The sequence below is a fragment of the Xanthomonas campestris pv. badrii genome, assembly GCF_012848175.1.
Lineage (GTDB): Bacteria > Pseudomonadota > Gammaproteobacteria > Xanthomonadales > Xanthomonadaceae > Xanthomonas > Xanthomonas campestris_C.
On the sequence record NZ_CP051651.1, the window covers coordinates 3,917,501 to 4,029,141 of the forward strand.

The following is a 111,641-nucleotide window of genomic DNA, read 5'->3' on the forward strand; positions in this document are numbered from 1 at the left end:
AGCAGCACGGTATGGCCCAGATGCAGGTCCGGCGCGGTGGGATCGAAGCCGGCCTTCACCCGCAGCGGGACGCCGGATTTCAGGCGCACTTCGAGCTGATCGAGCTTGAGAATCTCGTCGGCGCCACGGCCGATGAGTGCGAGGGATTCTTCGAGAGTGGCCAACCACGGACTCCAGCGGCGTTTGCCGTCAACAACGTGAATGATGTTAAACGCGGGTTAATTCCGCGCCAAGTGAAAATAATGAACAGGCTCAATGGTTTGACGCGCTGTTACAGCCTGTCTATGGTACCGGCGATTGGGCTCGCACTTCGAGCCATCGAGGACATTGAACGATGCAGAACTCCGAGCAGGGCCGTGCACGCAAGCGGCGCTTCCACGAACGCCTCCACGTTCTTCACGACACTGCACTGCATCGCAAGCTCAAGGCGCACCTGCCGGCCGCCTTCAACGACCGTTGGACGCGCCGCCACTGGATCCACGCCAGCCTGTTCGCCACCATCGGCGCGATGGTGGCGACCATCGTGCCCGGTTTCTCCAATGCGATCGACACCCCGCTGTCCAGCCACTCCACGCTGGCATTGCCCTTGCCGCCGCTGGTGCCCAGCCGCAAGCAGCTGGCGCCGAGTACCGAGTGGGAGATCCTGCAGGTCAAGCCGGGCCAGACGCTGAGCACCTTGTTCGGCGAATTGGGAATTCCGACCACGGTGATGTACCAGGTGCTGTCGCATCCCGGCACCAAGGAGGCGCTGACCAAGCTGCGCCCGGGCGCGGAAATCGCGTTCGACATGCCCACGCCCGGCCAGTTGCGGGCCCTGCGCTTTGATCGCGACGACAGCCACCGGGTGGAACTGCGCCTGCTGGGCGACAGCGTGCGCGAGAACGTGACCGAACGGGCGACGACCACGCGTACGGTGGTGGCCAGTGGCGAGATCACCAGCTCGTTGTACGCCTCGGCGGACAAGTCCGGGTTGTCGCCGGCAGCGGTGGCGATCATGACCGACGAGATCTTCAAGTACGACATCGACTTCGACAAGGACCTGCAGCCCGGCGACCGTTTCAGCGTGGTGATGGACGAAACCTGGCGCGAGGGCGAGCGCATCAGTACCGGCGACATCCTGGCGGCAACCTTCACCACCGGCGGCAAGACCTACACCGGCTTCCGCTTCGAGCGCGCCGGCAAGCCGGCCGAGTACTACGACATCACCGGCCGCCCGCTGAAGAAAAGCTTCATCCGCATGCCGGTGGCGTATAGCCGCATCAGCTCCACCTTCGGCGCACGCCGGCACCCGGTGCTGGGCACGATGCGCATGCATAAGGGTGTGGATTACGCGGCCGCTTCGGGCACCCCGATCATGGCCGCCGGCGATGCGCGGGTGGTGTTCGTCGGCACCCAGCGCGGCTACGGCAATGTGGTGATCCTGGACCACGGCAAGAACTACAGCACGCTGTACGGCCATATGTCGCGCTTTGGCAAGATCAAGGCCGGCCAGCGCATCAACCAGGGCACGGTGATCGGCTATGTCGGCATGACTGGCCTGGCGACCGGCCCGCACCTGCATTACGAATTCCGCGTGGCCGGGCAGCAGCGCAACCCGATGTCGGTGACCATGCCGCCGCCGGAACCGTTGCAGGGCGCCGAACTGGCCGCCTTCCGCGCGCAGACCGCACCTGCGATGGCGCGCATCGAAGGAATGGAAAAGCTGATCTACGCCGATGCCGGCAAGCCGGCCAAGGGCAAGTCGCGCGGCTGAGCGCGACCTAGCGCTGCAATTGCCGCCGGCAGACCGGCGGCTCAGCGCCTGCAGTGGAGCGGCCATCGGCTGGGATTGCATAACAGGCGACACCGGTTGGTTGCTTCCCATGCCATCTCGCTACGACAGCAATGCCCCGTCGCCGGTGCCAGGCGTGCCGGCAGAGCTGGACGCAGCCGATGACCACTGCTTTCGACCGCGGGAGCAGTTGACGACCCTGCTCCGGCTGCACAAGCTGGACGGCCACGCATCTCTGACTCCGGCATGCCTGCTTTGGAACACGTTGACTCCCCGCTTTACCTGGGCCTGATGTCGGGCACCAGCGCCGACGGCATCGACGCGGCGTTGGTGCGCTTTGCCGACGACAGCCATCGCCGCTGCGCGTTGGTGGCGGGCATCACGGTGCCGTGGGCGCCGGCGTTGCGCAAGCTGCTGGTTGCGCTGGGCCAGGGCGCGGAGACGGTCGCCATCGATGCGCTTGGACGGCTGGATGCACAGGTGGGGCTGGCGTTTGCCGACGCGGCCAACCAGCTCATCGACGAGGCCGGGGTGGCGCGCGCAGGTATTCGCGCGATCGGCTCGCATGGGCAGACCATCCGCCACCGGCCGAACGGGGATCCGGCCTTTACCTGGCAGATCGGCGATGCCAGCCGGATCGCCGAGCATACCGGCCTGACCACGGTGGCCGACTTCCGCCGCCGCGATGTCGCTGCCGGTGGACAGGGCGCGCCGCTGATGCCGGCGTTTCATCTGGCGATGCTGGGTACGGGCGATGAAGACCGCGCGGTGCTCAACCTGGGTGGCATCGGCAACCTGACGCTGATCCCGCGCGACGGCACGGTACTGGGCTTCGATACCGGGCCGGCCAACGCGCTGCTGGACAGCTGGTGCCAGCAGCATCACGGCACCGCGTTCGATGCCGACGGTGCGTTCGCGGCCAGTGGCCAGGTGGACGCGCGCCTGCTGCAGGCGTTGCTGGCCGACCCATGGTTTGCGCTGGCGCCGCCCAAGAGCACCGGGCGCGAGCAGTTCCACCTGGCCTGGGTGATGCAGGCGATGGGCGATGCGCGCCTGCGCCCGGCCGATGTGCAGGCGACCTTGCTGGAACTCACCGCGGCCATCGTGGCCGACGCCTTGCTGCGGCTGCAGCCGCAGACCCGCCGGGTGCTGGTCTGTGGCGGCGGCGTGCGCAATCCGGTGCTGATGGCACGCCTGGCGGCGCGGCTGCCGGGGGTGGTGGTGGAATCCAGCGCGCGGCATGGGCTGGATCCGGATTATCTGGAAGCGATGGGGTTTGCCTGGCTGGCGGCCGAACTCCTGGCCGGACGCCCGGCGAACCTGCCGTTGGTCACCGGCGCGACGGGGCCGCGGTTGCTGGGGGCGATCCATCCGGCCTGAGGGTCTTTCCAGGCCATTGCCAGCAGCCGGCGCAAGAGGATTAGACGGTTGGGGCGAACGTGGGCTGGGGCCGGCTGCCATCCGGGCTTGGAACGGGCTTGCCTGGCGCCGATCAGGTGGCCCGCTGGTTGAGGGTCAGGATGCTCCACCGCTGCGCGTGTTGCGGATCGGCCCTTTCCAACCCTGCCTGGCAGCCGCCGCAGTTCGCCTGCCGCTAGGGATTGTTCCCGGCCGGCAGCGCTTTGAGCGCGGCAATCGCTTCGGCCAGGGCATCGACTTCTGGATGCTGCAGGCCGCCGGTGACTTCGTATTCGCTGGCGAACAGGCCTTGTTCGAGCAGATGCATGACGGTCTGGTGCTGGGTCCAGCCCCGTGCGACGGAAATGCGGCGGATGCGGTCCACCAGCAGCGGATCGATGTCACGCAACACCAGATCGGTCATGCCCTTCCTCGTGCGATGCAGTGCCCCGTCGGCATCATCGACAACCTTGACGGCGGTTTCAATCCGGCTGCCTGTCGTGTGCCAACAGGCGCGGCCAGAGCCAGGCCAATAGCATCAGGGTCGGGATCACCGTCAGGGCGCTGAGGATGAAGAAGGTGCTGTAGGACGTGGCCTGGACCAGAAACCCGGACACGCCGCCAGCGAACTTGCCCGGCAGATTGGCCAGCGATACCAGCAATGCGTATTGCGTGGCGGTGAAGTTGCGGTCGGTCAGCGACGACATGAAGGCCACCAGCACGGTGGCTGCGAAGCCCTGGAAAAGGTTGTCTGCGCTGAGCGCGGCGTAGAACGCCCACAGCTTGCCCGGGTTGTGCGCCATCAGCAGGAAGGCCAGGTTGGACAACGCCACCCCCAGCGCAGCCACCAGCAACATGCGACGGAAGCCGAATGCCGCCACTGCTGCGCCGCCGGCAAAGGCACCCACAATCCCGATCCACACGCCGAACAGCTTGGAGACGGTGGCGATATCGGCCTTGGTGTAGCCGGAATCCAGATAGAACGGCCCGGCCATCACGCCGATTACCTGGTCCGGGAACTTGTACAAGCCCACGAACAGCAGCAGCACGACCCCCAACGCCACGCCGTTGCCGGAAAAGAAGCTGGAGATGGGTTGCCAGAACGCTCCTGCCACATCCACGCGGCGGACCACCGTGGCTTCGGGTCGGTCGGGCTCGCGGCACACCAGCGTGGTGATGATCGGCAGCAGCATCAGCGCCGACATGCCCAGGTATGCCCAGGTCCAGTCGAGGTATTCGGCCATGTACAGCGCACCGGCGCCGCCCAGGATCAGGCCGATGCGGTACCCCAGGGTGTAGGTCGCGGCCAGCGCTGCCTGCGCGGTTTCCGGTGCGATCTCGATGCGGTAGGCATCCACCACCGAATCCTGGGTGGCGCCCCAGAACGAGGCGAACAGCACCCAGCTCACCAGCCCCGTCACGCTCAGGTCCGGGCGCGAGAATGCCAGCGCAACCAAGCCAATGGTGACGCCGAGTTGCGCGACCAGCAGCCAGGAGCGGCGGCGGCCGAGGAAGGCCGTGAGCGGAAACGCGTAGCGGTCGATCAGTGGCGCCCACAGGAACTTGAGCAGGTAGAAGAAGCTGGCCAGGCTGATCAGGCCGATGCTGCCCAGATCCAGCCCGACGTCGCGCAGCCGGGTGGACAGGGTCTGCGAGGCGATCAACAGGAACGGCAGGCCGCTGCCAAAACCCAACAATGCCATGGTCGCCGCCGATGGCGTGGCGAAGGCGTGCCGGATGCCGCGCAGGCCTTTGTACTTGGGTGCGGGCTTGCTCATGCGTGCGGCCGGTGGGATCGGATGCTGGTCGATGCAGTGCGGGCAGTGTTACCGACCGCGGCGCCGGCCGGGCTGCCGCAAACGCACAATCGGCTCCCTGAAGGATCTGCAGCCATTGCGCTGCGGTGGGCTGCCGCCCGCATGCGCGTGATGCCCGCCTGCGCCAGGCCACTGGGCGTACGCCAATCCTGGGTAGCGGCACTCCTGCCCAGTCCAGCGCCGACCCACTGTGCGGCCTCACTCACAGCGCGTAATCCACGACATACGGCGCATGGTCGGAGAAGCGCTGCTCGCGGTAGATCGCGCAGGCCCGCAGTGCCTCGCGCAGGCCGGGGGTGACCAATTGATAGTCGATGCGCCACCCCACGTTGTTGGCGCGCGCGGCGCCGCGGTTGCTCCACCAGGTGTAGTCCTGGCCCTGCGGATGCAGCACGCGGTAACTGTCGACCCAGCCGCGGCCGTCGGCGGCGCTGGCCTCGCTTGCCGCATCGGCGCACAGGCCGTTGAGCCAGTCGCGCTCGGGCGGCAGGCAGCCGGAATTCTTCTGGTTGGACTTCCAGTTCTTGATGTCCAGCGCGGTGCGCACGATGTTCCAGTCGCCGCATAGCACGTACTGGCGGCCGCTGGCCAGCCACTGGTCCAGGATCGGCCGCAGCCACTGCATCACCTGGAACTTGTAGTCCTGGCGCAATTGGCCCGACGAGCCGGACGGGATATAGAAGGACACCACGCTGAGGTTGCCGAAACGCGCTTCGATGTAGCGCCCTTCTTCGTCGAACTCGGGCCAGCCCAGCGCGGTGCGTACCTCGTCGGGTTCGCGCCGGGCGTAGATCGCCACCCCGCTATAGCCCTTCTTGGTACTGGCATCGCGAAACCAGGCCTGATAGCCGGCCGGCAGGAATTCCGGCCCGGCCAGCTGGTGCTCCTGGGCCTTGGTCTCCTGGATGCACAGCACATCCGCGTCCTGGGCGACGAACCAGTCGAAAAACCCCTTGCTGGCGGCCGATCGCAGGCCATTGGCGTTGAAGCTGATGATGCGCATGGGCGGGAATGGGGAATCGGAAATGGGGAATCGTAAAGCGTACCCCACTGCCGTCTGGAAGGCTGCTGGCGCACGATGCGTTTACCATTCCCGATTCCCCAATCCCCATTCCCCCCATGACCGACCACCGCACCCGATTCCTGCAGCTGGCCCTGGACGCCGATGCCCTGCGCTTTGGCGAGTTCACGCTCAAGTCCGGGCGGCTCAGTCCGTATTTCTTCAACGCCGGGCGCTTCGATTCCGGGGCCAAGACGGCGCAGCTGGCGCAGTGCTATGCCGATGCGATCGACGCGGCCGGGGTGGAGTTCGATCTGGTGTTCGGGCCGGCCTACAAGGGCATCCCGTTGGCGACGGCGCTGGCCTGCGCCTACGCCGGACGCGGCCGCGACCTGCCGCTGGCGTTCAATCGCAAGGAGGCCAAGGACCATGGCGAAGGCGGCACCCTGATCGGGGCGCCGCTGGCCGGCCGCAAGGTGCTGATCGTGGACGACGTGATCACCGCCGGTACCGCCATCCGTGAGGCGCTGGGCATCATCCGCGCAGCCGGCGGCACCCCGGCCGGCATCGTGGTGGCGCTGGACCGGCAGGAGATCGCCTCCGAGCAGGACCGCCGTTCGGCGGCGCAGGCGGTGGCGGCCGAGGCCGGCATTGCAGTGATCGCGGTGGCCAACCTCGCCGACCTGCTTGCTTTTGCGCAAGGAAACGCCGACCTTGTCGGCTACCGGGAACCGCTGCTGGCCTATCGTGGCCGCTACGGAACCGACACCACAGGCTGACGGCAGGCGACAGGGGGCTGCGATGATGCCGAAATACACACGTTTGGCATTATGCGCCGCCGTCATGGCGGCCCTCGCCGCCGCGCCTGCCATCGCGCAGGACAAGACGGCGGCAAAGAAACTGTATTGCTGGAACCAGAACGGCACCCGGGTGTGCAGCGATACGCTGCCGCCGGAGGCGGTGAACCAGGCGCGCGACGAGTTCAACGCCAAGAGCGGGCTGCGCAGCGCCGAGGTGCAGCGGGCCATGAACAGCGACGAGCGCGCCGCCGCCGCGGCCAGCGAGCAGCAGCGCCAGGCCGATCTGGCCGCAGAGCAGATGCGCAAGCGCACCGACCAGGCGATGCTGATGTCGTATCAGAGCGAGGACGACCTGCGCCGCGTGTTCAACGAGCGCATCGCCATCGTCGACAACAACATCCACACCGCACGCTTCAACGTGACCAGCCTGCGCGAGGGATTGGCCACCCTGCTGCGCGCCGCCGGCGACCGTGAGCTGGCCGGCCAGGCGGTGGCGAACAAGCTGGCCGGCGACATCCAGCAACGCCATCGCGAATTGATGGCGCAATTGCGCCTGCAGACCAGCTTCGAGCAGCAACGGGTGGCGCTGGACGGCGAGATCGCCGACATCCTGCAGCGCTACCGCGCCATGCAGGCGCCCTCCGGCAGCGCCGCGCCCGCCGGCTGAGCCGCGGCGGTCATTCCCGCGCGTGGGCACCGCCGCCACGGGCGGCATTTCCCGATCCGACGCCCTGCCCGCATAATGGCTGGTCTTACTCCTTGCCCACGAGGCTCTCCCGCATGGCCCGGATCATCGCCATTGCCAACCAGAAAGGCGGCGTCGGCAAGACCACGACGGCAGTCAATCTGGCGGCCGGCCTGGCGCGCGCGCCCAAGCGCGTGTTGCTGGTGGATCTGGACTCGCAGGGCAACGCCACCATGGGCAGCGGCATCGACAAGCGCGATGTGGCTGCCTCCACCTGCGACCTGCTGCTGGGCGAGAACAGCGCTGCGCAGATCCGGGTCACCGCGCCGGAAGGCTTCGACCTGCTGCCGGGCAACATCGACCTGACCGCCGCCGAGATCCAGCTGATGGACCAGGGCGAGCGCGAGCAGCGGCTCAAGCGCGCACTGGCGCCGATCCGCGACGAGTACGACTTCATCCTGATCGACTGCCCGCCGGCGCTGTCGCTGCTGACGCTCAACGCGCTGACCGCGGCCGATTCGATCATCGTGCCGATGCAGTGCGAGTACTACGCGCTGGAAGGGTTGACCGCGCTGCTGGAAACCATCGAAGCGCTGCGCGCCAACCTCAACCCGGCGCTGGAAATCGAAGGCGTGCTGCGCACCATGTTCGACATCCGCAACAACCTGGCCAATGCGGTGTCGGCCGAGCTGACCGAGCATTTCGGCGACAAGGTGTTCCGCACCATCGTGCCGCGCAACGTGCGCCTGGCCGAGGCACCCAGCCATGGACAGAGCATCGTGGGCTACGACCGCACCTCGCGTGGCGGGGTGGCCTACCTGGGCCTGGCCGGCGAGATCGTGCGCCGCCAGAACGACCGCAACAAGGCCGTCCGGCCCGTGGAGACCGTCTGATGAGCAAGCCGCCGCTGGCAAAGAAGCGTGGCCTGGGCCGCGGCCTGGAAGCGCTGCTGGGGCCCAAGGGTGCGGCCGCCGCCGCAGCACCGGCCGGTGCCGACGAACAGGCCTTGCAGCCCGGCGACACCCTGCGCACCTTGGCGGTGACCCAGCTGCAGCCGGGCAAGTACCAGCCGCGCCGGGAGATGGACGAGGTCAAGCTGGCCGAGCTGGCGGAGTCGATCAAGGCGCAGGGCGTGATCCAGCCGATCGTGGCGCGCGAGCTGGCGCCGGGACAGTTCGAGATCGTGGCCGGCGAACGCCGCTGGCGCGCCTCGCAGCTGGCCGGGCTGACCGACGTGCCGGTGGTGGTGCGCGAGCTGGACGACCGCACCGTCATCGCGATGGCGCTGATCGAGAACATCCAGCGCGAAGACCTCAACCCGCTGGAAGAAGCGCAGGCGCTGCAGCGGCTGATCGACGAATTTTCGCTGACCCATGCCGAGGCCGCCGAAGCGGTGGGCCGCTCGCGTGCGTCGGTGTCCAACCTGCTGCGGCTGCTGGAACTGCCGGTGGCGATCCGGGTGCTGCTGGAAACCCGCCGCCTGGAAATGGGCCATGCGCGTGCGCTGCTGACCCTGGCGCCGGAACTGGCCAGCAAGCTGGCCCAGGAAGCGGCCGACCAGGGCTGGTCGGTACGCGAGGTCGAACACCGCGCACAGCAGTTTGCCGCCGGCAAGGTGCCGGGCGGGCTGCGCCGTGGCAAGCCGACGCCGGTTGCGCCGCAGGCCGACATCGCCTCGCTGGAAACCGAACTGTCCGAATCGCTGGGCACCAAGGTAGTGTTCAATCACGGCCGCGGCGGCAAGGGCAAGCTGGTGATCCACTACACCGACCTGGACACGCTGGAAGGCGTGCTGGAACGGCTGCGCCTGCACAAGGGTTAAGGCCGCGGCCCGCGCACGAGGAGCACCGATGCATCCTGCCAAGGTCGACCGCGCGCAGCTGCGGCGCCTGACCGACCTGCCCAATGTCGGTCCGGCCTGCGTACAGGATCTGCATCTTCTCGGCATCCACGAGCCGGCGCAGCTGCGTGGCCGCGATGCGTTCGAGATGCATGCCCAACTCTGCCAGCGCAGCGGGGTGCGGCAGGACCCGTGCGTGATCGATGTGTTTCTGTCGATCGTGCGCTTCATGCAGGGCGAGGCGCCACGCCACTGGTGGGAATTCAGCGCCGAGCGCAAGGCGATCCTGGCGAGCCGACCCGCGCTGACGGCGGAGCCGCCATCTGGCGATTCCGCCCTTCGTACTTGATGTCTTCAGGACTACTGCCATGACCATTCTCGTCACCGGCGCCGCCGGTTTCATCGGTGCCTACACCTGCCGCGCGCTGGCTGCACGCGGTGAGACGGTGGTGGGCCTGGACAACTACAACAGTTACTACGACCCGCAGCTCAAGCGCGACAGGGTGGTGGCGCTGTGCCCCGGCATCGACATCCGCACGCTGGACCTGACCGACCGCGACGGCCTGGCCGCATTGTTCGATCAGATCCAGCCCACCCGCGTGGTGCACCTGGCCGCGCAGGCCGGCGTGCGCTACTCGCTGGAAAACCCGCATGCCTATGTCGACAGCAACCTGGCCGGCTTCGTCAACATGCTCGAGCTGTGTCGGCACCGCGGCGTGCAGCATCTGGTGTATGCCTCCAGCAGCTCGGTCTACGGCGACTCGGCCACCCCGCCGTTCTCCGAAGACCAGCGCGTGGACCAGCCGCGCTCGTTGTATGCCGCGACCAAGGCCGCCAACGAACTGATGGGCTACACCTATGCGCAGTTGTACGGCCTGCGCGCGACCGGGCTGCGCTTTTTCACCGTGTACGGTCCATGGGGCCGGCCGGACATGGCGCCGCTGATCTTCAGCCGCGCGGTGCTGGCCGGGCGCCCGATCGAGGTGTTCAACCACGGCAGGATGCAGCGCGACTTCACCTTCGTGGACGACATCGTGGCCGGCGTGCTCGGCGCGCTGGACACGCCCAGCGACGCGCCGGTGCCGCACCGGGTGTTCAACCTGGGCAACCACACGCCGGTGGAGCTGGAGACCTTCATCGAGGTGATCGCCCAGGCCGCCGGTCGCCCGGCCGAGAAGGTCTACAAGCCGATGCAACCGGGCGACATGCTCCGCACCATGGCCGACACCCGGCGCGCGCAGGCGGCCTTCGGCTTCGATCCGGCCACGCCGGTCGAACGCGGGCTGCCGCAGGTGGTGGACTGGTGCCGGAACTACTTCGGCGACCGCGCCTGAGCGTGTTGCAGCGCGGGTGACGCCGCAGGCCAGGGAGCGCTCGGCCGCCGCCGCACCCCGTACACTGCAGCGGAGAGCATGCCGTCTGCGTGCCAAGGCAAGCCGGCCCTACACGCTCCCGGCCGCTTGTGCGCATGACAGGTCGGTTAATGCGCACAGGCTTCATGCCTGACTCAGACGCTCAGGGCACAATGCGCGATCTTTTTTGCTCTGCCCTCCTCCGGCCACCACGAATCCATGAGCCAACCTCAGCTTTCCGTCGTCGTCCCGGTGTTCAACGAACGCGACAACGTCGCGGCCCTGGTCGGCGAAATCGTCGCAGCACTGCGCGGCCTGGTGGCCTTTGAAATCGTCTATGTCGACGACCACTCGCGCGATGACACCCTGGCCGTGCTGCAAGGTCTGAAGGCCACCACGCCGGAACTGCGCGTGCTGCATCACGCGACCCAGAGCGGGCAAAGCACGGCGGTACGCAGCGGAGTCAAGGCCGCGCGCGCCAGCTGGATCGCCACCCTGGATGGCGACGGCCAGAACGACCCGGCCGACATCCCCAAGCTGCTCATCGCGCGCAGCCAGGCGCAGCCGCAGGTCAAGCTGTTTGCCGGCTGGCGGGTCAACCGCCAGGATTCGGGGTCCAAGCGCTGGGCCAGCAAGTGGGCCAACGCGATCCGCTCGCGCATGCTGCAGGACAACACGCCCGATACCGGATGCGGCATCAAGCTGTTCGAGCGCGAAGCGTTCCTGGACCTGCCCTATTTCGACCATATGCACCGTTACCTGCCGGCCCTGATGCAACGCGCCGGCTGGCGCACGGTGAGCGTGCCGGTGAACCACCGCCATCGCACCGCCGGCGTGTCCAAGTACAACAATCTCAATCGCGCACTGGTGGGCGTCCGCGACCTGCGCGGGGTGGCGTGGCTGATCACCCGCAGCAAGCGCACCGTGGTGGTGGAACGTTGATGGAACCGTCGTTTCTCGATCAACAGCTGACCTGGCTGTACTGGACCGGCATCCATGTCACCGGCTGGAAGCTGATCGGCTATGTGGGCGCGCTGATGTTCGGCGGCCGCTGGCTAGTGCAGTTCGTTGCCTCCAAGCGCGCCGGCAAACCGGTGATCCCGCGGCTGTTCTGGTACATGAGCGTGGTCGGCAGCCTGATGACGCTGAGCTACTTCGTGTTCTCGGCCAAGCAGGATTCGGTGGGCGTGCTGCAGAACCTGTTTCCGGCGTTCACTGCGGTTTACAGCCTGTACCTGGATGTGAAGCATCGCGGCTGGAAGCGCGATCGGGCTGGGCATTGAGGGGCTGGGCATTGAGGGGCTGGGATTGGGGATTGGGGATTGGGGATTGGGGATTGGTCGGTAGTCGGTAGTCGGCGCGTACAAGCCGTGTTGGTGGATAGATCGCTCCAGACGGCGCCAAGTTGTCTTTGTGGCTGGCCGCGTTGCGAGTAAGGGCTGTAGCTGGCGCCTGATTCTTACGCGGCGTTGCGCAGGTGGCCGACGCGGTGATGCGCGGCTGGATGATGGTGATGCCCTGACGGCGCGGGCAGGCTGTGGACATGTCCAGCGCATCCGTCCCTTGTTCGGTTTTCGTGCCAGCGCCCACTGCGGCGTATTGGCATCTGTGCCTGCCCACCCATCAAGGCGTACCGTTGTTCGCGGACTGGCGCTGCGCGCGTGCGGCCGCGGCCACCTTGGCGATGCCGCGCCACTGGCACGGTGCGCAGCTGCTGTGCTGGGTGCTGCTGCCACAGCACTGGTGCGGCTTGCTGCAGGCGCCAGGCAAGGCGGGCTTGCTGCAACTGGCGGGCGCCGCACGGCTGGCAGCCGGCGAAGCGGTCAATCGCGCACGCGGGCGCGGCGGCACCATCTGGCAACCGGAGATGCAGGCGGCGGCGCTTCCCGCGGATATCGATCACCGCCAGTTCGCGCGCAGCCTGGTGGCCTCGCCGTTGCGCGCCGGGTTGGTCGACCGGATCGGCGCGTATCCGTATTGGGATGCGGTGTGGCTGCAGCGCGACGGCTCTCAAGCCATCGAACCGGCGGTTGTGGCCAACGGCCTGCACCTGCATGCGGTGGCCGGCAATGCCGGCAGCAGCGGCAGCGAATGCTGAGCCTGCTGCTGCGGCACTCCTGCTTCCGTGCTTGCCGATGTGGCGCGCCCGCTTCGCCTTCGCCGCCGTTCTACGGCGCCGCGACCAACGGCGCTTCCGTTGGAGGAGCGACGCCGCTGGCGGCGACGCCCCCGGGCTCAGAACGCCAGCGGATGCTCGGGCAACAGTGCCTGCAATTGGCTGCGGAACAGCGCGCGGATGCGCTCCAGGGCCGCCTCGCTGTCGGCTTCGAACCGCAACACCAGGATCGGCGTGGTGTTGGAGGCCCGCACCAGGCCCCAGCCGTCCGCGAAGTCCGCCCGCAGGCCGTCGATGGTGGACAGGCGTGCCGACTCGAACGGCGATTCTTCGCCCGCCTGCGCACGCGCGACAAAGCGCGCCACCAGCGCATGCGCATCGCCTTCCACCGGCACCTTGATCTCCGGCGTGGAGACGCTCTCGGGCAGGGCATCCAGCACTTCGGACGGGGTTTGCTCGCGCTGGGCCAGGATTTCCAGCAGGCGCGCCGCGGCGTAGATGCCGTCGTCGAAGCCGTACCAGCGCTCCTTGAAGAAGAAATGCCCGCTCATCTCGCCGGCCAGCTCGGCATCGGTTTCGCGCATCTTCGACTTGATCAGCGAATGCCCGGTCTTCCACATCAGCGGGCTGCCGCCATTGCGCAGCACGTAATCGGACAGCTTGCCGGTGCACTTCACGTCGTAGATGACCAACGCGCCGGGATTGCGCTGCAGCACATCGGCGGCGAACAGCATCAGCAGGCGGTCGGGGAACACCACCGTGCCCTCCTTGGTCACCACGCCCAGGCGATCGGCGTCGCCGTCGAAGGCCACGCCGATATCCGCGTCGAAACGCTGCACCATCGTCACCAGATCGTCGAGATTGTGCGGCTCGCTCGGGTCGGGGTGGTGGTTGGGGAAGGTGCCGTCGATGTCGCAATACAGCGGAATCACTTCGGCACTGATCGCCTCCAGCAGGCGTGGTGCGATCTCGCCGGCCGCGCCATTGCCGGCGTCCACGACGACCTTGATCGGGCGGTCGAGCTGCACGTCATCGGCGATGCGCTGGATGTAGGCATCGCTGAGATCGCGCTGTTCCAGCTCGCCGGGCGCGGCGGCGGTATGCAGGCGGCCTTCGTTGATGCGCTGGTGCAGTTCGGCGATGGCCGTGCCGGACAGCGTCTCGCCACCAATGACGATCTTGAAGCCGTTGTAGTCCGGTGGGTTGTGGCTGCCGGTCACCGCCACGCAGCTGCCGGCACGCAACTCATATGCACCGAAATACACCATCGGCGTCGGTGCCAGGCCGATGTCGGTGACGTTGCAGCCGGCACGCCGCAGGCCTTCGATCAACCCGTTGGTCAGTTCCGGGCCGGACAGGCGCCCGTCGCGGCCCACCACCACATCGCGCAGGCCCTGTGCCTGCATCACGCTGCCGATGGCCTGGCCGATCAGCGCCGCCACGCCGGGATTGAGCTCTTTTCCGACCACGCCGCGGATGTCGTAGGCGCGGAACATCTCGGTGGCGACCTGCACCGCTGGTACCAGCGCTGGGGGGGCGGGCGGCGCTGCCTCATCCGGCGCAGCCGCCTCGCTGGCAAGGCTGGCGTCGTGTTGCAGGCTTTGACTGAAAGTGGGTTCGTCGGCCGTCGTGGCGCCGGCGACGCGGCGACGCGGCAAGGCCACCCGGCCACGGCTGGCCAGCACCAGCAACACGGCAATCACGCCCAGCAAGCCCGCCACGATGGCGCAGCCAATCGCGCCCAGGCCCAGCGGGCCGGCATCGCGCTGCGGCACCGCGGCGGCCATGCGCAGGCCGCTGCTGCCCAGCGGCCTGGCCAGCGTTTCGGCGGCATCGGCCAGTGCCGCATCACCTTGTTGGGTCACGTTGTAACCGCCCTGACGCAGCGCCAGGTAGGCGCTGCCGGGCACCGCGATCGCATTCAGCGGGCCGGTCAGGCGCAGCAGCGGCAAGCGTGCATATGCCACTGCCGGCTGCCCGCCCAGGCGCACCGCGGCCGCCACGCCCAGGCGCACCTGCCTGGCGTCGCGCACCACGCGCACCTGCGCATGGTCGGCCACCTGCGCCGATTCGAGCAGGCTAAGGCGCGCGTAACCGAACTCCTTGGGATTGGCGTAGGCCGCGGCCAGGTCGCCAGGCAGCACCTGCACGTCCTCGGCGCCCTTGAAACGCTCACGAATGATCGAGGCGGCGGCCAATGCGTCGCCGTTGCCCAGCGCGGTCACGACCGCTGGTTGCTTGAGCACGGCGTCGAGCTGGCTGGCCTGCGCGGCCATCGCCTGGCCGACCTCCTGCACCGCACGGTCGCGGGCCTGCTCCAGGGTCTGCGCAATCGACTCTTCGTGCCACTGCGCATAGCTGTTCCAGCCGAACCACGCGGCCAGCAGCAGCAACACGCCCCCCAATACCGGACCACTCGTACGCACGCTGGACATCGACTGCCTGCGCTCGTTCGCCTTGCTCATGCGACTCCCCCGTCAGCGCACCCCGGTGTGGCCGAATCCACCCGCTCCCCGCGCGCTGTCGACGAAAGTATCCACCACTTGCAGGCCCACGCGCACGATCGGCAGGATCACCAGCTGTGCGATGCGGTCGCCCGGCTCGATGGTGAAGGCCTCGCGCCCACGATTCCAGGTGCTGATCAGCAGCGGCCCCTGGTAATCGGCATCGATGAGCCCGGTGCCGTTGCCGAGCACGATGCCGTGACGATGGCCCAGGCCCGAACGCGGCAGGACCACCGCGCACAGCTGCGGGTCGGCCAGATGGATGGCGATGCCGCTGGGAATCAGGGCCGCATCGCCGGGTTCCAGCGTCATCGGCGCTTCCAGTGCGGCGCGCAGGTCCATGCCTGCACTGGCCTCGGTGGCGTAGGCCGGCAACGGCCACACGTCGCCGAAGCGCGGATCGAGCAACTTCAGCTGCAAGGAGTGGGTTGGCTCGCTCATGCCTGCAATCTCTCCGCGATCAGGGCCAGCAGTTGGTCGGCCAGCTGGGTCTTGCTGCTGCTTGGGAACACACGCTCGCCGCCCTGCCAGTAGGCGGTGGCGGCGTTGTTGTCGCTTTCGAACCCGCCGCCCTCGATCCCCACCTGGTTGGCGATGATCAGGTCCAGCCGCTTGGCCGCCAGCTTGCCACGCGCGTAATGCTCCACGTCGTGCGTTTCGGCGGCAAAACCGACCACCAGTTTGAGCGCGCCGGTCTGCGCGGCGACCTCGGACAGGATGTCCGGGGTGCGCACCAGTTCCAGGGTGAGGGTTTCACCGGTCTTCTTGATCTTCTGCGACACCACCCGTTTGGGCGTGTAGTCGGCCACCGCGGCCGCGCCGATGTAGATGTCGGCCGGAAACGCGCCCAGCACCGCGTCGCGCATCTGCGCGGCCGAGCGCACGTCGATGCGCTGCACCCCGGGCGGGGTGGTCTGGTGCACCGGTCCGCTGACCAGCACGACGTCGGCGCCCTGGCGGGCAGCGGCGGCGGCCAGGGCGTAGCCCATCTTGCCGCTGCTGCGGTTGCCGACGTAGCGCACCGGGTCCAGGTCCTCGAATGTGGGCCCGGCGCTGATCACGATGCGCAGGCCTTCCAGCTGCGCGCTGCTGGGAATGAACACCGGCCCGGTGGCGGCCAGGGTGGCGGCAGGCGCGGTGGCGGCGGTCTGGGCGCCTGCCAGTGCAGCGATGATCGCCGCCGGCTCGGCCAGCCGGCCGGGACCGGATTCGCCTTCGGCCAGCGGGCCGTCCTCGGGGCCGACCACTGCCACGCCGCGCGCGCGCAGGGTGGCGATATTGGCCTGGGTGGCCGCATGCAGCCACATGCGGTGGTTCATCGCCGGGGCCACGGTCAGCGGCGCGGTCGTGGCCAGGCATAGCGTGGTGACCAGGTCGTCGGCCAGCCCGTGCGCCAGCCGCGCCAGCAGGTCGGCGGTGGCCGGCGCCACGATCACCCGGTCGGCCCAACGGGCCAGTTCGATATGCCCCATCGCCTGCTCGGCGGCGCTGTCCCACAGCGTAGTGCGGGTCGGTTGCCCGGACAGCGCCTGGAAGCTCAGCGGGGTGACGAACTGTTGCGCGCCGCTGGTCATGGCGACCTGCACCTGCGCGCCGGCGTCGCGCAGGCGACGGACCAGTTCGAGCGATTTGTAAGCGGCAATGCCTCCGCCGACGCACAGCAGCAAACGCTGTCCGTCCAGGGGGCGGGCCTGAGTGGAGCCGATCACGTCGGAGTCGTCCTACGGTTACAAGGACAACTAGATTAGCCGATGGCCCTGCCTGGCCTGATGGGCGTGGGCGATAAGCACCGGCACTCTCGCCATATGCACATACACGACTGGCCCAGCACCGAACGCCCGCGCGAAAAACTCCTGGCGCGCGGCGCGCCTGCCCTCTCCGACGCCGAGCTGCTGGCGATCTTCGTCGGCTCGGGCCTGCGCGGCCAGGATGCGGTCAAGACCGCGCGCGAGCTGCTGCACCGGCACGGGCCGCTGCGGGTGCTGCTGGACCGCCCGGCCTCGGCCCTGGCGCGCCTGCCTGGCCTGGGCCCGGCCTCGGCGTGCAAACTGAACGCGGCGCTGGAGCTGGCGCATCGGCACCTGATGAGCGGGCTGGAGCGCGGCGAGGCGCTCAGCGACCCGCCCAGCGTGGGCCGCTACTTCTCGCAGCGGCTGCGCGCACGCGCCTACGAGGTGTTCGCGGTGCTGTTCCTGGACAACCGCCACCGCGCGATCGCCTTCGAGGAAATGTTCACCGGCACCATCGACGGCGCCGACATCCATCCGCGCGAAGTGGTGCGCAAGGCGCTGCTGCACAATGCCGCAGCGGTGATCGTGGGGCACAACCACCCGTCCGGCAATCCGGAGCCGTCCGAGGCCGACCGCGCCGTCACCCAACGCCTGCTGCAAGGGCTGGACCTGGTGGATATCCGCCTGCTGGACCACTTCGTGATCGGCGATGGCCGGCCGGTGTCGCTGGCCGAGCGCGGCTGGCTGGAATGGCGCGCCTGATGCCCTGCCGGACGCGATGCCATCCGGGCAGCCGCGGTGGTCAGCGGGGGGCAGCGCCGGGGCAGCTGCGTGTCCCGTACTAGCTGAGATGACCGACCAATCCGTACGGAAGCAGCCTGTGCCAGGGGCGAGCCACAGCACACGAGGGCATCTGCCGGCGGCAATCACAGGCCGCGCCCGCCTGGCCCTCGCGCGGCACCCGGGTGGATCCCGTCACGCCGGCGCCCCGACCTGAACCATCGGCCGGACCCTGCGCCGCGCGGTCGGGTAAAATCGCTGGTTTGGTTCCAAGCAGATCCCACGTGAAAGCCCAACTCCGCGCACTGATCGGCCAAGGCATCGAAGCCTTGCGCGCCAACGGCACCCTGCCTGCCGACACCCTGCCGCCGGATTTTGTGGTCGAGCGACCCAAGACACGCGAGCATGGCGACTTCGCCACCAATGCGGCGATGCTGCTGGCCAAGGCCGCGCGCAGCAATCCGCGCGCACTGGCGCAGGCGCTGGTTGCCGCCCTGCCGGCCAGCGACGATGTGACCACGGTGGAGATCGCCGGCCCCGGCTTCATCAATTTCCATCTGGCCCCCACCGCCTACCAGCGCGAAGTGGCGCATGTGATCAAGCAGGGCCACGACTACGGCCGCGGCCTGGCCGGCAACGGCCGCTCGGTGGGCGTGGAATACGTCTCGGCCAACCCCACCGGCCCGCTGCACGTTGGCCACGGCCGCGCCGCGGCGATCGGCGACAGCCTGGCACGCGTGCTCGATGCCAATGGGTGGAACGTCAAGCGCGAGTTCTACTACAACGATGCCGGCGTGCAGATCGAGAACCTGGCGCTGTCGGTGCAGGCGCGTGCGCAGGGGCTCACCCCCGACAGCGACGGCTGGCCGGAAAACGGCTACCGCGGCGACTACATCGCCGATGTGGCCAACGCCTACCTGGCCGGCGACACCGTCGACCTGGAGGGCCACCTGGTCACCGGCACCAAGGATCCGGCCGATCTCGAATCGATCCGCCGCTTCGCGGTGGCGTATCTGCGTAACGAGCAGAATCACGACCTGGCCGCGTTCCGCGTCGACTTCGATATCTATTTCCTGGAAAGCTCGCTGTACAAGGACGGCAAGGTCGAAGAAGCGGTGCAGAAGCTGATCGCCTCCGGCCACACCTACGAGGAAGGCGGCGCGCTGTGGCTGAAGTCCACCGACTTCGGCGACGACAAGGACCGCGTCATGCGCAAGTCCGACGGCACCTACACCTACTTCGTGCCGGACGTCGCCTACCACCTGACCAAGTGGCAGCGCGGTTACGAACGCGCCATCACCGAACTGGGCGCCGACCACCACGGCTCGCTGACGCGCGTGCGCGCCGGCCTGCAGGCGCTGGAACTGGGCATCCCGCAGGGATGGCCGGAATACGTGCTGCACCAGATGGTCACGGTGATGCGCGGCGGCGAGGAAGTGAAGCTGTCCAAGCGTGCCGGCAGCTACGTCACCCTGCGCGACCTCATTGAAGAAACCAGCGCCGACGCAGTGCGCTGGTTCCTGATCGCGCGCAAGCCCGATTCGCAGCTCACCTTCGACATCGACCTGGCACGTGCGCAGAGCAACGACAACCCGGTGTTCTACGTGCAGTACGCGCATGCGCGTGTGTGCAGCGTGCTGCGCCAGGCACAGGAAAAGGGCCTCAAGTACGAACAGGCCAACGGCCTGGCCGAGCTGGCCCGGCTGGACGACGAGCATTCGCTTGCGGTGATGCTGGAGCTGTCGCGTTACCCGGAAGTGGTGGAAATCGCCGGCCAGACGCTGGAGCCGTACCAGATTGCGCAATACCTGCGTGAATTGGCGCATGCCTTCCACACGTGGTATCACAACAGCAAGGTGCTGGTGGACGATGCCGCCGAGCGCGATGCCAAGCTCACCCTGGCAGTGGCCACCCAGCAAGTGCTCGCCAACGGCCTGGAGCTGCTCGGCGTCAGCGCTCCGGAAAAGATGTAAGCACGCCACCGGGATGCCGCAGCCGGGGGACATCCCCCTGGCTGCGCCGCAGGCAAGGTCCGTTCGGGCCACCCATTCATCGCCCGCGCCGCGCCCGCAGCAGGCGCAGCAACAGCGATCGCCGCAGCACGTCGGGCAACGGCCCGCAACGACACGATTCGGAGAAGTGGTAGATGGCAGCACGACGCGGTAAGAGCCAGGCACGACGCAACACCAGCAATGGCACGCCCGGTTGGGTGTGGTTGGTGGCGGGCGCCGCGATTGCGGCGGTGATCTTCCTGGCCGCGCCCAACCTGTTCAAGAAGGACGGCGATGGCTTCCTGCGCGTGGGCCCGCGGGCCAACCCCGATGCGCAGCCCGAACCGGTGGCCGATGCCGACACCGATACCCCGGCCGAGCTGCCCAAGCCCAGCACGCAGCCGTCCAAGCCGCAGGCCAAGCCCGGCGATGCGCAGACCCAGTACGACTTCTACACCTTGCTGCCCGGCAAGGAAGTGCAGATGTCCGATGCGGAACTGGCCGCCAGCGCACGTGCCGAGGAAGCTGCGCGCGCGCGCGCGGCACTGGAAGGCAAGCCGGTGCCGCCAGCACCCGGTGCGGCCGCAAGCGTGGCCGCTGCCACGCCAGCCGCCAGCGTGCCGGCGCCCTTGAACGAATCGGCCGCCCGCGTGCCCAAGCCGCTGCCGGAAACCGCTCCGGCACGGCCGGCAGCCACGCCGGCGCCGGCCGGCACTGCGGCCATCACCACGCCCGCGGCCACGGCGCCGAAGCCTGCGACAACGCCTGCCGCTGCAGCGCCCTCGCCCGCTGCAGCGGCGGTGACCGACAGCACCCGCTACATCCTGCAGGCCGGCTCGTTCGGCGCCTCCGGCGATGCCGAATCCACCAAGGCCAAGCTGGCGATGATGGGCCTGGCCGCACGCGTGGAATCGGCCGAAATCAGCGGGAAAACCGTCTATCGCGTGCGCATGGGGCCCTACGGCAGCGCCGGCGAACTGGCCGAGGCCAAGCAAAAACTCACCGGCAGCGGCCTGCCGGCCATTGCGATCAAGGCGCAGTAAGCGCGCATGCTGCGTCGCTGCGCCGGGCTGTTGCTGGTAACGCTGGCACTGACCGGCACGGCCCAGGCCACCGATCAGATCCGCGACCGCATCCAGATCGACGGCCAGCAGGCGAGCTTGCTCGCCGAGCCGTTGTCCGGGCCCCTGGACGACCCAGCCACCTGGGCGCGCTTCGTGGCGCACGCACGCCGTGCGATGGGCAGCTGCACCGCCAACTGGCGCGGCTATCGCGCGGACTGGCGTCTGGACGCGCAGCAGCTGGTGCTCGATCGCGTCGTGCTGGGCGCCTGCGCCGATGCGCCACCGACCTTGCCGTTGGACGTCCTGTTCCCCGGCCAGCCGGCGCCAGTGCCGGCCGTGTGGGTGGATGGCGAAGTGATCGTCGCACTGCCGTCCGCCGCGACGCCTGCCACGCACGCAGCGAGCGCCTACGTGGTGCTGCGGCTGCGCCGTGGTCATGTCGTCTGGCGCGAGAGCTTGACCGAAGAGATGCTGCGTGCGCGGCGTGCCGCACTGGCAAGTCCGCCCCCTGCGCTCTGAAACTGCCTTGCAGTGAATCCTGAATCCCCCGTCCCCCCTGGAGTTCCGCATGTCCAAGACCGTCCTGATCACCGGCGCCACCTCCGGATTCGGCAGCGCCGCGGTGCGCCGCTTTGCCGCCGCCGGCTGGAAGGTCATCGCCACCGGCCGGCGTGCCGAGCGCCTGGATGCATTGGTCGCGGAACTGCCCGCCGGCCAGGTGCACACCGCCGCGTTCGACATGCGCGATGCGCAGGCCCTGTCGGCTGCCATCGATGCGCTGCCGCCGACGTTCGCCGACATCGACGTACTGGTCAACAACGCCGGGCTGGCGCTGGGCACTGCGCCGGCGCAGCAGGCCGACCTGCAGCAGTGGCAGCAGATGATCGACACCAATGTCACCGCCCTGGTCACCCTCACCCACCGGCTGCTGCCGGCCTTGATCGCACGCCGCGGCGCCATCATCAACATCGCCTCGGTCGCGGCCACCTACCCGTACACCGGTGGCAACGTCTATGGCGGCACCAAGGCCTTCGTGCAGCAGTTCTCGCTGGGGCTGCGCGCGGACCTGCACGGCACCGGCGTGCGCGTGACCTCGATCGAACCGGGCATGGCGGAAACCGAATTCACCCTGGTGCGCACCGGCGGCAACCAGGCCGCGTCCGACACGCTCTACCGCGGCGCCACCCCGATGACGGCCGACGACATCGCCGAGCAGATCTTCTACGTGGCCAGCCTGCCGGCGCACTTGAACATCAATCGGCTGGAAATCATGCCGGTGACGCAGTCGTTCGCCGGGTTCCAGGTGGCGCGCGACGCGCAGTAGGCAGTGCGGCTGAAAGGTGGCTGGAAACGCTGAGCGCGCAGCGTGCGGGATACGTTGCGCGGTGCGCCGCGCAAGGCCTATGGCGCATCGAACCGATTCATCGGAAAGCCGCGCATTGCGCGGCTTTTTTTACTTGTACCCCTTCGACCGATGAACCACACAGCGCATTACACCAGCTCGGCACCACTGCGCATTGCCGCACGCCGCCGGAGCAGCGCGCCGCGCAGCTGCAGGAACGGAAGTTCCACCGCGTAATGCAGCAACGCGCCTGCCGCCAGCGCCACCACGCCATACACCACAAATGCCAGGAGGCCCCGGCCTTCCAGCGTGGCGCCAACCCATTGTTGAGTCACATGAAACATCGCCTTGTGGGTCAGGTACAGGCTGTAGGAGATCGCCGCCAGCCAGGCCGCGCCCGGCACCCGCAGCCGGCCGAAGGCGCTACCGGTGGCAGTGCCGGCCAGCACAAGCAATGCCAAGCCCAGCGAAAGCACCGGCCAGCCCACGGCATTGCCGATCAGGCCGGTGCGCTCGCGAAACAGCCACATCGCCAAGGCCAGCACTGCGATGCCGGCCAGCAACCAGGTGCCTCCACGCTGCTGCAGCCGTTGCCAGGTCTGCGGGCGAAACACCTTCAGCACCGCGAGCACCACGCCGGCCAGCAGGCCGTCGAGACGGTTCCAGGTGGGGTAGTAGATGTCTTCGACAAACCAGGTGCGCTGTTGCCCGCCGCCGATCCGGTCCAGTGCGGTGTTGTGCAGCCACACGCTGCTGCGCAAGGCGATGCCGGCCACCACCACCGCCACGCACAGGGCGATGAAGCGGGGCGCCGACGGGCGTCGCAGCAATCGCGTGGCCAGCAGCGGAAACACCAGATAGAAATGCTCTTCCACGCACAGCGACCAGGCGTGCGAGAAGGCAGCCTGCTGGCCGTAATCGACGAACAGGTTCAGGGTGAAACTGGCGAACATCCACCACGGCGCCAGCCCGGGCGCTTCGCGAAACCCTGGCCACAGCATGTAGACGATCAGCACCGCCGCAAACGCCGGCAAGATGCGGAAGGCACGCCGCAGGTAGAAGCCCTTGAAATCCAGCCGCTGCCCACGCGCCAGCGGCATGAGCACCTGGCTGCCGATCAGAAACCCGCTCAGCACGAAGAACAGGTCCACCCCCATCCAGCCGTAGCGCGACAGCCACGCCCAGTCCGGCCCCAGCCCGCCGACCACGAAGGAATGGAACAGCATCACCCAGACGATGGCGATGCCACGCAGCAGATCCAACGCGGGATAGCGCATGTGGGAAGTGGGGAACCAGGGACGCCCGATTGTGCCGCACGCCAGAGTGCCTGTCTGCCGACGCAGCGCGATTGAGAGCAGCGCCAACACTGTTGCGCGGCCGCCAGGCGGGCGCCCGCTACGTTTGGGTAACCGCTCTAACACATGCCGCCAGCGGCAGGCCCATGCGATGACGCATCGGCGCACCGTGCAACACATCCAGGTGGGCCGCGCGCTCGTCCTCGCGGCCCACCTGCCTCTTCGTCAGGCCACCGCTGCCTGCGCCACCCGTGCGTGCGGCCTGGCCGCCTCCAGCAGTCCCCAGGCCTGCAGTTGATCCACGGCGGTGCGTACGCCGTCTTCCTCGCCGATGCGCTGCCCCAGCGCACGTGCGGCCGCACGCATGGCCGGCGTACTGGCCTGACGCAGTGCGTCGGCCAGCCGCTGCGGCTGCAGCCCGACGCGGGCAAGCGCCGGCGGCGCCACGCCGCGCTGGGCCAGGCAATGCGCCCAGAACGGCTGGTCGTACCCGAACGGCAACACCACCGAGGGAATGCCCGCCGTCAACGCCGCACCGGTGGTGCCCGCGCCGCCGTGATGCACCGCCACGGCCACGCGCGGAAACAACCAGTCGTGTGGTGCGTGCTCCAGATGGAAGAAACGTTCGGCATCGTCAGCGGCGGCCTCCTGGCCATCGGTCAGCCCGCCCCAACCGCTGGCCAGCAGGGCACGCCGGCCGGTCAGACGCACCGCCGCCTTGACCGTGGCGGTGAGCTGCGCCGCGTCGGTGCTGGTCATGCTGCCGAAGCCGATATACAGCGGCGGTGGCCCGGCCTGCAGGAATGCCTGCAACGCTGCCGGTGGTTGCCACTGCGGCTGCGGCAGTTGCCAGAACCCGCAGACCTGCGCGCTGGACGGCCAGTCCGGTGGGCGTGGGCACAGCTGCGCGCTATAGCCGTAGATCACCTTGAGCGCGCTGCGGTCCGGGCCGCGCCACGGATAGGCGGGCAGGCCCAGCGCCGGGCGGACGATGTCGTTGAGCGCCGGGCGCATCAGCTGCCAGCCGGCAAAGCGCACCAGGTGATGCAGCGCCACGCTCACCCGCCCGGGCAGGCGCATGCCGGGCATCACCATCAACGGCAGATGCCGCGAGGCGGTCAGCGGCTGCAGTTGCGCGAACACCACCGGCAGCCCGTAGGCCTGCCCCAGGCTGTGGGCCAGGAAGCTGGCGCTGCCCACGCCCAGGATCAGCCCGGCATCGGCACACGCCGCGCGGCCCTGCTCGGCCCAGTCGCGTGCCCAGCTCAGCAGCTGCGCGCGCAAGGTGCCCCAGATGCCGCGCCAGCCGCCACGCATCTCGGCCACGCCCGGGTTGCCCTGCAGCAGTTGCTGGTGGTCGCCGCTGAGCGGGAAGAAGTCCAGCCCGTTGGCGCGGATCAGCGCTTCGAAATTGCGGCTGGTCAGCACCCGCACGGGATATCCGCGCTCACGCAGGCCCCGCCCCAGCGCGATGATCGGGCGCACATCGCCGTGGGTGCCCAGGGTGGCGATGACGATCGGCCGATGCGCTGCAGCGCTTGCCGGAATCTCAGGCATATTCGGCCACCCCGTCGCTGGCGGTGGCGATGCTGCCGTCGCGCTGGGATGCAGGCGCGGTGGCGGCGTGCAGCAAGCCACAGAGTCTGGCCGAGTGCGTGGCCGACAGCATCGAATGATGGTCGCTGTCCAACCCATGCAGGTGCAGCGTGCGCACGTAAGGACGCCAGGCCTGTGGCCGGTAGTCCACCCAACGGGCATCGTCGCCACCGGAGCTCATGCGGACCTTGGCCTCGACGAACAGCACGTCCTGGTTCAATGCCCGCGGCCGGTGACGGCGCGCCAGGTGCAGGTGGTGCTGGGTCACATCGCCCAGGTCGTCCAGCAGGGTGGGGCGCTGTTCGAGCAATTGGCGCACGGCCGGCAAGGTGGTCAGCCCGTAGTGGTCGCACAGCAGGCTGGCCAGCTCGGCCACGGTGGTCGGCATCGGCTGGTGTGCGGCCAGGGTCAGGCCCAGCGCATGCACCGAGGCGCGCACGTTCTCCGCTTCCGGCAACGCGGCGGCCTGTTCCAGATGCGGGTAGCTGTCCAGCATCGCCAGCAGTTCGACCTCCTCGCCCAGGTCGTGCAGTTCGGCCGCAATGGCATGGGCGATCAGCCCGCCCAGCGACCAGCCGATCAACCGGTACGGCCCCTGCGGCTGCACGCTGCGCAACCGCGCCAGATAGTCGCGCGCAATCGCATCGATGCTGTCCGGGCGATGCTGCGGGTCGCTCAATGCCGGCGCCTGCAATGCGTACACCGGCCATTGCGGATCCAGCTGCCCGAGCAGGGTGAGGTACGACCAGCCCAGCCCGATCACCGGATGGATGCAGAACAACGGCGTGGTGCCTGCGCTGCCTGCACGCAAGGGCAGCAACACGCCCAGGGGATCGTTCGCCGGCTGCGCGCTGCGCCTGATCACCTCGGCCAGGCCGGCGATCGTCGGGGCATGGAACAACGTGCCCAGCGGCAGTTCGACACCGAACAGCTGCGGAAAGCGCGCCGCCATTTCCGCCGCGCGCAGCGAATCGCCGCCCAGCTCGAAGAAGTTGTCGTCCACGCCCACCGCCTGGATACCCAGCACCTCACGCAGCAGGTCTGCCAGCTGCATTTCCAGCGCATCGCGCGGCGCCACCTGCGCACGCACCGGCACGACACCCGGCGCGGGCAATGCACGGCGGTCCAGCTTGCCGTTGGCCGTCAGCGGCAAGGCCGCAAGCATGACCCACAGACTTGGGATCATTGCCGCCGGCAAGCGCTGCTGCAGATGCGCGCGCAGCGTCTCGGTCGACGGCGCCGTGCCGTGCCTGCCCACCACGTAGGCCAGCAACTGCACCGCCGTATCGCCGTCCTGGTGCGCCACCACGGCGACCTGCGCCACCTGGGCATGCAGCAGCAATGCATTCTCGATCTCGGCCGGCTCCACACGGTGGCCGCGGATCTTCAATTGCGCATCGGCGCGGCCGATGAATTCCAGCAGGCCGTCGTCACGCTGACGCACGCGATCGCCCGTGCGGTACATGCGGCTGCCGTCTGCAGCGAATGGGTCGCGCAGGAACCGCTCGCTGGTCAACTGGCGCTTGCCGCGGTAGCCCTTGGCGACGCCGGCACCGCCGATGTACAACTCGCCGATCGCACCGGTCGGCAGGGGCTGCCGCTGCGCATCGAGCACGTAGACACGCGTATTGAGCAGCGGCCTGCCGATCGGCGGCGCCGCGGCATCGCTCAACTGCAACGGCATGATGGTCGACCAGATGGTGGTCTCGGTGGGCCCGTACAGCTGGGTCAGGCGCCCCACCCGGCCCAGCAACTGGCTGGCCAGTTCCGGCACCAGCGCCTCGCCACCCACCAGCGCATGGATCCGATCCAGCGCAAGATCATGGTTTGCCAGCAGGATGCGCCACAGCGAGGGCGTGGCCTGCACCAGGCTGATCTGCTCGTGGGTGATCAAGCGCGCCAGGCCGCGCGGATCGTGGCTGATCCCGGCCGGTGCGATGACCACGCGTGCGCCCACCAGCAACGGCAGGTACAACTCCAGCCCGGCAATATCGAAAGTGATGGTGGTGACCGCCAGCACGCGGTCGCGCGGGCGCAGCGCCAACTCGTGCTCCATCGCATGCAAAAAATTGAACAGATTGCGATGGCTGATCTCCACGCCCTTGGGCGCGCCGGTCGAACCGGAGGTGTACAACACATAGGCCGTGCCGTCGGGCGTGGCCAGCGGCGCAATCGCTGCCGGCAAGACCGCAGGGCGTGGATCCAGCCAGACCATGCCGCCGATCAGGTAGCGCTCGCACAGCGCAGGCTCGCACACCAGTGCGATGGCGCCGGAATCGTTGAGCATCTGGCGGTTGCGCGCGGCCGGGCTCTCCGGATCCAGCGGCAGGTATGCCGCACCGCTCCACATGATCGCCAGCAGCGCCACCAGCAGGTGCTCGCTGCGCGGCAAGGCCACCGCCACCACATCGCCGGGGCGCACGCCATCGGCAACCCACTGCGCAGCAATCCGCGAGGCCAGCTCGCACAAGGTCGCGTAATCTAGCGTGAGGTTGTCGTACTGCACGACCACGGCGGCAGGCATCAGGTCGGCACGCTGCAGCATCCCGTGCAGGAGCGTGGCATCGGCCGGCAGCGGCGCGTCGGTGCGGTTCCAGGTGTGCAGCAGGCGCTGACGTTCCTGCTCGCCCAGTACGTCGATCTCGCCCAGCGCACAGCTGGGGTTGTCGAGCACGGCATCGGCCAGCTGGGTCAGGCGCCGGCAATGCTCGGCCAGCTCGTGGCTGTCGTACAACGCAGGGTTGGCATCCAGGTCGAAGCGCAGTGCCGCGCCATCGCCACGTTCGTAGCAGAAGATGGTCAGGTCGTCGGCCGGTCCGTTGGAGAGGTTGTGCGGCATCGCATACGCCTGGCCGAAGCGTAGCGCGTAATCGAAGGCTTCGATGTTCACCGCCAGGCGGGCAAACTTCTGCTCGATGCCGAACATGCCAAGGTCGCGGCGCACGTCCTCGAAGCGGTATTGCTGGTGGCGCAGCGCACTCCTGACCACCGACGCCACCTGCGCGAACAAGCTGTGCACCGGCTGCTGCGGGTCCATCTTCAGCCGCAGCGAGATCACGTTGGCGACCAGGCCGGCGGTGTGCCGGTAGCGCGCGTTGATCCGGCCGGTCACCGGCATGGCCAGCACCAGGTCTTCGGCGCCCGTGCAGCGGTAGTAGTAGGCCGCAATCAGCGAAATCAGCATCTGCGGCAGGCTGGCGCCGTACTCCTTGCCCAGCGCACGCAGGCGTACCACCTGCTGCGGCGAAAACTGCCCGATCCCACGCAGCAGGCCGGTGGACAGATGATTGCCCGGCCGCGCCAAAGTGACCGGCGGTGGGAGATCGGCCAGTTGCTGCATCCAGTAACTGCGGTCGCGCTGAAAGCGATCGGAGTCGCGGTACTGCTGTTCCATCTCGATCAGCGACAACGCGCTGCCGTACTCGGCAGGCTCGGGCTCCACGTTCGCCGCGTAGGCGTTATAGAGCACCGCCATCCGCTGCATCATGATCGAGGCGCAATAGCCATCCATCACCAGATGGCTGACGCATTGCACCCACATGTGGTGATCTTCGCCGAGGCGGAATACCGCGCAATGCCACAACGGCCCGTTGTGCAGGTCCTCCGGCTTGCGGACTTCCTCGGCCACCCAATGCTCGGCGGCATTGCGCGGCGCCGGGTCGTCGCTGACATCGAAGAACGGCACTGGCGCGGTGTACTCGGGCAGGACGACCTGGTGCGGCACGCCCTCGTGCTCGTGGATGCACAGGCGCAGCGTGTCGAACTCGCGCGCCAGCTGCAGCGTGGCGCGGATCAGCAGCGCAGGATCCAGTGGGCCGAACATCTCCAACGCTTCGGACAACATCAAGGTGTTGTCGGTATGCAACTTGTTGGCCACCCACAGGCCACGTTGTGCCCTGGTCAGTGGAAACAGTGGGGCGGCATCAGCGTGCATTGCATGCATCCTTCTGTGTGGCGCGCAGTCGCCCGGCGCCTTGACCGCAGCGCAGTCAAAGAAACGTCGGATCAGCACCCGGTAATGAAACGCAAGATAGAGAGCACCAGCGACTGCCGGGCAACGCCGGCAATACGTGATGGAACCGCACAATGGAAACGCAATAACAGAGGCGACATGCACATCGAAACCCCGATGTGCGGATGTCATGGTTGAAGCAACTTGTGTCCCGACAAGTTAAGCAAACACTAACAACTCGCAAACTTAATGAACCGTGCAAAAATCACGAAATGCGGGTCTTCCATAATTATTTTGTTCCGAAATGTGATTTCTACAGATGTTCTACATCCACGCATGCGCGCGGGTCGCGTCGCGCATGCAACTGACACACGATGTGGTGCAGCCAGATCGCAGGCACGCACGAAACAGCTGTTTTCAAGGCGCTTTTGCACGATCGCGGCGCGCCAGCGCAGGTCATCGATAAGACCATTTCGACCAACGTCATTGGTACAAATGGATCTGCAAGGAATCACTTGATGCAATCGACGGTGATCGCCGGCGCGATCGCAACGTGGCGGGCGGCCAGGCGAATGCCGTCAAGCGATTGACGTATTGCACAGCTTATGAAAGCGAACAGTAGCGCCGGTGGCGCGCGTAGCCCGCAGCACGGGGGGCCTGCCGGGACGCCATCGCAGGCAATAAGGCGTGGGCCTGCCGATCAGGCACTGGCGTTCCAAGGCACGCGCAGGGCGGGACTCACCCGCCATGGCCGCAAGCGTGCGCCACGGTGAGCTGGCGCGATGGCAGTGCGGCGCACTGCAGCAGGAGCCACAGCGCGCCGAGGATCAGCCGAGCGGCTCGTCGGACAGATAGGTGTAGCCGGTCAGCCCGGCTTCCAGCGCGTCGCTCAGTTCCTGCGCGCGCTCCGGTGGCAACTGCGCGGCGGCGATGCGCTCGGCATAGCTCGCGCGCAAGGTGTCCAGGTGATAGCCGACGTAATCGAGCATCACATCGGTGGTATCGCCGCGACGCTGCTGCACGATGCGATAGCCATCGCCGTCCACGGCCACTTCCACCGCATCGGTATCGCCGAACAGGTTATGGATATCGCCCAGGATTTCCTGGTAGGCACCGACCAGGAAGAAACCGATGCGATAGCTCTCACCCGCGTTCAAGGTGTGCAGCGGCAGCGAGCTGTCCAGGCTTTCGTTCTCGACATAGGTCTTGACCATGCCGTCCGAATCGCAGGTCATGTCGGCGATGATGCCGCGGCGCTGCGGCGCCTCGTTCAGGCGCTCGATCGGCACGATCGGGAACACCTGGTCGATCGCCCAGACATCCGGGATGGACTCGAACACACTGAAGTTGACGAAATACTTGTCCACCAGCCGCTCGTTGAGCTCGTCCAGCACCGGGCGGTGGCTCTTCTCGTCGAAGCTCAGGCGCGCCCGCACGCCGTGGGCGATGGCATAGAACAGGTCGTCGATGCGTGCGCGATGGGTCAGGTCGATCTGGCCCAGCGCGTAGGCGCTCAGCCCTTCGGCGTGAAAATGCTGGGCCTCCTGGAACAGTTCCACCGCCGGGCGCACGTCCAGTTCGTCGTGGATCTCGCGCAGGTGGCGGATCGCCGCCGGCTCATCGTCGTGCGCGTCGGGCACGCGGCCTTCTGGGGCCTGCTCCACTTCGGAGACGTTGGCGATCAGCACCGCGTGGTGGGCGGTCATCGCGCGGCCGCATTCGGTGACGATGCGCGGCGGGGTCAGGCCGTGTTCTTCGCAGGCGCTGGCCAGCGGCTGCACGATATTGCTGGCATACGAATGCAGGCCGTAGTTGATCGAGCAATAGCTGCGCGAGCGCGTGCCTTCGTAGTCGATGCCCAGGCCGCCGCCCACGTCCACATGGCTGATCTTTGCGCCCAGGCGCGAGAGTTCCACGAAATAGCGCGTGGCTTCGCGCATGCCATTGGCGATGTCGCGCACGTTGGAGATCTGCGAGCCCATGTGGAAATGCAGCAGGTTCAGGCTGTCGGCGTACTCGGTGTCGCGCAGCGACTTCCACAGGTCCAGCACCTGACGCGGCGACAACCCGAACTTGGCCTTGTCGCCGCCGCTGTTCTGCCACTTGCCGGCGCCCAGCGAGGCCAGGCGCATGCGCACGCCCAGGCCCGGCTTGACGTCCAGCGCGCGTGCCTCTTCCAGCACCAGGGTCAGCTCGGACGGCTTTTCGATGACGATGAAGGTCTGCAGCCCGAGCTTGCGGCCGATCAGCGCCAGGCGGATGTATTCGCGGTCCTTGTAGCCATTGCAGACGATCAGCCCGCCCGGACGCGACAGCGCCAGCACCGCCATCAACTCCGGCTTGCTGCCCGCCTCCAGGCCGAAGCCCTCGCCGTGGTGGCTGGCCAGGGTGCCGGCCACGCCACGGTGCTGGTTGACCTTGATCGGGTACACCGCGGTGTAGCCGCCGGCGTAGTCCCAGTCCGATTGCGCCTGCGCAAAGGCCGCCTGCAGCTTGCCCAGGCGCTGGCCCAGGATGTCCGGGAAGCGCACCAGCAGCGGCAGCTTGGCGCCGGCCGCGCGCGCGGCATCCACCACCTCGGGCAGCGACACCGACGGGCCGTCGACGGTGGGGATGACCACCACGTGGCCGGCGGCGTTCACATCGAAATACCCATCGGCCCAATGCGGGATCGAGTAGGTCTTGCGGGCTTGGTCGAGGGACCAATCGCTCATTTCGTTGTCTCGGCTGGGGCAAAAAGGGCGTGAAGTGTAACGCCTGGCACGCGCAGGGTCCGTTACAATCCGCGCCGACTTCACGCCCCGCTCCTGGTCGGATCGGGGCCGAGCAAGGGTCGGCCGCTGCGCAGTCTGGCTGCACGCGGCTGCGCCCGCCCTCATCCGGCGCTTTGCGCCACCTTCTCCCTGTGGGAGAAGGAATTGCCCGCTTCTTTTCGATTAGGACGTCCGCATGAGCACCAACGACAACTGGTACATCGAACACTTCCAGCCCACCGGGTCGGCCATCGGCTTCCGCATCAGCGGCAAGCTGGACGAGGTGCAGTCCCCGTTCCAGAAGATCGAGATCTACCAGACCACCGATTGGGGGAAGCTGATGCTCATCGACGGCGCGGTGATGCTGACCAGCCGCGACAATTTCTTCTACCACGAGATGATCAGCCACCCGGCGCTGTTCACTCACCCGGCGCCCAAGCGCGTGGTGATCATCGGCGGCGGCGACTGCGGCACGCTGCGCGAGGTGCTCAAGCACCCGGGCGTGGAAAGCGCCACCCAGTGCGATATCGACGAGCAGGTCACGCGCATGTCGGAGAAGCATTTCCCCGAGCTGTGCGATTCCAACCACGATGCACGTGCCGAGCTGCTGTTCGACGACGGCGTGGCCTACATGGCCAATTGCCCGGCCGGCAGCGTGGATATCGTGATCGTCGATTCCACCGACCCGGTCGGCCCGGCCGAAGGCCTGTTCAACAAGGCGTTCTACGAGAGCTGCTTCGAGGCGCTGAAGGACGACGGCATCCTGGTGCAGCAGTCCGAATCGCCGCTGGCGCTGCTGGACCTGATCAACGAAATGCGCACCGAGATGGGCAAGGCCGGCTTCCAGTCGTTCAAGACCCTGCCGTTCCCGCAGCCGTGCTATCCCACCGGCTGGTGGAGCGTGACCATGGCCAGCAAGCAGGCCAAGGCCGATTTCGCCTTTCGTCAGGACGCCGCGCAGGCCAAGGGCTTCGAGACGCTGTACTACACCGCGCATCTGCACACCGGCGTGCTGGTTGCGCCGCCGTTCGTGGCCAAGGCGCTGGGCGAGTAAGCGCACCCCGGCGCTACAGAGCGCCAGTAGCGCCCAAACTACAACGGGGCGGATGTTGCCATCCGCCCCGTTGCCGTCTCTGCCGTGCTGCGATGCCAATCAGAAACGGACTTCGGCGCCCACGTTCAACACTTCGGCACGGTTGATGGTGACGTCTTCGCCGTAGTCGTAGTAATCGTTGGCGTACACATAGTTGGTGTACATCACACTCACGCTGGCATATTTGCCCAGGTCCACGCCCAAGCCGAGGCCTGCGTAGGCGCCGTAAATTTCCTCGCTCGTCTCTGCGACATCGGCGTACCACGAGCCCAGGCGCACCATCGCAAACAATGGGCTATCACCGAAGTTGAAGCGCGCCGTGCCACCAAGGCCGCCGAACTTCACGGATGGGATAAAGATGTCGTCCGTGCTCTCGCCGCGATCCAGGCGACCGATCGATGCTTCAAGACCGATGAGGGTCACCGAGCCTGCGCGCCAGCGATAACCGGCGCTCAGACCGAGCATGTCCTGCCTATAGCCATCGAACACCTCCGCTCTACCGCGTTGCACGCTGATGAAGGCACCGCTGTCGATGCGGGACGCTTCGCGCGGGGCGGCCGCCACAGACGCAGGCGCAGGTGGCGATGCCACTGCGGGTGCTTGCGCCGTCACCGTAGTGAATCCGCCGCTCTGGCCAGATGCGCTCCCGTCGCTGCCGGCCGGTGCCGTGGCAGTCGTGGTGGCCGATACCGGAGCCGTCGGCGCTGCACGACCCTGCGGGCCGGCCTGTTGCTGCTTTTGCTGCTGGCGGTAGCTATCCCAACCGCGCGAGAGCGATTGCGCCGAGGCCTGTGCCGTGACGCCAAGCGCCGTGCAGGCCAACAGCAGTATTGCGGTCCTTTTCATCACGTTCCCCCTCAGTGGTCGTCCATCGTTCCGCATCCTTGCGCACACAGGCGGACCTGACGGGCGTCGGGAAGTGGTGCAGTTGCCGTCGTCTCGTGGGGGGCTTCCCCGCAGCACGCGGTGTCGCCGATGACACTGGCGCAGGCTGGCCTGGGCAGACCGATGCCATCGCACGTGATGCAGCCCCCTGACCGCAGCGCGCACAGTGTCTGGAGTCTCAGCGCCTGTCAAGAAGAGGTGAGACCTCCGTACTCAGGCGTGAGGTGCGCGGCACGCATCCCGTTGCATCGCCTGCCACGACACCGTGCTGCATCTGCCGCCGGGCTCCTGCAAGCCACCCCATGATGCGCAATACGCCCGGCAGCTCACGCCGCTTCCAAGATGTTGATTAAGAACGCCGTTCCACATCCGGAATGCTTCATGTGTTAAATAACTGTAATTCCAATACCGACAAGTTTTAAAATTGCGCACTCCCGATCCCAAGCGATCACCGTGGACCTGCGTAACGCGTGACACCTCCGCGCCGCCAGCGTCCGGAGAACTGCCATGCATCACCAGCCGCTGGACGTTTCCAGCCTGCACCTCGTGACCCCCGTGCTGCTCAAACAGGGCACGCGGCTGCTCGAACCGGACGTCTACCGCACCCACCTGGATGGGCAACTGGCGGTGGTCAAGGACTACACGCGTTATCGCCGCACCCTGCTGGCGCCGATCGCGCGGCTGATGGTGCGCCACGAAGCCGGCATGCTGCGCCGGCTGCACGGGTGGCGGCATGCGCCCGCGTTGCTCGGCACCCTGGGCGGTTTGGCGCTGGGCATGGAGTTCATCCCCGGCGACACGCTCAGCGCCAGCGCGGTGGTGGGCCAGGAAGTGTTTCAGCAGTTGCAGCAGGCGCTGCGTCGTCTGCACGGTTTCGGCATCACCCATAACGACCTGCATGGCACCAACGTGGTGGTCAGTGCCGGGGTCCCGGTCTTGATCGATTTCACCTCGGCGTGGCGGTTTCCGCGTTGGCTGCGGCACGGCCTGCTGGCCCGGCAGCTGCAGCGCAGCGACGTGGCCAATTTCCAGAAGATGCGCCAGCGCCTGGCCGGCATCGCACCCACCGCCGACGAAGCCGCGCGCAGCGCCGAACCGGGCTGGGTGCGCGGGATTCGCGGTGGGTGGAAGCGGCTGTATCGCCGTCTCAAGCGCGAGGCCTAGCCGTCGGAAGGCGGATTCGAGCCACGCACCGGCATTCCATCAAGGCAGCGTGCCGCTACGGCGTCGCCGCTGGCGCGCGATAGGCGATCAGGTGCGGCGCTTCGGCGATGAAGCGATCCAGCACACCGTCGGCGATCTTGACCGGCCCGCCGAAACGCGTGGCACCGGGAATCGAGGGGATCGCTGCAGCCCTGGCAGCGACTGCCGCGGCAGCGGCAAACAATGCCGGCGCCTCGGTGCTGCCACGGTTGGCGGCCTCAAGGCCGGCCGCGGTCTTCTGCAGCGCGCGGCCCCAGCCCTCCATCGCCTCCAGCCACGGGCGTGATTGTTCGGCAAAGCCGGCGTCGGCCACACCGTCGCGGATGAGTCGCGGGGCGGCGGCGATGTCATCGGCGGTGCGCGCCAACGTTGCAATCGCCTGGCTGCGCGCCGTGGCATCGCCCAGCGCGATGGCCTCGCGCACCTGGTCGAGCACGGCCTTCAGGCGCGGCGCCTGTTCCTGCCACGGCTGGCTGCCGAAGGTGGGCGCCAGGTGCTGGGTATCGAAGAAGGTCAGCAATGCGGCAGTGACACGCGCGTCGCCACCGGCCAGATCGCGCGCCGCCGCGTGCCAGGTGCGTTGCGCGTCGTAGCCTTTGTCGTTCCAGGCAAACGCGGTCAGCCCCATCACCGCCACGCGGCTGGGCACTTCCTGGTTCATCGGGTTGGACACGATGCCGGACAACTCGGCCGACAGGCCCGCTTCGCGGCGCGCATACGGCGCCATCAGCAAGCGGCCGGCCGAGGTTTCGAAATCGTTGACCGGGTAGTTGTCCCACAGCAGCGTCTTGCGGCCGAATGCCTTGGTGGCCGCGCGTGCATCGGGGATGGAAATGGCCGGCGGCACCACATCGGTGCCGGTCCACTGCACCACGATCTTCGGGTCCAGGTGCTTGCGCAGCGCTTCCTTGTACGGGCTCTCCCTGGCATCGAAATATTCGGTCGGCACCATGATCAGTTCCGAGGACGCGTCGTGGCGGGCGACCAGATCGGCCTGCACCAAGTTGAGCAGATGCGACTGCGCAATGCCCGCCGCCTGCGCGCCGGACGCACCGAAGGTGGTCTTGTCGCGCTCGCAGTTCCACTTGGTGTATTCGATATCGTCCAGCGCCACGTAGAAGCTGCGCACGCCCAGCGCGCGGAACGCATCGAACTTGCGCAGCAACGCCTTGGCATCGGCCGGGTCGGAGAAGCACACCGTGGGGCCCGGCGAGATCGCATAGACGAAATCGACGTGATTGCGTTTGGCGATGGCGGCCAGTTGGCCCAGCGCCTTCAAGGTCGCCTTCGGGTACGGCTCGCGCCAGCGGTCGCGCGCGTACGGGTCGTCCTTGGGGCTGTAGATGTAGGTATTGGCCTTGGTGCGCGCCAGGAAATCGATGTGCTTGCTGCGGTCGCTCATCGACCACGGCGCGCCGTAAAAGCCCTCGATCGTGCCGCGGATCGGCATGGCCGGGTAATCCTGGATCGTCAGCGTCGGAATAACCGGCCGCTCGACCAGCTGACGCAGCGTCTGAGCGGCATGGAACAGGCCATCGTCGTCGTGGCCCGCCAGTGTGATCAAGCCGCTGCCAAGCGCCGCGCTGGTCAACGTATAGCCTTCGGCATGGGTGTCCTGGGTGGCCTTGCTGCGTGCCAGCGCATCGCGCACCACGGCCGCATCGCCGGTGCCGAGCACGATGTGCAGGCGGTCCAGCGTGGCCGGCAGGCGGGTGGCGGTCGCAATCCTGGTCACACCCGCCGTCGTGAGAATGCTGCGCACCAATGCGACCGAGGCTGGGTCCGCGCCAGGCGCGACCACCAGCACCACCGAGCGGCCCAGCGTGAGCGTCGCGCCATCCAGCGCGATGGAGACAGGGGTCGGATAGATCGCCGGCTGGGTCACCGGATCGATCACCGCCTGCGCGAGTGCCGGGGCGGCCATGCCCAGCCCCACCAATACCGAAAGCAGGCGCACGCCGGGCCTGCTGTTGCGTGGCTTCATGTCGAACTCCGGTATTGGAATGGTATTACGCCCTAGAGTAGGCAAGTCGCGCTGCGGCGACAAGCGCTGCCACCCCATGCCGGATCCAGTTTCTTTCATGCGCTTTTATGCACGTGTCGGCTGCAGCCGCCCATCAAGGCGAGCTCGACCGATTCTTATTGCGGTATTGAAATGGTATGAGCTCAGCGATGCGGGCCCGGGACACGCCCTTGGGGGCCTGCATGCACGTCAGCCGCAGCAATGGAGGCACCGCAACGGGCGCAACGCACTGTCAGCAGTGCATCGCCGCCTACGTCTTGATCTGTCAACAGCGCACGCCTCTGCAGCACAGCGGCGCGAGGACCCACACGTCGCACGCCATTGGCAGCACTGCATCACTCCAGCGCATGGATCCGCAGGACGCTCTGGCGACCTACAACGCGTCGCTGTCCAGCTCACCGGTGCGGATGCGCACCACGCTGCCCAGGTCGTAGACGAACACCTTGCCGTCACCGATCTTGCCGGTACCGGCTGCCGCCACGATGGCTTCGACCACACGCTCGGCCTGGTCGTCGGTCACCGCCACTTCGATCTTCACCTTGGGCAGAAAATCGACCACGTACTCGGCGCCGCGATACAGCTCGGTGTGGCCCTTCTGGCGGCCGAAGCCCTTGACCTCGGTCACGGTGATGCCCGCCACCCCACAGCCGGCGAGCGCTTCGCGCACATCGTCGAGCTTGAACGGTTTGACGATGGCCATGATCATTTTCATTGGTACAGATCCCAGGGCATGACGGGCGCGCAGCATACCGTGGACGGGGGCAACACTCATCCATGCCGGCGACCATCACCGCGGACGACAGGCGAATGGGACTATCCTTACCGCCTGCCGACTGCCTTGCCGATGTCCCGCGTGTGGCGGCCTGCACTAGGCTTCCTACAGACCTGCGGAGACCACCATGATCGATTTCAACCAGCTCGACGACCTCGCCCGCCGCCTCAGCGACCTGGTGCCGCCGGGCCTGCGCCAATCGCGCGAAGAGCTGCAGAGCACCTTCAAGGGTGCCTTGCAGGCCGGCCTGGGCAAGCTGGACCTGGTCACCCGCGAAGAGTTCGACGTGCAGCGCGCGGTGCTGCTGCGCACGCGCGAAAAACTCGACGCGCTGGAGCAGGCGGTGGCCGCCCTGGAAGCACGCGCAACCGGCACACCGCCCAGTGCGGCCCCCGGTTCCGATACTCCCTGACCCGAGCCTTCCCCCATGAGTCTGGCGCTGGTGCACAGCCGTGCCCGCGTGGGGGTGCACGCGCCTGAGGTTCGGGTGGAGGTGCATCTGTCCGGCGGTCTTCCCTCCACCCAGATCGTGGGCCTGCCCGAAGCGGCGGTGCGCGAGTCGCGCGAGCGCGTACGTGCGGCGTTGCTCTGCGCGCAGTTCGAATTTCCGGCCCGGCGCATCACCATCAACCTGGCGCCTGCGGATCTGCCCAAGGAGGGCGGTCGTTTCGACATGCCGATCGCGCTTGGCATCCTGGCCGCCAGCGGGCAGATCGACCGCCAGGCATTGGCCGAGTATGAGTTTCTCGGCGAGCTGGCGTTGACCGGCGAGCTGCGCGGCGTCGACGGCGTGCTGCCGGCCGCCCTGGCCGCCGCACAGGCGGGGCGACGGCTGATCGTGCCGCTGAGCAATGGCGCCGAGGCGGCCATCGCCGGGCATGTCCAGGCCTTCACTGCGCGGACCCTGCTGGAGGTCTGCGCCGCCCTCAACGGCACCCAGCCGGCGCCTGCCGCGGAACTGGCAGGCGCCACGCTCGGCGCACGTGCGCTACCGGATATGGCCGACGTGCGCGGGCAACCGCATGCGCGCCGCGCGCTGGAGATCGCCGCCGCCGGAGGGCATCACCTGCTGCTGGTCGGCAGCCCCGGATGCGGCAAGACCTTGCTGGCCTCGCGCCTGCCCGGCCTGCTGCCGGACGCCAGCGAAGCCGAAGCACTGGAAACGGCTGCCATCACCTCGGTCAGCGGCCGTGGGCTGGATCTGGCCCGCTGGCGCCAGCGGCCCTACCGGTCCCCGCACCACACCGCCAGTGCGGTTGCCCTGGTCGGCGGCGGCACGCACCCGCGCCCCGGCGAGATTTCGCTGGCGCACAACGGCGTGCTGTTCCTGGACGAACTGCCCGAGTGGCAACGGCAGACCCTGGAAGTGCTGCGCGAGCCGCTGGAATCGGGACTGGTCACGATCTCGCGTGCGGCGCGCAGCGTGGATTTTCCGGCACGCTTCCAGTTGGTCGCAGCCATGAACCCCTGCCCGTGCGGCTGGGCGGGCGATGGCAGCGGCCGGTGCCGCTGCAGCAGCGACAGCATCCGCCGCTACCGCAGCCGCATTTCCGGGCCACTGCTGGACCGCATCGACCTGCATGTGGAAGTGCCGCGGCTGCCGGCGCAGGCGCTGCGTAGCGGCACCCCCGGTGAGGACAGCGCCAGCGTGCGTGCCCGCGTGGTCGCCGCGCGGCAGCGGCAGCTCGCGCGCGGCGCTCTTCCAAACGCACAGCTCGATCAGCCCGACACCGACCGCCACTGCCGGCTGCAAGGCGACGACCAGGTGCTGCTGGAACGCGCGATCGAGCACCTGCAGCTGTCCGCACGTTCGATGCACCGCATCCTGCGCGTGGCGCGCACCATCGCCGATCTCGACGACAGCGCGGACATCGCCACCCGCCATCTCACCGAAGCGATCGGCTACCGCAAGCTGGATCGCGCACTCGGCACCGCCAGCGCGGCGTAGCGCAGGGATGACTAGGGCGCGTCATCAATTGAGCAAGATGACCGAGGCAATCCAGTAGCTCGCTCCAAGGAAGTTGCAGGCGGTCTTGCCGTAGCGAGTCGCAATGGCGCGGTACTGCTTGGGTTTGGCAAAGACGTTCTCAATCAGATGTCGATCCTTGTACGGCACCCGGTCGTAGTCGCGCTGCACCTTGCGGGTCGGGCGGGAGGGGATGACGATCCGCGTCCCCTGCCGCCGCATCGGTTCGAGGACCCGTGCGCTGGCATCGTAGGCACGATCAGCACGCAGGGCGCCGGCCGACACGTGCGGCAACAAGACACCTTCACCTTCCAGATCCGACGCGTGGCCTGCGCTCAGATGAAACGCCACTGGATTGCCCAGCGCATCACGTGAAGCTGATGGCACCAAAGAAATATGTCTCAATAATTTTCATTAAACTTCTGGCGACATAATCCCGGCCGCCAGAGAAGGACGATCCTTCTGCATCAATTCTTCTGAAGCGGCGTTGTCATAATGTCGGATATAAAATTGACCACTAGCCCATCGACTGACTTCGCATTGGGCAACGGCCTGTCTGAAATTACGACAACATCCACCGAGACATCTTTCCCAACTGCAGTATAGTCTGCCCGGGTGACCTCTTTGTTTGATATGGAGAAGCCCTTCGAAAATAGATCCTCCAGTGATGGGAGTGCTTGTTTCCTCTGCGATCTTTACCATCATCTGCTGATCGGTCGCCATGGTGAAGTCCGTTGTTGCAACCTCCATAGCAAATGATCCGCAATCGTAAAATATCGATAGTCCGTTGAAAAGATCGCCACCTTTAACTCGAACCCCCTTTGGATGGCTGTCTAGCGCAGTACAGGGAAGGCCCGGAATTTTGTAAGAAGGGATTTTTAAGGCGCTCTCGTATCCCTCCTTGCGCGCAATATCCCTTATTGAAAAGAAAATATCCTGGAATTCTTTTTGGGAATATAGTGCTGTGCCAGATGCCCTTGTCGGCTGTGCGGCATCTCGTGAATAAGCTGTTGATGATCTTGGTTTTTCCTCGACCACATCTTGCGACAACCGGGGCTCCGTTCCACTCTGAACATTCTTTCAATTGGGAAATTTGGCGTTGCCACGCTTTGACTGCTTGCTGATGAAGAGAAAATTATGGCGGACACGACAATTATTGATTTATTCATAACCATCCTCCAGAGAGCGTGCAGTCTTCGGTAAAACTGGTGAAGCAAGGATCTTTGCCCACGCAATAATTACTTATTTTGGGGTCGATTGCCTGACTGATATCGCCACCCGCCATCTCACCGAAGCGATCGGTTACCGCAGCTGGATCGCGCACTCGGCACCGCCAGCGCCAGCGCGGCGTAGCGCGGCGGCGATTGCACCACCGGCTGCCGCGGTGGCCGCGCCCGGGGGCGCGTTCTGCACCGACAGCTTCGCGCGCGCGTGCCTGCTGCGATGATCGCCCCAGCCGATGCGCCATCGCAGGCAAGCCTTCGAGGCGTGCCCTGCGGTTCCATTCCACACCACACCGCCAAGCGCCACGCCGCAACATCCACTTCATGGCACTGCACGTACAACGTCAGCCTCTCCTTTGCACCGAGGTTGTCATGAGCCGACTCCCCGAGTTATCCACCGTGCCGTCGCTGGATCTGAATCGCTATCTGGGTACCTGGTACGAGATCGCGCGGCTACCGATCCGTTTCGAGGATGCGGACTGTACCGACGTGTCGGCGCATTACACGCTGCAGGACGACGGCACGGTGCGCGTGCATGTAATGACCCACTGAAAATCTGCTCAGGTGTTAGCCTTCAGAGGAGACATCGATGAGTGCAGTAATGGACGAAGAACAGATCAAGCGCTGGACGGCCCGGCGCAAGTCGGCGCTGGTGCTGGAGATCATCCAGGGGAAGACGACGGTGGCCTTGGCCAGCCGGCAGTTCGACCTGACGCCCAATGAGATCGAAGGCTGGGTCGAGGAAGGTAAGCGCGGCCTGGAGAACGCGCTGCGGGCCAAGCCCGAAGACGTGCGCGAGCAGTACGAACGCCAGCTCAAGGAGCTGCAGGAAGCCTACGGCGAAGCCATGCTGGAACTGCGTGCCCGAAAAAAATTGGCAGCCCTGCTGGGCAAGGACGAGAGCTGATGGCCTCGATCCAGCAGGGCCTGAAGGAGGACGGGTTCGACGTCTCGATGGTCAAGCTGTGCCGCTGGTTCGGTGTACCACGGCGCAGCGTGTACTACACGCCGCGCAAGGCAGCGCCGAAGGTGAAGCCAGAGCTGGCCGAACCGATCAAGGCCATGATCGAGGCCGAGCCGTCGTTCGGGTATCGGACGGTGGCTGGGCTACTGCGGATGAACAAGAACACGGTGCAGCGGATCTTTCAGATCAAGGGCTGGCAGGTGCGCAAGCGGGCCGTGGGCAAGCGACCGCGGATCGAGGCCTTGCCCTCGGTGGCCAGCGCACCGAACCAACGCTGGGCCACCGACCTGTGTCGGATCTGGGGCGGTAAGGACGGCTGGCTGAGCCTGGCCCTGGTGATCGATTGCCATACCCGGCAATTGCTGGGCTGGCAGCTCTCGCGCACGGGCAGGGCCAGCACCGCCGTGGCGGCCTTGGAGCAAGCACTGATCACCCGCTTCGGCACGCTGGGCAAGGTCAAGGAGCCGTTCCTGCTGCGCTCGGACAATGGCCTGGTCTTCACCAGCCGCGACTACACCCGCCTGGTCGCTGGCTACGGCATGAAGCAGGAGTTCATCACGCCACACTGTCCCCAGCAGAACGGGATGGTCGAGCGCGTCATACGCACGCTCAAGGAACAGTGCGTCCATCGGCACCGGTTCGAGAGCTTGGCCCACGCCTTGCGCGTCATCAGCGACTGGATTGGGTTCTACAACCGGCAGCGCCCGCATCAGGCACTGAACATGATGACGCCTGACCAAGCCTATGCCGCTACATTAACCACCTGACCTGTGCAGAAACCGGTGGGTCATTACATGCAGAACCGCTGCCTGACCGTGGAAGGGGAGCTGGAGGAAGCCATCGGCCAGGCGCGTCCTATCGACGACACCCACGGCCGTCTGGAAGTGACCTTTCTGCCCGAAGGGCTGCGCTGGATTCCCTTCACCAAGGGCGACTACTGGGTGATGCGCATCGACGCCGACTACACCGCAGCCCTGGTTGGCAGCCCCGATCGCAACTACCTGTGGCTGCTGGCGCGGCTGCCACAGCTGGACGAAGACATCACCCAGGCCTACCTGGCGCATGCACGCGAACAGGGCTTCGATCTGGCGCCATTGATCCACACCCCGCACACCGGGCGGCTGACCGAACAGCCATTGCCCTGAACCCTGCGGCGTTGCCATTGCGTGATGGCCGCGGGCGACCACTGCGGGGTGCCGACCGGCACGCACTTCCAGCGGCAACCCGCGGCCGGCCACGCATCAGCGCCAGTTACCCGTTGAGCGTGCCCAGATCCTTGGCGGCGGCCTGCGCGCCTTCCAGGCTGTCGAACGCCACGCCGGTGTCGCCGACCACGTACTTGATCAGTTCGCCGTCGCGCGTGGTTTCCTGCATCTTGAAGATCGGCACTGCATCGGTGCCGCCGACACGTTCTTTCTGCGTTGTCATGGATGAGTCCTCCAGTGAGAGCGCCTTGCCGCGGATCGGCTGGCCCTGCGGCCCGCATGGGCGAGCGCAGACGCAACGACCGTAGCGCGCCCGCGCGTGCAGGCGCGTGAATCCCTCGCAGCGCGGCAGTTCGCACAGCGCATCGGGTCCGCTCGGCAGAAAATCACATCCACTTCGCTACGCGGACGCGCGCAATACACGCGTGTGTCGTACATTCGCGACGTGCAGCCTCATCCGTCCCCATCTGTGGTCCACATCACGTCGTTGCGGCGCGCCCGTTGGCGCGGCAACGCGGCCGTGGCGCACGCCTGGATGCTGCCGCAGCGTCCACCCCGCATCGGGCCGCACGCGTGATCTGGCCCTCATGCCGATGCGGGTGGTGACGTGAAGCGCCAACGCATCATCAGCTTGACCGTGCTGTTGGTGGCGGTGTGCGCAACGCTCCCGATCGGTCTGTCGTACTACCTGGCCTGGCGGCTGGCGCTGTCGCGTGAGGAAGGCAGGCTCAGCCAGCTGGCGGCGCTGTCGATCCGGCGTACCGAAACCGCCTTCGACGAAGCCCATGGGGCCTTGCTGAGCATGGCCGCCTCCCGGCTGACGCCCTGCTCGCCCGCCCACCTGGCGCAGATGCGCGCGTTGGTGCTGACCAGCCAGTACATCGTCGAGCTGGGGCATTTCCGGCAAGGGCGGTTGCGCTGCACCTCTTGGGGACTATTGCCTGCCAGCATTCCGCAGCGCCGCGCGGATTTCGTGGTCAAGCGCGGCATTGCAGTCACCACGCGGCTGCTGCCGCTGGCCAATCCGCAACATCCGCTGATGGCGCTGCAGCTGGACAACTACAACGTCCTGATCAATCCGAACACGCTGGCCGACATCAATCTCCCGCCCGGCCTGCAGCTGGCGATCGGCACCCCGGACGGGCACCTGCTCAGCAGCACCGGCACCGCAGCCGAACGGTTGCTGTTGGCGCCACCGGCCGACGATGCCACCCGCATGCCCGGGCAGGCGCACGCGCAGGTGCTGTCCGGCAGGGGACGCCGGGGCGACTGGGCTGCGGTGGTCACCGAACCGGCCGCTTACCTGCGCGGGCCGCTGGCCGCCGCGCGGCTGCAGGTGGTGCCGGTCGGCATTGCGCTGGCCGTGCTGCTGGTCGGCCTGGTGCTGTGGGTCTCGCGGCGACGCTTGTCGCCGCTGGCGCGGCTGGAGATCGCGGTGCAGCGTGGCGAATTCGTCGTGCATTACCAACCGATCATCGCCCTGGACAGCGGCCGCTGCGTAGGCGCCGAGGCCCTGGTGCGCTGGCAGCAGCCCGATGGCGTGCTGGTGCCGCCGGACGCCTTCATTCCGCTGGCCGAAGAGAGCGGCCTGATCCTGCCGATCACCGATCTGGTGGTGGCCGAAGTCATCCGCGATCTCGGCCCCACCCTGGCCGCCGAACCGTCGCTGCATGTGGCCATCAACGTCTCGGCCGGGGACATCAAGAGCGGCCGCGTGCAGTCGGTGCTGGCCGACGCGCTGCGGGGTACCGGCGTGGACAGCGGGCAGGTCTGGGTGGAGGCGACCGAACGCAGCCTGATGGACATCGATGCCGCGCGCACCACCATCACGCATCTGCGTGGCGCCGGCCACACCGTCTCCATCGACGACTTCGGCACCGGCTATTCCAGCCTGCAGTATCTGCAAGGCCTGCCGCTGGATGCCTTGAAGATCGACAAATCGTTCGTGGACACCATCGGCACGCACTCGGCCACCAGCTCGGTCACCGCGCACATCATCGAAATGGCCAAGACGCTGCAGCTGCGCACCATCGCCGAAGGGGTCGAGCGCCAGGAACAGCTGGATTACCTGCGCGCGCACGGCGTGGACCTGGCGCAGGGCTGGCTGTTCTCGCGCGCGCTGCCGGCCATCGGCTTCATCGCCTATCAGGCACAGGCGCGAAGGTCGGCGCGCTGAGTCATGCGATTGCCACCTTGCCGCCTGGCCTTGTGGCCATTGGCCATGGGCCGCTGGTGATTTGTCAGTGGGGATTTGTGATTGGCGCGCCGCATGGACCATGCGCATGCCGCGTCCTGCGTACTGGCAACCGCAGTTCGGCGCCGTCAGCAAACGCCCCACACGCCAGCAGTGCGTACACGCTCCAGCCCAAGAAAAAAGCCGCCAGTGGTGGCGGCCTGTTTCGTTGGATCACGCGCCCTGCAGCGCTGCGCTGCGCTCGCGCACCGGCTTGGGCCGGCTCGGGAACGCGTGCCGCACGATCCGCCACATCACCTGCCCGAACTGCCGCGGCAGCGAGCCGGTGTTGTAGTGCTGGCCGTAGCGCGCACAGATCTGCTTCACTTCGACCGCGATCTGCGCATACCGGTTGGCCGGCAGGTCCGGATAGAAGTGGTGTTCGATCTGGTGGCTCAGATTGCCCGACAGCACGTTCATCAGCTTGCCGCCGGTCAGATTCGACGAGCCGCGCAACTGGCGCAGATACCAGTGGCCGCGCGATTCGTTGCGGATCGATTCCTTCGGAAACACTTCCGCGTCGGCGGTGAAATGACCGCAGAAGATGATCACGAAGGTCCAGATGCTGCGCAGCACGTTGGCGGCCAGGTTGCCCAGCAGCACGGTCAGGAAGAACGGACCGGCCAGCGCCGGGAACACGATGTAGTCCTTGAGCATCTGGCGGCCCATCTTGCGGCCGACCGGCAGGAACGAAGCGCGCAATTCGGCGGTCTTCATCTTGCCGGCGAACCAGCGGCCCAGGCGCAGGTCCTGGATGGCCACGCCCCACTCGAACAGCAGCGCGAACACCACTGCAATGAAGGGCTGCATCAGGTAGAACGGGCGCCAGCGCTGCTCGGGGAAGATGCGCAACAGGCCGTAGCCGATGTCGTCGTCCATGCCGCGCACGTTGGTGTAGGTGTGGTGCTTGAAGTTGTGCGTCTTGCGCCAGTTGTCGCCAGTGGCAACGATGTCCCACTCGTAGGTATTGCCGTTGAGCTGCGGATCGCCCATCCAGTCGTACTGGCCGTGCATGACGTTGTGGCCCAGCTCCATGTTCTCCAGGATCTTGGACAGCGTCAGCAGCAGCACGCCGGCGATCCAGGCCGGAACCAGCACGCTGTGCACGAAGGCGCCCAGGAACAGCAGCGCGCGGCCGGACACGCCGGTCCAGCGCACGGCCGCCACGATGCGGCGGATGTAGCGTGCATCGTCGGCACCTACCTGCTTCAGCACGCGGGCGCGGATGGCATCGAGCTCGTCGCCGAAGGATTGCAGCTCGGCGGCAGACAGGGCGCGGTTATGGACTCGGCTCATGCAGGTTCCTTACAGATCCAGGATCAGGTCGGTGCTCGGGGCACTGATGCACAGGCGGACCTGTGCGGTGGGTTCGTTGCTGCGCTCGCCGGTCAGCAGGTGGCGCGTGGTGCCGGCCTGGCGCGCGCAGGCGCAGCTATTGCAGATGCCCATGCGGCAGCCGTGTTTTGGCCGCAAGCCCTGGGCTTCCAGCCCTTCCAGCAGCGACTGGCCGCGCGACAGGCTCAGCGTACGGCCGCTGCGTGACAGCTGGACCTGCACCTGCCCGGCCTCGGCCTCGTCCAGCGCCGGCACGCTGAAGGCCTCGGCCTGGAACGCCGCCACGCGGCCCTCCAGGCGTGCACGTGCGGCCTGCACGAAGCCGCCCGGGCCGCAGGCCATCACATGGCGCTGGTCCAGCGCGGGAATCTGCTCCAGCGGATAGTTGTCCACGCGCGCAGCCGGTGCCTGGCCCTGGCGAGTGGTGAGAAGTCGCACGCGCAGGCGCGGATGTGCCGCAGCCATCGCCTCGAACTCATCCATGAAGCAGGCTTCGTCGCGCTGGCGCACCCAGTACAGCAGGTCCACGTCCACCGGCATGCCGGCCTGTGCGGCGGCCTGCAGCAACGCCCGCATCGGGGTGATGCCCGAGCCGGCGGCCAGCAACAGCAACGGGGTGGGGGTGGCCGGCAGCAGCATGTCGCCAAATGCGGGGTCCAGCGACACCACCGTGCCCAGCGCGGCGGCGTGCGCCAGATAGCGGCTCACCAGCCCGCCTTCGATCGTCTTGACCGTGATCGCCAGATGGCCGTTGTCCAGCACCGTCGGGCTGTAGCTGCGCAGCAGGCGGCGGCCATCGATCTCCACACCCAGGCTGACGTGCTGGCCGGCCTGCAGGCCCTGCCAGTGGCCGTTGGGCTGCAAGACCAGGGTCACCGCATCGCGACTGGCCGCGCTGCGTTCGACCAGGCGCGCCATCGGCCGCTCCAGCGTCCACAACGGGTTGATCCGGGTTGCCCAGAAGTCGAACAACTGCGGCGACACCAAGCGGCGCGCCAGCCGTGCGGGCAGCGGGGACTTGGACTTGGGAGTGGGTGCCAGGCTCATGGAGGGCACTATACGCGTGCATGCACAGCCGTGTATACACTTGTATATTGAAGGAAGGGGCTATGATTCAGGCCCACGCCCGGCTGTTGCCCATGACCTCCATCGCCCTGCCGTCCCACGACGCGCCGCCGTCACGCAAGCCGGCGATCTCACGCGAAGACCTGATTGCCGCGGCGCTGTCGCTGATCGGCCCGCACCGCAGCCTGTCCACGCTGAGCCTGCGCGAGGTCGCACGCGAGGCCGGCATCGCGCCGAACAGCTTCTATCGCCAGTTCCGCGACATGGACGAGCTCGCCGTGGCGCTGATCGATCTGGCCGGGCGCTCGCTGCGCACCATCATCGGCCAGGCCCGCCAGCGCGCCACCTCCACCGACCGCAGCGTCATCCGCGTTTCGGTCGAGACGTTCATGGAGCAACTGCGCGCCGACGACAAGCTGCTGCATGTGCTGCTGCGCGAAGGCGCGGTGGGTTCGGACGCGTTCAAGCAGGCAGTGGAGCGCGAGCTCACCTATTTCGAAGACGAGTTGCGCGTGGACCTGATCCGCCTTGCCGCCGCCGACAATGCCACCTTGCACGCGCCGGCGCTGGTGTCCAAGGCGATCACCCGCCTGGTGTTCGCGATGGGCGCGGTGGCGATGGACCTGCCGCCGGAGAAGGACCCGGAACTGATCGAGCAGATCTCGCAGATGCTGCGCATGATCCTGACCGGCGCGCGCACCCTGGGCACGCACGGCGGTTGACTGCTTGCCGGCGTCCGCGCGCTGCGGGCATCGGCATCGGCATCGGCGCATGGACCACGCCTCCACAGCGATTCCGAGCGCACCATGCAAACTTTCCGACGACTGCTCGCGACGCGCTATCGGCATGCCTCATCTGCGGTGCTTGAATCAGATCATCGCTGGATTCCACCACCTTATTCGATTCCATCAGCGCGTTGCAGCCGATACACAACTGCATCCTCTTTCGACCACCCGAAAGATAATCCGAAAAATGATTGCATGAAGCGCTTGCGCAATGAAAAAGACGCAGGTGATGTTCGCGCCCTCAGCAGGGACGCCTGCACTTTCACCGAATCGACCTCATGCTCCTGCTCCATTCCGCCACATTCAATCGACTGCCCAGCGCACACCGCGCGGCATCGTGTGTGCGCACGAAGAAAGCAGACGTGCGCATCTGCCTATTCGACTGATGTCCTGACAAGGAGATCGGTCACCCGATCTCCGAGGCACGCGAATGCCCTCGGATGCTGCATCCGGGGGCGTTTTTCGTTGTGCATTCGCTTCACATCGTGTGGATGACCTTCCAGGCACCCGGGCATGGATTGCCCGACAACATAGACGTTGCACGCGGCCAGGCGCGAAAGCGCTGTGCCCAGGTGTCGGGCACGGGTAGCGTGTGGTCATGCACAGACAAGAGTACCGTTTGAATAGAACGGTGATCAGAAACACTGCAAAGGACATTCAGCGGCCTGGAGTTTATTCCAGCCGGTGCGCGCGACCGTGCCCTGCGCCAGGTGGTGTGCATCAAGGGATAGAACGGGGCCGCGCAAGCCGCCCTTCGTTGTTCCAACTCCACACAGCAACCTCATCCGCACACGCATTGCATGGTTCAGTCATGTGGTGATGTCACTCACGTCCACGCACGCGCGTTTCACTCCTGCAACGCCATGGTGGCGCCACATTCGCGGCCCTGCACCGTCAGGACGCGTCCTTGAGCAACCCGGAGGCGACATGACCAGTTACGACAAGCAGGAACGCAAGGCAGAAGCGCACGACCTCAACCGTGACCCGTTTTCCGGCACCCCCGGCGCACACCCCGTCGGTGTCGGCGTCGGCGGCGTCGCGGGCGGCGCGGCAGCGGGCGCGCTTGCGGGCACGGTATTCGGTCCCCTGGGCACACTGATCGGAGCTGCGGCGGGCGTGGTGGCTGGCGCTGCAGCGGGCAAGGGCGTCGCCGAACGCCTGGACCCGACCGTCGAAACCGAATACTGGCGCCAGGAGCATCGCAACCGTCCGTACTACAAGGAAGGTACCGATTACGATCGCGACTATGCCACCGTCTACGGGTTCGGCCTGCAGGCTCGCGAAACCCGCCCCACCAGCACCTGGGAAGAAACCGAAGCCACGTTGGCAGGCGAGTGGCCGCGCAATCGTGGTCAGTCGCGCCTGGAATGGGACGAGGCCCGCCTGGCCGCACGCGATGCCTGGGAGCGCGCCGATCGCACGCACAGTGTGTACCGCGATGGCGACACCCACTATGCGGGCCGCTTCGATAGCGCCAGCTATCGCGACCCCGAGTATTCGTACGATGACTACCGTCCGGCGTACCGTTACGGCATGCAGGCGCGCCAACAGCATGTCGGCCGCCAGTGGGACGATCATCTGGAACGCGATCTGGGCGATGGCTGGGACCGCTTCAAGTCCAATTCGCGCCTGAGCTGGGAGAAGGCTAAGCATGCAGTGCGCGAGGCGTTCGATTCGGACCGTCATGATGATGCAGCGCGCCGCAATCCGACCGACCCGCGCGTGTAAGACAGCGCCGTACACCGCTGGCATCAGGCCGGCGCAACAACAACGGGCCCGGTGGGCCCGTTGTTTTGTGTCTCTGCATACAACGACCCGACGCGAAGAGGAAGGCAGCAGCTGCCATCAGCAGTGCCTCGATGCACCCAAGTGAAACCACCGCACGCGCAGCGTGGACGTGAAAGAGCCTGACCACCATGCATGTACAGCGGCACGTCGCGCTACGCAGGGCGACGTAGGCGTAGCCGCCCCCAACGCGATCGGATGCGTCGCCTGTGTGCGGGTCGATCGCTCAAGAGTCGTCGTCAGCCAGATTGGCTTGCACGAAAGATCGGCCAGGCCGCAATACGCACTTACAGATTCAGTCGGGCGATGCTTCCACTGCGCGGATATCGCCTCGAAATGCGAGCGCATCCGGTCCCGATGAGGCCGTTGTCTTGTCCTGCTGCTGCAGCATCTGCTTGCGTGCTGCCACCACTTCCTTGGCCAGCGCAATGCGGCGCCCCACCACCATCTCGGTCAACCAATCGATCAAGGCGCGGGTGTACTGCTGCTGATGTTCCTTGGCACTGAGTGCATGGTCGGCACCAGCGATTACCCGCGATGTCAGCGAGCGCGCGTTGGTAAACGCGTTGGCATAGTTGCGCAACACCGGGTGCGGCACGATGACATCGTCCTGCGCTTCCACCAGCAACACGTCGCCGGTGTACGCCGCGCAGGCCGCCAGGGCGATGTTATCGCCAGGCGTCAGCACACGCTGTCGGTAGGCCATCAACTCCGGATCGGCATTGAGGCTCACCTTGGGCTGGTCCCATTGCGCATCCTTGTAGAGCGCAGGCGAGCGCAACGCCAGCCATTCCACCGGTCGTTCGCGCGTCAGCAAGGCGGAGAGGTAGCCGCCATAGCTCAGGCCGACCACCGCGATCGACTGCGGATCCACGTACGGCAGACCCGCCAATTGATCGTAGGCGGCAAGGATGTCCTGCAGGTTCTGCGCACGCGTCACCGTCTGCCGCATCGACGCATGGCCTTCGTGGCCGCGCAGATCGAAGGTGAGGCAGATACACCCCAGGCCGACCGCCTCACGTGCGCGCACCAGGTTGTGGTGTTGGCTGCCACCCCACCCGTGCACGAACAATACCGCCGGAATCCCGGTCGGCGTCAGCAAGGTGCCACTCAATGCGTCTTGATCGACAGCAATGTCGATACTGGAAAGTTTGGCTTCCATCAGTCGGCGACTATCCTCCGATATTTGAAGCGCGGCCCGGGGCCGGGCCGCATTGCACGGTAATACACTTGTGCATCGGCCGGCGGTTGGCCTTCGTAGATTTCGTGCGTGGACGCGTGAACCCAGTGCAGCGCAGGGTGCTGCTGAAACCTGGCAATTGCCGCCAGCTCGGCCGGTGTCGCACCGCCAATCCGCCAGGATTGCTCCAGCACACCGCAGACCTGCCCGGCATGCGCATCTGCACCACTCACCACATCATAGTTGCGGCGTGAGATGTGCAGCCCAGGATACGCGGCGGCGACCAGGCGGTCGTAGCGGCATGCCTGCTCCACCACGCGCCGGTGCAGGGGTGTCAGCGGCGTGGACAGCAGCGCTTCCAGCGATCCGCGATGCACATGCAGCGACGATCCACCATACACCTCATCGCCCTCGGCGTTACTTACGCTGCATTGGGTGCCGTGGTAGGCGATCTGGATGCCGGCCACGCAGAGTTCGCCCACGCTGTGCGTCAGCGGCTGCAGGATATTGCGCTCCAGCACTGCACCGTGGGTCTGCAGATACGCACCGGGCAAGGTACCCAGCACCTGCAACAACTGCGCAGTGTCGGCGATCCGCCATTGCCCGCTGCCGCCCACGCCGGTAGGCAGTTTCAGGCGGACACCGCCATCTGGCAGCAGGTGTGCCAGCGCCTGCACCGCGTCGGCCTGCGAGAACACCGTGTAGCCTGCCAAGGTGGCCGGAACCAGCGCATCGGCCAGTGCCTGGTCCCAACCGGCAACGCGTGCGGCGGCTGCGTTGACCAACGGGTGGCCAATCACCTTGGTGGCCACGAACGCATGCGGCACGATGCCGCCCAGCAGTCCGTCGACTTCACGCACGCCCAGCGCGCGTGCCTGCTCGGTGGTCAGGGTATCGTCGGGTACATGCAGCGTGCGGGGCCCGTTGCGCTGTTCCGGCGGCGTATCGCCTGCCAAGCCCGCATTGGGTACGCCCAGCAAACGCGCGATCTCACTGCACACCCAGGCATGCGTGGCACGTTCGTGCCCCCGCGCATCCACATCGCGCGTGGTGTGCCCCAGTACCTGCTCATAGCGCTGATCTGCCATCACCTCTCCCCTGGCGGCAAGGCCGCATGTCGGCGTTGGCAACAGTGCGACGCGAGCGCACCAGCGATGGTCGAGTCGGTCTGGATCGCTATTTCAAGGCCAGATAGAGGCCGAACACGATCAAGGCCACGACGATCAGACTGATGGCGACCCGTCCCCCGCGAAGTTCCAACAACGCATGCCACCAAACACGTGCTTCTGGTGTACCGCTGGCGTGATGCGGCTTCCGACCACTGCTTTCGCTGTCCTGCATCCTGTGCGCTCTCTCCATATCGTGGCTGCACACCTTAAGGATCAGACGTTACACAAGCGTGGAGCGGTTCAGAATCTTCCGTAAAATGCCGCGCTGCATCGGCATTCAGAGTGAATAGGTGTGTGCGCAGTAGCCTGCGTGATAGCGACTGAACACGTGCCGGCTCCGTCATCATTGCGGTGTGCGCGCTGAGCCGTGCACTTGCTTGACCATCGAGTGGAACTGCGTTTGCGCCTGGTGCGTACGTGCATGCATCGCGTGTAGACGCACGGAAGCAAACTGACCAATTAAGCGTGGATGCCCATAACAGTTGCGTTCGATGATCATTCGTTGACATACGCGTCGTTACCCTGCAGGTCAAGTTTGTTTACGCCGGAACGCACGCAATTATGAGCAGAGACCCATCCGTCATCGATGTACAGGCCGAAATCGCGCATTGGCAGGCGAGGCACGCGCAGGGCAACCTGGGTGCAGGCAAGTTCAGCGAATTGTCCCCGGTGGTGAAGATGGCCTGCGATATCTATCTGCAGGCGCCGCGTTCGAGTGACCAGGAACGGCTACGTCTGTTCCGCGACCGCCTCGAGCACCATTTCATTTCGTCCAGCACGCAATCCAACTACGAACAGTTGGCGACCGACTGCTGGCAGCGCCTTGGCGCACGCAATAGTTGAGTCCGCATGTAGTACGCACCACCTGTTATTCATTGGAGATCGTCATGAAAACCCCGTATCAAGTGCAGCAGGAGCTGGAACGACTGGAGCGGCTGGTGCCGCACATCATCAGCGACCAGGGCGACCGCGCGGAGGAGATCCTTGGCTTCCATGTCGCCAGCCTGCTGGGCAGTGCGCCTGCCAGCGAGCACGCCACCATCCGCGAACGCACCGCGCGCATGGCGCGCCTGTGCCGCAGTGCGCAAGACGCGGTTCGCACACCGATCAGACCCATGGGGATTACTCCACTCGCCCAGCCGCAGTGGGCCTGACCGACGCATCACCGGAGCCGCATCGCGGCTCCTTTGCATTTCACCATCGGCTGCGCCGACCTACCTCAGGACATCCATGAAATCCACTCTCGTTGCTGCTTCGTTGCTGGCCATGCTGGCCCTTACCGCCTGCTATCGTCCCGGTGGCGACACCTCGCGCACCGCACCGGCGGTATCGCCGGAACCGACCGCCGCGCCAGTCAGTGGCAGTGGCGCGACCGAACTGGCAAAGGGCGACGGCGGGGCGCTGGGCGTGCTGGCTGCGATCGACGAAAACGAGATTGCCCTGGCCAAGCAGGCTGTCGGGCAGGATCTGGGCGGCGCCACTGCCCAGTTCGCCGAACAGATGCTGCACGACCATGAATCCAACCTCGAAAAGACCAAGGCGCTGGGTGCCAAGGACAGCCCGCGTGCCGAGGCGATGCGTGCCAAGGGCAAGGCTGCAGTGGACGCCCTGTCCAAGACGCTGACCCTGCCCGACGGCAAGGATGCCTACCGTAACGCCTTCATGCGCACCATGGTCAGCGACCATGGCGACACCATCAAGATCCTCGATGCGGAGCTTCTGCCCGCCGCCGAGAGCGCGCCGGTCAAGCAGCACCTGGAAGAGACCCGCCGTGTGGTGTCGGCCCACTTCGAACGCGCCCACGCCGTGTCGTCGTCGCGCTAAGCGCCGCACCCAGGCAGTCTGCAGCGCGCCGGCCAGTCCGGCGCGTTTGCGTTTCGGTACACCGATGTGCCCGGCGATGCGCACCGGCACGGCCCTGCATCGACCAGGGCCCAGTGCAGCGTAGGCCTGTCGGCCACGCAGCTTCACTCCGCTGCGGCCGGCGCTAGCCTATGGTGCCCGTTCGACCCGGCCCAGGAGCCTCCCATGCGTTTGCTCATCACCGGCGGCACCGGCTTCATCGGCCAGGCCCTGTGCCCGGCGTTGCTGCATGCCGGCCACCAGGTCAGTGTGCTGACCCGCGATCCGCGCCGTGCCGGCCGCGTCCTGCCCGGCGTCGCCGCGGTGGAGACGCTGGACGTGGTGCAGGCCGAGGCGGTCATCAACCTGGCGGGCGAACCGCTGGCCGCCGGGCGCTGGACCGCCTCACGCAAGCAGCGCTTCGGCGACTCGCGGCTTGGCATCACCCGCCAGCTGCACGACTGGATCGCACGGCAATCGCCCGAGCAGCGTCCCTCGGTCCTCATCTCGGGCTCGGCGGTGGGCTATTACGGCGAACGTGGCGACACCGCACTGACCGAGACCGATAGTGCCGGCGATGACTTTTCAGCGCTGCTGTGCCGCGACTGGGAAGCCGAAGCCACTCGTATCGGCGCGCTCGGTCCCCGGGTGAGCGTGGTACGTACCGGCATCGTGCTGGACCGCGATGGCGGCGCACTGGCGCGCATGCTGCCGGCATTTCGTTTCGGCGGTGGCGGGCCGTTCGGCGATGGCAGGCACTGGATGAGCTGGATCCACCGCGCCGACATGGTCGCGCTGCTGGTCTGGTTGCTGCAGCACGGGCAGTCTGGCGCCTACAACGCCACCGCACCCGAGCCGGTCACCAATGCACAGTTCGCCCGCACGCTGGCCACGGTACTGCATCGCCCGGCACTGCTGGCGCTGCCGGCCGGGCTGCTGCGGCTGGGTTTTGGCGAAATGGCAGAGCTGCTGCTGGTCAGCCAGCGGGTGCTGCCGCAGCGCGCGCTCGATGCCGGGTTCGGCTTCCAGTACACGCAGCTGGACGCTGCCCTGCGCGCCATCCTGAAACGCTGAGCCGCTGGCACCAGGGCGTGCGCTGTGCACTCGATAGTTGCCTGACGACCATCTCCGACAACCGCGCGGATCTCGGACTCCCAGTGCCCGGCGGAATCTCTATGCATCTGCTCCTGGTCGAAGACGCCACCATGCTGGCCAACGCCATCTGCGCGGGTGTACGCCAGCAACGCTGGAGCATCGACCACGTCGACACTGCCAGCGCAGCCAAGACCGCGCCGGTGGATCACCGCTACACCGCGGTACTGCTGCACATCGGCCTGGCCGGCGAATGCTCGAATCCTGCTTTTCTCCCTTCTGTTGTCGATGCTTTCCACCGCTGTTTCGTTACGTCTATGCCTCTTTGTTTGGGGATTGGGGATTGGGGATTGGGGATTGGGGATTGGGGATTGCAGATTGCAGATTGCAGATTGCAGATTGCAGATCAGGCTACCCGGAGGCCGCCTCCCTTCTCCCGCCGGGACATTGCCCTGCTTTATGGGGGAGAAGGTGCCCCGCAGGGGCGGATGCGGGGGCGCCCTGCGCACTGCGTCATCGGCACAACGGCAAGCTCCGCGCGTTGCCCTCCCTTCAACGCTTGCCGCGGAAAGAAATTCGCTGGTAGTGAAGTAACGGCTTTACCCGAGCAACGCGCTCTACGGAAATGTCAGTCCGCCACATGGTCACCCACCACCCTCGCCCATAAAAAAGCCGGCGCTGTACGAACAGCGCCGGCTTTTTTGGAGATGCCGCCTGCGACACGCCCGATGGCGCGACGCCTCAGCGCGTGACGCGCTTGGCGGCTTTCTTGCCCACGGCCTTGCGGGCGGCGGTGGTCTTGGCCACTGCACGCGTGGCCGGGGCCTTGGTCACCTTGGCCGCCTTCTTCAAGGCCGTCTTGGTCGCCGTCTTCTTCAGCGGTGCTTTCTTGACCGCAGCCTGCCTGGTGGCAGTCTGCTTGGCTGCCGGCGCCTTCTTGGCCAGGCTCTTGGCCGCCGACTTTTTCGCCGCTGCGGATGTGGCAGCCGCCTTCTTGGCCGCCGTGCGCGCACCCACCGTCGCCACGGCAGTCTTGCGCGCAGCTTTCTTGGCTGCGGTCTTGGCCGTCAGTGCAGCGGCTTCGGCCTTGGCGTTGGCCTTGGCGGTCTCCAGCTTCTGCCTGGTAGCGGCCTTGGTGGTGGCAATCTTCTTCTTGGCCGCGGCACTGGTGCTGCTCAGCTTCTGCTTGGCGGCGTTCTTGGTCGAGACAAGCTTCTGCTTGGCTGCATCCTTGGTGGCCACCAGCTTGTCCTTGGCAGCGTCCTTGGTCGCGCTCAACGAGCGCTTGGTGCTGACCACGCGGCGCTTGACGGCGCCGGCCGCTTCGCCGGCCTTCTCGGCCACGCGCTGCTCGGCCGTGACCACCGCCTTGCGTGCCTTGGCGACCCGCGTCTTGACCTCTTCCACCGCGGTACCGGCCGCGTCCTGCGCACTGCTGACCGCATCGCTGGTGGTGCTGACGAGGGTGTCGGTCAGTTTGGTTGCGCTGCTCTTTACGCTCTCGACGGCATCGGACAGGGTTGCCGTCACACCATTGCCATTGCTCATAGACCCTCCTTAAGGGCATCAATGCGGGACACGCGGGCGATGCGCGCGAGCATGCACATGCTGAACAGGCATCGGATGAAGCGGACGCTACGCCGGGCCACACGGACTGTCAACGCGAGGGCAACCGGCGATGCAGAGTGCTTTCACCAGCAGTTAAATTGCCGGCTGGCACTCTCGTTCAGCTTGATTTACGCAGTCACACGCCCTATTCCTTTCCCACCGCGTAACCCGGAATCCGTTCCATGCGACCGCTTCCCACCTTGCTGACGCTTTCCCTGGCCGCCGCGTTTGGCGGCTTCGCTGCGACCGGCATCAATGCCTGGCTGGACAACCGCGCCGAGGCCACGCCAGCCGGCACTGTGCCCTTTAGCCTGCCGACGTCCGCCGCCTTGCCCGCGGCGGTCGCCGGCCAGCCGGTGCCCTCGCTGGCGCCGATGCTGCAACAGGCGATGCCGGCGGTGGTCAGCGTCAACACCAAGCAGGTGGTGCGGGTCCGCAACCCGTTCTTCGACGATCCCATCCTGCGCCGACTGTTCCCGCAGATACCGCAGGACCGCATCAACGAGTCGCTGGGGTCGGGGGTGATCATCGATGCGCAGAAGGGCTACGTGCTGACCAACCACCACGTGATCGAAAACGCCGACGACGTGCAGGTGACGCTGGGCGACGGCCGTACCGTCAAGGCCGACTTCATCGGCTCCGATGCCGACACCGATATCGCGTTGATCCGCATCAAGGCCGACAAGCTCACCGACATCAAGCTGGCCGACAGCAATGCGCTGCGCGTGGGCGATTTTGTGGTGGCGATCGGCAACCCGTTCGGGTTCACCCAGACCGTCACCTCCGGCATCGTGTCGGCCGTTGGGCGTAGCGGGATTCGCGGGCTGGGCTACCAGAACTTCATCCAGACCGACGCTTCGATCAATCCGGGCAATTCCGGCGGTGCGCTGGTGAATCTGCAGGGCCAGCTGGTGGGCATCAATACCGCCAGCTTCAATCCGCAGGGCAGCATGGCCGGCAATATCGGGCTGGGCCTGGCGATTCCCTCCAACCTGGCGCGTAACGTGGTCGAGCAATTGGTGACCAAGGGCGTGGTGGTGCGTGGCACCCTGGGCCTGGAAACCCAGAACCTCACCCAGGACATGGTGCGTGGGCTGGGCGTGGATTCGCTGCGTGGCGCGCTGGTAACGCGCGTGTTGCCGGGCTCGGCCGCTGCCGCTGCCGGCGTGCAGCCAGGCGATGTGGTGGTGGGCGCCAACGACCAGCGCGTGGACAGCGCCGAAGCCTTGCACAATTACGAAGGTCTGCAGGCGGTGGGCAGTGCGGTGACGCTGGATATCCGTCGCGACGGCAAGCCGCTCAAGCTCAAGACCACCTTGAAGGAACAGGATCGCGCAGTGACCGGCGACATGCTGGACCCGCGCCTGAGCGGGGCCACCTTCGTGGACCTGCCCGAATCGCTGCGGCAGTCCGGCATCACCGGGGTGATGGTCAGCGAGGTCAAACGCGGTGGACGCGCCGCAGCCAACGGCCTGGTCTCTGGCGATGTCATCGTGGCCAGCAGCGTGGGCGAGTTCGCCGACCTCGCCAGCTGGCGTGCCAATTTCCAGCGCAAGCCACAGCAGCTGGTGGTGCGCATTTTGCGTGGCAACGCGCAATACGACGCGCTCATGCGTTGACGCGATGTGCATTCCACCCCGCCTCCACTAACGCCTCCTACACCCCCCCGGTGCTATTGCTACCGCACGACCGCACGTGAGTGGCGGCTGCCCTCAATGACCGAAGGAGATATCGCATGAGCCCCACCAATACCGAACAGCTGAAGGACAACCTGAGCGAAGCCGGCACCCACCTCAAGTCGGCCGCCAACGCTGCAGGCGAAGCCGTCAAGGGTGCGACCAGTGCGGCGGGCGATGAGCTCAAGCTCGGTCGTGCCAACGTCAAGGCCGAACTCTCCGACTCCGCACTGGCCGGCATGGCCGCTGCCGAATTCGGCGGTGCAGCCGCCAAGGAACAGATGGATGTGCTGGTTGCCAAGGGCAACGACCTGCTCGACAGCGCCACCGATCTGATCCGCGAGCGCCCGCTGGCTGCCTTCGGCGTGGCCTTCGCCGCTGGCTGGGTCATCGCCAAGCTGGCACGCGGCAACGACAACTAAGTCGTGAGCGATCAGGCCTCTACAGCGGGCGATTCCGGCGCGCCACACGCGCGCCCTGACACACCGGGACTGGATGAAAGCGTGCGTGCGGTCGGTGCTGCCGGTCGCGCCACGCTGGGCTCGGCCAAGGACACCAGCCGCGCATTGCGTCGGCTGGTGTCGGCGGATCTACAGCTGGCACGCAGCGCGTTTGGGCGTGGCCTGGCCTGGGCCTGCGTTGCCGTGGTCTTCGGTGCCTCGTCCTGGTTGTTGCTGGCCGGCGCCATCATTGCCCTGCTGCAGCGTGCCGGCCTGTCATGGTTCCAGGCGATGTTCTTCACCGCGTTGGCGAGTCTGCTGGTCACGGCCATCGCGGCATGGCGGGTGTTCTTCTACTTCGATCACACCGGCATGAATGCAACGCGCCGTCAGCTGGTCAAGCTGGGCATCTTCGATGACAGCAGCGACGACGAGCCTTCGACAGCACCTGCCAGTGGAGGACACCCATGAAGTTCGGTACCTTGCGTCAGCGCGTTGAACGCGCCGAATTCCTGGTGGAAGGCCGCGCGCAGGAAGCGCGCCTGCACTGGGGCACGTTGCGTACGGCTTGGCGTGCCGGCTGGTCGCCGGTGCGGATCGTACTGGTTGGCTTCGGGCTGGGCTTTGTCACCGGCCGTAACGAGCCACAGGCAGCATTGGGCAGCATCGCCAGCAAACTGGGCGGCATTCCCAAGATCCTGCAGATGATCAGCACGATCTCTGCGCTATTCACCGCGCACCGCGCCCAGGAAGCCTCCGAACAGGCCGAACGCGCCGCCGACAATGCCGAAGAAGTTGCTGCCGATCCGCCGGTGACGGTGGTGCAGGTTCCGGAGGACCAGGCAGCCTGACGCTGCGCTGGCATGTGTTTCGGCAGACCGTGCGGCCCGGCGTTCGGTTTTGGCCTGCCCTTGGATACGTAATTCAATCCGACACCGGCCTGGCCGTGCTACTGCGGCCGAGGCCGCCAGGTTTCCTTTCGTCTGGTGACATCACGCGCACAGGCTCTGTGCGCGCTGTTGACGCGTTGTGCCGATAATGGCCCACCGCTGGCAGCACGCCAGTCTGCTGCCAGGGCGCGCATGTCTGTCTCCGTCGAATCGCTGGATCCTGCCGCACCGGCAGAGTCGCTTCCGCCGCCTCCGGCACCGCGTCCGCGCGCGCCTGCCTCACTGGTCGTGCTGGCCACGCTGGCTGTGGGCTACACGCTGTGGGCGGCGCAGACCATCATCCTGCCGATCATGCTGGCAGCGTTCTTCGCGCTGATCGGCAACCCCATCCTGCGCGGACTGCGCAAGCTGTACGTTCCGCGGTTTCTCGGCGCGTTGATGGTGCTGTGCCTGGGCCTGGCGGGCACGGCCGCGCTGGCCGCGCAGCTGGCCGGTCCGGCGGCCGAATGGGTGCAGCAGGCGCCGCGACAGATGCGTCAGATTGCCCGTGACGTGCGCGATTTCACCAAGCCGGTGATGCAGGCCAACCAGGCCGCAGAAAATTTCGCACGCGCCGCCGGTGGCGAAGGCCAGCGCGGCGTGCAGATCGTGCGCACGCAGATGGACGACCCGTACAAAGCCCTGGTGCGCACGCCCAAGCTGGCTGCCTCGGTGCTTGCGGTGGTGCTGCTGACCTTCTTCTTCATGGTCTACGGCGAAAGCCTGCAACGGCATGCGATCGCCCTGTTGCCCAATCGGCAACAGCAACGCTTCACGACCGAGATCATGCTGGACATCGAGCGCGAGGTGTCGCGTTATGTGCTCACCATCAGCGTGATCAACACTCTGGTCGGTCTGATCTTTGCAGGCATCTTGTATGTCCTGCAGATCCCCTTGCCCGAGGCCCTGCTGTGGGGCACGGTGGTGGCGCTCCTGAATTTCGCGCCCTACGTCGGCCCACTGATCGGCGTGATGCTGATGCTGCTGATGGGCTTTGTGGAATTCCGCACCACGTTGTCTTCGCTGCTGCCGGCCATCCTGTACCTGGCGCTGCACACCATCGAAGGCCAGGTCGTCACCCCCATCGTGCTGGGCCGCCGCATGGCGATCTCGCCGCTGATGCTGATCCTGGCGCTGATGCTGTTCGGCTGGCTGTGGGGCATGGTCGGCCTGCTGCTGGCAGTGCCCCTGCTGGTCTGCATCAAGATGGTGCTGAGCCGGGTCGAGGGCATGCAGCGCTGGGCGCGGCTGCTTGAGTAGCCGGGAATCGGGATTTGGGAATCGGGAATCGGGAATCGCAAGAGCGGTGATGCTGCCCGCAGCTGCGCTGCTCTACCCATTCCCCACTCCCGATTCCCCATTCCCGCGCAACGGCCGTAAAATCGCGCGATGAGCTTTCTCGTCCGCGCCATCACCCTCGACCTCGACGATACGTTGTGGCCTTTCGCACCGATCGGTGCGCGCATCGACCAGGTGGTGTACGACTGGATGCGCGAGCACAGTCCGGTCACCGCCGAGCGCTTTCCGGTCGAGGCCATGCGCGCGCTGCGCGAGCGCAGCTTCGCCGACAACCCGCAGTTGCATCACGACCTGAGCGCGCTGCGCCGGTTGACGCTGGAAATGGCCTTGCGCGAAAGCGGCGGCGATCTGGCGCTGGTGGAGCCGGCCTACGAGGTGTTCTATGCCGCACGCAACCAGGTGGAGTGCTACCCGGATGCGCTCGATGCGCTGGCACGCATGGCCCGGCACGTGCCGGTCGCCGCGCTCAGCAACGGCAATGCCGACCTGCAGCGTATCGGGCTGATGCACCACTTCGCCTTCCAGCTGGGTTCGCGCGAACACGGCAGCGCCAAGCCGGAGGCCAGCATCTTCCTGGCCGCCTGCGCACGCCTGGAGGTACCGCCTGCACAGGTGCTGCATGTGGGCGACCACGAGCGCATGGATGTGCTCGGCGCGCTGGACGCCGGTCTGCGCGCGTGCTGGATCAACCGCGATGGCGCGCAGTGGTCGCACCCGACCCAGCAGCCGGACCTGGAATTCGACAGCCTCACCGGGCTGGCCGATTGGCTGGATGCCCAGCAACCGCACCCCGGCGCCGCGCGCGATGGCATCTGCCTTCCCGCCTGAGCCGCCCCCATCTGGCGCACGCCGCCATTGAAGGATGTCCATGTCGCACCTCACCGGTTTCACCGATCCCACCGCCGCCGCGCTGCCGCTGCACGTGCTCGACCGCGAAGGCTTCGCGCACTGGTGCGCCGGGCAGCCCACGCGGGTGCTGGCGTGGGCGCAGGCACAGCGTTTCGATGCTGCGCCTGGCAGCGTCCTGCTGTTGCCGGACGACCAGGGTCTGGCAGGGGCGGTCATCGGGATCGGCGACCGCGCCGATGCCTACGCCTATGCGCATGCGCCGATGGCGTTGCCGCCGGCCAGCCGCTGGACCATGGCGACCCCGCTGGATGACGCCGAGCAGGCGCTGCTGCACCTGGGCTGGGGGCTGGGCGCCTACCGCTTTGCGCGCTACCGCAACGTGCCGCGCGCACCGGCCGAACTGGCGGCCACGCCGTCCGCACCGACGCGCGCGCTGATCGAGGCCTGCATCCGCGTGCGCGACTGGGTCAACACGCCCACCGAAGACATGGGCCCGGAGCAGCTGGAAGCGGCCACCCGTGCAGTGGCGCAGGCCCACGGCGCGCAGGTGGAGGCGATCGTTGGCGATGCGCTGCTGGCGCAGAACTTCCCCACCATCCACGCCGTGGGCCGCGCCTCGCATCGCGCGCCGCGGCTGATCCAGCTGCAGTGGGGCGATGCCGCGCATCCGCACCTGGTGCTGGTCGGCAAGGGTGTGTGCTTCGACACCGGCGGGCTGGACCTCAAGCCCGCCGATGGCATGCGCAACATGAAAAAGGATATGGGCGGCGCCGCCCATGCGCTGGCGCTGGCCGGGCTGGTGATGGCGCAGCAATTGCCGGTTCGGCTCACCTTGCTGATTGCCGCAGTGGAAAACGCCGTAGGCCCGAATGCCTTTCGCCCCGGCGAGGTGCTCACCACCCGCGCCGGCGTCACCGTGGAAGTGGACAACACCGATGCCGAAGGCCGTCTGGTGCTGTGCGATGCACTGAGCTACGCCACCGAGCAAAAGCCCGATCTGATCCTGGATTTCGCCACGCTCACCGGCGCGGCGCGCATCGCGCTGGGCCCGGATCTGCCGGCGTTGTTCGCCAACGACGATGCGCTGGCGCAGGCCTGGATCAGCGCCGGCGAGCAAACCCGCGACCCGGTCTGGCGCATGCCGTTGTGGCGGCCGTACCTGCGCTATCTCAACAGCCATGTGGCCGACATGGCCAATGCCGGCTCGCGCATGGCCGGCGCGGTGACCGCGGCACTGTATCTGGAGCGCTTCGTGGCACCAGGCCAGCCATGGGCGCATCTGGACGTCTACGCCTGGAACGACAGCGACCGCCCGGGCCGCCCCGCCGGTGGCGAAGCGCTGGCGCTGCGCTCGGCGTTTGCGATGCTGCAGCAGCGCTACGGCGGCTGAGCGGTCCACGTTGGAAGCGATGCATCCGCTCGCCGTATCCGTCCGAGCAGACAAGTCGTTTGTCGCATACGGGTGGAATACGAACGACCGGCGCACCATGGTGACGCTCGTTCCAGTCGATGCAGTCCTGGGCAGAAAATCAATGCGCAAGGACCAGATTGGAGTGGCTAGCGTTCCCGAGTACACCATCGTGCTGCCGCAGCAAACCCCAGCCACGTAGGTACGGACATCCCTGGGATGCAGGGTATCCGGACATCCCCGGGCGCAGGTACGAGCCGATGCGCGCGCCCGGTTCCGGTGGAGACCAACATGACGGCGGCGGCTTCGGGTGTGGAGCGCAGGGGCAGCACTGCCTGCAGCTGGGCGTCGTCGGGCTCATGCATGGGCAGTGGCAGCGGCATCACGATATGGACGCGCCGGGAGGAAGATGATTCCCTGCCTGCCGCGAACGTCTCGCACCGCATGCACGGTCGTGGAATCGATGGGTCTACGCGCCGTCTCACTCCATCCATCCACTCGGAGCCAGCCATGACGTTGCCACCTCCCTCCCCCGGACACACGCGCCGCCCGGTGCTGCCGTTGCTGGGCATTGCTGCCATCGCCGGTGGAATCGCCATCGCCTTTGCCTGGACCGCCGGCTGGATCGGCGGCGACCGGCTCACCGCCGCGCGCATGACCGATACCATCGAATCCAGCGGCCCGCCGCATCCGGGCTTCCGGCGCGCGCATAGCAAGGGCGTGTGCGTGAGCGGGCAGTTCCAGTCCAGCGGCAAGGCGAGCTGGCTGTCGTCGGCGCGGGTCTTCGGCCAGACCAGCACGCCGGTGCTGGGACGCATGTCGATCGGCGGTGGCGACCCGCATGGCGCCGATGGACAGGCGCGCGTGCGCAGCATGGCGCTGCTGCTGCGCAGCGACGACGGGCAGGAGTGGCGCACGGCCATGAACAGCTTTCCGTTCTTCGTGGTGGCCACCCCGGCCGGTTTCCAGGCCTTGAACGTGGCCTCCAAACCCGACCCGGCCACCGGCAAACCGGATCCGGAAAAACTGGCCGCGTTCGGCAAGCAGTATCCGGAGGCCGCCAAGTTCCAGGAGTGGGCCAAGACCGCGCCCTGGTCCGATAGCTGGGCCAATACCCAGTACAACGGCGTCAACGCCTTCCGCGCAATTGCAGCCGACGGACGCGAGCGCTATATCCGCTGGTCGATGCGCCCGCATACGCCGTTCAAGGCATTGAGCGCCGAGCAACGCAAGCAGGCCGATGGCGATTTTCTCGCCACCGACCTGGATGCGCGGCTGGCGCAGGGGCCGTTGCGCTGGGACATGGTGCTGACCGTGGCCGAACCCGGCGATGCGGTGGATGATCCCTCGCAGCCGTGGCCGGAGAGCCGCAAGCAGATCGTGGCCGGCACGCTGACCCTGGATCACGCGCAACCGCAGGCCAGCGGGCCGTGCCGCGATCTGAACTACGATCCGCTGATCCTGCCCAAGGGCCTTGCCGCCTCCAACGACCCGATACTGGCCGCGCGCTCGTCGGTGTATTCGCAATCGTTCAACCGTCGCGAGCGCGAGATCGCCAGCGGCAAGGGCAGTGCCGCCACCGGCCAGGGAGCACATCAATGAGCCGTCCGACGCATTTCAATCTTCCCGCGCGCGTGCTGCATTGGCTGATGGCCGCGATGATCCTGACCATGCTGTTCGTCGGTGTCGGCATGGTCGCCTCGGTGACGCAACGGCCGTGGTTGATCGACCTGCATCGCCCGCTGGGTATCGCGATCCTGGTCCTGGCCGTGCTGCGCCTGATCAACCGCCTGCGCCATCGCCCGCCGGCACTGCCTGCGGAGTTGCCCACCTGGCAGAAGGCCGCGGCGATCGCCTCGCATTGGCTGTTGTATGCGTTGATGCTGGGCATGCCGCTGATCGGCTGGGCGATGCTGTCGGCCGGCGGCTACCCGATCGTACTGTGGCCAGGCGCCAACCTGCCGCCGATCGCCCCGCACGATCCGGCGCTGTATGCCTGGCTGCGCAGCGCGCATGGCTGGCTGGCGTATCTGCTGTTCGCCACCGTGCTGGGGCATCTGAGCGCGGCACTGTTCCATGCCTGGGTGCGCCGCGATGGCGTGTTTTCCAGCATGGCGCGTGGGGAGCGGTCGGCGCGTTGATGCGGTGGAGCTGGGCTGGGTGACGTGTTGTGCAGAGTGATTTCGCTGCGCGGATGTACCCTCCACCGCGCGCCCTTTTTCAATGGAAGAGGGGCTTGATTCCTCCTCCCCGTGAAAGGTACCGAAGTCCCGACGAGAGGAGCTCAGTCCCCTTCTCCCGCCGGGACATTGTCCTCCTTTATGGGGGAGAAGGTGCCCCGCAGGGGCGGATGAGGGTGCGGGCGAAGCCTCGCAATGCTCATTCCCAGGGGGCTTCGCCCCGTACCCTCACCCCAACCCGCTCCCGTGGAGAGAGGCATCGTTCCTCATCCTGCGCGAGAAAGTCTACTTAATGCTGGTGTTTTCATTTAATCGCTGATGCAGGCGCTTCGATACCCTTGCCGGTGGCGGCCCAGTAAATCCCGCCATACAAATGCTCCAGATAGCGCGGGTCGTTGTAGGCCTCGGCCTGGTGGCCCAACGCAGTGGCGAAGACGCGACCGCCCTCGAAATGGTGGTACCACGCCACTGGATGGTGCTTGCCCATGCCCTTGGCGACCTGCCCCGGCCAGATCAGCGTGGGGTCGTAGCTGGTTTCATCCACCGTGAGTAGCGTGACCAGATCGTCGCTGTAGGGCGGATCGTACTCGTACCACTCGTCGCTCCACACCCAGCGCTTGGGCAGGCCGGCAGTGGCCGGGAAGTTGGCGTCCACCACGTCGACCATCGCGGTCTGCAGGTAGGGATGGGTGCGGAACGAGCGGCCGATCAAATGGTCGTACCACTCCCAGTCGCCGCGCTTGATCGCAAATGCCTTGTGCACGGCAACCACGCCGCCGCCGTTTCGTACGTATTTTTGGAAGTTGGCGCGCTGGACCGGATCCAGGTCGGTGGCCGGCGTATTGAGCAGCACGATGGCCGCGTACTGCGAAAGATCGCCATCGAAGGCCTTGGCATTCCATGCCCATACCATCTCGACATAATGCTTGCGCGCCATCGCTTCGAACTGCGGCTTGGCGACGGGGATATAGTCGTGGTGATACTGGTTGGGAATGGCCGCCACCAGGATCTTGAATTGCTCGGCGGACGCATTGAATGCACAGGCCAGCAGCAGGCCCAACAGCCACAAATACTTCATGCGTTTGCTCGTCCACGTTACGATCGTTCTGCAGTGTACCTGCGCGCAGACGGCATGCTTTCGCACGCATTTGGAATAGCTGTGGATCGCAGCCTCGCGCCTGCTCCAGCCTGAAGCGAGCGACGCGCGCAGGCAATCACGCGACCGGGCAACGCTAGAGCCAGCCCTTCTGCCGCGCCAGCCGATACGCTTCGATGCGATTGGCCACGCCCAGCTTGCCGATGCATTCGGACAGATAGTTGCGCACGGTGCCGTGCGACAGCTGCAGCTGCTGGGCGATCTCGCTGGCCGAGCGGCCTTCGCCGGCCAGGCGCAACACCGTCCGTTCGCGCTCGCTCAACGGGTCCGCTTCCACCCACGCATCCAGTGCCAGCTGCGGGTCGATGACCCGGCCGCCGCGATGCACCTGGCGCAAGGCGCTGACCAGTTGTTCGGCCGGCGCGTCCTTGAGCAGATAGCCGGCCACACCGGCATCCAGCGCGCGCCGTAAAAACCCGGGGCGCGCAAAGGTGGTGACGATCATGACCCGCACCGGCAGCGCCTGGCGCTGGATGCGCTGGGCCAGCTCCAGGCCGCTCAGCCCGGGCATTTCGATATCGGTGACCAGCACATCCGGCTGCAGCCGTTGCAGCTCGCGCCAGGCGCTCTCGCCGTCGCCGGCGCTGCCGACCACGTCGATATCGTCTTCCAGCCCGAGCAGGGCCACCAGCGCGCCACGCAGCAAGGCCTGGTCTTCGGCCAACAACACCCGGATCATCGCTCGCGCTCGCAGTTGTGCAACGGTTGCGCACGATAACAGCGCAGCACGGCGACGTGCAGCGGCCGGGCCGGTGAGCGCTCAGCGTGGTTGCGGCACCAGGGGCAGCGGCACTGGTGGGTGGGCCGGCTCCGGCATGGCGTGCGGCAACGGCACGCTGGCGCGCAGGCGCATGCCGCGTGGCAGCGCGTCCACTTCCAACCCGCCACCCAGGGCCTGCAGGCGCGCACGCATGCCATCCAGGCCATTGCCGGGCACGATCACCCCGCCGCGTCCATCGTCGGTGATCTCCAGCACCGCCCGGCCGTCCTGCGCGCGCAGGCTCACCCGGACCCGTCTGGCCTGGGCGTGGCGTTGCACGTTGGTGGCGGCCTCGCGCACCACCAACGCCAGGGCGGTCTCGTGCTCGGGCGGCAGAGGCAACGCGTCCAGCGTGTGTTCCAGCACGATGCCGTCCATGTCCAGCAGCACCTTTGCCGAGGCCAGCTCGGCCACCAGGCCGGCGGCGCGAATGCCGGTGACGGCGCGGCGCACCTGCGCCAGGGCATCGCGCGAGATCTGCGCCACCGCATCGATCTCGCCGCGTGCCGCCTGCGGGTCGCGCTCGATCAGGCGCGCGGCCAGATCGGATTTGAGCGCCACCAGCGACAAGGTGTGGCCGAGCAGGTCGTGCAGATCGCGGCCGATGCGCTCGCGCTCGGCAGTGGCCGCCAGCCGGCGCACTTCGTCCTGCGACAGGCGCAGCAACGCGTCCTTGCGCTCGTTGATGCTGTACACCGCGCCGACCGCGGCCATGCCCAGCACGGACACCGGCAACCACACCAATCCCTGCCAGCCCAGCCCGAGCCAGCGTGCCCAGGCCAGGTACAGCGCGTTCATCAGCAGCAGGATGGCGACATGCCGCCACAGCGCATGCCGCGTGGAAGGCCGCAGGCTCAGGCAGGCAAACACGAAGTAGCTGATGCCCGAGGCGTATACCGGTAGCAGCGCGGCGCTGAGTATCCCCATCGCCCAGGCATAGCGGTACAGCCTGTCGCGCGGCGCCAGCAACATGCGCGCGTACAGCAGCAGGAACAGCGGGTACGACACCACCGTGCACAACAGCCAGGTGCTGTCATAGCCACGCGGGGAGAACACCGGCACCACGAACACCCAGGCCGACCACAGCAGGTGCACGCAGTCCATCCACGGCGACTGGCCTTGCGCCAGGCGTGCGGCCACTTGCGAATGTGCGGCCGGACGAAGCCAGGCCGGGAGCCTTGCATGCATCGGAATGGATCCTTGTCGTTGCGCGGATTCTGCCACTGCCGGGTCCGCCTGGGCACGCGGCGTCGCAGAGTGGCCCCGATCAGCGGCCTCATGCGCGCGCCTGCTCATGCAACGCCCTCGCGCAGCGCGCTGCAGCGCTGCCTGCAAGAGTGCATTGCATCGAGGCGGTGCTGGCGCATGCGGGATCCCACGGTTGTTCGGTAGCGCCAGCCTGCGCGTGGGCACCACTGGCGCACAGTCGCGCCTGTCATGGGCTGCGGATGACAGCTGTCACTGGTGGGTGCCGCGCTCGGGCCGCATGCTGCACGGCATTGCCACTGCACCGTTCGCCTACCGTTTGTCGCCGCGTTGGGGTTGGTGACTTCCGGCAGCTTGCGGCGCGCCTTGCAGGCGGTCACATTCTGCGCAGCCTTCTGTCCTGGTTCTCGATGAACACATCCGCCGATCTGCTCAAGCAACTTCGCATCGACCGCCAGCGCCCTGCCGCGCCGCCACCCGCACGCCGCAGCGGCTGGATCATCGCCGCCATCGTCCTGGTGCTGGTGTTGGCAGCTGCGGTGTGGTGGTTCACCCGCACTCCGGTGGTCAAGGTGCAGACCGCACCGGTGGTGGCGATCAGTGCCGGCAGCAGCAGCGCCTCGGTGCTGGATGCGTCCGGTTACGTGGTTGCCCGGCGCATGGCCACGGTGTCGGCCCAGGTCACCGGCAAGGTACGCGAGGTGATGATCGAAGAAGGCATGCGTGTCGAACAAGGCCAGGTGATGGCCACGCTCGACCCGCTGGATGCCGATGCGCAGCGCACGCTGTCGGCCTCGCAGCTGTCGGCCGCGCGCAGCCAGGTCGACAACATGCAGGCGCAGCTGGCGGTGGCCAATGCCGATGCCACGCGCCTGCAGTCGCTGGTCGACGCGCAGCTGGTCTCGCGCTCGCAGTACGAACAGGCCACCGCGCAACGCGATGCCTTGCGTGCGCAGTTGCAGAATGCGCAACGCAACGTGCAGGTGGCATCGGACCAACTGGCCATTGCCGGCATCCGTTCGGACTTCAACGTGGTGCGCGCGCCGTTCGCCGGCGTGGTCACCGCCAAGGCTGCGCAGCCGGGCGAAATCGTCTCGCCATTGTCGGCCGGCGGTGGCTTCACCCGCACCGGCATCGGCACTATCGTGGACATGGACTCGCTGGAGATCGAAGTGGAAGTGGGCGAGTCCTACATCGGCCGCGTACAACCGAAGATGCCGGTGGAAGCGGTGCTCAACGCCTACCCGGACTGGAAGATCCCCGGTGAGGTGATCGCCATCATTCCCACCGCCGACCGCGGCAAGGCCACGGTGAAAGTGCGGGTGGCCTTCAAGGTCAAGGACGCGCGCATCGTGCCGGAAATGGGCGTGCGGGTGAGTTTCCTGGAGCAGGCCAAACCGCAGCAGGCGTCCAGGCCCCAGGGCGTGCGCGTACCGGCCGCTGCCCTGGTCGAACGCGATGGCGCCACGCTGGCATTCGTTGTCGGTGAGCGCAACACCGTGGCCGCCAGGACCGTCACCACCGGCATGCTGATGGGCCAGGATCGGCAGGTGGTCACCGGCTTGAATGCGGGCGATAGCGTGGTGCTCAACCCGCCGCAGACCTTGAAGGATGGCGACACGGTGGCCGAAGCGGAGCCTGACCCGACCGAATAACCATTCGCGGCGGCAGCGCGCAGACGCTGCGGCCGCGGCGCACTCCGTGTTGCCGTTACTGCTGTGCAGGCATGCCGCGTCGTCCCACCAAAACCGCAGTGGGCTGGAACTGGTGATCGCAGCGTTGTACGGAAGCTGCGCTGCGATCGCTCCGGGCAAGCCCAGGACTCTTTGTGCAATGCCCGTATCCACCATGAGTGCTGCGCAATTGATTATTGACCCAACCAGCTGTTGAAGCCGGATATCCCGATCACACGCACGCCAGTTTTGTTCAGCGCCCTGTTGCATCGCTGCCACAGCAGCGCCATCCGCCCCACCGCTTGTGCAGTCGCCGTCGCCGTGCCGCCCTTCGCTTTCCTCTTCCCTTGCATCGCCAGGACTCGCCATGACCGCTCTTGTCAGTTTGCGCAACATCACCAAGACCTACCAACGCGGACCCGAGCAGGTGCAGGTGCTGCACGGCATCGACCTGGAAATCGCCAGCGGCGATTTCGTCGCGCTGATGGGGCCGTCCGGCTCCGGCAAGACCACCTTGCTCAATCTGATCGGTGGCCTGGACAGCCCCAGCGGCGGCGAGATCGAGATCGAGGGTGAGCGCATCGACCGCATGAGCGGCGGACAGCTCGCCACCTGGCGCAGCCATCACGTCGGCTTCGTCTTCCAGTTCTACAACCTGATGCCGATGCTCACCGCGCAGAAGAACGTGGAACTGCCGCTGCTGCTGACCTCGCTCAATGCCGCGCAGCGCAAGCGCAATGCCGAGATCGCATTGACCCTGGTCGGCCTGCAGGAACGCCGCAGCCACAAGCCCAGCGAGCTGTCCGGTGGCCAGCAGCAGCGCGTGGCGATCGCGCGCGCCATCGTGTCCGACCCGACCTTCCTGATTTGCGACGAACCCACCGGCGATCTGGACCGCCAGAACGCCGAGGACATCCTGCGCCTGCTGCAGGAACTCAATCGAGAACACGGCAAGACCATCGTGATGGTGACCCACGACCCCAAGGCGGCCGAGTACGCCACCCACACCATCCATCTGGACAAGGGCGAGCTGGCCGACGCGCCACTCGTGCTCTGAAGGAGCGCTGCCATGAAGTATCTCTCGCTGGTGTGGGCGCAGTTGTTCCGCAGCAAGACGCGCACCTTGTTGACGTTGTTGTCGGTGGTGGCGGCGTTCCTGTTGTTCGGCATGCTCGATTCGGTGCGCGTGGCCTTCACCTCCGGCGGCAGCGTCAGTGGCGTGGACCGGTTGGTGGTGGCCTCGCGGCTGTCGATCACCCAGTCGCTGCCGATCCGCCTGGAAGCGCAGGTGCGCAGCGTGCCGGGCGTGCGCGATGTGACCTCGGCCATGTGGTTCGGCGGCATCTACCGCGACCCGAAGAATTTCTTCCCCAATTTCTCGGTGGCGCCGAACTTCTTCGACGTCTACAGCGAATACCAATTGCCCAAGGACCAGCTCAAGGCCTTTCAGACCACACGCACCGGCGCGGTGGTGGGCGAAACCCTGGCCAAGGAGTTCGGCTGGAAGATCGGCGACACGATTCCGCTGCAGGCCACCATCTTCCCGCGCAGCGGCAGCAACGACTGGCCGTTGCAGCTGGTCGGCATCTTCCGCATGAAGGACCGCACGGTGGCGGCCAACCAGGAACGCCAGTTGATGATGAACTGGAAATATTTCGATGAATCCAACGACTACATCAAGAACCAGGTGAGCTGGATGACGGTGACCCTGAGCAATCCCGACCAGGCCTCGCGCGTGGCGCAGGCCATCGATGCGCTCTCGGCCAACTCCGATCACGAAACCAAGTCGCAGACCGAATCGGCGTTCCAGCAGGCCTTCGTCAAGCAGTTCGCCGACATCGGCCTGATCGTCACCTCGATCATGGCCGCGGTGTTCTTCACCTTGTTGCTGCTGACCGGCAACACCATGGCGCAAGCGGTGCGCGAGCGGATTCCGGAACTGGCCACGCTCAAGACGCTGGGCTTCCAGGACCGCACGGTGTTGAGCCTGGTGATGATCGAATCGGTGTTGCTGATCGGCCTGGGCGGCTTGATCGGCATGGGCCTGGCCGCGCTGGTGATCCCGGCGGTGTCCGCACGCAGCGGCGGCCTGATGCCCACGCAGAGCGTGCCGCTGCAGACCTGGCTGGTTGCGCTGGCCCTGATGGTCGGCATCGGCTTGGTGGTGGGTGTGCTGCCGGCGTTACGCGCGCAGCGCTTGAAGATCGTCGATGCCCTCGCCGGCCGCTGACAGGAGCACGCAGATGCAAAGCAAATGGAAGAACCGTGGGGCAAACCTGCTGTCGGTGGTGGTGCTGGCGGTGGGGCTGGGAATCTGGATTGCGTTGCCGTGGATCGGCGTGCTGGCGGTCGCGGTGGCCCTGGCGCTGTGGCTGGTGGCCACGCGCAGCGGCCGCCTGTCGCTGGCGGCCGCGCGCATCGGCATCGCCAGCCTGCCGCAGCGCTGGGGGTCCACCTCGGTGATCGTGGTCGGCATTGCCGGCGTGGTTGGCGTGCTGGTGGCAATGCTGGCAATGGGCGAGGGCTTCCAGGCCACGCTCAACAGCACCGGCGATGACACCACCGCGATTGTTCTGCGCGGCGGCTCGCAGGCGGAGACCAATTCGGTGATCACCCGCGACCTGGTGCCACTGATCAGCAGCCTGCCCGGCATCGCAAGCGATGCCAACGGGCGCCCGCAGGTGTCGCCGGAGTTGTCGCAGGTGGTCAACATCGCCTCGCGCGCCGATGGCACCGACGTCAACGCGCAGTTGCGTGGCGTGGGCGAACAGGCCTGGGCGGTGCACCAGAAGGTCAAGATCGCGCAGGGCCGCCGCTTCACCCCCGGCCTGCGCGAACTGGTGGTCGGCAAGGGCGCGTTGAACCAGTTCCGCGGGCTGGAGTTGGGCAAGACGCTCACCCTGGGTAGCCAGCAGTGGACCGTGGTCGGCGTGTTCGCCTCCGGCGATGCGCACGATTCGGAGCTGTGGACCGATGCGCAGACGCTGGCCACCACCTACAACCGCAGCGCCTACCAGTCGATCCATGTGCGCACCACTGGCAAGGCTGGCTTTACGCAGTTCAAGGCCGCCATGGCCGCCGACCCGCGGCTCAAGCTGGATGTGGAAACCACCCGCGCGTACTACGGCAAGCAAGGCGGTGGCTTGAACAAGCTGATCAGCATCCTGGGCACGGTGATCGGCGCGATCATGGCGGTGGGCGCGGTCTTTGGTGCGCTCAACACCATGTATGCGGCGGTCGCCACGCGTGCGCGCGAAATCGCCACGATGCGCGCGATCGGCTTTCGCGGCACGCCGGTGATCATGGCGCTGATGCTGGAAACCATGCTGCTGGCGCTGCTGGGCGGGCTGCTGGGCGGGTTGATCGCCTGGGCGGTGTTCAATGGCTACACGGTCTCCACGCTGGGCAACAACTTCAGCCAGGTGGTGTTCCAGTTCAAGGTGTCGCCGGAGCTGCTGTGGAGCGGGCTGAAATGGGCGCTGGGCATCGGCTTGGTGGGCGGGCTGTTTCCGGCCCTGCGGGCGGCGCGGTTGCCGATCACCACGGCCTTGCGTGAGGTGTAGGCGGGCGGTGGCCCGCCGGGAATGGGGAATCGGGAGTGGGGAATCGTGACAGCCAAAGCGGAGCAAATGCGCTGCTGCGGCTGAATGTATTGCAGGTTGTCATGGTTTTGTCACCGCAGTGCGGTAGATGCGCGGGCCGGCAGGCCGTAGCCTGCTCGGCCGTTTGCTCCATGGATGTACTGCCATGACGCGCCTGCTTCTGCTGGCCTGCGCCTGCCTGTGGCTGGCCGGCTGTTCTTCGTCTTCCACCTCGCTCAGCGAGCGCCTGGTCGCGCCCGGTGGCGTGTCGCCGTTGCTGGACGAAGATCGCATCGCCGCCACCATCGCCACGGTGCCCAACCGCAGCGGCCATGTGGTGACGCGCGATCAGGTGCCGATCTTCTGGCGTGCGATCGATCCCGGCCAGTACGCCGTGCATTACCGCTACCTGGGCCAGCGCCAGGACCCGGCGCACGCGCTGGATGTGGACTTTACCTTCTCAGTGCCCACCGCCACGCCGCCTGCGCCGCGCGGCACCATCGTGCTGCTGCACGGCTGGATGATGGACGGCGATTCGCTGCTGCCCTGGTCGCTGCAGCTGGCGCAGGCCGGCTATCGGGTGATCACCATCGATCTGCGCAACCACGGCCATTCCGGTGGCGGCCCGTCGGGCTACGGCACGCGCGAGTCCGATGATGTGATCGATGTGCTCAACGCGCTGCAGCCGCGTGGCCAAATCCAGGGGCCGCTGTACCTGTTCGGCATTTCCTATGGTGCGGCCACCGCACTGTTCACGGCCGACAAGCTCGGCCCGCGCGTGGCCGGCGTGGTGGCAATGGAATCCTTTGCCAATGCCGGCCGCGGCATCCGCGACATGGTGCCGCATCTGCTGGCCAGCCAGCCCAGCGGCTGGCGCGGGCAGGCGGTGGCGGCCTATGCGCGCTGGCGCTACGCCGACCAGAACATCGATGCGGTGATCGCCGCCGCCGATGCCCAGCTCAGGCTGGATCTGGACCACGTCGATGTGGCGCAGGCGCTGGCGCACACGCGCAGCTGCGTGCTGCTCCTGCACGGCGATGCCGACCAGCACATTCCGGTGGCGCATGGCCGCGCACTGGCGTTGGCCAGCGCGCGTGCGCATTACCTGGAGCTGGCCGGCGAAAACCATCTGAGCCTGCCGCTACGGCTGGATCTGCTCGGTGGCCCAATCGATCAGTGGCTGGCGCAGGTGCAACAAGACCCCACCCATTGCCCTGCGCCGCAAGCGCTGCCGGCCTCCACGCTGGCAGTGGCCAGCCCCCTGGCGGTGCCGCGCAGTTGAGCGCGGCAAGCGCGCTGCTCCACGCCACACGCATCACGTGCAGTGCGGCGCTGGCTCAGCGCGCCGCCACCGGCTGCCGCGAACGCGCCACGCTGTCGCCGACGAACAGCAGCAGCCCGACCCAGATCGCAGCAAACCCCAGCGCGCGCCCCTGGTCGAACGGCTCATGGAAGAACCACACGCCCAGCAGGAGCTGCAGGCTCGGCCCGATGTACTGCAGGATGCCCACCAGCGACAGCGGGATCCGCCGCACGCCGTAGGCAAATCCGATCAGCGGTACCGCCGTCACCACGCCACCGAAGATCAGCAGCAGATCGGTGCGCAGATTCCAGCCGCTGAAGAACGCGCCGCCATGGCCCTGCTCGCCCCATGCGGCAACCAGCAGTGCCGGCACGAACAGGTACACGCTTTCCACACCCAGGCCGGCCACCGAGTCCACCGCCACCAGCTTGCGCAGCAACCCGTACAGGCCGAACGAAACCGCCAGCCCCAGCGCAATCCACGGCGGCGCACCGGCATCGATGGTCAGCCACAGCACGCCGAGTGCGGCGCACGCCACCGCCAGCCACTGGATGCCGCGCAGGCGCTCTTTCAGCACCAGCACGCCCAGCAACACGCTCAGTAACGGATTGATGAAGTAGCCCAGGCTGGCTTCGATCACATGCCCGGCGTTGATGGCCCAGATATACAGGCCCCAATTGAAGGCGATCGCCACGCTGCTGGCGGCCAGCATCCTCAGCGCGCGCGGCTGCGCGGCAATCGTGCGCCACCACCTCAGGCCCGAGCTCGCCACCAGCCACGCAACCACCAGCACGGCGCTCCACACGATGCGGTGCGCAATGATCTGCAGCGACGGCACCACCTTGAGCAGATGCCAGTACAGCGGCACCAGGCCCCAGATCACGAAGCTCGCGGCGGTCATCACCAGACCGCGCCGCGCTTCCACTGCCGACACCGGCACCGGCGCGCTCATCGCCGCGCCCTGGCCAGGGTGACCACCAGCACGCCCGCCAGGATCACCGCCATGGCGCCGAGGTCGTGCGCAGTGAACCGCTCATGCCCCAGCCACGCGCCCAGCGCCACCGCAATCACCGGGTTGACGTAGGCGTAGCTGCCAGCCAGCGCCGGGCGCACGTGGTGCAGCAGCCACACATAGGCGGTGAATGCCACGATCGATCCGAACACGCACAGGTAGGCCACTGCCATCAGCCCGTGCGGCGTTGGCCAGGCGTGCGGGCGCTCACCGATCAGCAGGCCGGTACTCACCAGCAATACGCCACCGCACAGCATCTGCCCGGCGGCGGTCATGAAGGGCGACGGCAGATCGCGGCCACGCGACCACACCGAGCCGAATGCCCAGCCGATCGGTGCGATCAGCAACAGCACCAGCCCACCCGGCGTGGCAGTCAGGCTGCTGCCGGCATTGAGCCACACCACGCCCAGAAAGCCGATCACGATGCCCAGCCATTCGCCGCCACTGGCATGCTGCCCGCGCAAGGCGCCGAACAAGGCCATCCATAACGGCACCGAGGCCACCGCGGTAGCCGCCAGGCCCGAGGACACGCTGCGCTCGGCCAGTACCACCATGCCGTTGCCCAGCAACAACAGCGCCGCGCCCATCAAGGCCACGTTCTTCCATTGCGCGCGCGTGGGCGCCGCCACGCCGCGCCAGCGCAGCGCGCCGTAGAGCACGCTGCCGGCAATGATGAAGCGCGAACCGGACACCATCGTCAGTGGCTGCGCACCGCCCTCCAACGCGAACCGGATCGCCAGATAGGTCGAGCCCCAGACCACGTAGACCAGCAACAACGCAATAACGACCAACCCGCTGCGCGCGGGCGCGGCAGCGTCGTGAGAGGAAGACATCGGACCTGCCAACTGCAGCGGAAGCTGCAATTCTAGATCACCTGCACACGCACACGCCGCACAGGCAGTGCACAGCGCGCGCGGTATGGTGCGCCCGACCCTCATCACGATGGAATGCCCATGCAGCATCGCACTCCCTGGTTGGCCCTGGTCGCGCTTGGCCTGTTCTCCACCACCGCAGCCGCCGCGCGCGCACCCGAGCCCTGGGAGCTCACCGGTCACGCGCTGATCGACGCCGGACTGGATGGCTCGCTGGCACCGGAGATCGACGCACCCGGGCAACCCGAAGTCAAGGTCATGGTGTCGGCCAGCCGCGCCGGCGCCTATCTGCTGGGCGTGGCCAGCGCCACGTATCGCACGCAGTGGTGCATGCCCGCAGGCAAGGCCGGCCCGCCGGACCTGCGGGCACTGCTGGCTGATCTCAGCGCATTGCCCGATGCACGACTGGATGAGCCCGCACCCGGCCTGATCGTCCAGGCATTGGCCAAACGCTATCCGTGCCGCAAGTAGAACGCTGGCAGGAAGTCGCCTGCAAAGCGCTGCATGAGGCCGTGCTGCACCGATGCCCTCCGCATCGGCACCAGCGCAAGGCAGGCATGAAGCCGGGCTGGCGAAACGCGGCGGACACCGAGGCCGTCACGCTCTGCAGCGGCGCACCAGCCGTCGTGCGGCACGTGTGGAGTGCGGACAGCACGCTCGGAGCCGGAGCGTCCGCGTGGCGCAGTCCGATTCCAGGCAACCGCCGCGCCCGCCTGCCGGCTGCGCAGCCGCTTTCTAGCGGCCCTTACCTGCGCGCTGCATCGCTGCGTGCACGGATGGCCTTGAACTCCGAGCCATCCTGCCAGCTCGGCCACTGCCGGCCGTTGGCCAGCGCCACGCCGACGTCGTAGACCAGCGTGGTATCGGCGGCATGTCCGCTGGCATCCCACTGCGGGGTCCAGCGGTCGCAGGGCTGGTGATAGCAGTCGGCGAAATACTTCTCGCGCAGCGCCTTGCCCTTGGCGATGCCGCCATCGCGCATGTCCAGGCCGGGGCCGGCGGTGATGGCCGGCACGCCCATGCGCGCGAACGCGAAATGGTCGGCGCGGTAGAAGAAGCCAGCTTCCAGATTCGGGTCCGGCGAATACGTGCGCCCGCGCGCCTTGGCGGCCTGCTCCAGATCGCCTTCCAGCGACACCCGTCCACGCCCCCATGAGGCGATGTCGCGGGTGGGGCCATCGGGGCTGAACATCTCCATGTTGAGCACCGCCACGGTCTTGTCCAACGGCGCCAGCGGATGCGCGGCGTAGTAGTTGGCACCGAGCAGGCCCTTCTCCTCGGCGGTCAACGCAATGAAATACAGCGTGCGCTGCGGCCTGGGGCCGGCGGCGAACACGCGCGCCAGTTCCAGCACGCTGGCCACGCCGGTGGCGTTGTCCACCGCGCCACGGCGCACCGTGTCGCCGGAGGCATCGGCCTTGCCGATCCCGAACGCATCCCAATGCGCGGAGAAGATCACCGTCTCGTCCGGGTGTTGGCTGCCGGTGAGCTTGGCCACCACGTTATGGGTGACCACGCGTTCGCGCTTGAGCTTGAAGTCCACCGACAGGCGCGCATCGCCCAGCGCCACCGGCGCAAAGTCGCGCTGCTGCGCGCGTGCCTTGGCCTGCTCGAAGTCCAGCCCGGCCTGCTTGAACAGCGACTGTGCCAGTGTGCGCTGCATCCAGCCACGCACCTGCACATGCTGCGCGCGGGCATCGGCGTCGCTGCGTTCGATGTCGAACAGCGGCGACAGGCCCGAACTCTGCACCGTGGCCCAGCCGTACGCGGCCGGCGCGGTCTCGTGCACGATCAGCACGCCGGCCGCGCCACGCCGCGCGGCTTCTTCGTACTTGTAGGTCCAGCGGCCGTAATAGGTCACCGCCTTGCCATCGAACGCACCCGGCTGCGCGCTCTCGAAGTCGGCATCGTTGATCAGCACCACCGCGATCTTGCCGCGCAGGTCCACGCCCTTGTAATCGTCCCACTGCCGCTCCGGCGCGCTGATGCCGTAGCCCACGAACACCAGCGGCGCATTCTTCAGTGCCACGGCGGCCTGCGGACGCAGGCTCTGCAAGGTCACATCGGTGCCGTTGACCAGGGTCTGGGTCTTGCCGCCCACGCGCAGGGTCGCCTGCACCGGCCCCTCCACCTGCGCGCGCACCAGCGGCACCGCCTGGGTCCAGCTGCCCTGCTCGCCACCGGGCTGCAGGCCCGCCGCCTTGAATTGTTCGACCAGGTAATCGACAGTGCGCTGCTCACCGGCACTGGCCGGCGCACGGCCCTCGAAGTCGTCCGAGGCCAGCAGGCGCACGTGCCGCGACAACGCCTCGGCATCGATGCCGCCACCGGGCAGATCGTTGGCGGCCTGCGCCACGCCTCCCACGAACAGGCAGGCGGACAACAACAGGATGCGCATCGGATTCACGGTGAGGCCTTGCAACGGATGGATGACAGACAGTTTACAAGCGCGCGGCCCGATCGGGAGCGCGATGCGCGGCGATGGGTTCACTGCTGAGCGCGCGGGCGATGCCATTGCCTCTGTCGGCAGCATTGATGGCTGCTGACGCGCACTGCACTGCCTGCCTTCCGAACACCGTCAGCGCACAGCGCGATCCAGCCAGCACGCAAGCCCTTGCGCGTTGAGTTCGATATCGGTGGCCAGCAGCTGCGCCACGCCCGCATCGTCCAGCTGGCAGCCGTGCTGCCGGGCACGCTCCAGATACAGCGCGGTCAGCGCCGCCACCATGCAGCGGTGGCGATCTGGGTGTGCCGCGCAGCCCAGCGCAATCTCGGTCATCGCGTGGATCTGCTGTACCAGCGCCTGCGCCAACGGGCCGGGCGAGTCGACCCGGCCATAGTGGGTGAGATACATCGCCTGCGGCGCGGCCTCCATCAGCCGCGCGATCGAGTGCAGCATCGCCTCCGGTTCGAACTGCACCGGCGAGGACGTCGGCAGGATGAAGGCACCTTGCGCACTATCGAGCTGGCGATACGACAGGCCGAAGGTATCGCCGGTGAACCAGCTGCGGCTGCGCGCATCCCACACGCACAGGTGGTGCCGCGCATGTCCGGGCGTATCGACCGTGCACAGCGCGCGCGCGCCGAGCAGCACCGCCTGCCCGTCCACGGCCTCCACCACCCGTTCGGCCGGCACCGGCACGATCTGGCCATAGCTGCGCGCCATTTCGTCCTGCCCATACACCGCAGTGGCACCGGCAATCAGGCGGGTGGGGTCGATCATGTGCGGCGCACCGCGCGGATGCACCAGCACGCGCGCATTGGGCAGGTGCTGCAGCAAGGCGCCGGCACCGCCAGCGTGATCCAGATGCACATGGGTCAGGATCAACCAGTCCACCTGCGCCGGCGTCAGCTCCGCCAACTGCAGGGCAGCCAGCAGGCGCGGTACCGACAACGAGGTCCCGCAATCGACAAAGGCTGCGTGGTGCCCCTCGACAATCAGGTACGCCGCATCGAACTGCGCCCCGCCAAAGCCGGTATCGATGGTATGGATGCTGGAATCAACCAGTGCTGTCATTGCGACTCCGTAGCTGCACGACGAGTGACGCCCCGACCGTACCATTATCGGCGCGCCGTGCCGCGCCGTGTCGCCATTGGCGCGCCGTCAGTGGCGTTCTCCGGACTGCGCCACACGCACCGGAACGTGCGCCGCGGCAGCGGCATACAAACGCGCCCCCTGATTGCGGTAGCGGTCCGGGATCATGGGCTCCGGTCGAGCACCGCAGCGGCGCAGTCAACGACTTCGCAGCTGCGGCACAGATCCAAGTCACCGCGCACGCAATGCCGTAGGTTTCGGGCAAACGATGACGATGTGCCCAACACGGTCGAGCGCCGGACACACGCATCGCTCAGCCTCCTGCACGACGCGCGATGCACTGGCCATGCATCCAGCCAGGCCCCGCCTTGCCGTTGCGATCAGGCCTCGCGCAGCGCCTGCAGCGCGGCAAGAACCACATCGGCATCGGCCTGGGCATGCACACCGGGCAATTGCAAATCGCTGGCCTGCACGGCCTGCTTCAGGCGCGCGATCAACTGCCCGGCATCGCGTGGCGAGGCAAAGCCATCGCTCTGCAGCAGCGAGGCGCCGGCACCATCGTTCAACTTGAAATAGAACTGCCCGTCGCTGTCGCGGTATTGCTTGAACACCGGCAAGGCGATTTTTTCGCCAGCCTGCACCGCCACCGGGCCCGCCTGATCGGACAGGTCGCGCAGGCCCACCGCATCGCGCAGCTGGGCCAGCAGCGGGGTGGCGTAGCGCGCGCGCAGGCGTGCACCGCCGGCGCGCAGGATCGCTTCGATCCTGGCCGGCTCGGCCATCAGTGCCTCGTAGCGCGTGCGCAGCGGCGCAATCTCGCGGTCGATGCGCTCGAACAGCTGCTGCTTGGCGTCGCCCCAGCTGATCCCTTCGGCAAACGCCTGCGCGAAGGCCGTGGTCTCCGCCGGCGTGGCGAAGGCCTGGTACAACTGAAACAGCGCCGAACCCTGGGTGTCCTTGGGCTCACCCGGCGCGCGCGAATCGGTCACGATGGAGAACACCAGCTTGCGCAGCTCCTCGCGCGGGGCGAACAGCGCGATGGTATTGCCGTAGCTCTTGCTCATCTTGCGGCCATCCAGGCCCGGCAAGGTGGACACCTGCTCGTCGATCACCGCATCGGGCAGGGTAAAGAAGTCGTGGCCGTACACATGGTTGAAGCGCTGCGCGAAGTCGCGCGCCATTTCGATGTGCTGGATCTGGTCGCGCCCCACCGGCACCTTGTGCGCGTTGAAGATCAGGATATCGGCCGCCATCAGCACCGGATACATGAACAAGCCGGCGGTCACGCCGGCATCGTCGTCCTCGCCGTCGGCGCGGTTCTTGTCCACCGCCGCCTTGTAGGCATGCGCGCGGTTGAGGATGCCCTTGCCGGCCACGCAGGTCAGCAGCCACATCAACTCGGTGGTCTCCGGCACATCGGACTGGCGATAGAACCACACCTTGTCCGGGTCCAGCCCGCAGGCCAGCCAGCTGGCGGCGATCTCCAGGGTGGAGCGCTGCGTACGCGCCGGATCCTGCGCCTTGATCAGGCTGTGCAGATCGGCCAAGAAATAGAAGCTCTCCGCATCGGCGGCAGCGCTGGCCTGGATGGCGGGGCGGATCGCACCGACATAGTTGCCCAGGTGCGGTGTGCCGGAGGTGGTGATGCCGGTAAGAACGCGAGTGGTCATCTGCAAAGGCCAGGGAATCAGCCGGCAAGTTTAACGGTTCCGCGCCGCCCCATCCGCCTCCCCGCCGCTGCCGTTGCCCCACAAGAGAGCGGGCCGCATGCGGCCCGCTTTCCAGACGACCTGCTCAACCCAGGGGCGAGCGGGCGAGTTGCCTCAGCGGTCGTCGTGCAGCGACTTTTCGAAGGCGCGCACCTCGGTCTGGGCGCGGTCGCGGTCCCAGCCATAGCGTTCCTGCAACTTGCCCTGCAGATATTCGGCATTACCTTCTGCAACCTTGAAGTCATCGTCAGTGAGATCGCCCCACTTGGCCTGCATCTGACCCTTGAGCTGGGTCCACTTGCCGGAAATGATGTCTTTGTTCATTGCGGTTCTCCGCTGCATGCGGTCGCGATTGACCGTGTGCCCAGAGTGGGATCGGCACCGTTGCGCACAGGTCAAGAGATGTCTAGCCCATGCTCACCGTGATGAATGGTTGCCGTGCGTAAGGCCTGTCGCTAGCGGCCGGCCTGTAGCGTCGCTGGAGACAATGCCATAAAAAACGGGCCTTTCGGCCCGTTTGTATTCACCGTTGCAGCAAGTGGATCACCTGCGCGCGGCATCTTCCACCTTCTCGCCAGCGCCCTGCACGTCCTTGCCGGCACCTGCGACGGTGTTGCAGCCCGACAGCATACCGACCGAGAACACCGACAGCACCAGCAGCACAATTGCACGCTTCATAACAGACTCCTTCATGGGTAAGCGGCGCGTTGCCGCAGATCAATCAAATCGAACAAGCACCACGCAACGGTGGCGAATCAGCACTTACCGTCGCTGCATTTTTCGGCGGTCTTCTCGACCTTGTCGCCCGCGCCCTGCATGTCCTTGCCGGCGCCGGCCACGGTGTTGCAGCCAGTCATCACGCCGGCCGAAAACAGGCCCAGCACCATCAGTGTCAGCAGTCGCTTCATAGGTCTTCCTCGGTCTGCGCCCGGTGCGATCGCACCTCGCTCGGCGCCAAATCTGACTGCGCGGACGTGGATTTGATGTGAACGGCAGCGTGCCGCGTTCAGCGCTGGATCAATCTCGCATCAGGGTCGACTTGCCGAACAGGCTCTCGACCAGATCCACCGCCAGCTCGGCAGTGGCATTGCGGTTGTCCAGCACCGGATTGAGCTCGACGATATCCAGCGACCCCATACGGCCGGTGTCGGCAATCATCTCCATCACCAGCTGCGCCTCGCGATAATTCGGGCCGCCCGGCACCGTGGTGCCTACCCCTGGCGCAATGCTGGGGTCGAGAAAATCCACATCGAAGCTCACATGCAGATGAGTGTCGGCGCTCATGCCCTGCAGCGCCGCTTCCATGGTGCGCTTCATGCCGGCTTCGTCGATGTAGCGCATGTCGTAGACGTCGATACGGTGCTGCTTGATCAGCCGCTTCTCATCCGGGTCCACCGAGCGGATGCCGATCTGGCGCACCTGCTCGGGCAACAACGCCGGTGCGCTGCCACCCAGGTGGGTCAGCGCCTGCGGGCCCAGCCCGCACAGGCAGGCCACCGGCATGCCGTGCACGTTGCCCGAGGGGGTCACCTCGCTGGTATTGAAGTCCGAATGTGCATCCAGCCACAGCACCCGCAGCGGGCGACCCTGCTCGCGGCAGTACCTGGCCACTGCGGTGATCGAGCCGATCCCCAGGCAATGGTCGCCGCCCAGCATGACCGGCATGCGGCCGGCCTGCAGCTCGGCGTAGCTGGCATCCATCAGGGCCTGGTTCCAGGCCACCACCTCGTCCAGGTGCCGATAACCGGCCTGCGGCTGCTGCCACGGATTGCGTGGACCATCCAGGTTGCCCAGGTCACGCACTTCCACCCCACGCCCGGCCAGCGCCTCCTGCAACCCGGCGATGCGCAGCGCCTCCGGGCCCATCCGTGCGCCGCGGTGGCCGGCACCGATGTCGGTGGGAACGCCAATCAGGGAAACCGGCACGTACTGCGTTGCCATGCATTGCTCCAGCATCGATAAAGCCGTGCAGTCTAGTGGCGCGTCCGCGCAGTGACGCGCGGCAGCGCAGCACGGCATGTGGCTTGCATTGCGCCTGGCCGCACAACGGACGGGTTTAGATCTGCCTCAACGCGCCGCTACTGTGACGTGCCACGGCAGTTCGTGGCGCGCTGGACTTTGCAGATTCTGCTTGTCTGACCGCCCAGTGAAACACCTGAGGCTGGTGTGACTGCGCACTGATACCTGGATGGTATGGTGCGCCGGCCAGCGCAGGACACGCATCACGTACGCGCTCGAGCCATCAGCAACAGGGGGAGTTTCATGCCGCATAACGCCGTCAACCAGGTCGTCAAGGCTGCCGTGGGCGAAGTCGCGCGGGCGTCGCATTTATACGATTTGCAGCGTATCGGGCGCGAGTTCGCGCAGACCATCGAGCGCGAGCCGGGCATTGCCCTGCTGATGCTGTCCACCGCCGACGGCCGCGCCATCACCGAGCAATCCAGTCTGGGCGTGGATGGGCGCCGGCTTGCGGCAATGGCCAATTCGTTCCTGACCCTGGGCGAGACCCTGGCGCGCGAATCGGGCCTCAGTGAAGCCGACTACGCCACCGTCAGCACCCGCGGTGGGCAGCTGGTGCTGATCCGCATCCGCGCCGACAAGCCACTGACACTGACCGCCGTGGGCAGCGCCGACCTCAATGCCGCCGCGCTGTTGTTCAACGCGCGCGATTGCGCCGGCCGCCTGGCCACGGCGCTGGCACCACCGGCTGGCTGATGCCGTTGGCATTGTTCGTGCTTGCACGAGCGCACCGATTTTTCTCACCGTTTGGAAGGGGACCACCGATGTCAAAACTCAATCTGGAACACCTGCATTCGCTCGCCGGTTTCGTCGGCGCCGCGCTGGTCGACAGCGACAGCGGCATGGCGCTGGGCATGACCGGCGGCACCGAACTCAACCTGGAATTGGCCGCCGCCGGCAACACCGAAGTGGTGCGCGCCAAGCGCCGCATCGCCGAGCAGCTCGGCCTGAACGACACCATCGAAGACATCCTGATCACGCTGTCGCGCCAGTACCACCTGCTGCGTCCGCTGGAAAGCAACGGCACGCTGTTCCTGTACGTGGTGCTGGACCGCGCCAAGGCCAATCTGGCGATGGCCCGCCACGAGCTCAAGGCGTTCGAAAAGACCCTGGATTTCGGTTGATGCCTGTCCGGCGGCGCACCCGCGTCGCCGGCCCTGCCTGCCGGTGCGTACCGGCAGGCGTTGTCGTTCTTTTGCGCCACGCCGGCGCCCTCTCATGACCACACCCATCCACGCCATGCGGGTCGCCACGGCCGGCCTGGACCTGCTGCACACCACGCGCCTGAAACTGGCGTGCTCGCTGCTGCTCGCCGAGCGCATCGACGTGCAGCTGGGCGAGTGGCCGCAGCACGCGGCCGATGTCGTGGTGCTGGGCCTGGAAACCGCCGACGGCCTGGCTGCATGGCAGGCGCTGCAGGGCCAGCCGGTGCGCGTGCTGGTGGTCTCGCGCACACCGGTGGCCGGCGCCTGGCTCAAGCATGGCGCCACCGTGCGCGAACTCAACGAACAGATGCGCCTGCTGCTGTCCTCGCCACATGCCACTCCGGTGGCCGAGCCGGCCTTATTGCTGCGCCATTGCCGCGGTGAATTCGGTGCCGGCGTGGTGGTGTTGCGCAACGCCGGGCTGCAGGTGCGCGTGGATCCGGCCGAACACTGCCTGCATCTGCCCGCCGGCGTCGCGTTGGACGCGCTGATCGCCGCGCTGGACCGCTCCGGCTGGCAGCACACGGCCGACGATGCCCACACCCCATTGCCGCAGCGCGTCTCCTTCGAAGCGCTGTATTTCGCCTTGCCCGAGCATCTGCGCCCCGCCCTGCCGGCGGTGGAACCCAGCCACGCGCTGCAGCTGCGCCAGTGGCCGGAATTGAGCGCGCAGACCAGTTCGCCGGCGCAGTTGCTCGCCATCGCCCACCTGCATGCGCGCCCATGGCGTCCGCAGGCGCTGGCCAGCGCTTGCAAGCTCCCGCTGCAGACGGTGGAATGCCTGTTCGCCGCCGCACTCGCCAGCGGCCTTGCCCAGACTGCGGAGATTCCTGTGCCGTCACTGCCGCCTCGTCCGGACAGCAGCAGCAATTCCCGGTTCTTTTCCTGGGTGGCACGCCGGTTTGGCCTCTCTCTTTTCCAGGCGCAGTCATGAGTCTTCCAGCCAACAAACTGGTGTTCGTGGGCGGCATGGGCGCCGGCAAGACCACCGCCGTGCGCGCCATCTCCGACGTGGAGCCGGTCAGCACCGAGATGCCGCTCAGCCAGGATGCCTACGGCGACAAGACCTACACCACGGTCGCGCTGGACTACAGCTCGATCGAACTGGAAGACGGCGAACTGCTGCACGTCTACGGCGTGCCGGGGCAGAAGTACCTGGATTTCATGTGGCCGCTGGTCTGCGACGGCGCGCTGGGCGTGATCGTGCTGGCCAATGCGCGCGATCCGCAGATGCCCGAAGCCACCCTGGCGCTGCTCCGCGAGTTCGCGCAGATCGCACCCGACGCCAGCGTGGCAGTGGGCATCACCATGACCGACGAGGTCGAAGACTTCCTGCTGCCGCCGTTCCGCGATGGCCTGGTCGCCGAAGGGTTCCGTATTCCGGTGATGCGTGTGGATGCGCGCTCGGCCACCCAGATCACGTTCCTGGTGAAGTCGCTGCTGTCCTACCGCCATACCTCGGCGACCTGATTGGCTGCATGTGCTGCGCGGTGGACGCGGTGGATGTAAGAACGATAAACAAGGAATCCGGTCACGACGGGCCTGAAAGGGCGTCACGCGGGGGATGCCGCCTCTAGGGTGGCGGCGACGCGTCCATCTTCCTTGAAGTCAGAAACGCGACTCGGTCGTGATACGAATGAGCGCTGCGTCTGACTTATTCAGTATGACCAGTGCACGGAAACACCGGCATCGGGACATTCCCGACAGCACACAAGACATACCCGTGATATCTGTTAGGCAATAGCGGCGTTGCATCTCGCCGGTGTCGGTCTCTGCCGAGCCTGCGCTTGATTGCCATCTGGCCCGTATCTGGCGCAGGTGCCGCGGTGCGCCGGCGCGCGGTTCCGGCAGCACGCGGTGCAAGACGCTCTGCCCCAGGTGTCCGCACGTCGCCGTTGCAGTAGGCACAGTCGGTGCGCCCTGGCCACCGCACTCGACCACGGCATGGCCTGCCGCCACTCAGTCGAAGCACGATTGGCGCCGTCGCGCTGCTGGCTACTGGTCTGTTGCCCCGATCAGATAAAGTAGCGCGATGACAATCGAACTGAAGCCCGGCGGGCTATTGATCGCGATCGAAGGCATCGATGGCGCCGGCAAGACCACGCTGGCGCGCAGCCTGGCAACCACCTTGCAGACGGCCGGCGCGCGCGTGGTGCTGAGCAAGGAACCGACCAACGGCCCGTGGGGCACGCAGCTGCGCCAATCCGCCGCGACCGGCCGCCTGAGCGCCGACGAAGAAGCCGACCTGCTGATCCGCGACCGCCACGAACACGTGGAGACCCTGATCGCTCCCGCGCTGGCCCGCGGCGACATCGTGATCCTGGACCGCTATTTTCCTTCCATGGTCGCCTACCAGGGTGCCGCCGGGTTGCCGCTGGACGCGCTGCTTGAGCGCAACGCCTTCGCGCCGCGCCCGGACGTGCTGCTGCTGCTCGACCTGCCGCCGCCGACCGGCCTGTCGCGCATCCGCGCCCGCGGCGATGCGCCCAACCATTTCGAAACCCAGGACAACCTGGAACGTTGCCGCGCAATCTTCAACGGCCTGCAGTTGCCGGGCAAACACGTGGTGGACGCCAGCGCCGACGCCGACAGCGTACTGCGCCAGGCATTGGCACGTGTGGTCGCCGCCGCAGCGCAGCGCCTGCGCAGCAACGCGCACGCCGACGCCGGCACTGCCGCGCTGCAGTTGCTCTCGGCCGGCCGGCCGGCCTGAGCAACGCAGCGCAGCGTCACCGCCTCTCGACCGTGGTGGCGCGCGCAGCCTGGAACTGGCGAGCTCACCGCCTGGACGAAGCGCATGATGCTGCCGCGCGCAGCACGCTCGCTTCAAGCAAGACGCACGCCGCACGCCGCGAAAAACGCAGCGATTCGGAAATAGCCAGGGACAGCCTGCAAGATGGTGCCGGCACCCGGATTCGAACTGGGGACCTACCGCTTACAAGGCGGTTGCTCTACCAACTGAGCTATGCCGGCAAAGGCAGGCGCGTTGCGCGCCGGTGCGCATTCTAGCGCAGCGCGGCGCAATCTAGCGACCGCTGGCGCGTTGCACCTGCGGCGCCCTGCAATGCCGCGGCCGCCAGCGTGCTGCGCACATCGAGCCACCAGCGCGACCGACCGCTGCCGCTGGGCACCAGCTGCGCAGGAAACCCCGCGCTCACCAGGCTCGCCTGGCGCCGCTCGGCGCGCTCGCGGCTCTGGTACTGCCCCAGCGCAACGGTATTGCCCTCGCCTTGGGCGATCACGTAATAGTCGCCGATGCCGGCGGCCGCAATCCGCTTGACCAGCGCCTGCGCCGCCGCGCGGTCGCCCACGTTGGGCAGCATCACCCGGAAGGTGCTGACGCCGGCGTCGGTGTCTTCGCGCACGCTGGCGCGACTCACCTGCCCCCGCAGCCGCGTCAACGCGGCATCGGCATCGCTGCGTGCCGTGTACGGCCCGAGACTGGCGCAGCGCTCGGGCGCAAGCGGTGCTGCTGGAACCGTCGATGCCGGCGTTGCCGCGGCGGTGGCCGCGTCGACCGACGAGGCATCACGCACGGGCGGCGCCGGCGTCCCGGCCGGCGGGGGAGCCGTCCCGGCACCTGGGTTGGCGGCGTTGGCCGCAGCTGCACCCGCTGCCGTCGCGGATGCCGGCGTGCTGGAAGCCGGCATTGCGCCAGCCTCCGGTTGCGCTGCGCTGGCCAGCGACGGCCGCGGCGCACCGGTCGCCAGCATCGGCAACACCTCCAGCCGCGCCACGCCGGTTGGCTGCGGCGGTGCGGCCGGCAGTGCCGGCGGCGGCTGCATCGCCCACCACAACGCCACTCCGGCATTGAGGACGATCAGCACAACGATAAGCGCACGTACGTACATGCCTGGATTCTAAGCGCAGGACGAATCGGTCGCCCAGGTCGCCAGGCCGTCCAGCACCAGTGCGGCGCGGAAGCTGGCATCGGGCAGCAACGGCAGCAATGGCGGCGCGCCACCGCCATGCACCAGCAGTCGCACCGGCACGCCCAGGCTGCGGTGTGCGTGATGCAGGCTGCGCTCGATCAACGCCACCGCGGCGCCGTCGCAGCCGGAGGTCAAGGCATCGTCGGTGTCGTTGGCCAGCTCGACATAGTCGCCGCCGCTGGCCGGCAGCTGCACCGCGCGCGCATGCAGCGCCTGCCGCATGGTGGTGGGCGAGGCGGCGATGCGCCCACCGTGGTGCTGGCCGTCGGCACCGAGCACATCGATGGTCAGGGCCGTGCCCACCCCGGCCACCAGCACCGGTGCATCGCCCCGCGCACCCAGCAAGGCCAGAAACCGATCCACGCCAAACCGGCTGGGGTCTGCGTAGGCGATGCGGATGCCGGCGCAGTCGGCCACGGTGCGTGCGATGCGCACCTGCGCGAAACGCTCCTGCAGGCAGCCGATCACGCGCTGCGTCAATGCCGGCGCCGCCACGCTGGCCACGTGGGCAACGCGCCCGGATGGCAGCGCCGCCAGCGCGGCCGCATCCATCGCTTCGGCGCCATGCGCCCAGGCCTGCACCTCGCCTGCGCGGTTGCCGTGCAGCGGCGCGTACTTGAACCGCGAATTCCCCAGGTCGAACAACCACTCGCTCATGCAGGTCTCACGCTGACTTCTCCGGAGTGGAACAGCCGTTCGGTCTCGCCCACCTGCACCCGCAAGGCGCCGTCGGCGGCCAGGCCGAGGGCGACGCCGCGATGCAGGCTGCCAGCCTCCTCCACCTGCACCGTGCGGCCGCGCAACACATCCAGCGCCGCATAACGGGTCAGGAACGCAGCCAGCCCTTGCGCTTCGAACAGGTCCAACGCCGGCAACAACGCCGACAGCACCGCGGCCACCACGGTATCGCGCGTCACTGCGCGGCCGGCCAGGGTATCCAGGTCCACCCACGGTTGGTCGATGGTGGCCGCAGCCGCTGGCGGCATATGCACGTTCAAGCCCAGGCCGATCACGGCGCGCGCGTTGCCCGCCATCTCCCCGCCGCCTTCGATCAGCAGCCCGCCCAGCTTGCGCTCGCGCGCCAGCAGGTCATTGGGCCACTTCAGGCCGACATCGGCGAACCCGCAGCCGCGCAAGGCCTCGGCGACCGCCACGCCAACTGCCAGGCTCAGCCCGGCCAGCTGCCCCAGCCCGCCGCTGAACCGGCGCGAGGCCGACAGGTAGATATGCGCGCCCAGCGGCGAGGTCCATTGCCGCCCGCGGCGACCGCGCCCGCCGGTCTGGCGCTCGGCCAGCAATACCTCCACGCCGCGCTCCGGTGCCGCACGCGCCAGCAGGCTGGTATTGGTGGATTCCAGCGTCCAGGCCACATCCAGCGCCGCCAGCCCGGCGGCGGCATCAGCGGTCATGGCGGCGCGGATGCGCGCGGCGTCCAGCAGGTCCAGCGGTGCAGCCAGCCGGTAGCCATCGCCAGCGCGTCCTTCGATCGCCACGCCTGCGGCGCGCAAATTCTGAATGCGCTTCCACACCGCGGCGCGGGTCCAGCCCGCATCACGCGCCAGCGCATCGCCGGACAGCCGGCCGCTCGCAAGTTTGGCCAGCAACGCGCGGTCGTCCACGGCAACGGTTCCCAAATCGAGACGCGAAAGTATGCGCCATGGCTTCCCGGCCGCCCAGCGCGGCTTGCGTGAGGGAGTGAAAACCGCGTTATGATCGGCGACTCACGCCGCTTGCCCTGGATGTGGACGATGCGCCGACTCACGGTTTGCCTGCTTCTGTTGTTGGCTCCGCTTGCCGCCCTGGCATCGGACCAGTTGACCGACGGCGATCATGACAGCTGCGTCAGCTCCAACTCTGCCGCACGTGGCAGGACGCCCAACGGCGAACCGGCCACACCGGCACGCACGCCGCCACAGCACAAGCCCGCACCTGCCACCGGCGGTGGTGGCAGCGATGGCGACGGCCTGTTTCCGCGCATGCGCATGATGCCGCGCTGGCACAGCTTCCTGCCGGGCATGTTCCGCTGATCCAGTGGGTGATGCGCTGGCTGCGCCGGCCGCCGCTGGAGATTCCCGACGCGTTGTGGCATCCGGTCTGTACCGAGTGCGCCTGGGTGGCCGCGCTGGATCCGCTACGTCAGCAACGCCTGCGCGCACTGTCCGCGCAGTTCCTGTATCAGAAAACCATTTCGCCGGTCGATGGCCTGCAGCTGCAGCCCCGGGATCAGGTCTTGCTGGCAGCCACCTGCTGCCTGCCGCTGCTGGAGTTCGGGGCCGCAGGGTGGCGTGGCTGGTCGCAGCTGATCGTCTATCCCGATGCCTTCCGCGTCCAGCGCACCCACCTGGATGCGGCCGGCGTGATGCATGCCTGGGACGACGCCTTGATCGGCGAGGCCTGGGAACAGGGCCCGCTGATCGTCAGCTGGGCCGACGTGCAGGCAGACCTGCACGACCCGTGCGCCGGGTTCAACGTGATCGTGCATGAGATGGCGCACAAGCTCGATGCCCTGGATGGCGCGCTCGATGGCACCCCGCCACTGCCGCGCGAGCTGCAGCGCCGTTGGGCACGCGATTTCCAGCAGGCCTTCGATGCGTTCTGCCAACGGGTGGAGGCCGGCGAAGACACCGAGATCGACCCGTACGCTGCCGAAGCGCCGGAGGAATTCTTCGCGGTCGTCAGCGAATACCACTTCTCCGCGCCGCAGGTGCTGGAACGCCTGATGCCAGCGGTGGCCGCACATCTGGTCGGCGTGTATGGGCCATCGCCGTTTGCGTCACCGCCGGCGCGTTGAGGGCGCTGCGCGGTGGCGGTGGCTGTTTCGTGCTCGAGCCATCGCTTGCGACGCAGGTAGTGCAGCCAGCCGCTTCGACAACTGCGCAAACACCATCGCCGGTCGGCGCGCCCTACACCAGGCCAAGATCCCGCGGCGTCGCGCCCGGGAACACACGTTCCAGCTGCGCTGGCGAGAGCCCCCACAGCCGCTGCAGCACGCCGCCGAACAGGCTGCGGTAATTGGTCAGCACCGGATAATCGCGATTCTGCAGCAGCTGCGCCTGTTCCACGGCAACCTGTTCGCCCGCGATGCGCCCGCCGTGCACGCCGCCGCCCAACGCCCAGTAGGTGGTGCCATGGCCATGGTCGGTGCCCTTGCTGCCGTTCTCGCGGAAGGTGCGGCCGAACTCGGAAATCACCACTACCACGGTGTCGTTCCAGGCTGGACCCAATGCATCGGCGTACGCAGCCAAGCCTTCGCCCAGGTTGCGCAAATTGTTGGCCAGGCCGCCTGCGACACTGCCCTGGTTGGCATGCGTATCCCAGCCGCCGACATCGACGAACCCCAGGCGATAGCGCTCGCGCATCAAGCTCGCCATGCGCCGGGTTTCATCGGCAAACGTGCGCGCACTGGCGGCGCCACGCCCGGCCTGCTCCATCTCCTCGCGCAGCTGCGCGGTGACCTGCTGACGCAACGCCAGGCCGTCGCGCGCCGCGGCCGCCAGCGGCGTGCTGTCGTACATCTGCGACAGGATCTGCGCCTGGCGCGCGTCCAGTCCGCCCTTGCCGATGCCCCTCAACGACACGTTGGGCAGATCGCCGCCGCCTTGAAAGGTCAGCGGCAGCGAATCGGTGAAGGCAATCGCCGGCACGCCGCTGAGTACACCCGACAGGCGCGCCATGAAACCGGAACGGTAATCGCGATGCTTGCCGGCCTGGCCGGATTCGATATCGTCCTGGGTTTCGAAATGGCTGCGCGAGGTGTCGTCGGTGCCGGCGAACGGCACGAACGCCAGTTGCCGGCGTTGCCACAGCGGCAGCAGCGCATCGCGCATCACCGGATTCAGACCCCACTGCGCATCCAGCGCGATGGCGCTATCGGGATTTGCAGGATCCGGCCGCGCAATCGCCAGCGTGGGCCGCGACTGGTAATAGAAATCGCTGGCATGCGGCACCAGCAGGTTATTGCTGTCGTAGCCGCCACGCAGGAACACCACCAGCAAGCGCGCACTGTCGCGCGGGGCGGCAAACAGGCGGCCGGTCCACGGCAGGCTCGCGGCGGCGGCAGAGGCAAGCAGAAAACGACGACGTTGCATGAGGGTTCTCCTGCGGCGATGACACACCGCCTGCGGTGAATCAGCGATAGTTGAAATCCGGCGACGACAACAGGAAGCCATTCCACTCCGCCGGCGAGCGCGCCTGCTCCAGCGCCTGCCGCGTCCCCGCCGACACCGACGGTGCCAACCAGCGATACGATGCGCGCGCATCGATCTGCGTCAGTGCGGGAATCGGCGTATCGGTATCGCCCTCGCGCCGGAACAATTGCTTGGGCCCACTGCCCAGCGAACGCGCCACCTCGAACCGGCGTGCCAGTTGCCCGGAGCTGGTCCAGGCCTGCGATTGCAGCGACCACCCATCCGGGGTGATGCGGCCGAACAACGGCTCGCCCAGTTGCTGCACCCAGCTTGCCATCGGTGCGGCATTGATCACCGGCTGGTCCTCGTAGGCCAGCCGCATCGCCGACACCACGAAGCGGTTCGGGTCCTTGAACTTGCGCGGTTGCGCCTGTGCAAATTCCGCAGACGCCAGCATGGTCTGCATGACCTTGGCGATATCGCCATCGCTGCGCTGGAACGTGCTGGCCATGCGCGCAACCAATGCAGCCGGTGGCGTGTCGCTGACGAAATACTCGGCCAGGCGTTGCGACACGAAATGCGCGCAAGCCGGCTGGCGCACCAGCAGGTGTACCGCCTGTTCGATCTCATCCAGCCCACCACCGACAATGCGCTGGCCCAGCAGCAGTTTGTCGCCGGGCTGATGGCGCGCCGGATTGAATTCGAACAATCCCTTGCGCACCACTGGCGGCTGACCGGGCTTGGTCGCCGGCAGCGGCGGCGCACCCTCTGCCTTGATCGGCACCAAGCCAGCGCCGGTGAGGATCAAGGCCAGCTGTTGCACATCCTGCTGGCTGTAGCCGCCATGCACGCCCAGCGTGTGCAGCTCCATCAGCTCGCGCGCGTAGTTCTCGTTGACCTTGCCCTTGGCGTTCTTGGCGTTATCCAGATATTCCAGCATCGCCGGGCTTTCCAGCGTGGCCATCACCAGATCGGCAAACTTGCCGGTGGCGTTGGGGCGGATCGCGTTTTCCATGTAATCGGCCGCCATCCACTTCACCCGGCCCTTGTCGGCATACACGCTGAAGTGATTGAGCCAGAACCACACCAGTTGCTCGCGCAATTGATCCGGCGCGTACACCGCCCGCAACAGCTGGGCCTGACGGGCCTGGGTGAGCATCTGCCCGCCGCGTGCCTGCCAGTCCTTGCGCAGGGCGGCCTTTTCGTCGCCATCGGGCATGCCCTGCAGGCGGATCTTGTCGGCCTCGTACTGGGTCAGCAGGCTCACCAGGGGCGTATGCAGCGCATCGAACTGTTGCAGCTGTGCGCGGATGGGTGCCGGCAACACGGCATCGTCGCTGGGCTGCAGCAGCAGCGTGGCGTAGCGCTTGGGGCCGAGCCGCCGCAACTGGGTTGCGCTCTGGCCGTCCACGCCGTAGGTGGCGCGCTGCAGCCAACGCGTCTGCGTTGCCGTCAGCGGTGTGTCGGCAGCGTGGCCGATGATGGCGCAAGCACAGCCGGCAACCAGCAACGGGATGCGCCAGCGTCGGCGACGCACACCCGCATGGCGCATATCCACGCCAGGTGCCTGTACAACACGCTTGACCATGCGGCTCTCCATCGCGACATCCTGCAACCGGACCAGTATGGTCAAGCCAACGCACGAGGCGTTAAACGGTTGTCGGAGCCTTCGCCGCCATTGCCGAAGAGTTCATCGCATTAGGCCAGGCGTCACAGTCCCGGCGGCAGGGTCACGTCGAAGCGGGCGCCGCCCAGTTCCTGCGAACGCACCACCTGCAGCTCGCCGCGGTAGGCCTTGATCAAATCCTGAACGATCGACATGCCGATGCCGTGGCCCTGCACGCGCTCATCGCCCCGCACGCCACGCTGCAGGATCTTGGCGACATCTTCCGGCGCGATGCCAGGGCCATCGTCTTCCACCGACAGGATCAGCCCGGCACGCCGGCTCCCGGTGGTGGGACCAGGCTGGGCGGTCAGCAGCACGCGGCTGCGCGCCCACTTGAAGCCGTTCTCCAGCAGGTTGCCGAGCAGTTCCTGCAGATCGCCCGGCTCGCCATGGAAACGCGCCTCCGGCGAGATATCGAACTCGCACAGCACGCCTTTGACCGAATACACCTTCTCCAGCCCGCGGACGATTTCTTCGGCGGTCGGCTCGATCGGCAGTGGCGCGGCAAACAGCTTGTGGCCGCTGGAGGCCGCGCGCGCCAGCTGATACGACACCAGGTCGTTCATGCGACGCAGCTGCACGTCCATTTCTTCGTGCAGATCGCGCTCGGAGGCACCGCTGTCCAGCTGGGTGCGCAGCACCGCGATCGGCGTCTTGAGGCTATGCGCCAGGTCGGCCAGCGTATTGCGTTGGCGCTCCAGATTATCGCGCTCGCTCTCGATGAAGGCATTGATGCTGTCGGTCAACGGCTCCAGCTCGCGCGGATGCTGTTCGCTCATGCGCTGGATCTCGCCGCGCTGCACCTTGGTCAGCTCGTTGATGACCCGCCGCAGCGGGCGCAGGCTCCATTGCAGGATGAAGGCCTGCAGGACCAGCAACACCACACCGGCACTGCCCAGGTAGAACCACACCGCGCCCCGGAACACGCGCAGCTGCGCGCCCATCGAACGGGCGTCTTCCATCACGTAGATGGTGTATGGAATCTCGCCGCCGTGCTCACGCTCGACATAGCTCACGCCCAGGCCATAGCGATACAACTGGCCCACGCTGCCGTCGATCTGGGTCATTTCCAGCGGGCCGATGAATTCTTCCTGCCGCGGCTCGAGCATGCGGCCATGCGGAATATTCGGCCCTTCGGCCGACATCGAGGTCCAGCTTTCATCCGGCCGCACGACTTCGACGTATAGCCCGCCACCGGGCACATCGAAACGCGGATCCGGCGGCTGTCCGCCGATATACAGCGAGCCGTCGCGAACGAAATCGATATTGGCCGCGTAGGCGGAGGCGTAATTCTTCAACCGCTCGCGCAGGTTGCGCTCGGCGGTGTCGGCGAACGCGACATCCAGCGCATAACCGGCCAGTGCCAGGAAGGCCACCAGGCTAAGGCTGGCGGCCAGCAGCTGGCGCGCCTGCAAGGAGCGCGGGCGCCAGCGTTTGTACCATTTGGAGCGCCCCGGCACGAAATCGTCCTGCTTGCCGACGTGCGATCTCAGCCTTCTGTACGCGGGATGGCGAAGCGGTAGCCGCGGCCGCGTACGGTCTCGATCGGCTTCAACTCACCATCGGGGTCGAGCTTCTTGCGCAGGCGGCCGATGAATACTTCCAGCACATTGGAGTCGCGGTCGAAATCCTGCTGATAGATGTGCTCGGTGAGGTCGGCCTTGGAGACCAGTTCGCCGGCATGCATCATCAGGTATTCCAGCACCTTGTACTCATAGCTGGTCAGATCGACATTGGCACCATTGACGCTGACCGTCTGTGCCGCCAGATCCAGCGCCACCGGGCCGCATTCCAGCGTCGGCTTGCTCCAGCCCGCCGCACGACGCAGCAACGCGTTGACGCGCGCCAGCAGCTCCTCGACATGGAACGGCTTGACCAGGTAATCGTCGGCGCCCTGCTTGAGCCCTTCGACCTTGTCCTGCCAGCTGGAACGCGCGGTCAGGATCAGCACCGGGAATTTCTTGCCTTCGTCGCGCAGCGCCTTGATCAGTTCCATGCCCGACATCTTGGGCAGGCCCAGGTCGATGATGCCGACGTCGAACGGCACTTCGCGGCCCATGTAGAGGCCTTCTTCGCCGTCTTGTGCAGCGTCGACAGCAAAGCCTTCACGCTTCAGGCGCGCGGCAAGGGTCTCGCGCAGCGGAGCTTCGTCTTCGACCAAAAGAATACGCATGCACTCTCCCTAGTTACGTTATCGGCCGGCGGCCGGGGAATTTATGAGACTGAACGTGGGACTATCTACGCTCAGTGGTTATCGTCGCGTGGTGGCACGTCGGGCGCAGCCGGGTTGCGCGGTGGCGCAGACTGGGTCTGCTCCGGCTCGTACACGGTGTGCACGCGTCCGTCCTTCATGTACTTGACCCGGTTGAGATTGCCGCCGTCGAACGGCACGCGCTCTGCACCCAGGATCTGTCCACCGGTAGACCGCTGCACGTGGCGGATGGTGTCCGACAGGGTGCGGCTGCCGCCGCGCGCCGATGCCGGCATCGCGTCGCGCCCGCCCTGCCCCATCGGCGGGTAGCCCTGACTCCATGCCGACGGCGCAGCCGTGGCAGCCCAGAGGGCAACCAGGACAACAGAGCGAGCGCGGCTGAGGGAATGGGTCACAACTGGATCCTAGCGGGTTGTTCAGGAACATTCAAAATTCGTGAAACCGGCCGCACATCACACTGCAGCTGGAACCAGAAATTGAGCCAAATTCTTGATTTTGGGGGGTGAATCCGATCTGAACTTTTTAGCTTCGTGTTAACACCATTCAGTGAAATGAATGTCGGCGAGGGGTATAGCCCCTATCCACGGGCGTTCCCACCACCCGGGCAAGCCGGGAAACGAGTCAAACCGGACATTTGCGCCACCCGTTCAGCTGATGCAAGTGCCGGGCCACTCAGGCCACGACGCGCCAGGGTCGGCTATCGGTACGCTGCAAGGCCTGCTCAACCAGCTCCCAGCCGGCTCCGGGTCGGTGCGCGCCCTCGCTCAGCACCTGGCGGAAGGCCCGCCCGCCGGGCTGGCCGTGGAATAGCCCCAGCACGTGCCGGGTGATGTGCTTCAACGCCAGGCCCTGTGCCAATTGCGAGTCCACATAGGGTTGCAGCGCGCGCAGCAGCGACTCACGCGACTGCGGCGGACGCCGGTTCAAGGCCGCATCCAGCTGATGCAGCACATACGGGTCGTGGTAGGCGGCGCGCCCGAGCATGACGCCGTCGGTCTGCTCCAGGTGCGCCAGGGCGGCGTCGACAGCCGCAATACCGCCATTGAGTACCACCGGCAGCTCGGGGCGCTCGCGCTTGAGCCGATAGGCCCAGTCGTAGCGCAGCGGCGGAACCTCGCGGTTCTCCTTCGGCGACAGGCCCTTGAGCCAGGCATTGCGGGCGTGCACCACCACCATCGCCGCACCGGCGGCGACCACCTGGTCGACAAAGCTGGCGAACACCGCGTAGTCGTCATCGTCGTCCACGCCCAGCCGGCATTTGACCGTGATCGGCAGATCGGTGGCAGCGCACATGGCCGCGACGCAGTCGGCCACCAGTGCCGGCTCGCGCATGAGACAGGCACCGAAGCGGCCGGCCTGCACCCGATCGGACGGGCAGCCGCAATTGAGGTTGATTTCGTCGTAGCCCCAGTCCTGGGCGATGGCGGCAGCCTGCGCCAGCAAAGCCGGCTCGCTGCCACCAAGCTGCAGCGCCAGCGGGTGCTCCACCGGATCGAAACCGATCAGCCGGGCGCGATCGCCATGGATCACCGCATTGGCATGCACCATTTCGGTATACAGGCGGGCCGACGGCGCCAGCAGGCGGTGGAACACCCGGCAGTGGCGGTCGGTCCAGTCCATCATCGGCGCCACCGACAGACGCAAGGACGCTTCATAGCGCGATTTTTCGCGCAAATCCAATGGCTTGCCGATGTTTTCGTGTTTCTCAGTTGCGCCCATGATCGGTCAATTTCGGTAGTTTTCGGGGCGAATGTGTAACGCGTAGTGCAACATTCGGCCCGTTGTTACACTCCGGGCATGGGCTCAATCCTCACCCGCCGCCGGAAGAACGGATCAATAGGTTACACGGCCATCATTCGCGTCAAGCGCGATGGCAAGACCGTCGTTTCAGAGTCCGCCACCTTCGACCGACGCCAGCTGGCCAACGAATGGATGCGCCGCCGGGAAGCCGAGCTGGATCAGCAGCGCGCCCGCGGAGAACCCCTTGGCAAAGGCTCAACCTTGGCCGAGCTGCTGGACTGGTACGGCAAGGACATCAAGGAGCTGACGCCCTGGGGCCGAACCAAGGAAGCCGACCTCAAGCGGTTGGCCAGCTACGACATCGCCAAGAAGAACGTCCTGCGCCTGACCACCGCTGACTACATCGGCCATGTCGAGGCGCGCCGCAGGAATGGTGCCGGCCCCGCGACCGCCAACAACGACCTGATCTGGCTTCGCCAGGTGCTGCGGTCCGCACGCGCATCGCTGTCAGTGCCCATCGATCTGCAGCTACTGGAAGACGCCTCGCACGAGCTCCGGCAGCGTCGGGTGACAGGCAAGCCCAAGGAGCGCCAGCGCCGGGTAACGGCTGCCGAAGAGAAAGCCCTGCTCGACCACTTCGCCGTCCGGGACGTACGTGCCGAGATCCCGATGGCAGACATCGTCCGATTTGCCCTGCTCTCCGCCCGACGACAGGAGGAGATCACCCGTCTGAAATGGGCCGACCTCGATCGCGACAAGGGCATCGCCTGGCTGGACGACGTGAAGCACCCACGCAAGAAGGTCGGCAACCGCCGCGCCTTTCGCTTGCTGTCCGAGGCCTGGGAGATCATCGACCGACAGCCCAAGGTCATGGCGGAGGGCCCGGATGGGAAGCAGATTCCTGACCCGCGCGTCTTCCCCTACAACCCCAAGTCGATCGGCGCCAATTTCACCCGCGCCTGCAAGCTACGCGGCCTGCAGGATCTGCATTTCCACGACCTCCGCCACGAGGCCACCTCACGCCTGTTTGAGCGCGGCTACGACATCCCGGAAGTCGCCCAGTTCACCCTGCACGAGTCCTGGACGACCTTGAAGCGGTACACCCACCTCCGGCCGGAACAGGTCGAAGAACGCCCGGCAAAGGGCGCCTCCTGACTCACTTGCAATTTATATCAATACGGATATATTAATGCCCACCAAGCCAATCGAGTTCCTGGGTGACTCCCTGCGCAGCTTGCGGGAGTTCCCGGATGATGCGAAGCGGGATGCCGGATACCAGTTGGATCGCGTGCAGCACGGATTGCAGCCGGACGACTTCAAGCCCATGCCCACGATCGGCAAGGGCGTCGAGGAGATCCGGGTACGCGACGACACCGGCGCCTACCGCGTCATCTACACGGCTCGATTGGCCGATGTGATCTACGTATTCCACGCCTTCCAGAAGAAGACGCAGGCCACATCGAAACGCGACATCGACCTGGCGAAGCAACGCTTCGCTCTGCTGAGCAGGAAGTGATCATGAGCAAGACCAAGACCGAACGATTCGCCAGCGTCTGGGACGCGCTTGCCGACACGGCCGAGGAAGCCGCCAACCTCAAGGTGCGCGCCGAACTGATGCGGAAGATCGCATCGTTGATCCACGAGAGCGGCTGGACACAGGCGGCGGCGGCAGAACGCTGCGGCATCACCCAGCCACGCATGAACGACCTGCTTCGGGGTCGCATCTCGCGCTTCTCGCTCGATGCACTGGTCAACGTGGCATCCGCGCTTGGCCAGCAGGTACACGTCGAACTGCAGGCCGCATAGAGGCATTCCCTGCGACCGGAGCCAGACATGCCCGACTACAGCTTCCATATCGATCCAATCAAAGCACAAAGCGCCCTCGATCCAGATTTGGCCGTCATGCTTGAAGGCGCGCCAGGCTGGTCCGAAAACGATTGGAAGGACGTGCCCCTGCCCATCATCGGATGGCGCCTCACGCTGATGCACTGCGGGCAGACCGTCGAACATCAAGACTTCGCAGGCGGGGACGATGGCTTCCGAGATGCACAGGCCGCAGGAAAGGCATGGCTGGCCAACCATGGCGCAGACGGCATTTCGCGATGGGTGGTAGGTGTCGGAGAGGCCATGCGGCGGATGAGCTACGACCCGGCTTTCCGTTACCAGATCAGCAAGCGCGGCTTCTGACATGACCGATCGACCACTCCGCCTGGGGCCAGATCCCAATCGCACCTATCTGGAGAGACAGAACGCCATGTACCCGGACCGATACGGCCAGCCGGGCGCAACGGGAAACGAAAGCGCGAGTGACCCTCGCTGGTCCAACAGTGAAGACCCCAACCACTACGGCCCAGGATTTGTTCGATCACCGGGCAACGAGCTACTGGATGCAACAACGGACCTGATCGTCCTTGCCCTTGCAGCAGTACTCGGCTTTGTCATCACTGTCACAGCCTATCGACTGACGCATCCAGAGAACCTGACCGCTGCGTGGTTGCTCGGCTATGTCGCTACGTTCGTGGCATCCACCTTCGTAAGCGCCATCGTGCTGCACGCAGTGCGGCGCATCATATGGGCACTGATCCTGACGGCCATTGCATTCGGCATTGGGAGCGCCGCTTGGCGGCTGTGGCTTGCCTGACGAATCGCTGATCCATGTCGCTCCGCGACTGGCGTGCCGTCCTGGCACTTGGCCGCCGTCCGGGCGGCCTGCTCGCCGCGTCCTGCGGCTCGCCGGATTCTTGCGAATCCGGTTCCGTCAGCATGAGTAAAATTCGCTGGCGAACATTCCCACTATCGAGACGGGATTGTTAACAAGAACGCCTATGGATCCATCGAACAATCGACTATCCCCGGCGAGTGCAATACGTCGCTAGCTGGAGATGCTCGGCGACGATTGCAAAGTCGATGCTCTCGAACTCGACCCGTGCACGTTCGGCTGCCGACTGCTCGACTCGCAACGACGCTTCTCTCAGTCTCTTGATCTCGGAGAGGTTAGCGTCGATGGCTCGAGTGGTGCGCCGCATCCTTTCCAATAGCCCTTTGAACCTGCGGTGCCTGCGTGCACAGAGCATCCCGACGGCAACGATGGGGACAACATAAAGCGCCCATGCAAACTTCGACGTTCGATTCATCTCGCCCCTCTGAGCTTTCAGCGGATTACCCCTTACGGGGCAGAGCTTTGTCCAGTAGCTCAAAGGTCCGATCCAGATAGCGCTCGTGCCATCCGAGTTCTTCCGGATTGACTTGAACATAGCTCCGTTTTGTGCCCGTGACCATCCACTCCAGAAGTTCAGGCCTGGCCTTTGCGAGGGCGGCAACCATTTCTATGGTCGGCTGCTGAACCTGCAAATACACGTTCTTCCATCTACGAGCTTTTATTCCCGTATAGCGCTCAAGCCACGAATACTTGGATCGGCCTCCTACCAGGTCATCGATCACCCAGATCACCCGCTCTCGATAGGTCAGCCCCTTCGGAGCAACTAGATCTTGAGGCCGTACACCTTCGCCAAGGACGCCGTTTTCGTCTTTTGTCTCCATTCCGTGCCTCTGATGCCATCGGCGTAGTGTCCATAGTATGGACAGTTATCGGACTATTTGATAGACCTTATCGCACCATGTTATGGTGCGTTTCGGTCATTTTGAATGAATCACGTCCGCCGATGACACCGACCGAGTCTCTGATAGCGCAACAGTACGGAGCGCCGCTGATTCCCTTGGACGCCGTTGCATCGATCCTCGGCAGGAGCCCGAACGCACTCCGTGTTCTGATGAATCAAGGCCGCGGTGATCAGATCTTGGCCAGCAAGCTACGAGCTTGTCGCGCTCAGCTCGGGCGCCGGGTGATGTTCCGCGTCACCGACATTGCCCGCCTGATCGACGAGGCCTAAGACGCACGATGAGCATCCGCCTCATGACCTTGGCGTGGGAACTGAAGATCCCGGCAACGCCGAAGATCGTGCTTCTGGCGCTCTGCGATTGGGCGAACGATGAAGGCATCTGCTTTCCGAGCGTCGCTCGTGTCGCCTCTCGAGCATCATTGTCTCCGCGCCAATGCAAGCGCGTGCTGCACCAACTAGCCGATGATCGGTGGATGGAGGTGGTCGGGAACCTAACCGGCGGCGCTTCCTCCAGGCGATACCAGATCAATGTCGAAGCCCTACGGACCGGTGACACCAGCGTCACCCGTGTCAAAACGTCACCGGTGGCAAAGGCGTCACCCCAGGGGATGACATCAGCGCCCCCCACCGGTGACGCTGATGTCACCCGAACCACCAGAGAACCATCACTTGAACCACCACTACCACCCACCCAGACTGACGAAGCCCTCGTAGTTCCCCAACAACTCTCGGAACGCGAGCGGGTTGTGGTTGTGGGTCTGCTTGATGGGCTGGACGTCAAAACCTGTCAGTCGCTGCTCGACGAGCTGGCAGGCCAGCTGGCCGCGAGCAAGATCAGAACCACCCCCTCCAACTTCATGCGGGTCCTGGTCGAACGCGCACGCGCCGGACGATTCACCCCTGCCTACGGACCAGCCATCGCTGCACGCCGAGATCGTGAAGAGGCAGAGCGTCAAGCCAGGATCAAGGAGCGCCAAGCAAGGCCAGCCCCGCCAGCCCCTGGACTCGTGCAAGCCAGGCTGAGCGAGATCACGGCACTGCTCAGCAGGCAGAGGGATACGCCGTGCTAGTCGTTCTCATCACTGCCGAAGTCCAGCATGCTGGACTTTTCAAGCCATGTTTGTGGGGAGTGCAGGATAGCCTTGGCGGTGCCAAGGCCCGGGATTTCTCCCGAATGTCCCACTCCCCACACGTCCAGCACCTGCACGGAGGCATGCCATGCCGCGTGTAGAGGCCAGCCTGGACCGCGCCACCAAGGACGCGTTTCATAATCTGGCGAGGCAGTCGGGCACGACCGAGGCGGCCCTCCTCCGGCGGGTTATCGCTGCCGTCGTGAAATCGAACCCGGTCACGCGCTCCGGCCAGGAGGTGGATGCCGACCGCTCGATGCGGCTCACGGTGCGGGTTACACCGGACATCTTCGAAGCAGTCACCAGGACGGCACACGATGCGGGAATGAGCCGACCAGGCGTCGTCCTCGGCACACTGCGGGCACGATTCCTCCAGGCACCAACGCTGCTCCCAGTGGAGGCGGAGGCCGTCGGACGCGCGGCCTACCAGCTCTCCATGGTCGGCACGAATCTCAACCAGCTCACCCGACTCGTCCACCAAGGAAGACTGGAAGCGCTAGCCGAGCGTGACCCGGTGCTCGCATCGGCCACATCAGCGGTCATCGCCTTGCGCGAAAGCATCCATGCGCTGATGGAAACGGCTACCACCCGCTGGGTCCCCGGGGAGAGCGGGAAGTGAGCCAGTCAATCGAAGTCTTGGACCGCCTCCTCCGCGGCCCCGTCCGGTGGCGGAAGGCACCTTCCGATCAGGGCACCAAACGGCGACGCCCCTCACTAGCCGAAGATCTACAAACCGTCGCCCGCGTGACCGCAAGGACGCCGGAGGTAATGGTGCGGATATCAGGCAAGGCCAAGGGCGCGAAGCACGTCGAAGAGCACCTGCGCTACATCACCCGTGACGGTGAGCTGTCCGCCGAGGACGAAAGCGGCCGACTTGTTACCGGCCGGCGGATGGTGAAGGAAACCGCAGCTGCCTGGATGGAAGGCAGCACACTCAACCGGCGCAACAACAGCCGGGACACGGTCAACGTCATCCTGTCGATGCCGCCCGGCACGGACAGGGAGAAGCTCCTGGCCGCCGCGCGCCAGTTCGGCAGGGAGACATTCGGTTCCGACCACTCTTATCTGCTCGTCCGCCACGACGACACCGACCATCCGCATTGCCACCTGACCGTACGCTCCCTCGCCTTCTCAGGCCGTCGCCTGAATCCAAAGCGCGATGACCTGCAGGCATGGCGCGTCGCCTTCGCGGCGGCCTGCCGCACCCACGGCATTGCCGCCGAGGCCACGCCCAGACGCGCTCGGGGTGCAGTGCGTAAAAGCAAGAGGCAGGCCGTGTTCCACGCCGACAACGCGAAGCGATCGACGGTGCAGAAGGCGAAGGTGCAGGAAGCTCTGATGGCCGTCATGCGCCCATCGGTTGCGCCGCTCGAACTAGACAGGGCGGCGCTGGAGCAGAACGCCCTCGTGCGAGCCGACTGGAATCAGCTTGCCGAAGAACTTTCTCGAGCATCCGCTGGCAAAGGCCAAGCACTTGCACACCAGATCCGCCGGTTCCTCGCCGAAATGCCTGCGGCGGAGACCGAACGAATGCAGCTACAGAAGCAGTTGCGTCGCCATCTCCAACAACAGAAGGAGCAAGAAGATGCGAAACCCGAAAGGACGCTTTGAAGACTTGGCCAGTCTCCAGACCGGCGAATCCGGCCGTGCAATGCGGATGTTCCTGATGGCCTACGAGTACGGGAGCACTACCGTCCCCCTAACCCGATGTGCCGAACTATTCGGCTACTCGCCTGATGAGGCAGCCAAGCGCGCCGCCCGTGCAGCATTACCTGTACCTGCGTTCCGATGCGGTAGCCAGAAATCCCCCTGGCTGGTCAACGTGGAAGACCTCGCCGACTACATAGAGAGCCAGCGACGCCAGGCACTCCAGGAGTGGCAGAAGGTCAACGGCATCACGCATCGCCTGTCCTGAAATCGCACCAAGGGCGAAGGGTCACGCCCGGCGATTAAGCCGAAGCTCGAGGCATCCCTCCATTGCGATCCGGCCGCATCCAGCCGGCAATTCACCGCACTAGGAGCAGACCAATGTCCACGGACAAGAACAAGGCGCCAGTCGTCATCTCGATCTCGCCTACCCGCATCGCTACTTCCTCGATCGAGCCGAACGGCTCCGACACGTGGCACAGCCGCTTCGTACGCCCCATCGTCTCGGCTACAGTCATGGCGGGCATCACCTGGGTAGCCAGCAGCACTGCTTCACTTGTCGACACGTCAGCCAGCTTCTGGATTGGCATCGCCGGCATGCTCGCCACCGGCATGATTCTGTACCGACAGTTGCTACGATCCGGTCTCGTTCCCAACCGTATCGTTGGCGGTGCCCTCGTACTCGTCACGACCCCGCTCCCGGTCGCTTTCTCGATCGCCCCGTTTCTTCAAGTCAGCCCAACGCTTCTTGCCGCGATCAGCGCCGGCATGGCGGTCGGATGGCTAGGGCATGCGCTTGGCCTGCTCAAGAAGGGAGACGTGCCGTGCACGACCGCCGCCTGATCCTTCTGATCCTGACAATGGCCTGCGTTGGCGGCTGCTCGATGCAAGACAGCCCAACCGCACGAGTCGAGAGCGAACCGATTGCCGACTGCTTGACGTTGACCGCACCTCAGAACCGCGAGTACCGGATCGCAGCAAAGCGGGAATGCCTCGCACAGCCCTCGCTCGATGCCCGTATGAAATCCAAGGGCTGTCTGGTGATCCAGGAGGTAGGCCGCTGCCTCGCGACGAAAGAGGCCCAAGCCAATGGATACGACTCCGCCCAAGTGAATGCCGAAGCAGCCGAAGCGCGTCGGCGCTGAAAGGAGACAGACCATGGAACCCGATGACCTTCAGATCGCAGGATTCTTGTTCGAGAACGTACAACCCGCCTTCCAGGCCTTCGTCACTGACGGAAGCACGACCATCATGGGCATCATCGCCACGCCCGCCGTGGTGCTGCTCACGATCTACGTGCTGTTCTGGGGAGTCTCGATGGCTTCGGGCCAAATCTCGGAACCGTTTACCGACGGCATGAAGCGCATCGTCCGCATGTGCATCATCGTTGGTTTCGCCCTGACTGCCGGCATCTACCAAGGCACCGTCGTCGACTTCTTCATGCAGGCGCCGATGGAGATTGCAAGCCAGGTCGCCATCCCCGGAAGCAATCCGATCGGGGACGACATCAACTCGATGTCGACCATGCTCGATCAGGCTGCGGCCAGCGGCTTCGATGTGGCCGCAAAGCCATGGCAGGAAGGCATCGTCATGCACTCGGCAGCCCTCACTGGCGTCAGTGGGGAAGGCCTGCTGTTCCAAGGCGTTGCGATTCTCCTCTGCACAATCGTCGTGCTTACAGTTGCGATCGCCGCTTGCCTGATCCTGGTCGCCTACTCAGCGCTGACGATACTCCTGGCTATCGGCCCGCTCTTCGTCTTGTTTGCGTTGCTGCCAGGAACCATGCGCTGGTTCGAATCGTGGCTCGGGCAAGTCGTGAACTATGCGATCGGCGTGCTGTTGATCGTGCTGGCCGCTTCGCTGATGTTCAAGGTACTCGACACGTTCTTCCAGCACATGGCCACGATGGGCACGGCCGAGATCCTGATGGCCTCGCTCAAGGCAATCGGCATGGCCGCCTTCGTTCTGGGCGTGATGTTTTCGATGCCGTCGATCGCCGCGGCACTTGGTGGCGGCGCAGCCGCGTCCGCCAGCGGATTTGGCGGCCGCCTAGCGTCACTTGGCTCAGGTGCCGGCAGGATGTTGGCCACTGGGCATTCCAAGCGAGCGATCACTTCCGGGAACAGCGCCGTCGGCAAGGCCATCGGCTCTACAGCCGCCAGCACTGCCAGAGCAGCCAACCACGTGGTTAAAAAGGGATTCGAGATGGCCAGGAAGAAGTCCCTAGCGGCCAACATCGTCAGAGCAGGCTGAGCTAAGTCCGAAGGATGTAGCGTGTTGTATGTTGTAGCGCAATACAACATACAACACGGCTTATACGGAGTCGCCAGCACCTGCCAAGGCTGACCATCGAACTGTGAAGGCTGGATACGAGATGGTCAATTCCGCCCCCGTAATAAAGATTCACGGCGAGAGAGAGTCTGTTGTCACACGCGCACCGGGAGTGGCAAGCGCGCCCTCGGTCTGATGGCAGCCAGAGAGGGATAGGCAGACAGCACTTCGTCGTACAGACGCGGATGCTGCTTCGCCCGAACAGTCACGACCAGTGCGTACGGGAGCTTCTGCGCATGCGTAGGGCTAACGCTGGAACCAGGCTCGCGTGCCATGTAGTGAATGTCGAAGACAGGCCTATCAAGGGAGCTAGCGCGCATGCTGACCCGCGCATGTCGTGTCGTATCCCATTTGAAGGCATCGTTGCGTAGATTCTGTTCGCTCTTACGTCCAACTCCCTCGAAGAACGATTTGGATGCCGGGAAGTCTTTATCCACGGGCTTGTACAGTGGCGGCGAAGGCTTCGGAAATTTCTTCTGGTGAGGCCGGAAGGTGATCCCCAAGCCCGCTCGCGTGTAGTCGCCCGGCGTGTGGGGATCCGTCTGGCATAGGTAGCAGAACGTGGAAGCGATCTCGACCATACCCTTCAGATCTCCGGGAGGAAGTGGTATTTCGGTGCGAATGACCTTGGATGGATCCAGTACACCTTGGTACAAAACCCGCACACTGCCTTCGGGACAGATCGTGATCTCGGACAAATCGTCAGGCACCATTCCCCAACCCACTTCGTCGCGCGGATGCTCCAGCGGATTAGCACTGTGGATGAGCAACGCGCGGATAGCTAAAGTGGAAATGCTCGTGCCGAAATGCGCCCTAACGCCGCTAGCGATACGCATCACCGCTGGCGTCGAAAAACTAGTTCCGTCTGCCTCGGCAATGCTTGGGCCGGGGAATACGAACCGGAAAGGGTTATTTCCGTAGCCGCCGAACTGCACCAGATCGGGTTTCACCAAACCTGGTGCTCGACCTGGACCTACACAGCTGTAAGGTGCCCGCACCCACGCGTCGCCGAAGGAGTCTGCTGCCCCCACGGCGAGTGCATTGACGCAATCACTGGGAACCTGGATGCGATTTAAGGGTGAAGGTTCTTCACCAGCGTTTCCAACAGCAATCGTTCCCAGCATCTGCCCTTGCTGGAAGTGATCGTCCAGCATAGTGGTCCATGCGGTGACGTCATCGCCCACTATCTCTTCGGGGCCAATGCTGAAACTGGCGAACTCGTAAGTAGACTGACTCAGAATCTTGTCCACGTACAACATCACGGAGTAAAGCTGGCGGTCGGTCGTCTGATCACCCAGCACTCGGAAATGATCGACTCCGCAATACGGCCGAGGCTGCAAACCTGACTGGACGTGCCCGAATAGTACTGCCGACGTAACCGCAGTGCCGTGTTCCACGAACTCGCCTACAGGCGCGCCAATCTTTTCGGTCGGCGGAGGTTCAATCCTTGTCGCCCACTGGCCAAAAGGGTGCCTTTCAGGCAGTCCTCCATCGAAGACCGCGACACGAAATGACGAGTCCACCGGCTCCTCCGGCGGAAGGATGAGGAGGGAACCAGTCGCCCGCACACGGATAAGCTTCGGTAACTCCAATGGGCGGAGCTTCGGCATCGGCCGGATCGCTCGAACGAAGCTGAACTGCGCCAACTTCTGGACTTGCTCGGCGTCGGCGACCGCGGGCATGAACCACAAACCGCGCGACTGGTAGTTTTGGCTAACGTCTAGCTTGACACCTGTCTTCTTTGCGAAGGCAATGAACTCATCTTCCCAGCTCGCATCCAAGTCCGCGTCATGGTGAAGCACAACCTCAAGCAACTCTGGCTTGCGTGAGATCTCGCCCAGCACGCGATTGCTGGCAGTCATTGCATCGATCGCCTCAATCTTCTGCAGCTCGCTTACCAAGTTCTCTTCGATCTCCGGCGCAGCCACCGTTTGGGCCAGATTCTTGAACGCCGCGCGCTTGCCCGCTAAGAACAGGACGGTCGAAGGCGTTCCAGACGCGCTGTCGCTGCCACGGCCTTTGTCCGGCTTGACCCGTACCGGTTTGCTGCCCATCAGACGCAAACCGAAGTGGGCGACAAGCTCACCAGGGTAGGCTGAGCGCGAGTAGTACTGCGGATTTAGCGTGAGCCGGGAGACAACGACATCATCTGGCCTAGCCTGCTTTGGAATTTCATCGAATATCTCTTGTTGCCGCGCAATCATCGGCAGCAATCTTGCTCGTTGCTCCGACCATTCGTAAGGCGTCGTTGGTTCGGAAAAGCCGGATCTGTATCGGCTGGGCCGATTGAGCGACTCGCCTCTACCAAGAAGAAATTTCGGTTCGTCAGTCATGGCTTACTCCTGCAATGCGGTTCTCAATGTTTCCCGTGCAACGCTGGCCACCTTGCTTGCTTCACGCTGCGAAAGCTTAGCGTTCTTAACCAACGACACCGCCAGCTTCTTCCGCTCCGAGATCTTCATCCTTTCGATCTTCGTTGCGATGAAACTCTCGAAAACTGATGCCTGCTCTCTTGGATCTCCTAGGAGCGCGGCACGTCTGAGTCGGTTGATGTCCCGCACGAAATCACTCTGGGACGTTCCTTCGCTCAGGACCGCCAGCGTCTTGATCCATCCAGCCGAAAGCGGGTCATTCTTTGGCGAAAGAAGTTGCCCGAGATTTGCAAGCTCACTTGCCTCGGGCAACGGGAAATCGATCGTGACATCGAATCGACGCCAAACCGCAGGATCGAGCAAAGACCGGTGGTTCGTCGCGGCCAGCAGTAGATTCTTCGGTGACCACAGATCAAGCTCTTGCAACAGCACGGTCACCAACCGCTTCAGCTCACCCACGTCAGCTTCATCGTCCCTCCGCTTTGCAACCGCATCAAGTTCGTCCAGGAACAAGACGCAAGGAGTGCGTTTGGCGAACTCGAACGCCTGCTTGATGTTGTTACCGGTCCGCCCTAGGTAGCTGCTGATGACGCTGGCTAGGTCTAGCACCAACAAAGGCAGCCTGAGTTCGCGTGCAATCATACGAGCCGCCAACGTTTTTCCGACGCCTGGCGGACCCGTGAACAACACTGCCTTGGCCGGCTCCAAGCCGAGATCGGCCAAGCGCTGCAATGACCGTCGCTCGGTAATCAAGGTGGTGAGTTCGCGCATCACCTCGGGAGCCTGCACTAAAGGGTGCGGCAGAATCGGCGGATCCTCGACACGCAGAAGATCCAAA

110 protein-coding genes, 1 tRNA gene and 3 pseudogenes (2 of these 114 running past the window's edge) are annotated in these 111,641 nt (G+C 66.2%); 67 read left to right on the forward strand and 47 right to left on the reverse strand.

The annotated features are described in order from the left end of the window. Positions 1 to 164, reverse strand: the 5' end (the start) of a protein-coding gene (gene tyrS, locus HG421_RS16605) for a tyrosine--tRNA ligase (protein ID WP_169707322.1). It extends 1,048 nt beyond the left edge of the window; the window shows 164 of its 1,212 coding nt (coding positions 1–164); the start codon lies at positions 162 to 164; the stop codon falls past the left edge of the window. A 170-nt stretch (positions 165 to 334) separates the two neighbouring features. Between tyrS and HG421_RS16610 the strand changes: the two genes are divergently transcribed. Together HG421_RS16610 and HG421_RS16615 are read left to right on the forward strand one after the other, a co-directional pair. Continuing rightward, positions 335 to 1,753, forward strand: a complete 1,419-nt coding sequence (locus HG421_RS16610) for a M23 family metallopeptidase (protein ID WP_169707323.1) — start codon at positions 335 to 337, stop codon at positions 1,751 to 1,753. Positions 1,754 to 2,017: 264 nt separating this feature from the next. Then, complete coding sequence (locus HG421_RS16615; RefSeq protein WP_169707324.1) at positions 2,018 to 3,151, forward strand: anhydro-N-acetylmuramic acid kinase; 1,134 nt, start codon at positions 2,018 to 2,020, stop codon at positions 3,149 to 3,151. A 214-nt stretch (positions 3,152 to 3,365) separates the two neighbouring features. Here the strand turns inward: HG421_RS16615 and HG421_RS16620 are convergent, their stop codons facing one another. The 3 genes from HG421_RS16620 to HG421_RS16630 all read right to left on the reverse strand — a co-directional run bounded on the left by HG421_RS16620 (position 3,366) and on the right by HG421_RS16630 (position 5,989). Then, a complete protein-coding gene (locus HG421_RS16620; protein WP_047692723.1) occupies positions 3,366 to 3,593 on the reverse strand; it encodes a hypothetical protein in 228 nt (75 codons plus the stop codon). Positions 3,594 to 3,651: 58 nt separating this feature from the next. After that, positions 3,652 to 4,947, reverse strand: a complete 1,296-nt coding sequence (locus HG421_RS16625) for an AmpG family muropeptide MFS transporter (protein WP_169707325.1) — start codon at positions 4,945 to 4,947, stop codon at positions 3,652 to 3,654. Positions 4,948 to 5,188: 241 nt separating this feature from the next. Continuing rightward, positions 5,189 to 5,989, reverse strand: a complete 801-nt coding sequence (locus HG421_RS16630; protein ID WP_169707326.1) for an exodeoxyribonuclease III — start codon at positions 5,987 to 5,989, stop codon at positions 5,189 to 5,191. Positions 5,990 to 6,105: 116 nt separating this feature from the next. On the opposite strand from HG421_RS16630, the gene pyrE reads away from it, so the two are divergent. The 9 genes from pyrE to HG421_RS16675 all read left to right on the forward strand — a co-directional run bounded on the left by pyrE (position 6,106) and on the right by HG421_RS16675 (position 12,761). Beyond that, positions 6,106 to 6,765 (forward strand): orotate phosphoribosyltransferase, encoded by a 660-nt coding sequence (gene pyrE / locus HG421_RS16635; protein ID WP_169707327.1) that lies wholly within the window; start codon positions 6,106 to 6,108, stop codon positions 6,763 to 6,765. Positions 6,766 to 6,787: 22 nt separating this feature from the next. Further along, a complete protein-coding gene (locus HG421_RS16640; protein ID WP_169707328.1) occupies positions 6,788 to 7,453 on the forward strand; it encodes a hypothetical protein in 666 nt (221 codons plus the stop codon). A 113-nt stretch (positions 7,454 to 7,566) separates the two neighbouring features. Then, a complete protein-coding gene (locus HG421_RS16645; protein ID WP_003489066.1) occupies positions 7,567 to 8,364 on the forward strand; it encodes a ParA family protein in 798 nt (265 codons plus the stop codon). Further along, positions 8,364 to 9,293, forward strand: coding sequence for a ParB/RepB/Spo0J family partition protein (locus HG421_RS16650; protein ID WP_169707329.1), 930 nt, complete (start codon positions 8,364 to 8,366; stop codon positions 9,291 to 9,293). The genes HG421_RS16645 and HG421_RS16650 overlap by 1 nt, the downstream gene beginning before the upstream one ends. A 28-nt stretch (positions 9,294 to 9,321) precedes the next feature. Next, the gene (locus tag HG421_RS16655) at positions 9,322 to 9,660 is read left to right on the forward strand and encodes a helix-hairpin-helix domain-containing protein (RefSeq protein WP_169707330.1); all 339 of its coding nucleotides are present in this window, start codon (positions 9,322 to 9,324) and stop codon (positions 9,658 to 9,660) included. Positions 9,661 to 9,679: 19 nt separating this feature from the next. Further along, a complete protein-coding gene (locus HG421_RS16660) occupies positions 9,680 to 10,645 on the forward strand; it encodes an SDR family NAD(P)-dependent oxidoreductase (protein ID WP_169707331.1) in 966 nt (321 codons plus the stop codon). Between the two features lie 237 nt (positions 10,646 to 10,882). Continuing rightward, positions 10,883 to 11,605 (forward strand): glycosyltransferase family 2 protein, encoded by a 723-nt coding sequence (locus HG421_RS16665; RefSeq protein ID WP_169707332.1) that lies wholly within the window; start codon positions 10,883 to 10,885, stop codon positions 11,603 to 11,605. Beyond that, complete coding sequence (locus HG421_RS16670) at positions 11,605 to 11,946, forward strand: lipid-A-disaccharide synthase N-terminal domain-containing protein (RefSeq protein WP_169707333.1); 342 nt, start codon at positions 11,605 to 11,607, stop codon at positions 11,944 to 11,946. The genes HG421_RS16665 and HG421_RS16670 overlap by 1 nt, the downstream gene beginning before the upstream one ends. Before the next feature lie 260 nt (positions 11,947 to 12,206). Continuing rightward, a complete protein-coding gene (locus tag HG421_RS16675) occupies positions 12,207 to 12,761 on the forward strand; it encodes a hypothetical protein (RefSeq protein WP_248279404.1) in 555 nt (184 codons plus the stop codon). A gap of 137 nt (positions 12,762 to 12,898) precedes the next feature. Here HG421_RS16675 and HG421_RS16680 read toward each other — a convergent pair whose 3' ends face one another. From HG421_RS16680 to coaBC, 3 genes are read right to left on the reverse strand one after another with little or no spacing between them, the layout of a single operon-like run. Further along, positions 12,899 to 15,244, reverse strand: a complete 2,346-nt coding sequence (locus HG421_RS16680; protein ID WP_169707334.1) for a phosphomannomutase/phosphoglucomutase — start codon at positions 15,242 to 15,244, stop codon at positions 12,899 to 12,901. 12 nt (positions 15,245 to 15,256) lie between these two features. Continuing rightward, positions 15,257 to 15,724 (reverse strand): dUTP diphosphatase, encoded by a 468-nt coding sequence (dut, locus tag HG421_RS16685; protein ID WP_169707335.1) that lies wholly within the window; start codon positions 15,722 to 15,724, stop codon positions 15,257 to 15,259. Beyond that, positions 15,721 to 16,992 carry a bifunctional phosphopantothenoylcysteine decarboxylase/phosphopantothenate--cysteine ligase CoaBC gene (gene coaBC, locus HG421_RS16690; RefSeq protein ID WP_169707336.1) on the reverse strand — a complete coding sequence of 424 codons (1,272 nt, stop codon included), beginning with the start codon at positions 16,990 to 16,992 and terminating at the stop codon, positions 15,721 to 15,723. The genes dut and coaBC overlap by 4 nt, the downstream gene beginning before the upstream one ends. A 96-nt stretch (positions 16,993 to 17,088) precedes the next feature. On the opposite strand from coaBC, the gene radC reads away from it, so the two are divergent. The 5 genes from radC (at position 17,089) to HG421_RS16715 (ending at position 22,172) form a co-directional block, all read left to right on the forward strand. Next, positions 17,089 to 17,775, forward strand: coding sequence for a RadC family protein (gene radC / locus HG421_RS16695; RefSeq protein ID WP_169708240.1), 687 nt, complete (start codon positions 17,089 to 17,091; stop codon positions 17,773 to 17,775). Between the two features lie 302 nt (positions 17,776 to 18,077). After that, entirely contained in the window at positions 18,078 to 19,766 is a 1,689-nt protein-coding gene (gene argS / locus HG421_RS16700) for an arginine--tRNA ligase (RefSeq protein WP_169707337.1), read from the forward strand. Between the two features lie 173 nt (positions 19,767 to 19,939). Continuing rightward, positions 19,940 to 20,827, forward strand: a complete 888-nt coding sequence (locus tag HG421_RS16705; RefSeq protein WP_169707338.1) for an SPOR domain-containing protein — start codon at positions 19,940 to 19,942, stop codon at positions 20,825 to 20,827. A gap of 6 nt (positions 20,828 to 20,833) precedes the next feature. Further along, positions 20,834 to 21,367, forward strand: a complete 534-nt coding sequence (locus tag HG421_RS16710) for a hypothetical protein (protein ID WP_169707339.1) — start codon at positions 20,834 to 20,836, stop codon at positions 21,365 to 21,367. Positions 21,368 to 21,416: 49 nt separating this feature from the next. Further along, positions 21,417 to 22,172 carry an SDR family NAD(P)-dependent oxidoreductase gene (locus HG421_RS16715; RefSeq protein ID WP_169707340.1) on the forward strand — a complete coding sequence of 252 codons (756 nt, stop codon included), beginning with the start codon at positions 21,417 to 21,419 and terminating at the stop codon, positions 22,170 to 22,172. Between the two features lie 167 nt (positions 22,173 to 22,339). Here HG421_RS16715 and HG421_RS16720 read toward each other — a convergent pair whose 3' ends face one another. From HG421_RS16720 to HG421_RS16730, 3 genes are all read right to left on the reverse strand, one after another. Continuing rightward, positions 22,340 to 23,467: an acyltransferase family protein gene (locus HG421_RS16720; protein WP_169707341.1), complete on the reverse strand. Its 1,128-nt coding sequence runs from the start codon at positions 23,465 to 23,467 to the stop codon at positions 22,340 to 22,342. Positions 23,468 to 23,710: 243 nt separating this feature from the next. Next, positions 23,711 to 25,042: a glycosyltransferase gene (locus HG421_RS16725; RefSeq protein ID WP_169707342.1), complete on the reverse strand. Its 1,332-nt coding sequence runs from the start codon at positions 25,040 to 25,042 to the stop codon at positions 23,711 to 23,713. Continuing rightward, the gene (locus HG421_RS16730; RefSeq protein WP_169707343.1) at positions 25,035 to 29,015 is read right to left on the reverse strand and encodes a non-ribosomal peptide synthetase; all 3,981 of its coding nucleotides are present in this window, start codon (positions 29,013 to 29,015) and stop codon (positions 25,035 to 25,037) included. The genes HG421_RS16725 and HG421_RS16730 overlap by 8 nt, the downstream gene beginning before the upstream one ends. Before the next feature lie 392 nt (positions 29,016 to 29,407). On the opposite strand from HG421_RS16730, the gene HG421_RS16735 reads away from it, so the two are divergent. Continuing rightward, positions 29,408 to 29,623: a hypothetical protein gene (locus HG421_RS16735; protein WP_169707344.1), complete on the forward strand. Its 216-nt coding sequence runs from the start codon at positions 29,408 to 29,410 to the stop codon at positions 29,621 to 29,623. Positions 29,624 to 29,860: 237 nt separating this feature from the next. On the opposite strand, the gene speA is transcribed toward HG421_RS16735, so the two are convergent. After that, positions 29,861 to 31,747, reverse strand: a complete 1,887-nt coding sequence (gene speA / locus HG421_RS16740) for an arginine decarboxylase (RefSeq protein WP_169707345.1) — start codon at positions 31,745 to 31,747, stop codon at positions 29,861 to 29,863. A gap of 235 nt (positions 31,748 to 31,982) precedes the next feature. Here speA and speE point away from each other — a divergent pair, with 235 nt between their 5' ends. After that, on the forward strand, positions 31,983 to 32,840 hold the full coding sequence (gene speE, locus HG421_RS16745; RefSeq protein ID WP_169707346.1) for a polyamine aminopropyltransferase: 858 nt from the start codon (positions 31,983 to 31,985) through the stop codon (positions 32,838 to 32,840). Between the two features lie 99 nt (positions 32,841 to 32,939). On the opposite strand, the gene HG421_RS16750 is transcribed toward speE, so the two are convergent. Continuing rightward, entirely contained in the window at positions 32,940 to 33,725 is a 786-nt protein-coding gene (locus tag HG421_RS16750; protein ID WP_169707347.1) for a hypothetical protein, read from the reverse strand. A gap of 546 nt (positions 33,726 to 34,271) precedes the next feature. On the opposite strand from HG421_RS16750, the gene HG421_RS16755 reads away from it, so the two are divergent. Next, the gene (locus HG421_RS16755; RefSeq protein WP_169707348.1) at positions 34,272 to 34,928 is read left to right on the forward strand and encodes an RIO1 family regulatory kinase/ATPase; all 657 of its coding nucleotides are present in this window, start codon (positions 34,272 to 34,274) and stop codon (positions 34,926 to 34,928) included. A gap of 55 nt (positions 34,929 to 34,983) precedes the next feature. On the opposite strand, the gene HG421_RS16760 is transcribed toward HG421_RS16755, so the two are convergent. Continuing rightward, complete coding sequence (locus HG421_RS16760; protein ID WP_169707349.1) at positions 34,984 to 36,951, reverse strand: beta-N-acetylglucosaminidase domain-containing protein; 1,968 nt, start codon at positions 36,949 to 36,951, stop codon at positions 34,984 to 34,986. A gap of 412 nt (positions 36,952 to 37,363) precedes the next feature. After that, a complete protein-coding gene (locus tag HG421_RS16765) occupies positions 37,364 to 37,738 on the reverse strand; it encodes a P-II family nitrogen regulator (protein WP_275655074.1) in 375 nt (124 codons plus the stop codon). Between the two features lie 151 nt (positions 37,739 to 37,889). On the opposite strand from HG421_RS16765, the gene ubiK reads away from it, so the two are divergent. Next, complete coding sequence (gene ubiK / locus HG421_RS16770; protein ID WP_029221490.1) at positions 37,890 to 38,174, forward strand: ubiquinone biosynthesis accessory factor UbiK; 285 nt, start codon at positions 37,890 to 37,892, stop codon at positions 38,172 to 38,174. A gap of 15 nt (positions 38,175 to 38,189) precedes the next feature. Then, on the forward strand, positions 38,190 to 39,710 hold the full coding sequence (locus tag HG421_RS16775; RefSeq protein WP_169707350.1) for a YifB family Mg chelatase-like AAA ATPase: 1,521 nt from the start codon (positions 38,190 to 38,192) through the stop codon (positions 39,708 to 39,710). A 24-nt stretch (positions 39,711 to 39,734) separates the two neighbouring features. Here HG421_RS16775 and HG421_RS16780 read toward each other — a convergent pair. After that, positions 39,735 to 40,097: pseudogene (locus tag HG421_RS16780) on the reverse strand (transposase); the annotation flags it as partial. A 45-nt stretch (positions 40,098 to 40,142) separates the two neighbouring features. Next, complete coding sequence (locus HG421_RS16785; protein WP_169707351.1) at positions 40,143 to 40,778, reverse strand: hypothetical protein; 636 nt, start codon at positions 40,776 to 40,778, stop codon at positions 40,143 to 40,145. A 545-nt stretch (positions 40,779 to 41,323) separates the two neighbouring features. Between HG421_RS16785 and HG421_RS16790 the strand changes: the two are divergent. The 4 genes and pseudogenes from HG421_RS16790 to HG421_RS16805 form a co-directional block, all read left to right on the forward strand. Beyond that, a pseudogene (locus tag HG421_RS16790) lies at positions 41,324 to 41,485 on the forward strand (lipocalin family protein); the annotation flags it as partial. Between the two features lie 55 nt (positions 41,486 to 41,540). Next, entirely contained in the window at positions 41,541 to 41,858 is a 318-nt protein-coding gene (locus HG421_RS16795) for a DUF1153 domain-containing protein (protein ID WP_169705294.1), read from the forward strand. Beyond that, positions 41,858 to 42,682: an IS3 family transposase gene (locus HG421_RS16800; RefSeq protein WP_168968454.1), complete on the forward strand. Its 825-nt coding sequence runs from the start codon at positions 41,858 to 41,860 to the stop codon at positions 42,680 to 42,682. The genes HG421_RS16795 and HG421_RS16800 overlap by 1 nt, the downstream gene beginning before the upstream one ends. 27 nt (positions 42,683 to 42,709) lie before the next feature. Further along, positions 42,710 to 43,060 (forward strand): annotated as a pseudogene (locus tag HG421_RS16805) (lipocalin family protein); the annotation flags it as partial. Positions 43,061 to 43,166: 106 nt separating this feature from the next. On the opposite strand, the gene HG421_RS16810 reads toward HG421_RS16805, so the two are convergent. Beyond that, positions 43,167 to 43,343 (reverse strand): hypothetical protein, encoded by a 177-nt coding sequence (locus tag HG421_RS16810; RefSeq protein WP_064507700.1) that lies wholly within the window; start codon positions 43,341 to 43,343, stop codon positions 43,167 to 43,169. A gap of 384 nt (positions 43,344 to 43,727) precedes the next feature. On the opposite strand from HG421_RS16810, the gene HG421_RS16815 reads away from it, so the two are divergent. After that, positions 43,728 to 45,296 carry an EAL domain-containing protein gene (locus HG421_RS16815; protein WP_169707352.1) on the forward strand — a complete coding sequence of 523 codons (1,569 nt, stop codon included), beginning with the start codon at positions 43,728 to 43,730 and terminating at the stop codon, positions 45,294 to 45,296. A 231-nt stretch (positions 45,297 to 45,527) separates the two neighbouring features. Here the strand turns inward: HG421_RS16815 and HG421_RS16820 are convergent, their stop codons facing one another. Then, complete coding sequence (locus HG421_RS16820) at positions 45,528 to 46,649, reverse strand: fatty acid desaturase family protein (protein ID WP_169707353.1); 1,122 nt, start codon at positions 46,647 to 46,649, stop codon at positions 45,528 to 45,530. 9 nt (positions 46,650 to 46,658) lie between these two features. Then, positions 46,659 to 47,735, reverse strand: a complete 1,077-nt coding sequence (locus HG421_RS16825; RefSeq protein ID WP_169707354.1) for a ferredoxin reductase — start codon at positions 47,733 to 47,735, stop codon at positions 46,659 to 46,661. Between the two features lie 92 nt (positions 47,736 to 47,827). Between HG421_RS16825 and fabR the strand changes: the two genes are divergently transcribed. Both fabR and HG421_RS16835 read left to right on the forward strand, forming a co-directional pair. After that, positions 47,828 to 48,475 (forward strand): HTH-type transcriptional repressor FabR, encoded by a 648-nt coding sequence (gene fabR / locus HG421_RS16830; RefSeq protein ID WP_104587658.1) that lies wholly within the window; start codon positions 47,828 to 47,830, stop codon positions 48,473 to 48,475. A gap of 990 nt (positions 48,476 to 49,465) precedes the next feature. Then, positions 49,466 to 50,266, forward strand: coding sequence for a hypothetical protein (locus HG421_RS16835; protein ID WP_169707355.1), 801 nt, complete (start codon positions 49,466 to 49,468; stop codon positions 50,264 to 50,266). Positions 50,267 to 50,618: 352 nt separating this feature from the next. Here the strand turns inward: HG421_RS16835 and HG421_RS16840 are convergent, their stop codons facing one another. Both HG421_RS16840 and HG421_RS16845 read right to left on the reverse strand, forming a co-directional pair. Then, the gene (locus HG421_RS16840) at positions 50,619 to 51,485 is read right to left on the reverse strand and encodes an alpha/beta hydrolase family protein (RefSeq protein ID WP_169707356.1); all 867 of its coding nucleotides are present in this window, start codon (positions 51,483 to 51,485) and stop codon (positions 50,619 to 50,621) included. Continuing rightward, positions 51,485 to 52,591 (reverse strand): DUF3182 family protein, encoded by a 1,107-nt coding sequence (locus HG421_RS16845; RefSeq protein ID WP_169707357.1) that lies wholly within the window; start codon positions 52,589 to 52,591, stop codon positions 51,485 to 51,487. Before HG421_RS16845 ends, HG421_RS16840 begins: the two co-directional genes overlap by 1 nt. 642 nt (positions 52,592 to 53,233) lie before the next feature. On the opposite strand from HG421_RS16845, the gene HG421_RS16850 reads away from it, so the two are divergent. The 5 genes from HG421_RS16850 to HG421_RS21545 all read left to right on the forward strand — a co-directional run bounded on the left by HG421_RS16850 (position 53,234) and on the right by HG421_RS21545 (position 56,358). Further along, positions 53,234 to 53,515 carry a hypothetical protein gene (locus HG421_RS16850; protein WP_003486531.1) on the forward strand — a complete coding sequence of 94 codons (282 nt, stop codon included), beginning with the start codon at positions 53,234 to 53,236 and terminating at the stop codon, positions 53,513 to 53,515. A 44-nt stretch (positions 53,516 to 53,559) separates the two neighbouring features. Beyond that, positions 53,560 to 53,826: a hypothetical protein gene (locus HG421_RS16855; protein ID WP_169707358.1), complete on the forward strand. Its 267-nt coding sequence runs from the start codon at positions 53,560 to 53,562 to the stop codon at positions 53,824 to 53,826. Between the two features lie 76 nt (positions 53,827 to 53,902). Further along, positions 53,903 to 54,496 carry a DUF4142 domain-containing protein gene (locus tag HG421_RS16860; RefSeq protein WP_169707359.1) on the forward strand — a complete coding sequence of 198 codons (594 nt, stop codon included), beginning with the start codon at positions 53,903 to 53,905 and terminating at the stop codon, positions 54,494 to 54,496. 204 nt (positions 54,497 to 54,700) lie between these two features. Then, a complete protein-coding gene (locus tag HG421_RS16865) occupies positions 54,701 to 55,588 on the forward strand; it encodes a TIGR01777 family oxidoreductase (RefSeq protein ID WP_169707360.1) in 888 nt (295 codons plus the stop codon). A 101-nt stretch (positions 55,589 to 55,689) separates the two neighbouring features. Beyond that, the gene (locus HG421_RS21545; RefSeq protein ID WP_343204218.1) at positions 55,690 to 56,358 is read left to right on the forward strand and encodes a hypothetical protein; all 669 of its coding nucleotides are present in this window, start codon (positions 55,690 to 55,692) and stop codon (positions 56,356 to 56,358) included. Here the strand turns inward: HG421_RS21545 and HG421_RS16875 are convergent. Then, a complete protein-coding gene (locus tag HG421_RS16875) occupies positions 56,348 to 57,154 on the reverse strand; it encodes a histidine biosynthesis protein HisIE (RefSeq protein ID WP_169707361.1) in 807 nt (268 codons plus the stop codon). The two genes, HG421_RS21545 and HG421_RS16875, sit on opposite strands and share 11 nt — an antisense overlap. Before the next feature lie 242 nt (positions 57,155 to 57,396). Between HG421_RS16875 and HG421_RS16880 the strand changes: the two genes are divergently transcribed. From HG421_RS16880 to HG421_RS16920, 9 genes are all read left to right on the forward strand, one after another. Continuing rightward, positions 57,397 to 58,833, forward strand: coding sequence for a Do family serine endopeptidase (locus HG421_RS16880; RefSeq protein WP_169707362.1), 1,437 nt, complete (start codon positions 57,397 to 57,399; stop codon positions 58,831 to 58,833). A 116-nt stretch (positions 58,834 to 58,949) separates the two neighbouring features. Next, a complete protein-coding gene (locus tag HG421_RS16885) occupies positions 58,950 to 59,312 on the forward strand; it encodes a hypothetical protein (RefSeq protein WP_169707363.1) in 363 nt (120 codons plus the stop codon). A gap of 3 nt (positions 59,313 to 59,315) precedes the next feature. Further along, positions 59,316 to 59,801 (forward strand): phage holin family protein, encoded by a 486-nt coding sequence (locus HG421_RS16890; protein WP_169707364.1) that lies wholly within the window; start codon positions 59,316 to 59,318, stop codon positions 59,799 to 59,801. Continuing rightward, positions 59,798 to 60,181 (forward strand): hypothetical protein, encoded by a 384-nt coding sequence (locus tag HG421_RS16895; protein WP_169707365.1) that lies wholly within the window; start codon positions 59,798 to 59,800, stop codon positions 60,179 to 60,181. The genes HG421_RS16890 and HG421_RS16895 overlap by 4 nt, the downstream gene beginning before the upstream one ends. Before the next feature lie 231 nt (positions 60,182 to 60,412). Continuing rightward, positions 60,413 to 61,519, forward strand: coding sequence for an AI-2E family transporter (locus HG421_RS16900; protein ID WP_169707366.1), 1,107 nt, complete (start codon positions 60,413 to 60,415; stop codon positions 61,517 to 61,519). A 129-nt stretch (positions 61,520 to 61,648) separates the two neighbouring features. Further along, positions 61,649 to 62,386, forward strand: coding sequence for an HAD family hydrolase (locus HG421_RS16905; RefSeq protein WP_169707367.1), 738 nt, complete (start codon positions 61,649 to 61,651; stop codon positions 62,384 to 62,386). 40 nt (positions 62,387 to 62,426) lie between these two features. After that, positions 62,427 to 63,797, forward strand: a complete 1,371-nt coding sequence (locus HG421_RS16910) for a leucyl aminopeptidase family protein (protein ID WP_169707368.1) — start codon at positions 62,427 to 62,429, stop codon at positions 63,795 to 63,797. Between the two features lie 528 nt (positions 63,798 to 64,325). Then, positions 64,326 to 65,417 carry a catalase family peroxidase gene (locus tag HG421_RS16915; RefSeq protein WP_169707369.1) on the forward strand — a complete coding sequence of 364 codons (1,092 nt, stop codon included), beginning with the start codon at positions 64,326 to 64,328 and terminating at the stop codon, positions 65,415 to 65,417. After that, positions 65,414 to 65,956 carry a cytochrome b gene (locus tag HG421_RS16920; RefSeq protein ID WP_169707370.1) on the forward strand — a complete coding sequence of 181 codons (543 nt, stop codon included), beginning with the start codon at positions 65,414 to 65,416 and terminating at the stop codon, positions 65,954 to 65,956. Before HG421_RS16915 ends, HG421_RS16920 begins: the two co-directional genes overlap by 4 nt. A gap of 343 nt (positions 65,957 to 66,299) precedes the next feature. On the opposite strand, the gene HG421_RS16925 is transcribed toward HG421_RS16920, so the two are convergent. The 3 genes from HG421_RS16925 to HG421_RS16935 all read right to left on the reverse strand — a co-directional run bounded on the left by HG421_RS16925 (position 66,300) and on the right by HG421_RS16935 (position 69,099). After that, positions 66,300 to 67,073 (reverse strand): ThuA domain-containing protein, encoded by a 774-nt coding sequence (locus tag HG421_RS16925; RefSeq protein WP_169707371.1) that lies wholly within the window; start codon positions 67,071 to 67,073, stop codon positions 66,300 to 66,302. Between the two features lie 154 nt (positions 67,074 to 67,227). Next, the gene (locus tag HG421_RS16930; protein WP_064507673.1) at positions 67,228 to 67,830 is read right to left on the reverse strand and encodes a response regulator transcription factor; all 603 of its coding nucleotides are present in this window, start codon (positions 67,828 to 67,830) and stop codon (positions 67,228 to 67,230) included. A gap of 81 nt (positions 67,831 to 67,911) precedes the next feature. After that, positions 67,912 to 69,099, reverse strand: a complete 1,188-nt coding sequence (locus HG421_RS16935) for a sensor histidine kinase (protein ID WP_169707372.1) — start codon at positions 69,097 to 69,099, stop codon at positions 67,912 to 67,914. Positions 69,100 to 69,527: 428 nt separating this feature from the next. Between HG421_RS16935 and HG421_RS16940 the strand changes: the two genes are divergently transcribed. The 5 genes from HG421_RS16940 (at position 69,528) to HG421_RS16960 (ending at position 75,653) form a co-directional block, all read left to right on the forward strand. Beyond that, entirely contained in the window at positions 69,528 to 70,772 is a 1,245-nt protein-coding gene (locus HG421_RS16940) for an efflux RND transporter periplasmic adaptor subunit (RefSeq protein WP_169707373.1), read from the forward strand. Positions 70,773 to 71,157: 385 nt separating this feature from the next. Further along, entirely contained in the window at positions 71,158 to 71,847 is a 690-nt protein-coding gene (locus HG421_RS16945) for an ABC transporter ATP-binding protein (RefSeq protein WP_169707374.1), read from the forward strand. A gap of 12 nt (positions 71,848 to 71,859) precedes the next feature. Beyond that, entirely contained in the window at positions 71,860 to 73,020 is a 1,161-nt protein-coding gene (locus HG421_RS16950; RefSeq protein ID WP_169707375.1) for an ABC transporter permease, read from the forward strand. Between the two features lie 13 nt (positions 73,021 to 73,033). Continuing rightward, the gene (locus HG421_RS16955) at positions 73,034 to 74,353 is read left to right on the forward strand and encodes an ABC transporter permease (RefSeq protein ID WP_169707376.1); all 1,320 of its coding nucleotides are present in this window, start codon (positions 73,034 to 73,036) and stop codon (positions 74,351 to 74,353) included. A 184-nt stretch (positions 74,354 to 74,537) separates the two neighbouring features. Beyond that, positions 74,538 to 75,653 (forward strand): alpha/beta hydrolase family protein, encoded by a 1,116-nt coding sequence (locus HG421_RS16960; protein ID WP_169707377.1) that lies wholly within the window; start codon positions 74,538 to 74,540, stop codon positions 75,651 to 75,653. 55 nt (positions 75,654 to 75,708) lie between these two features. Here the strand turns inward: HG421_RS16960 and rarD are convergent, their stop codons facing one another. Continuing rightward, entirely contained in the window at positions 75,709 to 76,626 is a 918-nt protein-coding gene (gene rarD / locus HG421_RS16965) for an EamA family transporter RarD (protein WP_169707378.1), read from the reverse strand. Continuing rightward, positions 76,623 to 77,519, reverse strand: coding sequence for a drug/metabolite exporter YedA (gene yedA, locus HG421_RS16970; RefSeq protein ID WP_169707379.1), 897 nt, complete (start codon positions 77,517 to 77,519; stop codon positions 76,623 to 76,625). Before yedA ends, rarD begins: the two co-directional genes overlap by 4 nt. Positions 77,520 to 77,639: 120 nt before the next feature. Between yedA and HG421_RS16975 the strand changes: the two genes are divergently transcribed. After that, positions 77,640 to 78,029 carry a Rap1a/Tai family immunity protein gene (locus HG421_RS16975; RefSeq protein ID WP_169707380.1) on the forward strand — a complete coding sequence of 130 codons (390 nt, stop codon included), beginning with the start codon at positions 77,640 to 77,642 and terminating at the stop codon, positions 78,027 to 78,029. A gap of 274 nt (positions 78,030 to 78,303) precedes the next feature. On the opposite strand, the gene HG421_RS16980 is transcribed toward HG421_RS16975, so the two are convergent. The 7 genes from HG421_RS16980 to rocF all read right to left on the reverse strand — a co-directional run bounded on the left by HG421_RS16980 (position 78,304) and on the right by rocF (position 84,743). Beyond that, positions 78,304 to 79,956, reverse strand: coding sequence for a M28 family metallopeptidase (locus tag HG421_RS16980; protein ID WP_169708241.1), 1,653 nt, complete (start codon positions 79,954 to 79,956; stop codon positions 78,304 to 78,306). A gap of 180 nt (positions 79,957 to 80,136) precedes the next feature. Beyond that, entirely contained in the window at positions 80,137 to 81,075 is a 939-nt protein-coding gene (locus HG421_RS16985; RefSeq protein WP_169707381.1) for an MBL fold metallo-hydrolase, read from the reverse strand. A gap of 398 nt (positions 81,076 to 81,473) precedes the next feature. Then, positions 81,474 to 82,763, reverse strand: a complete 1,290-nt coding sequence (locus tag HG421_RS16990; protein ID WP_169707382.1) for a tryptophan--tRNA ligase — start codon at positions 82,761 to 82,763, stop codon at positions 81,474 to 81,476. 153 nt (positions 82,764 to 82,916) lie between these two features. Further along, entirely contained in the window at positions 82,917 to 83,126 is a 210-nt protein-coding gene (locus tag HG421_RS16995) for a CsbD family protein (protein ID WP_029221526.1), read from the reverse strand. A gap of 219 nt (positions 83,127 to 83,345) precedes the next feature. Continuing rightward, the gene (locus HG421_RS17000; protein ID WP_104587691.1) at positions 83,346 to 83,480 is read right to left on the reverse strand and encodes an entericidin A/B family lipoprotein; all 135 of its coding nucleotides are present in this window, start codon (positions 83,478 to 83,480) and stop codon (positions 83,346 to 83,348) included. A gap of 77 nt (positions 83,481 to 83,557) precedes the next feature. Continuing rightward, positions 83,558 to 83,710 carry an entericidin A/B family lipoprotein gene (locus tag HG421_RS17005; protein WP_011348912.1) on the reverse strand — a complete coding sequence of 51 codons (153 nt, stop codon included), beginning with the start codon at positions 83,708 to 83,710 and terminating at the stop codon, positions 83,558 to 83,560. Positions 83,711 to 83,819: 109 nt separating this feature from the next. Next, complete coding sequence (gene rocF, locus HG421_RS17010) at positions 83,820 to 84,743, reverse strand: arginase (protein WP_169707383.1); 924 nt, start codon at positions 84,741 to 84,743, stop codon at positions 83,820 to 83,822. Between the two features lie 321 nt (positions 84,744 to 85,064). Here rocF and HG421_RS17015 point away from each other — a divergent pair, with 321 nt between their 5' ends. The 5 genes from HG421_RS17015 (at position 85,065) to tmk (ending at position 88,739) form a co-directional block, all read left to right on the forward strand. Beyond that, the gene (locus HG421_RS17015) at positions 85,065 to 85,517 is read left to right on the forward strand and encodes a roadblock/LC7 domain-containing protein (RefSeq protein WP_169707384.1); all 453 of its coding nucleotides are present in this window, start codon (positions 85,065 to 85,067) and stop codon (positions 85,515 to 85,517) included. A 68-nt stretch (positions 85,518 to 85,585) separates the two neighbouring features. Then, the gene (locus HG421_RS17020; RefSeq protein WP_169707385.1) at positions 85,586 to 85,945 is read left to right on the forward strand and encodes a roadblock/LC7 domain-containing protein; all 360 of its coding nucleotides are present in this window, start codon (positions 85,586 to 85,588) and stop codon (positions 85,943 to 85,945) included. A 94-nt stretch (positions 85,946 to 86,039) separates the two neighbouring features. Beyond that, the gene (locus tag HG421_RS17025) at positions 86,040 to 86,960 is read left to right on the forward strand and encodes a hypothetical protein (protein WP_169707386.1); all 921 of its coding nucleotides are present in this window, start codon (positions 86,040 to 86,042) and stop codon (positions 86,958 to 86,960) included. After that, positions 86,957 to 87,496 (forward strand): GTP-binding protein, encoded by a 540-nt coding sequence (locus tag HG421_RS17030; protein ID WP_169707387.1) that lies wholly within the window; start codon positions 86,957 to 86,959, stop codon positions 87,494 to 87,496. Before HG421_RS17025 ends, HG421_RS17030 begins: the two co-directional genes overlap by 4 nt. Positions 87,497 to 88,058: 562 nt before the next feature. Next, positions 88,059 to 88,739 (forward strand): dTMP kinase, encoded by a 681-nt coding sequence (gene tmk / locus HG421_RS17035; RefSeq protein WP_169707388.1) that lies wholly within the window; start codon positions 88,059 to 88,061, stop codon positions 88,737 to 88,739. 184 nt (positions 88,740 to 88,923) lie between these two features. Here the strand turns inward: tmk and HG421_RS17040 are convergent. The 4 genes from HG421_RS17040 to birA all read right to left on the reverse strand — a co-directional run bounded on the left by HG421_RS17040 (position 88,924) and on the right by birA (position 91,592). After that, positions 88,924 to 88,999, reverse strand: a tRNA-Thr gene (locus HG421_RS17040). A 32-nt stretch (positions 89,000 to 89,031) separates the two neighbouring features. Next, positions 89,032 to 89,877, reverse strand: coding sequence for an SPOR domain-containing protein (locus HG421_RS17045; RefSeq protein ID WP_169707389.1), 846 nt, complete (start codon positions 89,875 to 89,877; stop codon positions 89,032 to 89,034). A gap of 9 nt (positions 89,878 to 89,886) precedes the next feature. Continuing rightward, complete coding sequence (locus HG421_RS17050) at positions 89,887 to 90,615, reverse strand: type III pantothenate kinase (protein ID WP_169707390.1); 729 nt, start codon at positions 90,613 to 90,615, stop codon at positions 89,887 to 89,889. Continuing rightward, positions 90,612 to 91,592, reverse strand: coding sequence for a bifunctional biotin--[acetyl-CoA-carboxylase] ligase/biotin operon repressor BirA (gene birA / locus HG421_RS17055; RefSeq protein WP_343204219.1), 981 nt, complete (start codon positions 91,590 to 91,592; stop codon positions 90,612 to 90,614). Before birA ends, HG421_RS17050 begins: the two co-directional genes overlap by 4 nt. A 75-nt stretch (positions 91,593 to 91,667) precedes the next feature. On the opposite strand from birA, the gene HG421_RS17060 reads away from it, so the two are divergent. Continuing rightward, entirely contained in the window at positions 91,668 to 91,985 is a 318-nt protein-coding gene (locus HG421_RS17060) for a hypothetical protein (RefSeq protein WP_169707391.1), read from the forward strand. Between the two features lie 8 nt (positions 91,986 to 91,993). Continuing rightward, on the forward strand, positions 91,994 to 92,749 hold the full coding sequence (locus HG421_RS17065; RefSeq protein ID WP_169707392.1) for a zinc-dependent peptidase: 756 nt from the start codon (positions 91,994 to 91,996) through the stop codon (positions 92,747 to 92,749). Positions 92,750 to 92,861: 112 nt separating this feature from the next. On the opposite strand, the gene HG421_RS17070 is transcribed toward HG421_RS17065, so the two are convergent. The 6 genes from HG421_RS17070 to dusA form a co-directional block, all read right to left on the reverse strand. Beyond that, entirely contained in the window at positions 92,862 to 94,046 is a 1,185-nt protein-coding gene (locus HG421_RS17070) for a DUF1501 domain-containing protein (RefSeq protein WP_169707393.1), read from the reverse strand. Between the two features lie 40 nt (positions 94,047 to 94,086). After that, positions 94,087 to 95,673: a DUF1800 domain-containing protein gene (locus tag HG421_RS17075; protein WP_169707394.1), complete on the reverse strand. Its 1,587-nt coding sequence runs from the start codon at positions 95,671 to 95,673 to the stop codon at positions 94,087 to 94,089. A 122-nt stretch (positions 95,674 to 95,795) separates the two neighbouring features. Further along, positions 95,796 to 97,166 carry an ATP-binding protein gene (locus HG421_RS17080; RefSeq protein ID WP_029221788.1) on the reverse strand — a complete coding sequence of 457 codons (1,371 nt, stop codon included), beginning with the start codon at positions 97,164 to 97,166 and terminating at the stop codon, positions 95,796 to 95,798. 74 nt (positions 97,167 to 97,240) lie between these two features. Then, positions 97,241 to 97,924, reverse strand: a complete 684-nt coding sequence (locus HG421_RS17085; protein ID WP_002808458.1) for a response regulator transcription factor — start codon at positions 97,922 to 97,924, stop codon at positions 97,241 to 97,243. A 71-nt stretch (positions 97,925 to 97,995) separates the two neighbouring features. Beyond that, positions 97,996 to 98,262: a hypothetical protein gene (locus tag HG421_RS17090; protein ID WP_228330611.1), complete on the reverse strand. Its 267-nt coding sequence runs from the start codon at positions 98,260 to 98,262 to the stop codon at positions 97,996 to 97,998. Between the two features lie 373 nt (positions 98,263 to 98,635). Further along, positions 98,636 to 99,682, reverse strand: coding sequence for a tRNA dihydrouridine(20/20a) synthase DusA (gene dusA, locus HG421_RS17095; protein ID WP_169707396.1), 1,047 nt, complete (start codon positions 99,680 to 99,682; stop codon positions 98,636 to 98,638). 78 nt (positions 99,683 to 99,760) lie between these two features. Here dusA and HG421_RS17100 point away from each other — a divergent pair, with 78 nt between their 5' ends. From HG421_RS17100 to HG421_RS17120, 5 genes are read left to right on the forward strand one after another with little or no spacing between them, the layout of a single operon-like run. Further along, positions 99,761 to 100,858, forward strand: a complete 1,098-nt coding sequence (locus HG421_RS17100; protein ID WP_169707397.1) for a site-specific integrase — start codon at positions 99,761 to 99,763, stop codon at positions 100,856 to 100,858. A gap of 34 nt (positions 100,859 to 100,892) precedes the next feature. Further along, entirely contained in the window at positions 100,893 to 101,219 is a 327-nt protein-coding gene (locus HG421_RS17105) for a type II toxin-antitoxin system RelE/ParE family toxin (RefSeq protein ID WP_169707398.1), read from the forward strand. A 2-nt stretch (positions 101,220 to 101,221) separates the two neighbouring features. Further along, positions 101,222 to 101,509, forward strand: coding sequence for a helix-turn-helix domain-containing protein (locus tag HG421_RS17110; protein ID WP_169707399.1), 288 nt, complete (start codon positions 101,222 to 101,224; stop codon positions 101,507 to 101,509). A gap of 27 nt (positions 101,510 to 101,536) precedes the next feature. Next, positions 101,537 to 101,890 (forward strand): hypothetical protein, encoded by a 354-nt coding sequence (locus HG421_RS17115; protein ID WP_169707400.1) that lies wholly within the window; start codon positions 101,537 to 101,539, stop codon positions 101,888 to 101,890. Position 101,891: 1 nt separating this feature from the next. Continuing rightward, positions 101,892 to 102,344, forward strand: coding sequence for a hypothetical protein (locus HG421_RS17120; RefSeq protein WP_169707401.1), 453 nt, complete (start codon positions 101,892 to 101,894; stop codon positions 102,342 to 102,344). 518 nt (positions 102,345 to 102,862) lie between these two features. Here HG421_RS17120 and HG421_RS17125 read toward each other — a convergent pair. After that, positions 102,863 to 103,243 carry a hypothetical protein gene (locus HG421_RS17125; protein WP_169707402.1) on the reverse strand — a complete coding sequence of 127 codons (381 nt, stop codon included), beginning with the start codon at positions 103,241 to 103,243 and terminating at the stop codon, positions 102,863 to 102,865. 358 nt (positions 103,244 to 103,601) lie between these two features. On the opposite strand from HG421_RS17125, the gene HG421_RS17130 reads away from it, so the two are divergent. From HG421_RS17130 to HG421_RS17160, 7 genes are all read left to right on the forward strand, one after another. Continuing rightward, positions 103,602 to 104,393 carry a helix-turn-helix domain-containing protein gene (locus HG421_RS17130; RefSeq protein ID WP_169707403.1) on the forward strand — a complete coding sequence of 264 codons (792 nt, stop codon included), beginning with the start codon at positions 103,602 to 103,604 and terminating at the stop codon, positions 104,391 to 104,393. A 148-nt stretch (positions 104,394 to 104,541) separates the two neighbouring features. Beyond that, entirely contained in the window at positions 104,542 to 105,072 is a 531-nt protein-coding gene (locus HG421_RS17135; RefSeq protein ID WP_169707404.1) for a hypothetical protein, read from the forward strand. After that, the gene (locus HG421_RS17140; protein WP_169707405.1) at positions 105,069 to 106,064 is read left to right on the forward strand and encodes a relaxase/mobilization nuclease domain-containing protein; all 996 of its coding nucleotides are present in this window, start codon (positions 105,069 to 105,071) and stop codon (positions 106,062 to 106,064) included. Before HG421_RS17135 ends, HG421_RS17140 begins: the two co-directional genes overlap by 4 nt. Continuing rightward, positions 106,039 to 106,368 (forward strand): pyocin activator PrtN family protein, encoded by a 330-nt coding sequence (locus tag HG421_RS17145; RefSeq protein ID WP_169707407.1) that lies wholly within the window; start codon positions 106,039 to 106,041, stop codon positions 106,366 to 106,368. Before HG421_RS17140 ends, HG421_RS17145 begins: the two co-directional genes overlap by 26 nt. A gap of 113 nt (positions 106,369 to 106,481) precedes the next feature. Then, positions 106,482 to 106,943 (forward strand): hypothetical protein, encoded by a 462-nt coding sequence (locus tag HG421_RS17150; protein WP_169707408.1) that lies wholly within the window; start codon positions 106,482 to 106,484, stop codon positions 106,941 to 106,943. Further along, on the forward strand, positions 106,925 to 107,245 hold the full coding sequence (locus tag HG421_RS17155) for a hypothetical protein (RefSeq protein WP_169707410.1): 321 nt from the start codon (positions 106,925 to 106,927) through the stop codon (positions 107,243 to 107,245). The genes HG421_RS17150 and HG421_RS17155 overlap by 19 nt, the downstream gene beginning before the upstream one ends. A 13-nt stretch (positions 107,246 to 107,258) precedes the next feature. Beyond that, complete coding sequence (locus tag HG421_RS17160) at positions 107,259 to 108,353, forward strand: type IV secretion system protein (protein ID WP_169707411.1); 1,095 nt, start codon at positions 107,259 to 107,261, stop codon at positions 108,351 to 108,353. Between the two features lie 173 nt (positions 108,354 to 108,526). On the opposite strand, the gene HG421_RS17165 is transcribed toward HG421_RS17160, so the two are convergent. Both HG421_RS17165 and HG421_RS17170 read right to left on the reverse strand, forming a co-directional pair. Beyond that, positions 108,527 to 110,764 (reverse strand): S8 family peptidase, encoded by a 2,238-nt coding sequence (locus HG421_RS17165; RefSeq protein ID WP_169707413.1) that lies wholly within the window; start codon positions 110,762 to 110,764, stop codon positions 108,527 to 108,529. A 3-nt stretch (positions 110,765 to 110,767) separates the two neighbouring features. Further along, a protein-coding gene (locus HG421_RS17170) for an AAA family ATPase (protein ID WP_169707415.1) crosses the window boundary here: on the reverse strand, positions 110,768 to 111,641 show its 3' portion. It continues 302 nt past the right edge of the window; the window shows 874 of its 1,176 coding nt (coding positions 303–1,176); its start codon lies beyond the right edge, outside the window; it ends in the stop codon at positions 110,768 to 110,770.

Coding starts and splice junctions, on each gene's coding strand:
- HG421_RS17045 (WP_169707389.1), bottom strand. CDS start 89,877: ATGTACGTACGTGCGCTTATCGTTGTGCTGATCGTCCTCAATGCCGGA.
- HG421_RS16825 (WP_169707354.1), bottom strand. CDS start 47,735: ATGAGCCTGGCACCCACTCCCAAGTCCAAGTCCCCGCTGCCCGCACGG.
- HG421_RS17015 (WP_169707384.1), top strand. CDS start 85,065: ATGCCGCATAACGCCGTCAACCAGGTCGTCAAGGCTGCCGTGGGCGAA.
- HG421_RS16650 (WP_169707329.1), top strand. CDS start 8,364: ATGAGCAAGCCGCCGCTGGCAAAGAAGCGTGGCCTGGGCCGCGGCCTG.
- HG421_RS16630 (WP_169707326.1), bottom strand. CDS start 5,989: ATGCGCATCATCAGCTTCAACGCCAATGGCCTGCGATCGGCCGCCAGC.
- HG421_RS16670 (WP_169707333.1), top strand. CDS start 11,605: ATGGAACCGTCGTTTCTCGATCAACAGCTGACCTGGCTGTACTGGACC.
- HG421_RS16760 (WP_169707349.1), bottom strand. CDS start 36,951: ATGAAGCCACGCAACAGCAGGCCCGGCGTGCGCCTGCTTTCGGTATTG.
- HG421_RS16840 (WP_169707356.1), bottom strand. CDS start 51,485: ATGGAAGCCAAACTTTCCAGTATCGACATTGCTGTCGATCAAGACGCA.
- HG421_RS16680 (WP_169707334.1), bottom strand. CDS start 15,244: ATGAGCAAGGCGAACGAGCGCAGGCAGTCGATGTCCAGCGTGCGTACG.
- HG421_RS16925 (WP_169707371.1), bottom strand. CDS start 67,073: ATGAAGTATTTGTGGCTGTTGGGCCTGCTGCTGGCCTGTGCATTCAAT.
- HG421_RS16975 (WP_169707380.1), top strand. CDS start 77,640: ATGCAGCATCGCACTCCCTGGTTGGCCCTGGTCGCGCTTGGCCTGTTC.
- HG421_RS16850 (WP_003486531.1), top strand. CDS start 53,234: ATGAGCAGAGACCCATCCGTCATCGATGTACAGGCCGAAATCGCGCAT.
- HG421_RS16800 (WP_168968454.1), top strand. CDS start 41,858: ATGGCCTCGATCCAGCAGGGCCTGAAGGAGGACGGGTTCGACGTCTCG.
- HG421_RS16810 (WP_064507700.1), bottom strand. CDS start 43,343: ATGACAACGCAGAAAGAACGTGTCGGCGGCACCGATGCAGTGCCGATC.
- HG421_RS16720 (WP_169707341.1), bottom strand. CDS start 23,467: ATGCGCTATCCCGCGTTGGATCTGCTGCGTGGCATCGCCATCGTCTGG.
- HG421_RS16735 (WP_169707344.1), top strand. CDS start 29,408: ATGTGGTGCAGCCAGATCGCAGGCACGCACGAAACAGCTGTTTTCAAG.
- HG421_RS17075 (WP_169707394.1), bottom strand. CDS start 95,673: ATGGTCAAGCGTGTTGTACAGGCACCTGGCGTGGATATGCGCCATGCG.
- HG421_RS16620 (WP_047692723.1), bottom strand. CDS start 3,593: ATGACCGATCTGGTGTTGCGTGACATCGATCCGCTGCTGGTGGACCGC.
- HG421_RS17020 (WP_169707385.1), top strand. CDS start 85,586: ATGTCAAAACTCAATCTGGAACACCTGCATTCGCTCGCCGGTTTCGTC.
- HG421_RS17105 (WP_169707398.1), top strand. CDS start 100,893: ATGCCCACCAAGCCAATCGAGTTCCTGGGTGACTCCCTGCGCAGCTTG.
- HG421_RS16855 (WP_169707358.1), top strand. CDS start 53,560: ATGAAAACCCCGTATCAAGTGCAGCAGGAGCTGGAACGACTGGAGCGG.
- HG421_RS16730 (WP_169707343.1), bottom strand. CDS start 29,015: ATGCACGCTGATGCCGCCCCACTGTTTCCACTGACCAGGGCACAACGT.
- HG421_RS16910 (WP_169707368.1), top strand. CDS start 62,427: ATGTCGCACCTCACCGGTTTCACCGATCCCACCGCCGCCGCGCTGCCG.
- rocF (WP_169707383.1), bottom strand. CDS start 84,743: ATGGCAACGCAGTACGTGCCGGTTTCCCTGATTGGCGTTCCCACCGAC.
- HG421_RS16750 (WP_169707347.1), bottom strand. CDS start 33,725: ATGAAAAGGACCGCAATACTGCTGTTGGCCTGCACGGCGCTTGGCGTC.
- HG421_RS17120 (WP_169707401.1), top strand. CDS start 101,892: ATGACCGATCGACCACTCCGCCTGGGGCCAGATCCCAATCGCACCTAT.
- HG421_RS16775 (WP_169707350.1), top strand. CDS start 38,190: ATGAGTCTGGCGCTGGTGCACAGCCGTGCCCGCGTGGGGGTGCACGCG.
- HG421_RS16985 (WP_169707381.1), bottom strand. CDS start 81,075: ATGACAGCACTGGTTGATTCCAGCATCCATACCATCGATACCGGCTTT.
- HG421_RS17150 (WP_169707408.1), top strand. CDS start 106,482: ATGTCCACGGACAAGAACAAGGCGCCAGTCGTCATCTCGATCTCGCCT.
- HG421_RS17005 (WP_011348912.1), bottom strand. CDS start 83,710: ATGAAGCGACTGCTGACACTGATGGTGCTGGGCCTGTTTTCGGCCGGC.
- HG421_RS17110 (WP_169707399.1), top strand. CDS start 101,222: ATGAGCAAGACCAAGACCGAACGATTCGCCAGCGTCTGGGACGCGCTT.
- speE (WP_169707346.1), top strand. CDS start 31,983: ATGAGCACCAACGACAACTGGTACATCGAACACTTCCAGCCCACCGGG.
- tmk (WP_169707388.1), top strand. CDS start 88,059: ATGACAATCGAACTGAAGCCCGGCGGGCTATTGATCGCGATCGAAGGC.
- HG421_RS16765 (WP_275655074.1), bottom strand. CDS start 37,738: ATGCTGCGCGCCCGTCATGCCCTGGGATCTGTACCAATGAAAATGATC.
- HG421_RS16845 (WP_169707357.1), bottom strand. CDS start 52,591: ATGGCAGATCAGCGCTATGAGCAGGTACTGGGGCACACCACGCGCGAT.
- HG421_RS16885 (WP_169707363.1), top strand. CDS start 58,950: ATGAGCCCCACCAATACCGAACAGCTGAAGGACAACCTGAGCGAAGCC.
- HG421_RS16990 (WP_169707382.1), bottom strand. CDS start 82,763: ATGACCACTCGCGTTCTTACCGGCATCACCACCTCCGGCACACCGCAC.
- HG421_RS17025 (WP_169707386.1), top strand. CDS start 86,040: ATGACCACACCCATCCACGCCATGCGGGTCGCCACGGCCGGCCTGGAC.
- HG421_RS17000 (WP_104587691.1), bottom strand. CDS start 83,480: ATGAAGCGTGCAATTGTGCTGCTGGTGCTGTCGGTGTTCTCGGTCGGT.
- HG421_RS16795 (WP_169705294.1), top strand. CDS start 41,541: ATGAGTGCAGTAATGGACGAAGAACAGATCAAGCGCTGGACGGCCCGG.
- HG421_RS16640 (WP_169707328.1), top strand. CDS start 6,788: ATGATGCCGAAATACACACGTTTGGCATTATGCGCCGCCGTCATGGCG.
- HG421_RS21545 (WP_343204218.1), top strand. CDS start 55,690: ATGCATCTGCTCCTGGTCGAAGACGCCACCATGCTGGCCAACGCCATC.
- HG421_RS16755 (WP_169707348.1), top strand. CDS start 34,272: ATGCATCACCAGCCGCTGGACGTTTCCAGCCTGCACCTCGTGACCCCC.
- HG421_RS16645 (WP_003489066.1), top strand. CDS start 7,567: ATGGCCCGGATCATCGCCATTGCCAACCAGAAAGGCGGCGTCGGCAAG.
- HG421_RS16655 (WP_169707330.1), top strand. CDS start 9,322: ATGCATCCTGCCAAGGTCGACCGCGCGCAGCTGCGGCGCCTGACCGAC.
- HG421_RS16705 (WP_169707338.1), top strand. CDS start 19,940: ATGGCAGCACGACGCGGTAAGAGCCAGGCACGACGCAACACCAGCAAT.
- speA (WP_169707345.1), bottom strand. CDS start 31,747: ATGAGCGATTGGTCCCTCGACCAAGCCCGCAAGACCTACTCGATCCCG.
- HG421_RS16930 (WP_064507673.1), bottom strand. CDS start 67,830: ATGATCCGGGTGTTGTTGGCCGAAGACCAGGCCTTGCTGCGTGGCGCG.
- rarD (WP_169707378.1), bottom strand. CDS start 76,626: ATGAGCGCGCCGGTGCCGGTGTCGGCAGTGGAAGCGCGGCGCGGTCTG.
- HG421_RS16945 (WP_169707374.1), top strand. CDS start 71,158: ATGACCGCTCTTGTCAGTTTGCGCAACATCACCAAGACCTACCAACGC.
- HG421_RS16935 (WP_169707372.1), bottom strand. CDS start 69,099: ATGCATGCAAGGCTCCCGGCCTGGCTTCGTCCGGCCGCACATTCGCAA.
- HG421_RS17160 (WP_169707411.1), top strand. CDS start 107,259: ATGGAACCCGATGACCTTCAGATCGCAGGATTCTTGTTCGAGAACGTA.
- HG421_RS16610 (WP_169707323.1), top strand. CDS start 335: ATGCAGAACTCCGAGCAGGGCCGTGCACGCAAGCGGCGCTTCCACGAA.
- dut (WP_169707335.1), bottom strand. CDS start 15,724: ATGAGCGAGCCAACCCACTCCTTGCAGCTGAAGTTGCTCGATCCGCGC.
- HG421_RS16955 (WP_169707376.1), top strand. CDS start 73,034: ATGCAAAGCAAATGGAAGAACCGTGGGGCAAACCTGCTGTCGGTGGTG.
- HG421_RS16905 (WP_169707367.1), top strand. CDS start 61,649: ATGAGCTTTCTCGTCCGCGCCATCACCCTCGACCTCGACGATACGTTG.
- HG421_RS17030 (WP_169707387.1), top strand. CDS start 86,957: ATGAGTCTTCCAGCCAACAAACTGGTGTTCGTGGGCGGCATGGGCGCC.
- HG421_RS16895 (WP_169707365.1), top strand. CDS start 59,798: ATGAAGTTCGGTACCTTGCGTCAGCGCGTTGAACGCGCCGAATTCCTG.
- HG421_RS16715 (WP_169707340.1), top strand. CDS start 21,417: ATGTCCAAGACCGTCCTGATCACCGGCGCCACCTCCGGATTCGGCAGC.
- HG421_RS16875 (WP_169707361.1), bottom strand. CDS start 57,154: ATGAGCAATGGCAATGGTGTGACGGCAACCCTGTCCGATGCCGTCGAG.
- HG421_RS17135 (WP_169707404.1), top strand. CDS start 104,542: ATGCCGCGTGTAGAGGCCAGCCTGGACCGCGCCACCAAGGACGCGTTT.
- HG421_RS17090 (WP_228330611.1), bottom strand. CDS start 98,262: ATGGGGCAGGGCGGGCGCGACGCGATGCCGGCATCGGCGCGCGGCGGC.
- fabR (WP_104587658.1), top strand. CDS start 47,828: ATGACCTCCATCGCCCTGCCGTCCCACGACGCGCCGCCGTCACGCAAG.
- HG421_RS16820 (WP_169707353.1), bottom strand. CDS start 46,649: ATGAGCCGAGTCCATAACCGCGCCCTGTCTGCCGCCGAGCTGCAATCC.
- radC (WP_169708240.1), top strand. CDS start 17,089: ATGCACATACACGACTGGCCCAGCACCGAACGCCCGCGCGAAAAACTC.
- HG421_RS16625 (WP_169707325.1), bottom strand. CDS start 4,947: ATGAGCAAGCCCGCACCCAAGTACAAAGGCCTGCGCGGCATCCGGCAC.
- HG421_RS17125 (WP_169707402.1), bottom strand. CDS start 103,243: ATGGAGACAAAAGACGAAAACGGCGTCCTTGGCGAAGGTGTACGGCCT.
- HG421_RS16835 (WP_169707355.1), top strand. CDS start 49,466: ATGACCAGTTACGACAAGCAGGAACGCAAGGCAGAAGCGCACGACCTC.
- HG421_RS16940 (WP_169707373.1), top strand. CDS start 69,528: ATGAACACATCCGCCGATCTGCTCAAGCAACTTCGCATCGACCGCCAG.
- HG421_RS17100 (WP_169707397.1), top strand. CDS start 99,761: ATGGGCTCAATCCTCACCCGCCGCCGGAAGAACGGATCAATAGGTTAC.
- yedA (WP_169707379.1), bottom strand. CDS start 77,519: ATGTCTTCCTCTCACGACGCTGCCGCGCCCGCGCGCAGCGGGTTGGTC.
- HG421_RS17060 (WP_169707391.1), top strand. CDS start 91,668: ATGATCGGCGACTCACGCCGCTTGCCCTGGATGTGGACGATGCGCCGA.
- HG421_RS16960 (WP_169707377.1), top strand. CDS start 74,538: ATGACGCGCCTGCTTCTGCTGGCCTGCGCCTGCCTGTGGCTGGCCGGC.
- HG421_RS16950 (WP_169707375.1), top strand. CDS start 71,860: ATGAAGTATCTCTCGCTGGTGTGGGCGCAGTTGTTCCGCAGCAAGACG.
- HG421_RS16660 (WP_169707331.1), top strand. CDS start 9,680: ATGACCATTCTCGTCACCGGCGCCGCCGGTTTCATCGGTGCCTACACC.
- HG421_RS17145 (WP_169707407.1), top strand. CDS start 106,039: ATGCGAAACCCGAAAGGACGCTTTGAAGACTTGGCCAGTCTCCAGACC.
- HG421_RS16860 (WP_169707359.1), top strand. CDS start 53,903: ATGAAATCCACTCTCGTTGCTGCTTCGTTGCTGGCCATGCTGGCCCTT.
- HG421_RS16865 (WP_169707360.1), top strand. CDS start 54,701: ATGCGTTTGCTCATCACCGGCGGCACCGGCTTCATCGGCCAGGCCCTG.
- HG421_RS16725 (WP_169707342.1), bottom strand. CDS start 25,042: ATGCCTGAGATTCCGGCAAGCGCTGCAGCGCATCGGCCGATCGTCATC.
- HG421_RS16710 (WP_169707339.1), top strand. CDS start 20,834: ATGCTGCGTCGCTGCGCCGGGCTGTTGCTGGTAACGCTGGCACTGACC.
- HG421_RS17130 (WP_169707403.1), top strand. CDS start 103,602: ATGAGCATCCGCCTCATGACCTTGGCGTGGGAACTGAAGATCCCGGCA.
- ubiK (WP_029221490.1), top strand. CDS start 37,890: ATGATCGATTTCAACCAGCTCGACGACCTCGCCCGCCGCCTCAGCGAC.
- HG421_RS17050 (WP_169707390.1), bottom strand. CDS start 90,615: ATGAGCGAGTGGTTGTTCGACCTGGGGAATTCGCGGTTCAAGTACGCG.
- HG421_RS17165 (WP_169707413.1), bottom strand. CDS start 110,764: ATGACTGACGAACCGAAATTTCTTCTTGGTAGAGGCGAGTCGCTCAAT.
- HG421_RS16995 (WP_029221526.1), bottom strand. CDS start 83,126: ATGAACAAAGACATCATTTCCGGCAAGTGGACCCAGCTCAAGGGTCAG.
- dusA (WP_169707396.1), bottom strand. CDS start 99,682: ATGGGCGCAACTGAGAAACACGAAAACATCGGCAAGCCATTGGATTTG.
- HG421_RS16915 (WP_169707369.1), top strand. CDS start 64,326: ATGACGTTGCCACCTCCCTCCCCCGGACACACGCGCCGCCCGGTGCTG.
- HG421_RS17115 (WP_169707400.1), top strand. CDS start 101,537: ATGCCCGACTACAGCTTCCATATCGATCCAATCAAAGCACAAAGCGCC.
- HG421_RS16615 (WP_169707324.1), top strand. CDS start 2,018: ATGCCTGCTTTGGAACACGTTGACTCCCCGCTTTACCTGGGCCTGATG.
- HG421_RS17070 (WP_169707393.1), bottom strand. CDS start 94,046: ATGCAACGTCGTCGTTTTCTGCTTGCCTCTGCCGCCGCCGCGAGCCTG.
- HG421_RS16900 (WP_169707366.1), top strand. CDS start 60,413: ATGTCTGTCTCCGTCGAATCGCTGGATCCTGCCGCACCGGCAGAGTCG.
- HG421_RS17085 (WP_002808458.1), bottom strand. CDS start 97,924: ATGCGTATTCTTTTGGTCGAAGACGAAGCTCCGCTGCGCGAGACCCTT.
- HG421_RS16675 (WP_248279404.1), top strand. CDS start 12,207: ATGTCCAGCGCATCCGTCCCTTGTTCGGTTTTCGTGCCAGCGCCCACT.
- HG421_RS16665 (WP_169707332.1), top strand. CDS start 10,883: ATGAGCCAACCTCAGCTTTCCGTCGTCGTCCCGGTGTTCAACGAACGC.
- HG421_RS16880 (WP_169707362.1), top strand. CDS start 57,397: ATGCGACCGCTTCCCACCTTGCTGACGCTTTCCCTGGCCGCCGCGTTT.
- pyrE (WP_169707327.1), top strand. CDS start 6,106: ATGACCGACCACCGCACCCGATTCCTGCAGCTGGCCCTGGACGCCGAT.
- HG421_RS16920 (WP_169707370.1), top strand. CDS start 65,414: ATGAGCCGTCCGACGCATTTCAATCTTCCCGCGCGCGTGCTGCATTGG.
- HG421_RS16980 (WP_169708241.1), bottom strand. CDS start 79,956: ATGCGCATCCTGTTGTTGTCCGCCTGCCTGTTCGTGGGAGGCGTGGCG.